The sequence below is a fragment of the Kocuria sp. HMSC066H03 genome (assembly GCF_001812045.1).
Classification (GTDB): domain Bacteria; phylum Actinomycetota; class Actinomycetes; order Actinomycetales; family Micrococcaceae; genus Kocuria; species Kocuria rhizophila.
This window is the reverse complement of sequence record NZ_KV807506.1, coordinates 709,917-823,904: the sequence shown is the minus strand read 5'-3', so window position 1 is coordinate 823,904 and position 113,988 is coordinate 709,917. Positions and strand designations below refer to the sequence as shown.

Annotated in this window: 97 protein-coding genes, 3 tRNA genes, 1 pseudogene and 1 riboswitch (2 of these 102 running past the window's edge); of the genes and pseudogenes, 50 read left to right on the top strand and 51 right to left on the bottom strand. The window is 70.3% G+C overall.

The genetic code is table 11. The features are described from left to right. Positions 1–1,026, top strand: partial view of an ABC transporter permease gene (locus tag HMPREF2833_RS07120; protein WP_070637150.1) — the 3' portion only. Its footprint begins 180 nt before the window's first position; 1,026 of the gene's 1,206 nt are visible here — the last part of the coding sequence; the start codon falls outside the window, past its left edge; the stop codon is at positions 1,024–1,026. A gap of 80 nt (positions 1,027–1,106) precedes the next feature. On the opposite strand, the gene HMPREF2833_RS07115 is transcribed toward HMPREF2833_RS07120, so the two are convergent. Together HMPREF2833_RS07115 and HMPREF2833_RS07110 are read right to left on the bottom strand one after the other, a co-directional pair. Further along, positions 1,107–1,433, bottom strand: a complete 327-nt coding sequence (locus HMPREF2833_RS07115; protein ID WP_070637148.1) for a hypothetical protein — start codon at positions 1,431–1,433, stop codon at positions 1,107–1,109. Positions 1,434–1,638: 205 nt separating this feature from the next. After that, on the bottom strand, positions 1,639–2,007 hold the full coding sequence (locus HMPREF2833_RS07110; protein ID WP_070637146.1) for a hypothetical protein: 369 nt from the start codon (positions 2,005–2,007) through the stop codon (positions 1,639–1,641). A gap of 139 nt (positions 2,008–2,146) precedes the next feature. Between HMPREF2833_RS07110 and HMPREF2833_RS07105 the strand changes: the two genes are divergently transcribed. After that, the gene (locus HMPREF2833_RS07105; protein WP_070637143.1) at positions 2,147–2,647 is read left to right on the top strand and encodes a MarR family winged helix-turn-helix transcriptional regulator; all 501 of its coding nucleotides are present in this window, start codon (positions 2,147–2,149) and stop codon (positions 2,645–2,647) included. Between the two features lie 35 nt (positions 2,648–2,682). Continuing rightward, entirely contained in the window at positions 2,683–3,369 is a 687-nt protein-coding gene (locus tag HMPREF2833_RS07100) for a metal-dependent transcriptional regulator (protein ID WP_070637141.1), read from the top strand. A 118-nt stretch (positions 3,370–3,487) separates the two neighbouring features. On the opposite strand, the gene HMPREF2833_RS07095 is transcribed toward HMPREF2833_RS07100, so the two are convergent. Beyond that, positions 3,488–3,841, bottom strand: a complete 354-nt coding sequence (locus HMPREF2833_RS07095; RefSeq protein WP_070637139.1) for a VOC family protein — start codon at positions 3,839–3,841, stop codon at positions 3,488–3,490. A gap of 126 nt (positions 3,842–3,967) precedes the next feature. Between HMPREF2833_RS07095 and HMPREF2833_RS07090 the strand changes: the two genes are divergently transcribed. After that, positions 3,968–4,582, top strand: coding sequence for a CGNR zinc finger domain-containing protein (locus HMPREF2833_RS07090; RefSeq protein WP_070637137.1), 615 nt, complete (start codon positions 3,968–3,970; stop codon positions 4,580–4,582). Positions 4,583–4,706: 124 nt separating this feature from the next. Here HMPREF2833_RS07090 and HMPREF2833_RS07085 read toward each other — a convergent pair whose 3' ends face one another. The 4 genes from HMPREF2833_RS07085 to HMPREF2833_RS07070 all read right to left on the bottom strand — a co-directional run bounded on the left by HMPREF2833_RS07085 (position 4,707) and on the right by HMPREF2833_RS07070 (position 8,012). Further along, entirely contained in the window at positions 4,707–5,576 is an 870-nt protein-coding gene (locus HMPREF2833_RS07085) for a metal ABC transporter permease (RefSeq protein WP_070637135.1), read from the bottom strand. Further along, complete coding sequence (locus HMPREF2833_RS07080; protein WP_070637134.1) at positions 5,573–6,538, bottom strand: metal ABC transporter ATP-binding protein; 966 nt, start codon at positions 6,536–6,538, stop codon at positions 5,573–5,575. The genes HMPREF2833_RS07085 and HMPREF2833_RS07080 overlap by 4 nt, the downstream gene beginning before the upstream one ends. Beyond that, on the bottom strand, positions 6,535–7,416 hold the full coding sequence (locus HMPREF2833_RS07075) for a metal ABC transporter substrate-binding protein (protein ID WP_239357670.1): 882 nt from the start codon (positions 7,414–7,416) through the stop codon (positions 6,535–6,537). The genes HMPREF2833_RS07080 and HMPREF2833_RS07075 overlap by 4 nt, the downstream gene beginning before the upstream one ends. A gap of 122 nt (positions 7,417–7,538) precedes the next feature. After that, positions 7,539–8,012, bottom strand: a complete 474-nt coding sequence (locus tag HMPREF2833_RS07070) for a DUF805 domain-containing protein (RefSeq protein WP_070637130.1) — start codon at positions 8,010–8,012, stop codon at positions 7,539–7,541. A gap of 182 nt (positions 8,013–8,194) precedes the next feature. Between HMPREF2833_RS07070 and HMPREF2833_RS07065 the strand changes: the two genes are divergently transcribed. Continuing rightward, complete coding sequence (locus HMPREF2833_RS07065) at positions 8,195–10,297, top strand: glycoside hydrolase family 15 protein (protein WP_070637127.1); 2,103 nt, start codon at positions 8,195–8,197, stop codon at positions 10,295–10,297. 278 nt (positions 10,298–10,575) lie between these two features. Then, on the top strand, positions 10,576–14,184 hold the full coding sequence (locus HMPREF2833_RS07060; protein WP_070637125.1) for a bifunctional proline dehydrogenase/L-glutamate gamma-semialdehyde dehydrogenase: 3,609 nt from the start codon (positions 10,576–10,578) through the stop codon (positions 14,182–14,184). A gap of 210 nt (positions 14,185–14,394) precedes the next feature. On the opposite strand, the gene HMPREF2833_RS07055 is transcribed toward HMPREF2833_RS07060, so the two are convergent. After that, positions 14,395–14,598, bottom strand: a complete 204-nt coding sequence (locus HMPREF2833_RS07055) for a hypothetical protein (protein ID WP_070637123.1) — start codon at positions 14,596–14,598, stop codon at positions 14,395–14,397. A 226-nt stretch (positions 14,599–14,824) separates the two neighbouring features. On the opposite strand from HMPREF2833_RS07055, the gene HMPREF2833_RS07050 reads away from it, so the two are divergent. Together HMPREF2833_RS07050 and HMPREF2833_RS07045 are read left to right on the top strand one after the other, a co-directional pair. Continuing rightward, the gene (locus tag HMPREF2833_RS07050) at positions 14,825–15,073 is read left to right on the top strand and encodes a type II toxin-antitoxin system prevent-host-death family antitoxin (protein WP_070637584.1); all 249 of its coding nucleotides are present in this window, start codon (positions 14,825–14,827) and stop codon (positions 15,071–15,073) included. A gap of 9 nt (positions 15,074–15,082) precedes the next feature. Next, positions 15,083–15,340, top strand: a complete 258-nt coding sequence (locus HMPREF2833_RS07045; protein ID WP_070637121.1) for a type II toxin-antitoxin system RelE family toxin — start codon at positions 15,083–15,085, stop codon at positions 15,338–15,340. Positions 15,341–15,458: 118 nt separating this feature from the next. On the opposite strand, the gene HMPREF2833_RS07040 is transcribed toward HMPREF2833_RS07045, so the two are convergent. The 4 genes from HMPREF2833_RS07040 to HMPREF2833_RS07025 form a co-directional block, all read right to left on the bottom strand. Further along, entirely contained in the window at positions 15,459–16,766 is a 1,308-nt protein-coding gene (locus HMPREF2833_RS07040) for a VWA domain-containing protein (protein ID WP_070637119.1), read from the bottom strand. A gap of 178 nt (positions 16,767–16,944) precedes the next feature. Continuing rightward, entirely contained in the window at positions 16,945–17,508 is a 564-nt protein-coding gene (locus HMPREF2833_RS12145) for a GNAT family N-acetyltransferase (protein ID WP_083310954.1), read from the bottom strand. 24 nt (positions 17,509–17,532) lie between these two features. After that, positions 17,533–20,196 carry an excinuclease ABC subunit UvrA gene (locus HMPREF2833_RS07030; RefSeq protein WP_070637117.1) on the bottom strand — a complete coding sequence of 888 codons (2,664 nt, stop codon included), beginning with the start codon at positions 20,194–20,196 and terminating at the stop codon, positions 17,533–17,535. 52 nt (positions 20,197–20,248) lie between these two features. Continuing rightward, entirely contained in the window at positions 20,249–21,301 is a 1,053-nt protein-coding gene (locus tag HMPREF2833_RS07025; protein ID WP_070637115.1) for a hypothetical protein, read from the bottom strand. 75 nt (positions 21,302–21,376) lie between these two features. Between HMPREF2833_RS07025 and HMPREF2833_RS07020 the strand changes: the two genes are divergently transcribed. The 3 genes from HMPREF2833_RS07020 (at position 21,377) to HMPREF2833_RS07010 (ending at position 25,121) form a co-directional block, all read left to right on the top strand. Continuing rightward, positions 21,377–22,804 carry an MFS transporter gene (locus HMPREF2833_RS07020; protein ID WP_070637113.1) on the top strand — a complete coding sequence of 476 codons (1,428 nt, stop codon included), beginning with the start codon at positions 21,377–21,379 and terminating at the stop codon, positions 22,802–22,804. Between the two features lie 130 nt (positions 22,805–22,934). Continuing rightward, positions 22,935–23,117, top strand: coding sequence for a hypothetical protein (locus tag HMPREF2833_RS07015; protein ID WP_070637111.1), 183 nt, complete (start codon positions 22,935–22,937; stop codon positions 23,115–23,117). A 93-nt stretch (positions 23,118–23,210) separates the two neighbouring features. Then, positions 23,211–25,121, top strand: a complete 1,911-nt coding sequence (locus tag HMPREF2833_RS07010) for an ABC-ATPase domain-containing protein (protein WP_070637109.1) — start codon at positions 23,211–23,213, stop codon at positions 25,119–25,121. A 209-nt stretch (positions 25,122–25,330) separates the two neighbouring features. Here HMPREF2833_RS07010 and HMPREF2833_RS07005 read toward each other — a convergent pair whose 3' ends face one another. After that, the gene (locus tag HMPREF2833_RS07005) at positions 25,331–27,157 is read right to left on the bottom strand and encodes an SGNH/GDSL hydrolase family protein (protein WP_070637107.1); all 1,827 of its coding nucleotides are present in this window, start codon (positions 27,155–27,157) and stop codon (positions 25,331–25,333) included. 108 nt (positions 27,158–27,265) lie between these two features. After that, on the bottom strand, positions 27,266–28,828 hold the full coding sequence (locus HMPREF2833_RS07000) for a nucleobase:cation symporter-2 family protein (protein ID WP_059281667.1): 1,563 nt from the start codon (positions 28,826–28,828) through the stop codon (positions 27,266–27,268). Between the two features lie 99 nt (positions 28,829–28,927). Here HMPREF2833_RS07000 and HMPREF2833_RS06995 point away from each other — a divergent pair, with 99 nt between their 5' ends. Further along, complete coding sequence (locus tag HMPREF2833_RS06995; protein ID WP_039101528.1) at positions 28,928–29,431, top strand: phosphoribosyltransferase; 504 nt, start codon at positions 28,928–28,930, stop codon at positions 29,429–29,431. 223 nt (positions 29,432–29,654) lie between these two features. On the opposite strand, the gene HMPREF2833_RS06990 is transcribed toward HMPREF2833_RS06995, so the two are convergent. Beyond that, on the bottom strand, positions 29,655–30,887 hold the full coding sequence (locus HMPREF2833_RS06990; protein WP_047979030.1) for an acetate/propionate family kinase: 1,233 nt from the start codon (positions 30,885–30,887) through the stop codon (positions 29,655–29,657). Between the two features lie 232 nt (positions 30,888–31,119). Between HMPREF2833_RS06990 and cls the strand changes: the two genes are divergently transcribed. Further along, the gene (cls, locus tag HMPREF2833_RS06985) at positions 31,120–32,592 is read left to right on the top strand and encodes a cardiolipin synthase (protein ID WP_070637105.1); all 1,473 of its coding nucleotides are present in this window, start codon (positions 31,120–31,122) and stop codon (positions 32,590–32,592) included. 42 nt (positions 32,593–32,634) lie between these two features. Here cls and pta read toward each other — a convergent pair whose 3' ends face one another. Beyond that, positions 32,635–34,728: a phosphate acetyltransferase gene (pta, locus tag HMPREF2833_RS06980; RefSeq protein ID WP_070637103.1), complete on the bottom strand. Its 2,094-nt coding sequence runs from the start codon at positions 34,726–34,728 to the stop codon at positions 32,635–32,637. A 109-nt stretch (positions 34,729–34,837) separates the two neighbouring features. Here pta and HMPREF2833_RS06975 point away from each other — a divergent pair. Together HMPREF2833_RS06975 and HMPREF2833_RS06970 are read left to right on the top strand one after the other, a co-directional pair. Beyond that, positions 34,838–35,137 (top strand): annotated as a pseudogene (locus HMPREF2833_RS06975) (MTH1187 family thiamine-binding protein); the annotation flags it as partial. A gap of 148 nt (positions 35,138–35,285) precedes the next feature. Further along, on the top strand, positions 35,286–36,215 hold the full coding sequence (locus tag HMPREF2833_RS06970) for a spermidine synthase (RefSeq protein ID WP_059281671.1): 930 nt from the start codon (positions 35,286–35,288) through the stop codon (positions 36,213–36,215). A gap of 156 nt (positions 36,216–36,371) precedes the next feature. On the opposite strand, the gene HMPREF2833_RS06965 is transcribed toward HMPREF2833_RS06970, so the two are convergent. Further along, on the bottom strand, positions 36,372–37,832 hold the full coding sequence (locus HMPREF2833_RS06965; RefSeq protein WP_070637100.1) for an NCS2 family permease: 1,461 nt from the start codon (positions 37,830–37,832) through the stop codon (positions 36,372–36,374). Positions 37,833–38,084: 252 nt separating this feature from the next. Between HMPREF2833_RS06965 and HMPREF2833_RS06960 the strand changes: the two genes are divergently transcribed. Beyond that, positions 38,085–39,524 carry an FAD-dependent oxidoreductase gene (locus HMPREF2833_RS06960; RefSeq protein WP_083310952.1) on the top strand — a complete coding sequence of 480 codons (1,440 nt, stop codon included), beginning with the start codon at positions 38,085–38,087 and terminating at the stop codon, positions 39,522–39,524. Between the two features lie 208 nt (positions 39,525–39,732). On the opposite strand, the gene HMPREF2833_RS06955 is transcribed toward HMPREF2833_RS06960, so the two are convergent. Further along, positions 39,733–41,091, bottom strand: coding sequence for a D-arabinono-1,4-lactone oxidase (locus tag HMPREF2833_RS06955; protein ID WP_246829092.1), 1,359 nt, complete (start codon positions 41,089–41,091; stop codon positions 39,733–39,735). A gap of 306 nt (positions 41,092–41,397) precedes the next feature. On the opposite strand from HMPREF2833_RS06955, the gene HMPREF2833_RS06950 reads away from it, so the two are divergent. From HMPREF2833_RS06950 to HMPREF2833_RS06930, 5 genes are all read left to right on the top strand, one after another. Next, a complete protein-coding gene (locus HMPREF2833_RS06950) occupies positions 41,398–42,345 on the top strand; it encodes a universal stress protein (protein ID WP_070637098.1) in 948 nt (315 codons plus the stop codon). 354 nt (positions 42,346–42,699) lie between these two features. Further along, a tRNA-Glu gene (locus HMPREF2833_RS06945) sits at positions 42,700–42,772 on the top strand. Between the two features lie 88 nt (positions 42,773–42,860). Beyond that, positions 42,861–42,934: transfer RNA gene (locus tag HMPREF2833_RS06940), tRNA-Asp, on the top strand. A gap of 76 nt (positions 42,935–43,010) precedes the next feature. Then, a tRNA-Phe gene (locus HMPREF2833_RS06935) sits at positions 43,011–43,083 on the top strand. 256 nt (positions 43,084–43,339) lie between these two features. Further along, on the top strand, positions 43,340–43,846 hold the full coding sequence (locus HMPREF2833_RS06930; RefSeq protein WP_059280744.1) for a hypothetical protein: 507 nt from the start codon (positions 43,340–43,342) through the stop codon (positions 43,844–43,846). A 158-nt stretch (positions 43,847–44,004) separates the two neighbouring features. Here the strand turns inward: HMPREF2833_RS06930 and HMPREF2833_RS06925 are convergent, their stop codons facing one another. After that, complete coding sequence (locus HMPREF2833_RS06925; RefSeq protein WP_047979468.1) at positions 44,005–45,720, bottom strand: glycoside hydrolase family 13 protein; 1,716 nt, start codon at positions 45,718–45,720, stop codon at positions 44,005–44,007. Between the two features lie 853 nt (positions 45,721–46,573). Between HMPREF2833_RS06925 and HMPREF2833_RS12690 the strand changes: the two genes are divergently transcribed. Then, complete coding sequence (locus HMPREF2833_RS12690; protein WP_246829091.1) at positions 46,574–47,101, top strand: hypothetical protein; 528 nt, start codon at positions 46,574–46,576, stop codon at positions 47,099–47,101. Positions 47,102–47,272: 171 nt separating this feature from the next. Here the strand turns inward: HMPREF2833_RS12690 and HMPREF2833_RS06915 are convergent, their stop codons facing one another. Continuing rightward, entirely contained in the window at positions 47,273–48,232 is a 960-nt protein-coding gene (locus HMPREF2833_RS06915; protein ID WP_070637096.1) for a DUF8083 family protein, read from the bottom strand. 4 nt (positions 48,233–48,236) lie between these two features. Further along, positions 48,237–49,043: an exodeoxyribonuclease III gene (locus HMPREF2833_RS06910; protein ID WP_039102296.1), complete on the bottom strand. Its 807-nt coding sequence runs from the start codon at positions 49,041–49,043 to the stop codon at positions 48,237–48,239. 342 nt (positions 49,044–49,385) lie between these two features. On the opposite strand from HMPREF2833_RS06910, the gene HMPREF2833_RS06905 reads away from it, so the two are divergent. Then, positions 49,386–50,645 carry a phospholipase D-like domain-containing protein gene (locus HMPREF2833_RS06905; protein ID WP_039102297.1) on the top strand — a complete coding sequence of 420 codons (1,260 nt, stop codon included), beginning with the start codon at positions 49,386–49,388 and terminating at the stop codon, positions 50,643–50,645. A 275-nt stretch (positions 50,646–50,920) separates the two neighbouring features. Here the strand turns inward: HMPREF2833_RS06905 and HMPREF2833_RS06900 are convergent, their stop codons facing one another. Both HMPREF2833_RS06900 and HMPREF2833_RS06895 read right to left on the bottom strand, forming a co-directional pair. Beyond that, positions 50,921–52,207, bottom strand: a complete 1,287-nt coding sequence (locus HMPREF2833_RS06900) for an LLM class flavin-dependent oxidoreductase (RefSeq protein WP_070637095.1) — start codon at positions 52,205–52,207, stop codon at positions 50,921–50,923. 1 nt (position 52,208) lies between these two features. Further along, positions 52,209–52,973 (bottom strand): 3-oxoacyl-ACP reductase, encoded by a 765-nt coding sequence (locus HMPREF2833_RS06895; RefSeq protein ID WP_070637094.1) that lies wholly within the window; start codon positions 52,971–52,973, stop codon positions 52,209–52,211. Between the two features lie 45 nt (positions 52,974–53,018). After that, positions 53,019–53,154: riboswitch (TPP riboswitch) on the bottom strand. A 145-nt stretch (positions 53,155–53,299) separates the two neighbouring features. On the opposite strand from HMPREF2833_RS06895, the gene nhaA reads away from it, so the two are divergent. After that, the gene (nhaA, locus tag HMPREF2833_RS06890) at positions 53,300–54,694 is read left to right on the top strand and encodes a Na+/H+ antiporter NhaA (protein WP_070637578.1); all 1,395 of its coding nucleotides are present in this window, start codon (positions 53,300–53,302) and stop codon (positions 54,692–54,694) included. 219 nt (positions 54,695–54,913) lie between these two features. On the opposite strand, the gene HMPREF2833_RS12595 is transcribed toward nhaA, so the two are convergent. Both HMPREF2833_RS12595 and nadE read right to left on the bottom strand, forming a co-directional pair. Further along, positions 54,914–55,255 carry a hypothetical protein gene (locus HMPREF2833_RS12595; RefSeq protein WP_070637093.1) on the bottom strand — a complete coding sequence of 114 codons (342 nt, stop codon included), beginning with the start codon at positions 55,253–55,255 and terminating at the stop codon, positions 54,914–54,916. Positions 55,256–55,299: 44 nt separating this feature from the next. Beyond that, on the bottom strand, positions 55,300–56,202 hold the full coding sequence (gene nadE / locus HMPREF2833_RS06880) for an ammonia-dependent NAD(+) synthetase (protein ID WP_070637092.1): 903 nt from the start codon (positions 56,200–56,202) through the stop codon (positions 55,300–55,302). Positions 56,203–56,440: 238 nt separating this feature from the next. Between nadE and HMPREF2833_RS06875 the strand changes: the two genes are divergently transcribed. From HMPREF2833_RS06875 to HMPREF2833_RS06860, 4 genes are all read left to right on the top strand, one after another. After that, positions 56,441–57,223 (top strand): enoyl-CoA hydratase, encoded by a 783-nt coding sequence (locus tag HMPREF2833_RS06875; protein ID WP_039102302.1) that lies wholly within the window; start codon positions 56,441–56,443, stop codon positions 57,221–57,223. 297 nt (positions 57,224–57,520) lie between these two features. Continuing rightward, positions 57,521–57,922, top strand: coding sequence for a TOBE domain-containing protein (locus HMPREF2833_RS06870; RefSeq protein ID WP_039102303.1), 402 nt, complete (start codon positions 57,521–57,523; stop codon positions 57,920–57,922). Next, a complete protein-coding gene (gene modA / locus HMPREF2833_RS06865) occupies positions 57,919–58,755 on the top strand; it encodes a molybdate ABC transporter substrate-binding protein (protein WP_070637091.1) in 837 nt (278 codons plus the stop codon). Before HMPREF2833_RS06870 ends, modA begins: the two co-directional genes overlap by 4 nt. Then, on the top strand, positions 58,752–60,461 hold the full coding sequence (locus HMPREF2833_RS06860; RefSeq protein WP_070637090.1) for an ABC transporter permease: 1,710 nt from the start codon (positions 58,752–58,754) through the stop codon (positions 60,459–60,461). The genes modA and HMPREF2833_RS06860 overlap by 4 nt, the downstream gene beginning before the upstream one ends. A 113-nt stretch (positions 60,462–60,574) precedes the next feature. Here the strand turns inward: HMPREF2833_RS06860 and HMPREF2833_RS06855 are convergent, their stop codons facing one another. The 3 genes from HMPREF2833_RS06855 to HMPREF2833_RS06845 form a co-directional block, all read right to left on the bottom strand. After that, on the bottom strand, positions 60,575–61,369 hold the full coding sequence (locus HMPREF2833_RS06855; RefSeq protein ID WP_070637089.1) for a hypothetical protein: 795 nt from the start codon (positions 61,367–61,369) through the stop codon (positions 60,575–60,577). Beyond that, the gene (locus tag HMPREF2833_RS06850; protein WP_083310951.1) at positions 61,366–62,367 is read right to left on the bottom strand and encodes an ABC transporter ATP-binding protein; all 1,002 of its coding nucleotides are present in this window, start codon (positions 62,365–62,367) and stop codon (positions 61,366–61,368) included. Before HMPREF2833_RS06850 ends, HMPREF2833_RS06855 begins: the two co-directional genes overlap by 4 nt. A 115-nt stretch (positions 62,368–62,482) precedes the next feature. After that, positions 62,483–62,833: a hypothetical protein gene (locus tag HMPREF2833_RS06845; RefSeq protein WP_246829090.1), complete on the bottom strand. Its 351-nt coding sequence runs from the start codon at positions 62,831–62,833 to the stop codon at positions 62,483–62,485. A 192-nt stretch (positions 62,834–63,025) separates the two neighbouring features. Here HMPREF2833_RS06845 and HMPREF2833_RS06840 point away from each other — a divergent pair, with 192 nt between their 5' ends. After that, entirely contained in the window at positions 63,026–63,319 is a 294-nt protein-coding gene (locus tag HMPREF2833_RS06840) for a putative quinol monooxygenase (protein ID WP_070637086.1), read from the top strand. 114 nt (positions 63,320–63,433) lie between these two features. Further along, positions 63,434–64,078 (top strand): hypothetical protein, encoded by a 645-nt coding sequence (locus HMPREF2833_RS06835; RefSeq protein ID WP_246829089.1) that lies wholly within the window; start codon positions 63,434–63,436, stop codon positions 64,076–64,078. Between the two features lie 135 nt (positions 64,079–64,213). Here HMPREF2833_RS06835 and HMPREF2833_RS06830 read toward each other — a convergent pair whose 3' ends face one another. Further along, the gene (locus HMPREF2833_RS06830) at positions 64,214–64,579 is read right to left on the bottom strand and encodes an SdpI family protein (RefSeq protein WP_070637084.1); all 366 of its coding nucleotides are present in this window, start codon (positions 64,577–64,579) and stop codon (positions 64,214–64,216) included. 508 nt (positions 64,580–65,087) lie between these two features. Between HMPREF2833_RS06830 and HMPREF2833_RS12355 the strand changes: the two genes are divergently transcribed. Further along, positions 65,088–65,672, top strand: a complete 585-nt coding sequence (locus HMPREF2833_RS12355; protein WP_135010876.1) for a hypothetical protein — start codon at positions 65,088–65,090, stop codon at positions 65,670–65,672. Positions 65,673–65,723: 51 nt separating this feature from the next. Here the strand turns inward: HMPREF2833_RS12355 and HMPREF2833_RS12140 are convergent, their stop codons facing one another. From HMPREF2833_RS12140 to HMPREF2833_RS06815, 3 genes are all read right to left on the bottom strand, one after another. Then, positions 65,724–67,475 (bottom strand): ATP-dependent nuclease, encoded by a 1,752-nt coding sequence (locus HMPREF2833_RS12140; RefSeq protein ID WP_168165715.1) that lies wholly within the window; start codon positions 67,473–67,475, stop codon positions 65,724–65,726. A gap of 408 nt (positions 67,476–67,883) precedes the next feature. Further along, complete coding sequence (locus HMPREF2833_RS06820; RefSeq protein WP_070637081.1) at positions 67,884–69,905, bottom strand: AMP-binding protein; 2,022 nt, start codon at positions 69,903–69,905, stop codon at positions 67,884–67,886. 255 nt (positions 69,906–70,160) lie between these two features. Next, the gene (locus tag HMPREF2833_RS06815; protein WP_070637078.1) at positions 70,161–70,652 is read right to left on the bottom strand and encodes a hypothetical protein; all 492 of its coding nucleotides are present in this window, start codon (positions 70,650–70,652) and stop codon (positions 70,161–70,163) included. A gap of 492 nt (positions 70,653–71,144) precedes the next feature. Here HMPREF2833_RS06815 and HMPREF2833_RS06810 point away from each other — a divergent pair, with 492 nt between their 5' ends. Then, complete coding sequence (locus HMPREF2833_RS06810; protein ID WP_070637076.1) at positions 71,145–71,903, top strand: SDR family NAD(P)-dependent oxidoreductase; 759 nt, start codon at positions 71,145–71,147, stop codon at positions 71,901–71,903. 207 nt (positions 71,904–72,110) lie between these two features. Here the strand turns inward: HMPREF2833_RS06810 and HMPREF2833_RS06805 are convergent, their stop codons facing one another. From HMPREF2833_RS06805 to HMPREF2833_RS06795, 3 genes are all read right to left on the bottom strand, one after another. Continuing rightward, positions 72,111–73,031: an NADP-dependent oxidoreductase gene (locus HMPREF2833_RS06805; RefSeq protein WP_168165724.1), complete on the bottom strand. Its 921-nt coding sequence runs from the start codon at positions 73,029–73,031 to the stop codon at positions 72,111–72,113. Positions 73,032–73,222: 191 nt separating this feature from the next. Beyond that, positions 73,223–74,188: a DMT family transporter gene (locus HMPREF2833_RS06800; RefSeq protein ID WP_070637070.1), complete on the bottom strand. Its 966-nt coding sequence runs from the start codon at positions 74,186–74,188 to the stop codon at positions 73,223–73,225. Between the two features lie 101 nt (positions 74,189–74,289). Further along, entirely contained in the window at positions 74,290–74,883 is a 594-nt protein-coding gene (locus HMPREF2833_RS06795) for a TetR/AcrR family transcriptional regulator (protein WP_047978383.1), read from the bottom strand. 96 nt (positions 74,884–74,979) lie between these two features. Between HMPREF2833_RS06795 and HMPREF2833_RS06790 the strand changes: the two genes are divergently transcribed. The 6 genes from HMPREF2833_RS06790 to HMPREF2833_RS06765 all read left to right on the top strand — a co-directional run bounded on the left by HMPREF2833_RS06790 (position 74,980) and on the right by HMPREF2833_RS06765 (position 80,841). Then, the gene (locus HMPREF2833_RS06790; protein WP_070637068.1) at positions 74,980–76,212 is read left to right on the top strand and encodes a multidrug effflux MFS transporter; all 1,233 of its coding nucleotides are present in this window, start codon (positions 74,980–74,982) and stop codon (positions 76,210–76,212) included. Positions 76,213–76,384: 172 nt separating this feature from the next. Continuing rightward, complete coding sequence (locus HMPREF2833_RS06785; RefSeq protein ID WP_141756163.1) at positions 76,385–77,293, top strand: CPBP family intramembrane glutamic endopeptidase; 909 nt, start codon at positions 76,385–76,387, stop codon at positions 77,291–77,293. 179 nt (positions 77,294–77,472) lie between these two features. After that, a complete protein-coding gene (locus HMPREF2833_RS06780; protein ID WP_070637064.1) occupies positions 77,473–78,843 on the top strand; it encodes an agmatine deiminase family protein in 1,371 nt (456 codons plus the stop codon). 6 nt (positions 78,844–78,849) lie between these two features. Beyond that, positions 78,850–79,473, top strand: coding sequence for a thymidine kinase (locus HMPREF2833_RS06775; RefSeq protein ID WP_047978386.1), 624 nt, complete (start codon positions 78,850–78,852; stop codon positions 79,471–79,473). A 155-nt stretch (positions 79,474–79,628) separates the two neighbouring features. Next, positions 79,629–80,210 (top strand): orotate phosphoribosyltransferase, encoded by a 582-nt coding sequence (gene pyrE / locus HMPREF2833_RS06770; RefSeq protein WP_047978387.1) that lies wholly within the window; start codon positions 79,629–79,631, stop codon positions 80,208–80,210. Further along, entirely contained in the window at positions 80,203–80,841 is a 639-nt protein-coding gene (locus HMPREF2833_RS06765; protein ID WP_047978388.1) for a TrmH family RNA methyltransferase, read from the top strand. The genes pyrE and HMPREF2833_RS06765 overlap by 8 nt, the downstream gene beginning before the upstream one ends. On the opposite strand, the gene HMPREF2833_RS06760 is transcribed toward HMPREF2833_RS06765, so the two are convergent. Together HMPREF2833_RS06760 and HMPREF2833_RS06755 are read right to left on the bottom strand one after the other, a co-directional pair. Further along, positions 80,826–81,734 carry a LysR family transcriptional regulator gene (locus HMPREF2833_RS06760; RefSeq protein WP_070637063.1) on the bottom strand — a complete coding sequence of 303 codons (909 nt, stop codon included), beginning with the start codon at positions 81,732–81,734 and terminating at the stop codon, positions 80,826–80,828. The two genes, HMPREF2833_RS06765 and HMPREF2833_RS06760, sit on opposite strands and share 16 nt — an antisense overlap. A gap of 146 nt (positions 81,735–81,880) precedes the next feature. Then, complete coding sequence (locus HMPREF2833_RS06755; RefSeq protein WP_070637061.1) at positions 81,881–83,017, bottom strand: diaminopropionate ammonia-lyase; 1,137 nt, start codon at positions 83,015–83,017, stop codon at positions 81,881–81,883. A gap of 280 nt (positions 83,018–83,297) precedes the next feature. Between HMPREF2833_RS06755 and HMPREF2833_RS06750 the strand changes: the two genes are divergently transcribed. The 4 genes from HMPREF2833_RS06750 (at position 83,298) to ald (ending at position 87,760) form a co-directional block, all read left to right on the top strand. Beyond that, on the top strand, positions 83,298–84,677 hold the full coding sequence (locus tag HMPREF2833_RS06750; RefSeq protein WP_070637059.1) for a lipase family protein: 1,380 nt from the start codon (positions 83,298–83,300) through the stop codon (positions 84,675–84,677). Positions 84,678–84,901: 224 nt separating this feature from the next. After that, complete coding sequence (fbaA, locus tag HMPREF2833_RS06745; RefSeq protein WP_047978389.1) at positions 84,902–85,924, top strand: class II fructose-bisphosphate aldolase; 1,023 nt, start codon at positions 84,902–84,904, stop codon at positions 85,922–85,924. 123 nt (positions 85,925–86,047) lie between these two features. Then, positions 86,048–86,470 (top strand): DUF3151 domain-containing protein, encoded by a 423-nt coding sequence (locus HMPREF2833_RS06740; protein WP_246829088.1) that lies wholly within the window; start codon positions 86,048–86,050, stop codon positions 86,468–86,470. Between the two features lie 201 nt (positions 86,471–86,671). Beyond that, positions 86,672–87,760: an alanine dehydrogenase gene (gene ald / locus HMPREF2833_RS06735; protein ID WP_070637056.1), complete on the top strand. Its 1,089-nt coding sequence runs from the start codon at positions 86,672–86,674 to the stop codon at positions 87,758–87,760. A gap of 205 nt (positions 87,761–87,965) precedes the next feature. Here the strand turns inward: ald and HMPREF2833_RS06730 are convergent, their stop codons facing one another. Beyond that, positions 87,966–89,441, bottom strand: coding sequence for an amino acid permease (locus HMPREF2833_RS06730; protein ID WP_070637055.1), 1,476 nt, complete (start codon positions 89,439–89,441; stop codon positions 87,966–87,968). A gap of 259 nt (positions 89,442–89,700) precedes the next feature. Here HMPREF2833_RS06730 and HMPREF2833_RS06725 point away from each other — a divergent pair, with 259 nt between their 5' ends. Then, positions 89,701–90,879: a polysaccharide pyruvyl transferase family protein gene (locus HMPREF2833_RS06725; RefSeq protein WP_070637053.1), complete on the top strand. Its 1,179-nt coding sequence runs from the start codon at positions 89,701–89,703 to the stop codon at positions 90,877–90,879. Positions 90,880–91,046: 167 nt separating this feature from the next. Here the strand turns inward: HMPREF2833_RS06725 and HMPREF2833_RS06720 are convergent, their stop codons facing one another. Next, the gene (locus HMPREF2833_RS06720; protein ID WP_070637051.1) at positions 91,047–94,907 is read right to left on the bottom strand and encodes a S8 family serine peptidase; all 3,861 of its coding nucleotides are present in this window, start codon (positions 94,905–94,907) and stop codon (positions 91,047–91,049) included. Positions 94,908–95,170: 263 nt separating this feature from the next. Here HMPREF2833_RS06720 and HMPREF2833_RS06715 point away from each other — a divergent pair, with 263 nt between their 5' ends. After that, positions 95,171–96,460, top strand: coding sequence for an adenylosuccinate synthase (locus tag HMPREF2833_RS06715; protein ID WP_070637049.1), 1,290 nt, complete (start codon positions 95,171–95,173; stop codon positions 96,458–96,460). A gap of 171 nt (positions 96,461–96,631) precedes the next feature. Here HMPREF2833_RS06715 and HMPREF2833_RS06710 read toward each other — a convergent pair whose 3' ends face one another. The 3 genes from HMPREF2833_RS06710 to HMPREF2833_RS06700 form a co-directional block, all read right to left on the bottom strand. Continuing rightward, a complete protein-coding gene (locus HMPREF2833_RS06710) occupies positions 96,632–98,023 on the bottom strand; it encodes an amino acid permease (protein ID WP_223110053.1) in 1,392 nt (463 codons plus the stop codon). Between the two features lie 279 nt (positions 98,024–98,302). Next, positions 98,303–98,644 (bottom strand): DUF202 domain-containing protein, encoded by a 342-nt coding sequence (locus tag HMPREF2833_RS06705; protein WP_070637045.1) that lies wholly within the window; start codon positions 98,642–98,644, stop codon positions 98,303–98,305. After that, a complete protein-coding gene (locus tag HMPREF2833_RS06700) occupies positions 98,641–99,033 on the bottom strand; it encodes a YidH family protein (protein WP_070637043.1) in 393 nt (130 codons plus the stop codon). Before HMPREF2833_RS06700 ends, HMPREF2833_RS06705 begins: the two co-directional genes overlap by 4 nt. A gap of 150 nt (positions 99,034–99,183) precedes the next feature. Between HMPREF2833_RS06700 and HMPREF2833_RS06695 the strand changes: the two genes are divergently transcribed. Further along, complete coding sequence (locus HMPREF2833_RS06695) at positions 99,184–99,639, top strand: DUF4190 domain-containing protein (RefSeq protein WP_070637041.1); 456 nt, start codon at positions 99,184–99,186, stop codon at positions 99,637–99,639. A gap of 196 nt (positions 99,640–99,835) precedes the next feature. Here the strand turns inward: HMPREF2833_RS06695 and HMPREF2833_RS06690 are convergent, their stop codons facing one another. From HMPREF2833_RS06690 to paaA, 8 genes are all read right to left on the bottom strand, one after another. Further along, positions 99,836–101,830, bottom strand: coding sequence for a M13 family metallopeptidase (locus HMPREF2833_RS06690; RefSeq protein WP_070637576.1), 1,995 nt, complete (start codon positions 101,828–101,830; stop codon positions 99,836–99,838). A 315-nt stretch (positions 101,831–102,145) separates the two neighbouring features. Then, positions 102,146–102,997 carry a formate/nitrite transporter family protein gene (locus tag HMPREF2833_RS06685; protein WP_070637039.1) on the bottom strand — a complete coding sequence of 284 codons (852 nt, stop codon included), beginning with the start codon at positions 102,995–102,997 and terminating at the stop codon, positions 102,146–102,148. A 179-nt stretch (positions 102,998–103,176) separates the two neighbouring features. Next, positions 103,177–103,950: an enoyl-CoA hydratase/isomerase family protein gene (locus tag HMPREF2833_RS06680; protein WP_070637037.1), complete on the bottom strand. Its 774-nt coding sequence runs from the start codon at positions 103,948–103,950 to the stop codon at positions 103,177–103,179. A gap of 206 nt (positions 103,951–104,156) precedes the next feature. Continuing rightward, complete coding sequence (paaE, locus tag HMPREF2833_RS06675) at positions 104,157–105,356, bottom strand: 1,2-phenylacetyl-CoA epoxidase subunit PaaE (RefSeq protein WP_070637035.1); 1,200 nt, start codon at positions 105,354–105,356, stop codon at positions 104,157–104,159. 2 nt (positions 105,357–105,358) lie between these two features. After that, positions 105,359–105,895 (bottom strand): 1,2-phenylacetyl-CoA epoxidase subunit PaaD, encoded by a 537-nt coding sequence (gene paaD / locus HMPREF2833_RS06670; protein ID WP_082019307.1) that lies wholly within the window; start codon positions 105,893–105,895, stop codon positions 105,359–105,361. Between the two features lie 50 nt (positions 105,896–105,945). Continuing rightward, positions 105,946–106,782: a 1,2-phenylacetyl-CoA epoxidase subunit PaaC gene (paaC, locus tag HMPREF2833_RS06665; protein WP_012397287.1), complete on the bottom strand. Its 837-nt coding sequence runs from the start codon at positions 106,780–106,782 to the stop codon at positions 105,946–105,948. Beyond that, positions 106,779–107,075 (bottom strand): 1,2-phenylacetyl-CoA epoxidase subunit PaaB, encoded by a 297-nt coding sequence (paaB, locus tag HMPREF2833_RS06660; RefSeq protein WP_012397288.1) that lies wholly within the window; start codon positions 107,073–107,075, stop codon positions 106,779–106,781. Before paaB ends, paaC begins: the two co-directional genes overlap by 4 nt. 2 nt (positions 107,076–107,077) lie before the next feature. After that, positions 107,078–108,130: a 1,2-phenylacetyl-CoA epoxidase subunit PaaA gene (paaA, locus tag HMPREF2833_RS06655; RefSeq protein WP_070637033.1), complete on the bottom strand. Its 1,053-nt coding sequence runs from the start codon at positions 108,128–108,130 to the stop codon at positions 107,078–107,080. A 244-nt stretch (positions 108,131–108,374) separates the two neighbouring features. Here paaA and HMPREF2833_RS06650 point away from each other — a divergent pair, with 244 nt between their 5' ends. From HMPREF2833_RS06650 to HMPREF2833_RS06635, 4 genes are all read left to right on the top strand, one after another. Continuing rightward, entirely contained in the window at positions 108,375–108,785 is a 411-nt protein-coding gene (locus HMPREF2833_RS06650; protein WP_070637032.1) for a PaaI family thioesterase, read from the top strand. 5 nt (positions 108,786–108,790) lie between these two features. Next, positions 108,791–110,128: a phenylacetate--CoA ligase family protein gene (locus HMPREF2833_RS06645; protein WP_029603175.1), complete on the top strand. Its 1,338-nt coding sequence runs from the start codon at positions 108,791–108,793 to the stop codon at positions 110,126–110,128. A gap of 97 nt (positions 110,129–110,225) precedes the next feature. Then, positions 110,226–110,846, top strand: a complete 621-nt coding sequence (locus HMPREF2833_RS06640) for a TetR/AcrR family transcriptional regulator (protein WP_070637031.1) — start codon at positions 110,226–110,228, stop codon at positions 110,844–110,846. A 49-nt stretch (positions 110,847–110,895) separates the two neighbouring features. After that, positions 110,896–111,309: a GNAT family N-acetyltransferase gene (locus HMPREF2833_RS06635; RefSeq protein ID WP_070637030.1), complete on the top strand. Its 414-nt coding sequence runs from the start codon at positions 110,896–110,898 to the stop codon at positions 111,307–111,309. A gap of 139 nt (positions 111,310–111,448) precedes the next feature. Here HMPREF2833_RS06635 and paaZ read toward each other — a convergent pair whose 3' ends face one another. Further along, a complete protein-coding gene (gene paaZ / locus HMPREF2833_RS06630; protein WP_070637029.1) occupies positions 111,449–113,563 on the bottom strand; it encodes a phenylacetic acid degradation bifunctional protein PaaZ in 2,115 nt (704 codons plus the stop codon). A gap of 257 nt (positions 113,564–113,820) precedes the next feature. On the opposite strand from paaZ, the gene HMPREF2833_RS06625 reads away from it, so the two are divergent. Then, a protein-coding gene (locus HMPREF2833_RS06625) for a hotdog fold thioesterase (RefSeq protein WP_199717481.1) crosses the window boundary here: on the top strand, positions 113,821–113,988 show its start. 318 nt of this gene lie beyond the right edge of the window; 168 of the gene's 486 nt are visible here — the first part of the coding sequence; the start codon lies at positions 113,821–113,823; the stop codon falls past the right edge of the window.

The window sequence follows — 113,988 nt, the reverse complement described above, 5'->3', positions numbered from 1 at the left end:
CGCACGGTGGACGCGAAGCTCACGCAGAAGCGCATGGTCACGGTGGGCATGCTGCTGCCGCTGTTCATGATGTTCGTGATGCCCATGCTCATGGTGGGCACCACCGTGGATGTGACCCCCCGTGACATGCAGGTGGCCGTGATCGGCACCGGCGCGCAGACTGCGGACCTCGCCCAGCAGCTCACGGACGGCTCCGCGGGGGACTTCGACGTGCACCGCGTGGACACCGTGGACGACGGCCGCCACGAGGTGCGCACGCACGACGCCCGCGCGGCCTACGACCCCGCCACCGGCACCCTCCACACCGCCGGGGCCAACGGCCGCCAGGTGAACGCCGCCGTGACGCAGCTGTTCACCCCGGTGGCGCAGAAGGCGCAGAAGCAGCTGCACACCGAGGACGTGGCCCCCGCGGCGGAGAACGACCCGAACGGCACCACCATCACCTACCTGGCCCTCGGGGCGATCCTGGGCGGGTTCATGACGGGCATCGTGAGCAGCCTCATGCCCGCCGGCACCAAGCTGCGCATCGCGCTGTGGTTCCTCATGCCGGCCGTGGTGGCCACGGGCATGGTGGTCTACGGCTGGGCGGTGTTCGGGATCTTCAGCGGCAGCGCGTTCGTGCCGTGGTGCATGCTCTACATGCTGTGCCTGTCCTGCGTGACCGTGACCACCGGGCTCATGCTCGTGTTTGGTCCCGTGGCCATGCCGGTGTGCATCTTCCTCATGCCGCTGCTCGGTCTCGGCGCCTCGGGGCTGACGACGCCGCTCGACATGGTCGGCGGTTTCTACGGCTGGGTGCACGGCTGGCTGTACTCGCCCCAGGGCGTGGCGGCCATCCGGGACGCCATCTACTTCCAGGACGTGTCCCTCGCGGCGCCGGTGTGGATCATGATCGCGTGGATCGCGGGCGGGATCGCCCTGGCCGTGTTCGGCACCCTGCGCCAGAAGCGCCGCCACCTGTTCGCCGTGCTGAGCGAACGGGAAGAGGCCAGCACCGCGGCGGCCGCGGCGGCGGCGTCGGTCTAGGAGATCGGTTTAGGAGACGGGGGTGGGCCGGGCGCAACAGTTCCGGCCACCACTGCGTCACGCCGTGGCAGGGGCGCCCCTCAGTCGAGAGGGGCCTCCCGCTTGGCTTGTGAACGCAGAGCCCCGCCCCGGTTGTGCCGCATGGTGAGAATGAGCGACGGCATCATGAACGCGACCACCGCGGCGGAGGCCCATGCGCCCACCTCCTGGAATCCCCGGATCGCGCCCCACATGAGCAGACTAAGACTGGCCGCCAGCATGAGATAGAAAACTGCGGGGCGTCGAGGACTGTGCGGCGCGCGCCCGAAGATCATCGGCAGTCGGGAGTTCTGGTTGGCCGCTGCCACCATGCGCATGGCGCAGAAGCTGAGCAGCGCACCCAGAGCGATGACGATGAGCCACACCATTGCCGAAACCGCCTCACGTTGCCGAAATTGGTGGTCGTCGTGCAGGGCCCACGACTGTACCCGTCGGCTGCGGGTCCACCCGTCAGGCGCGTCAGGGCGGTGAATGTCGGCGCCGGTGCTCGGCACCTGGTCAAAGACGTCTGCGCGCAGTCCTAGAGGTGAGCCGGGGGACGAGGCGGCAGGGCGGCGTCGTCATGCGGGAAAGTCAGGCCGCGGCGACCGGGGCGGCTGCGAGGACGGGTTCCGCGACCGAGTAGTCCAGGGTGGTGCGGGCGAACGAGGCGCCTAGGATGGCCTCCAGGCCGGGAATGAGCTCGGTGGTGATCTCGTCCTTGATGCGCTGGTTCTCCATGCTGGGGGTGAAGGCCAGGGTGACGGTGAGGTGAAGGTCGTCGAGGCCGCCCGTGATGGCAAAGTCCGCCGAGGCCACGGAGGGGTACACCTGCACACCGAGGGTGGCGGCGCGGGCCACGGAGGGCAGAGACACGCCCTCGAACGGGGTGTTCCGGGCAGATCCGAGATCGGTGACGGGCACCACCGTGGTGTCCGGTGCCGGGTCCTGTGCGAGCATCATTGCGAGCCCTCCGCTCTTCCTGAAAGCAGCCTTGGGGGAGCGGCGACAGGTTGATGGTCCAACTAACTGTTAGCTAATCTACTGGACCTATGCAGACGACATGTGCACCAGCCGCGAATCGCGCCGAGAACGACGCTGTATGACGTCCGAACCCGCCGTCCCGCGGCACTTCTGGTACGACGACTCGACCGAATCCGCGAGCGGCGTGGACGTGCTGAACCTCCTGCGCCGCTACCGCGACGCGGAGACCACCATGCGCTCGCGCGTGCGCGCGGACATGGACATGGGCGAGAAGGACATCCTGGCTCTGCGGCACCTGATCTCGGCGGACAAGACGGGCACGGCTCTGCGCCAGAAGGACGTGGCCGCGATGCTCGGGATCACCAACGCCTCCACGAGCGCGCTGGTGGACCGCCTGGTCCGCGACGGCTACGCCGAACGCATCCCCCACCCGGACGACCGCCGTTCCGTGGCGGTGGTCCCCACCGAGCACGGCAAGGAGGAGGTCCGCACCACCCTGCGGGACATGCACGGACGGATGATGGCCGTGGTCAACGAGATGTCCGCGGCGGAGCGGGACGTGGTGGCGGCCTTCCTGCGGAGGATGATCGAGGGCGTCACGCAACCGCCGGCTTCCTGACGCGCCGGATGCGGGGCTTTGTTAGTCTCCCCATCATGTCGGTCGCGAAGCTCTCGGTGAGCCACCAGAACTACCTGAGGGCCATCTGGAACCTGGGGGAGTGGTCTGCGGACCCCGTCACCACCTCCGCCGTGGCCCAGAAGGTGGGGCTGCGCGCCTCCTCCGTTTCGGATGCGCTCAAGAAGCTCACGGAGCAGGGTCTCGTGGCGCACACCCCGTACGGCGCCATCGAGCTCACCGAGCAGGGCCGGGCGCTCGCCGTGGAGATGGTGCGCCGCCACCGGCTGATCGAGACCTTCCTGGTGGAGATGCTCGGCTACCGCTGGGACCAGGTCCACGACGAGGCGGAGCACCTGGAGCACGCCGCCTCCGACTTCATGATCGACCGCCTGGACGATCTCCTGGGGCACCCCTCCCGCGACCCGCACGGTGATCCGATCCCCGCCAAGGACGGCACCATCACCTCTCCCGACGCCGTCTCCCTCACCACCGTCCCGGACGGTTCCCGCGTGCGCGTGGAACGGATCTCGGACCGGGACTCGGGGCTGCTCCGCTTCTTCGCCGAGCAGGGCATCGGCGTGGGGGTCCCCCTGGACATCCGCTCCGGCGGCCCCTACTCGGGTTCGGTCCAGGCTGTGCTGGACGACGGCGCTCGCAACGTCCCCCTCGGACAGACCGCCACCGACGCGGTCTGGGTCTCGCTTGGCGAGGTCAGTTCCTGACAGGACCGGGGCCTTCGGGGCGAGCCCGGCAAGCGAAACGACGGTGAGAGGGGCGCGGGGGCGGAGACTTTCTGTCCCGCGGCCCCCGGGCGCCACTCGGCGTCAGCCCCCTCCCGGGTCAGAGGATGCAGAACTCGTTGCCCTCGGGGTCCGCCATGACGGCCCAGCCCAGGTCGTGGCGGCGGTCGTCGACCATGACCGCTCCCAGGCGGAGCGCCCGCGTGATCTCCTCCTCCTGGGGGGCTCCCTGGGGAACGAGGTCCATGTGGGCCCGGTTCTTGACCTTCTTGGCGTCCGGGACCCTGAAGAAGAGCACGATGTAGCCGTCGGGGGTCACCAGGTAGCACTCGTCGGAGCCCGGGTGGTAGCAGTCGGGTTCGTGGATCGCCCAGTTCGTGAGCTCGCGCCAGAACTCCGCGACGGTGTGCGGGTCGATGGCGTCCCAGGTGGTGTGCGACAGGCGAAGCGACATGAGGGGTCTCTTTTCTCGAGCGGTCGACTGCAGGGTGTCTCTCACGGGTGAAACGTATGTTGCTTGTGAGAGTCAAACCCGGATCCCCCTCACATGCAAGACTTGACGTGTCTGTGAGGAGGGTGCATGACGGAGTTCAGCCACATTTCGGGCGACCGGATGCTCGACCTGGTCAACACCGTGGAGTGGCGGCTCGGCGGCCCCGCGCGGGAGGAGGATCTGACCTCCTACGACCGCGTGCTCACGTGGTGCCGGGAGTCCGGGCTGCTCGACGCGACTGAGCAGGAACAGCTCCAGGCTCTTGCCGGAGAGGATCCGCGCACCGCCGCCGCTGAACTGGGTCGGGTTGTCGCGCTGCGCGAGCGGGTCTACGAGGCACTGTTCCACGGTGACGAGCACGCGTCGGAGGCCATTGCCACCGCCTACCGGACCACCCTGGGCCACTCCCGCCTGTCCCGCCGCGGCGCGGGCTGGTGCTGGTCCGACAACGAGCTCACGCTGGCGACCGCCCGCCATCGCATCACCCGCGGCCTGGTAGAACTCATGAACCGGGGCGACCTCGACCGGCTCCACCAGTGCGAGGACGCCACCTGCGGGTGGGTCTACCTCGACACGTCCCCCCGGCGGAACCGGCGCTGGTGCGTCACGAGCGACTGCGGGGACCGGAACCGCTCCCGTGCCTACTACGCGCGGCAGCAGGAACGGAAGCGTGCCGCACAGGCCAGGGACCGGAACTCATAGCGCTGCCGCCCGGGCAGCCTTGGCCCGGCGGGGATCGACGCCTGCCCGACGCGCGCACGCAGGTCCCGTGTGGCGCGGGCAGGGTGCGGGACGCTGCCGGACCCGGCCCGGGCGCGGAGGTGCCCTACCCCGCCACCGCCCGCCGGCGACGTCGGGCCGCCAGTCTGCTGCCCAGCACCCCGTGCGCGGGGCTGAGCAAGTACGCGAGCGCGAAGGCCGCCGCGTGGACGAGCACCACCAGCCCGCCGGGGGAGGCGTTGAGCCAGTAGCTGAGGTAGATGCCCAGCAGCGCGGACGTGGCCGAGACGCACGGCGCGATCACCAGCATGGCCCCGAACCGGTCGGTGAGCAGATGTGCGGTGGCGCCCGGAATGATGAGCATGGCCACCACGAGCACCACCCCCACCACCTGCAGGGCTGCCACGGACGTCACCGCGAGCAGCCCCAGCAGCAGCCCGCCCAGGAACCGGGGGGAGAGCCCGATCGCGTGCGCGTGCTGGGGGTCGAACGCGTAGAGGGTGAGATCCCGCCGCTTGAGCACCATCACCGCCAGCGCCACCACCGCCAGCAGGCAGATCTGCAGCTGCTCCGCCGCGGAGATGCCCAGCACGTTGCCGAAGATGATGTGAGTCAGGTTCGTCTGGCTCGGGGTGACCGAGATGAGCACCAGACCCAGGGCGAACAGGGACGTGAACACGATCCCGATGGATGCGTCCTCCTTGACCCTGCTGGTCCCGCGCAGCCCGCCGATCAGCACCACCGCCAGCACACCCGCGACCAGCGCCCCCACGGTGAACGGGATGCCCAGGATGTAGGCGAGCACCACGCCGGGCAGCACCGCGTGGGACACGGCGTCCCCCATGAGCGACCACCCCACGAGCACCAGCCAGCACGAGAGCACCGCGCACACGGATGCCGCGGCCACGGTGGTGACCAGTGCGCGCAGCATGAACTCGTACTCCAGCGGCTGGGTGAACAGCTCCAGGGTGCTCATGCGCGGCCTCCTCGGTGCGGGGTGGGTGCGTCGGGTCTCATCACGGCGGCGGTCCCGTTGCGCGGGGGCACGACGCCGCCCGGGGCCGCGACCGTGCCCGAGGGTACGACGCCGCCCGGCGCCGGGGCGTCCCCCGCGGCAGGGCCCGGTGGCGGCCCCTCGTGAGCCGCGCCCGCGGCGAGCGGCGCGCGGTCGGCGGGAGCGGCGTCGTCGTCCCCCGGGGACCGCGGGGACGGGTCGGAGAGCACGTCCAGGCCGAACGCGCGCACGAGGTGCTCGGGTGCGAGCCCCTCCGCGACCGGCCCGTGGAAGAGCACATGGCGGCGCAGCAGGACCACGCTCTCGGCGAGCTGCGGCAGGGCGTGCAGGTCGTGGGTGGCCACGACCACCGCGCAATCCTGGGCGGCGAGCTCGTGCAGCAGCCGCACGATGGTCGCCTCGCTGCGCTTGTCCACGCCCGCGAACGGTTCGTCCAGGAGCAGGGTCCGCGCGCCCTGGGCGATGGCACGCGCCACGAAAACCCGCTTGCGCTGCCCGCCGGACAGCCGCCCGATCTGCCGCCCGGCCAGCTCCGTGAGCTCCACCCGCTCCAGCGCGTCCGCCACGGCGGCCCGGTCCGCGGGACGCGCCCGCCGAGTGGGGCCCATGTGCCCGTAGCGCCCGGTCATGACCACGTCCCGCACGGACAGCGGGAACGCCCAGTCCACGTCCTCGCTCTGCGGCACGTACCCCACCACGCCCCGCTTCCGCGCGGTGCGCGGGTCCATCCCGTCCAGCCGCACCTCGCCGGCCTCCAGGCGCACGGTGCCCATGAGCGCCTTGAACAGCGTGGACTTCCCGCTGCCGTTCATGCCCACCAGCCCCGTCACGCACCCGGGGGCGATCTCCAGGTCCACGCTGTCCAGGGCGCGCACGCGGCCGTAGTCGACGACGACGCCGCTCGCCCGGATCGCGGGCGTCACCGCGCCTTCCCGGACAGGCCGTTGGCAATGGTGTCCGCGTCGTGGCGCAGCAGGTCCAGGTAGGTGGGCACCGGGCCGTCCTGCTCCGAGAGGGAGTCCACGTAGAGGGTGCCGCCGTAGCGGGCGCCGGTGGCCTCCGCGACCTGCTGCATGGGCTTGTCGGAGACGGTGGACTCGCAGAACACCGCGGGCACCCTGTGCCGGTCCACGAACTCGATGGCGGAGCTGACCTGCTGCGGGGTGGCCTCCTGCTCCGCGTTGACCGGCCAGATGTACTTCTCGGTGAGCCCGGTGTCCCGCGCCAGGTAGGAGAACGCGCCCTCGCACGTGACCAGCGCGCGCTCGTTGCGGGGCAGCGCCTCCAACTTCTTGGACAGCTCCGTGCCGATTGCACGGATCTGCTCCTTGTACTTCTCCCCGTTGTCCCGGAACTGCTGGGCGTGCTCGCCGTCCAGCTCGCTGAGCGCGGCGACGATGTTGTCCACGTAGCGCTCGCCGTTGCGCGGGCTCATCCACGCGTGGGGATTGGGGGTTCCGGGGGTGTCGGCGATGTCCAGGGGCTCCACACCCTCGGAGACCACCTTGTGGGTCAGGTTCGCGGAGGAGGTGAACTGCTCGAGCCACTGCTCCAGGTGCAGCCCGTTGTCCAGCACCAGGTCCGCGCGGGAGGCCTTGGTGACGTCCTGCGGAGTGGGCTCGTAGTCGTGGATCTCCGCGCCCGGCTTGGTGATGGACTCCACGCTCACGTGCTCCCCGGCCACCGCGGCGGTCATGTCCTGGAGCACGGTGAACGTGGTGAGCACGGTGGGCTTCTCGGAGCTGCCGCCGGGCCCGGCCCCCGCGCAGCCGCTCAGAACCAGCACACCCGTGGCCGCCACGGCGGCGGCCCTCCATCTCCGTCGACCTCGCACCCAGACCCCTCCTCGCTCTTGTGAATTCTAAAGTTCGGTGTACCGAACTTTAAACCGGGGAGGGGGTCCGGGCAAGGAACGACGCGGCCCTACCTCCCGGCGGGCATGACGGCCCCGGGGGTGGGCTGGGCGTCGAAGCGCACACCCCGCGGATCCGGGGACAGGGCGGCCAGGATCAGCAGGGCAATGCTGCCCAGTCCGGGAACGAGGATGAGCAGGAACCACAGCCCGGAGAGGTTGCAGTCGTGCAGACGTCGCACGGACAGTGCCGCGGTGAAGATGGCCAGCAGCACCACCGCGAGCAGCAGAACCAGGGAGAGCACCGCCAGGACAATGGCGATCCCGCCGTCCACATCCGGCCAGGCCAGGTAGCCGCGGTCCTCCGCGAGCATGTAGGCCCCCGAGAGCAGGACCGTGTACAGCGCGATCCACCAGTACTCGGAGCGTGAGGCCCGCCCGGAGAACGTGGTGCCCTTGCTGATGAAGTTCTTGACGGCCCGCCACGGGCCCACGGGTTCGCCGGGCTGGGTGTCGTAGTACACGGGCTGGTACGGCAGGGTCATGGGTGGCGTCCTCCTGGGGGTCTCGCGGGACCGTTCGGTCCGCCGGTCGGCTCGCAACACGAACCCGACCGGCGCACGGTGAACCATCCACCGTACCGAGGCGCCACCCAGGGTGCATCGGCCGAACGGCCAGAGTTCCGTGCAGCGTGAGCCGACCGCTCGTTCGTGAGATTCTGGGGGACATGGCTTCCAGAATCGAGGACTACGCCCTGCTGTCCAACATGCGCAGCGGGCCGCTGGTCTCCCGCTACGGGTCGGTGGACTGGTGGTGCGTGCCGCGCTTCGACTCGCCCGCGCTGTTCGGCGCCCTGCTGGGCACCCCGGACCACGGCCGCTGGCTGCTCGCGCCGTACTGCGCGGTGGACGACGACGCCGCGGTGGACATGTCCCTGCCCGGCGTCATCGCGGTGGAGCGCTTCTACGCGGAGAACACGTTCGTGCTGCACACGGTGTGGTCCACGGACACCGGCACGGTGCGCGTCACGGACTTCATGCCGCTCAACGCCCGCACCGAGCTGATCCGCCGGGTGGAGGGCCTCACGGGTGAGGTGGAGATGTTCCAGGACCTCCGGCTGCGCTTCAACTACGGCTCGTCCGTGCCGTGGCTGAGCCGCTTCGACGTCCTCGAGGACGAGTCGGAGGACGCCGAGGCCGAGTCCGTGCTGGTGGGCATGGCCGGTCCGGACTCCGTGGTCTTCCACGGCGATCCGCTGCCGGAGGCGGACCCGGACAAGACCAAGCGCCGCCACGCGGGCTCGTTCACGGTGGCGGCCGGTCAGACCCGGGACTTCACGCTCACGTGGTTCCCGTCCCACGGGGTGCCCCCGGAGGCGGTGGACGTGAACGAGACGCTGACGACGACCGTGACCCTGTGGCAGGAGTGGACGGAGCGCTACGAGCCCTACGACCCCCTCACGGATCCCGCGGCCGTGAACCACACGGACCCGGACGAGCAGCCGCCCGCGCTGCACGCCTCCGGCGCGGACGCCGAGGACCTGGACACCTCCGAGCGCCCCTCGGCACGGGACGTGGGCCGTCACGGGGACCGCCCCCACCACGAGGGCACCTCCCTGGGCGGGTTCACGCTCACCGCCACGGACGACGAGCCCGCGGACCTCGTCCGGCGCAGCCTGCTGGTGGTGCGCGGACTGATGCACCAGGCCACGGGCGGGCTGATCGGCGCCCCCACCACGTCCCTGCCGGAGGTCGTGGGCGCGGAGCGCAACTGGGACCACCGGCTCTCGTGGCCCCGTGACGCGGCATCGGCCCTGGAGGTCATGCTGGACCACGGTCACGACCGCGAGGCCGCGCAGCTGCGCAACTGGCTGCTGCGCGCGGTGGCCGGGGACGTCAACAACCCCTCGAACATCTACACGCTGGACGGCTCCCCCCAGATCCGTGAGCGGCTGGTGGACCTGCCGGGCTACGAGCGCTCGCGGCCGGTGCGTGACGGCAACTCCTCCGGCAGCCACTACCAGTCGGACGTGGCCGGCCACGTGCTGCGCGTGTTCGAGATGCTGCGCCGCCGCGGCGTGCAGGAGGACCACCTCTCGTGGCCGCTGCAGCAGGCGCTGCTGCGCGCCGTGGTGGCCAACTACGAGGAGAAGGACCAGGGCATCTGGGAGATGCGCGGCGAGCCCCAGTACTACACGCACTCGCGCGTGATGATGTGGGCCGCCATGCAGGCGGGTGTGGACGCGGTGCGCATCCACGGCCTGCCCGGTGACGTGGAGACCTGGGAGGAGCACCGCGACCAGCTCGCGCACGAGATCTGGACCAGCGGCTACGACCCCCAGGTGGGCTCGTTCGTGCAGTACTACGGCTCCACGGACGTGGACGCCTCCCTGCTGCAGCTGCCCATGGTGGGGTTCGTGGCCTACGACGACGAGCGCATGCTCGGCACCGTGGACCGCATCCGCAAGGAGCTCACCGACAGCTCGGGGCTGCTGCACCGCTACCGCAACCTGCCGCAGCTCACGGACCTGGACGACGTCGAGGCGTTCGCGTCCTCGATCGGCCAGGACGGGTTCGCGGGCCAGTCCGCGCCGTCGGTCTCTGCCACGCTGCAGCTGGCCGAGCAGCTCGCGCTGTGCGGGCACACCCAGGAGGCGGTGCGGCTCACGGACGTGGCACTCGGCACGGCCAACGAGCTGGGCCTGCTGCCCTCCACGTACTCGCCCACCCACCGACGCGCCACGGGCAACTTCCCCCAGGTGGAGGCGCACCTGCGCCTGATCCGCGTGCTGGACATCCTGCAGGCGGAGACCGCCCCGGACGCCTCCTGATGCACCGGCCCACGACGCCGCTGGGGGCCGCGCCCGCGTTCGGTGCCCGGGCGCGGGGCGAGTGGGAGGTGGCCGTGCGGCGTCGTCGTGACCCCCGTGCGGGGTGGACGCAGGCGCGGGGCGTCATGTGCGGGATTCGGGGCGAAACCGATTACTGGCGGCCCGGCAGCGCACGGTAGCGTGAGCGCACCAGCTACGCCGGGCCCGGTGTGACTCGGCTGGTGGCCGAGGGAGTGCCTCGGCACCCTCCCCGGGCCGAGACTTATGGAGGCGCTGCAATGGCACGCACCGTCAATACCGTGACTGATCCCCACGCCCTCGCCGACTCCGCCGTGGAGCTCGTGCGCACCTGGCTGCAGCGGGCGCAGGAGAATCAGCGCAACAACAAGCAGAAGAACCCCGCGGAGGACCGTCTGGCCGCCGTGCTCCAGGACCCGAACGGGTTGGAGTTCACGGTGGGCTTCGTGGACCGCGTGATCCGCACGGAGGACACGAAGGCTGCGGCAAAGGCGCTGCAGGACATCGCGAAACTGACCCCGCAGTCCATGCCCGTGGCGGACCGCGCGCAGATCCAGGCGGGCACCGTGCTCTCCGGAGCGCTTCCCTCCGTGGTGGTTCCCGCCGCCCGTACCCGGCTGCGCCAGATGGTGGGCCACATGGTGGTGGACGCCCGCCCCGGGCCGTTCGGCAAGTCCGTGAAGAACATCAAGCAGCAGGGCCACCGGCTCAACATCAACCTCCTGGGCGAGGAGGTGCTGGGCGAGGACGAGGCCAAGAAGCACCTCGCGGACGCCGAGGGCCTGCTGCGCCGCGAGGACGTGGACTACGTCTCCCTGAAGGTCTCCTCCGTGGTGCCGCAGCTGTCCCACTGGGGCTTCGAGCGCACCGCCGAGCGCGTGGTGGAGCGGCTGCTGCCGCTGTACGAGACTGCCGCCACCAAGGGCACCGGGAAGATGTTCATCAACCTGGACATGGAGGTCTACTCGGACCTGGAACTGACCATCGAGGTGTTCAAGCGGCTGCTCGACAAGCCGCAGCTGAAGAACCTCGAGGCCGGCATCGTGGTCCAGGCCTACCTCCCGGACGCGCTCAGCGCCGTGGAGCGGCTCTCCGAGTGGTCCGCGCAGCGCGTGGCGGACGGTGGCGCCCAGATCAAGGTGCGCCTGGTCAAGGGCGCCAACCTGGCCATGGAGAACGTGGACGCCGAGATGCACGGCTGGCCCCTGGCCACCATGGAGTCCAAGCAGGCCACGGACACCAACTACAAGCGCGTGCTGTCCTGGCTGTTCCACCCCGAGCGCATGACGGGCATGCGCCTGGGCGTGGCCGGGCACAACCTGTTCGACATCGCCTTCGCGCACCTGCTCGCGGAGCAGCGCGGCGTCACGGACCGCATCGAGTTCGAGATGCTGCAGGGCATGGCCACCGCGCAGAGCGAGGCCGTGGCCACGGACGTGGGCCAGCTGCTGCTCTACGTTCCGGCGGTGAAGCCCGCGGAGTTCGACGTCGCCGTGTCCTACCTGGTGCGCCGGCTCGAGGAGAACTCCGCGAGCGAGAACTTCATGTCCGGGATCTTCGACCTGGGCCCGGGCAACTGGGTGTTCCAGCGCGAGGAGGGCCGCTTCCGCGCCGCCCTCGCGGACCTCGAGCAGGACCCGCAGGTGCCCTCGCCGCGCCGCGTGCAGGACCGCAGCGCGGAGACCGTGGGGGAGACCCCCACCATCCCGCTGGACGAGCCGTTCCGCAACGAGCCGGACACGGACGTCTCCGTGCCCGCCAACCAGCGCTGGGCCGAGACCCTGGCCGAGAAGATCGGCAGCAGCGAGTGGTACGCCTCCGTGGCCGTGCCCGAGCTGCTGAAGGACATGGACCAGGACTCGGACGAGGCCGTGCAGGCCGTGAACGACGTGGTGGCCACCGCCAAGGCCGCCGGCAAGCGCTGGGCGGACACCCCCGCCCGTGAGCGCGCCGAGATCCTCAACCGTGCCGCGGACATCCTCGCCGCGCGCCGTGGCCACCTCATGGCCGTGGCGGGTGCGGAGACCGGCAAGGTGCTGGAGCAGGCGGACCCCGAGGTCTCCGAGGCCGTGGACTTCTGCCGCTACTACGCCCGCCGTGCGCTGGAGCTGGAGTTCGTGGACGGCGGCGACTTCGTGCCGCACGCCGTGACCGTGGTGACCCCGCCGTGGAACTTCCCGCTGGCCATCCCCACGGGCACCACCGTGGCGCCGCTGGCCACCGGCTCGGCCGTGATCCACAAGCCGTCCCCCGAGTCCCGCCGCTGCTCCACCGCGGTGTGCGAGGCGCTGTGGGAGGCCGGTGTGCCCCGCGACGTGCTGCAGCTCGTGGACGCCGTGGAGGGGGAGGCCGGCAAGACGCTGATCTCCCACCCGGACGTGGAGCGCGTGGTGCTCACCGGCGCGTACGAGACCGCGCAGCTGTTCGCCTCGTGGGACCCGGAGCGCCCGCTCACCGCGGAGACCTCCGGCAAGAACGCCCTGGTGATCACCCCCAGCGCGGACCGGGACCAGGCGGTGTGGGACCTCGTCTCCAGCGCCTTCGGCCACGCGGGGCAGAAGTGCTCCGCGGCGTCGCTCGGCATCCTGGTGGGGTCCGTGGCCACGTCCGAGCGGTTCCGCCGCCAGCTCGTGGACGCCGCCTCCTCCATGGTGGTGGACTGGCCCGTGAACCTGCAGGCCACCGTGGGCCCCACCGTGGAGCAGCCCTCGGAGAAGCTCCTGCGCGGGCTCACGCAGCTGGAGCCCGGCGAGGAGTGGCTCATCGAGCCGAAGCAGCTGGACGACTCCGGCCGGCTGTGGCGCCCCGGGATCCGCGCGGGTGTGAAGCCCGGGTCCTTCTTCCACCTCACCGAGTGCTTCGGCCCTGTCCTGGGGCTCATGTCCGCGGACAGCCTCGAGGAGGCCGTGGAGCTGCAGAACGCCACGGACTACGGGCTCACCGCGGGCATCCACTCCCTGGACGCGGACGAGATCCTGCGCTGGGTGGACTCCGTGCAGGCCGGCAACCTCTACGTGAACCGCGGGATCACCGGCGCGATTGTGCAGCGCCAGCCGTTCGGCGGGTGGAAGCGCTCCTCCGTGGGTCTCGGCGCGAAGGCCGGTGGCCCCAACTACCTGGCGTCGCTGGGCCGCTGGAAGCGCGCCGGGTTCTCGGACTCCAGCACGGACCGCGGTGCGGCCGGTGCGTGGGTCCTCGATCCGCGCGTGCACCGCGCGCTGGATGCCGTGACCCCGCTGATCTCGGACGAGGACCTCGTGTGGCTGCGCCGCGCCGCGCAGTCGGACCAGTCCGAGTGGCAGCGCGAGTTCGGCCAGGTCAAGGACCCCACCGCCCTGCGCAGCGAGGCCAACCTGTTCCGCTACCGCCCTCGCACCGTGGTGGTGCGCGCCCAGGAGGGCGCGTCCCTCACGGACGTCCTGCGCGTGGGCCTCGCCGCCGTGCGCTCGGGTTCGCAGGTGGTCCTCAGCGCCGCCACTGAGGTGCCGGAGGCCGTCAACGGGCTCTTCGCCACGGTGCTCAACCCCGCGTCCGACGCCGAGTTCGCGCACGCTCTGGGCACCGGTTCCCTGGGCCCGCTGGGTCAGCTCTCGGACCTGCGCGCCCTGGACGACGACGCCCTCGACGTCCGCCACGGCGCCCGCGTCCGCGTGATCTCCCCGTGGGACGGCTCCGAGGAAGACCTCAAGGACCTCTACGCGGTGCGCGCCGAGCACCCGGACATCGCCCTGATCACCGAGGACGTGGTGGGCACCGGGCGCGTGGAGATGATGTACATGCTGGCCGAGCAGGCCGTGTCCATCACCATGCACCGCTTCGGCAACCACAGCCAGTCCATGCAGCGGGTGGTGGACGAGCTGGTGCGGTGACCCGGCGGCGTCGTGCCTGGCGCTCGGCGGCCTGCGGGTCGCGGACGCCGGGCGCCCACAGGCCGGCCAGCCGCTGACCCCGGACTTTCGAAGTCTGGGATCGGAGCGACCACGAGCCGCGCTCCCGGGAGACCGGGGGCGCGGCTCGTGCAGTGTTCAGGGGCGGTAGGGGCGGCGCGACACTGCGCAGCACTGACCGCTCTGTGGGTCTCAGATCCGGTGGGTGCTCCTCCGCTGCTGACCGCGGCGAATGCCGCCGGATACCACCAGGAGCAGCGCCACCAGCAGCAGCGGCCAGCCGATGAGGCCGCGCCAGGCCAGGTCGGTGAACGTGATCAGAGCCGCCGCCGCGACGGCCAGGAGGACGCCGAGGATGAGGAGCCAGGGGGTTCGGGGTGTCGTGGTGGTATCCATCCCACCACGCTAGGAGCACCCCGGACGCCGGGACAATGATCGCTCGGCCACTCTTCCCGGAGTGCAGACGGGCGGGCCCGCCCCTCACGCCCCTATCAGCACGTCCACGCCCCTGCTCCAGGTCCCCGAGGGGCTTGAAGAACCGCAGGAAAGACGATTCATTGCCCAGGGGTGACCCGATGTGGGGGCCATTTTGTGCAACATGTACAAGACGTACACTTGTCGTATGACCTCCGTGACCCTTTCCCAGTTCCGCAACCAGCAGAGCGACTACATTGCGACCGCGCAGCGCGAGCCAGTCGAGATCACCTCGAGGGGCGCGGGACGACGCGCCGTCGTGGTCTCGCCCGAGTTCTACGACCGTGCGGTAGCGGCCCTCGAGGACGTGGCCGATGCCCAGGCGGCGGCAGAAGCGCGCGCCGAGCAGGAGCCACGGGTCTCCCACGAGGACCTGCGGCGAGAACTCGGCATCTGAGACCCTGCGGTGGCTTACGCGATCAGCTATGTGTCCTCGGCGGCGAAGACGCTGCGCAAGCTGGACCAGCACACTGCGCGGCGTCTACTGGAAGCAATCGAGAAACTTGCCCGGGACCCACGCCCAACGGGCTGCATCCAGTTGAAGGGCGGCGCGGGGGAGATGCGCATCCGGGTGGGCGACCATCGCATCATCTACGAGATCGACGATGGGGAGCTGGTGATCCTGGTGCTGAGGATCGGACACCGCCGGGAGGTCTACCGCTAGATCCGAGGCGTTCTCCGCGCTTGGAGCGCGTGAGGTGCATTTCTGCCCGCAGAATCGCGGAAATCCTTGGCAGAACCGCACCTCACGCATCGCCTCCCGCGTCTGCAACGGGCGCCCTTCACGCCCCCGTCAGCGCATCCACGAACACCTTCTCGATGTCCTCCGGTGCCCTGGCGATGTGGGAGGTGCCCCCGGTGGTCTCCGCGATCTGCTTCAGGACGTCCTCGTTCGCGTACTGGGAGATGCCCACCGTGATGATGCGCACAGGGTTCTCCGGGTCCTGCTCCTTCTCCAGCGTGGTGAGCAGCTCGTCCAGTCCCATGGATCCCGGGTCCTGGTTGATGCCGTCGGTCAGGACGATCACCGTGCGAAGGTGGTCCGGGGCGTCGTCGTGCAGCACCTGGCGGTAGGCGGCAAGGGTGGTGTCGTACAGGCCCGTGTAGCCGTCCGGGGAGAAGGTCAGCGACTGGGCGTCCTGCGCGAGCCGGTCCCGCTGGGTGGCACCGCCCACCGGGGCGGACAGTTCCCGCACGGGGGTCAGGGAGCGGTGGTCCTTGTCCCCGTCCAGGTGGCGCGCGAACGTCCACAGCCCGAGTGCGTCGTGCTCGGGAAAAAGCCCCACGGCGGTGGTGGCGGCCGCCTTCGTGAGGTCCATGCGTGTGGAACCGTCCGGGGATGCCTGCTCGCCCATGGACCCGAAGGTGTCGATGGCCACGAGCGCGTGGAACGGCTCCGCGAGGTGCTCCCACTGCCCCAGAGCCTGCGTCAGGGCGGCGTCGTCCGCGGTGGGCCCCTCGGAGGCCGGGCGGTCGCCCGGGGTGCTCGCCACGAGCGCCGTGTCCGCGTGCTGGGCGCGGAAGTCGTCCCACTCGCCGCGCGTGACCACGGTGGCCGCGGGGTGTTCCGCTCCCGCGGCGTAGGCGGGGGCGCTCGGGTCCGCGGGCGCCGGAGTGCTCGGGGCGGGGTTCGCCGCGACCTGGTCCAGGCGCTGCGTCGCGTTCTGGACGGGTGCGGCATCTCCCTCGGTGCGGGCGCGCCGCTTCATGGCCTGCTCCGTGGCCGCGCGGTCCGCCTGCCCGTCCTGCACCTCGCCCAGTGCGCGCGAGATCAGCTCACGCGTCCCGGCGTCCTCACCCGGTGTGCCCAGCTCCACGGCGGGGTCCTGCAGCACCGCGGCCCACGTCCCCGCCCCGGTCTTTGCAGGGCCCACGACGACGGGCTCACCCCCATCCGCGCCCGCCGCCCCGGAGGTGCCGCTCGCCCCGGAACCGCCGGAGGCGTCGTCGTCCGAGTCCAGGCGCGAGATGGAGAAGGCCGTGCTGAGGATCAGCACCAGCGCGGCGGCCACGGCGAGCCACAGCAGCGACCTGCTCCGCCCTCCCCGTTCGGCGCGGTGCGCGGCGCGGTGCTTGCCTGGCTCGGTCATGTCGGTGTTCCCCCGTCCCGTGGGGGAACCCGGGAGGACCCCGTAGAACGGTCACCCCCGGCGCGCCCCCGCACGCGGCAGCCGTGTCAGGACCCCCGTGCCGGGGTGCTGCCACGCCCCGATGTCCCTTCCGGGAACCACCCTACGGTGTCACGGGTCACACGGTGTGGATCCCGGGTCAGCCGAGCCGGGAGAACGGTTCGGCGTACTCGTAGGAGCCGCGCGGGCCGCGGTACTCGTCCGGGGTCACGACGCCGCCGTCCCCCAGGGGCACCGCCTGGAAGAACGCACCCCACTCGGGCTCCCCGGCGATGCCGAGCCGGGAGGCCGGGACGAAACCGAAGCGTGAGTAGAACTCCGGATCGCCCAGCAGCACCAGGGCCGGCTGCCCGGCGTCGGTGGCGCGCTCGACCAGGGCAGTCATGAGCCGTGAGCCGATGCCCTCGCCCTGCTTCGCGGGATCCACGGCTACGGGGCCGACACCCAGCACGGGCTCGCCCCCGCAGCGGCCCCACGTGGCCATTGCGAAACCCACGAGGTCCGCGCCGTCGTGGGCGGTCAGCGCGAAGCGGGGGTCGTGGGCGGGAGAATTGCGCAGCCAGCCCACCAGCGTGGCCTCGCCGGGGGCGCCGTCCGCCTCCACGGGCGGGGCACTGTGCTCCGCGTCCGTGAAGGCGCGGGCCACGAGGGACCGGACAGCAGCAAAATCGCGGGGGTCTTCCGGGCGGACGTCGATGCTCATGCGTTCATTCTCCCCGGGGCGGGTTCAGCCGAGCACGTCCCGCAGGTACGGCGCGGTGGCGCTGTCCGGGTGCGCGGCGACGTCGTGCGGGGTGCCCGCCGCGACCACCCGGCCGCCGTCGGCTCCCGCGCCGGGGCCCATGTCCACCACGTGGTCCGCCTGGGCGACCATGCGCATGTCCAGCTCGGCCATGACCACCGTGTTGCCCGCGTCCGCGAGACCCTGCAGGTGGTTCATGAGGCGGTCGCTGTCCGCGGGGTGCAGCCCGGCGGTGGGCTCGTCCAGCACGTAGAGGGTGTCCCCGCGGGAGGCCCGCTGCAGCTCCGAGGCGAGCTTGACCCGCTGGGCCTCACCGCCCGAGAGCTCCGTGGCCGGCTGGCCCAGCCGCAGGTAGCCGAGCCCCACGTCCCGCAGCACGCCCAGGCTGTGGTGGATGGAGTCCTCGCCCTCGAAGAACGCATGCGCCTGGTCCACGCTCATGCCCAGCACGTCCGCCACGGAGCGCTCCCGCCACATCACCTCCAGGGTGCTCTCCTTGTACCGGGTTCCGTGGCAGTCCGGGCACGGGGCGTACACGCTGGGCAGGAACAGCAGCTCCACCATCACGCTGCCCTCGCCCTCGCACGTGGGGCAGCGTCCGCCCACCACGTTGAACGAGAACCGCCCCGCTTTGTACCCGCGCTTCTTGGCCTCGGGTGTGGCGGCGTAGAGCTTGCGGACGTCGTCGAACAGCCCCGTGTAGGTGGCCACGTTGGAGCGCGGCGTGCGGCCGATCGGCTTCTGGTCGATCACGACGACGCGGCGCACCCCCTCCGGCACCGAGGTGACCTTCCCGCGGACGTCCTCGGCGGCGTCGTCGGCCGTCAGCAGGTCCGACTCCGGATCGCCCGTGATCTCCTGGGACTCGCCCGTGCGCTGGCCCAGGCGCTCGCGCACGAGGACCGGCAGGGCCTGGCTGACCAGGCTGGACTTGCCCGAGCCGGAGATGCCCGTGACGGCGGTGAGGCACCCGGCGGGGAAGCTCACGTCCAGGCCGCGCAGGTTGTTGCGGGTGACCCCCTCGAGAGCGAGCCATCCCCGAGGCGTGCGCGGTGCGCGGGCGGCGGGCGCGGTGGCGTGCTCCGGGAAGAGGTAGCGGCGCGTCGCGGACTCGGGAACGTCCGCGAGGCCCCGGGGATCCCCGCTGTAGAGCACGCGCCCGCCGCGCTCGCCGGCGTCGGGGCCGATGTCCACGAGCCAGTCCGCCTCCTGGATCACCGTGAGCGAGTGCTCCACGATGAACAGGCTGTTGCCGCGGTCCTTGAGCCCGTGCAGGATCCCGATCAGCGCGTCCAGGTCACGAGGGTGCAGACCCGCGGAGGGCTCGTCCAGCACGTACGCCACCCCGAAGAGCTGGGAGGAGAGCTGCGTGGCCAGGCGCAGCCGCTGCCGCTCACCCCCGGAGAGCGTGGGCGTGGTGCGGTCCAGGGAGAGGTAGCCCAGGCCCAGGTCGATCATGGGCTGCAGCCGCGCCACGAGGTCCGCGGCCAGGCGTTGGGCGGCGGCACGCTTCTCCACCGAGAGGTTCGGTGTGCGCCGGACGTCCGGGGCGGCGTCGTGCGAGGCCCCTCCCTGGGCCACCCGTGAGGCGGTGGAGGCCGCGCGGGACTCGGCGTCCAGCACGTGGTCCGGCAGGTGGTCGGCCTCGCTCGGGGTCCAGCCGTCCGCGGCCACGGCGCGTGCGATCTCCGCGAGGCGCGCGAGCGGGAGGTGCGAGAACGCGGCGATGTCCAGGCCCTCGAACGTGACCGACAGCGCCTCCTTCTTGATCTTCTTGCCGTGGCACTCCGGGCACAGCTCGCTCGTGAGGTACTGGGCCGCGCGCTTCTTGGTGCTGGGGCTCTTGGCGTTGGCGAACGTGTCCAGCACGTAGCGGCGGGCACCGATGAACGTGCCCTGGTAGGTGGGCTCCACACCCTCCTGCTGGGCCCTGCGCGTCTGGTTGGGGCTCAGCCCGCGGTACACGCCCACCGTGGGGCGCTCCTCGGTGTAGAGGATCCAGTCGCGGTCCTTCTGCGGGAGGTCCTTCCAGGGGGTGTCCACGTCGTAGCCCAGGGACACGAGGATGTCCCGCTGGTTCTGCCCCGCCCAGGCCACGGGCCAGGAGGCGACGGCGCGCTCGCGGATGGTCAGGGACGGGTCCGGGACCATGGAGTCCTCCGTGACCTCGTACACCCGCCCGATGCCGTGGCACGTGGGGCACGCGCCCTGCACGGTGTTCGCGGAGAAGTCCTCCGCGTAGAGCATCCCCTGCCCCGGCGGGTACCACCCGGCGCGCGAGTACAGCATGCGCACCAGGCTGGACAGGGTGGTCACGGTGGCCACGTCCGAGCGCGCCCCACCCCCGCCCCGCTGCTGCTGGAGGGCGACGGCGGGTGGCAGCCCCTCGATCACGTCCACGTCCGGGACGCCCGCCTGGTCGATGAGTCGCCGTGCGTACGGCGCCACGGACTCCAGGTATCGCCGCTGCGACTCCGCGAACAGTGTGCCGAACGCCAGGGACGACTTCCCCGAGCCGGACACCCCCGTGAACACCACGATGGCGTCCCGGGGCAGGTCCAGGGAGACGTCCCGGAGGTTGTTCTGGCGCGCGCCGCGCACCACCACGCCGTGCTGCCAGGGTGCGGTGCCGTTCTGCTGAGTAGTCACACTGGCCACGCTACCGCCGAGAGCCCACGGTCGGCGCCGCCAGGAGCTGCTGTTAGAGCAGGATCACCAGCAGCACCATGATCGCCACGATCACCGCGAACGTGATGGCCCAGTTGCGGGCAACGCTGCGGTTCTCGTTCCGCGTCTCCTCGCTGTTCGGGTCGCGCGGAGCGTGGCGCTCGCTGCCCACTCCGTAGTACAGCTCGTTGGTCGACGGCTGGCGCGGGGGAACCGGCGGGCCGTAGCCGTCGGGTGGGCCGTCGGGACCGGGTGCGCGGGCGCCGTCGTACCCGTCCTGGGTCTCGCCGTCCGCGGGACGTCCCGAGAGGCTGCCCGGATCCCAGGTCTCCCGCGCCGCACCCGCGCCGGGGCCCGCGATCGAGTCACGCACGGGCACGCCCTCACCGGGGTAGCGCCCGCTGGGCTGGGAGGGCTCGTCCAGCTCGTCGTCGTCCAGCATCTCGGAGGCGGGAATGCCGGTGGTCGTGACCGCGGGGCCCTGGGACAGCACGGGATCCTGCGGGGACGGGCGGGAAGCTGACACGGGCGACGACGCCGCCGCGCCACCCTGCGCACTGTCCGCCGCCGCGCGCAGCACCTCGGAGAACCGGGCCAGGGGGCCCTTCTGCGCGCGCCCTGCGCTCTGGGCGACCTGGTCGGCGCGGTCCGCGACGGAACGCAGCACCGCGGCGTCGGACAGCCCGAGGTCCCGTGCGGCCATGGCGAGCTCCAGGGGCGGCCGCGAGGGGTCCGCGGTGGTGGCCCACTCCAGCAGACCCGTGCGGACGGGGGACGACAGCGACTCCCGCAGGGCGGGCTGCAGTGCCGGCACGTCCGCCAGCGCGAGCAGCTCGAGCGGCGGGGTGCTCCCGTAGCCGTGGGCGGCCTGGTCCAGCGGGCCGCGGTGGCCGAAGAGGGCGGCGAGCATGGCGGCCGCCGCGTACCGGTCCTCCACGGTGCCCGCGTCCGAGGCGCGGCGCAAGAGTTCCGCCTGGGCGGGGGAGCCCGCCTGACGGACCGTCTCCAGCAGTGTGGGGTCCGCGCGCACCAGCCGCGCCGGTTCCTGCAGGGCCCGGGCGAGCTCCGGATCCAGTGAGTCACTCATGACGTCCGCCTTTCTCAGTCGTGGGGAAAGCCTACGGGAGGCCGAGAGTGCAGTGCGGGGCTAGGGTGATCGACTGTGACCCACACCCCCTCCGCGCCCACGCGCAAGGCCCCCGGCATCCTGCTGGCGGTGCTCATGGCCGCGATGGCCGCGGGGCCGGTGTTTAACTACGGGGTGGGTGCGCTGAGCGCCACCATCGTGGAGAGCTACGGGATCACCGAGGGGCAGTACGGGTTCATCATCACCGCGGTGTTCGTGATGGCGGGTCTCGCGGCGCCGCTGCTGGGGGTGCTCGCGGACCGCATCGACACCCGCGTGCAGCTCACCCTGATCTTCGGGGGCGTGCTGGCGGCGTTCCTGCTCAGCGCCGCGTGGCAGTCCTACGCCGTGCTGCTGGTCGCGGCCCTGATCGCCGGGCTTGCGCAGTCCTTCTCCAACCCGGTGACCAACCGGATCGTCGCGCAGCGTGTCCCGCTGACCCAGCGCTCCGCGTGGATGGGGTGGAAGCAGTCGGGGGTGCAGGTGGGTCTGCTGGTCGCGGGCCTCACGTTCCCCGTGGTGGGCGCGGCGTTCGGCTGGCGGGGCGCCGCGCTGTTCGGTGCGCTGCTGTGCGTTCCCCTGCTCGTCACGGGGTGGAGCGTGGTCACCCGGCTGCAGCACCGCTCCCGCGAGAGCACCCCGACGACGACGCCGCCCGCTCCCTCCGCCGCGGGGCGCGCTCCCGCACCACCGCGCGACCGCCCCTCCGCCGGTCTGCCCGGGCCGCCCCATGGGGGACCGTTCGAGTCCGCCCCCGTGGAACTGTCCGACGCCGTGGCCGACGGCGTGAACCCGGGCCCCGGCCAGGTCTCGCCGGAACGACCCGGGCTGCGCGCCGCGGGTGCGGGAGCCTCGGGAAGGGGCGCCGCGGCGTCGTCGGGCGCGCTGCCGCCGGCGGTGTGGCTGCTGACGCTGACGTCCTTCCTCAACGCGGTGGGCACGCAGGGCGTGAACGTGTACGCATCCCTGTTCGCGGTGCGGGCCATGGGGTACACGGTCACGGTGGCCGGGCTGCTGCTGGGCGTGATGGGAGTGATCGGGATCGGAAGCCGGATCGGGTGGGGCCGGGTGACCGGGAGGCTGGGCAGACCCGCACCGCTGATCCAGGTCATGAGCGTGGGCGGGATCGTGGGGCTCGGGCTGCTTGTGCTCGCGGAGACCACGCAGCAGCACTGGCTCATGTGGCTGGGCGTCGCCTTCCACGCAGCACTGCCCCTGGCGGCGAACGTGGTGATCAACTCGGGCATCGTGGCCGCCGTGCCCCGGGAGCGGATCGGTGTGGCGTCCGGGCTCGTGGCCACCGGGATGTACCTGGGCTTCGCGCTCGGGCCCGTGGTGGTGGGCCAGCTCGTGGACCTCACGGGAGCGTTCACCGCCGGCTGGACCGCGGTGGCCGGAGCGTACGTGCTGTGCTTCGTGGCGGCGGTGGTGCTGGGGCGGGTGCAGCGGAGGGTCGCCGCCTGAACGGGCGGGCGGAGCATACTGGTTCGCATGGGACACGTGGACGCGGACCACTGGGGCCGGTACAACGCCGCCCAGGCCGGACGGGGCATCCGGCTTCTCGCCCGCCTGGCGGCGGAGGCGGCGGGACCCGGTGAGGGGCGCAGCGCCGTCGAACTGGGCCGCGGGGGACGGCACGTTCCTGAGCCGTGACGAGGTGGACGAGCTGGTCACCGGCCTGGAGGTGCTGCGTCTGCACGAGGAGGAGCGCGACGGCCCCGCGTTCTCCGGGCCCAAGCACTGGCACACGTACCAGCTCGTCGCGCGCAGACCCTGACCGCCGGGCCGCTGCGCCGCGCGGTGGCGCGCCAGGGGAGTGGCCGCGCGGCGGCGAGTGCAGCGGACCCGGTTCGTGTGGTGCCATGGACCCATGAGCCCACCGCGCACGGACCTCGCCCAGACCCTTCGCCGCCTGGACGGCGGCAGCTACGGCGCCTACAAGCAGCTCAAGGGCTCGTGGCGGCTGGGTGATGCGGAGCTGATCGTGGACCGGGTGCAGTCGGACCCGTATGCCCCGCCGTCTCTGGCCCGGATCCGGCTCTCCCTGGCCGCCACCGGAATCCCTCCCGAGCTGATCGCCACCCGGGACGCCCGCGTGGCCGCCGGGGACTTCCTCACCCGGGAGTTCGCCCGGGCCGCCCGGGAACTGGGCCCGCGCGGCGGCAAGGACTCCGGTGGCATCTCGATCCAGCGCACGGGTCAGGAGATCCTCGAACGCTCCTCCGTGATCGTGCCGGACCCCGGGAGCGCGGTGGATCCCACCCCGGCCCGGGAGTCAGGGATGCACCGGACGGGAGACGTCGGCGCGGGGGACCGGGGGCGCGGAGCCGGCCGTGCGGCGTCGTCGGCGACCGCTGACGCGGGAGCCGTGGAGGTGCGCTGCGAGATCGCCCTGCCCGCCGCGGGCCGCCGCATCAAGGGCCATGCCGCGCACCGGCTGCTCACGGAGGTGCTGCCGGGCGTCGTCGAGCGCGCCCTCCGGTACGAGAACCTGGATTCCCGCGCCCTGCAGGCCCACGTGACCTCCCACCTGGACGCCCAGCACCTGCGCGCCCAGCTGCCCCAGCGCGGCCTCGTGGCGTTCGTGTCCGACGGCGCCGTGCTGCCCCGCGCCTCCGGTCACCGGGACGAGCCGCTCGCCCACGGGGCGGTGCCGTTCGAGACCCCGCCGCAGCTGCGGGTGGAGCTCGAGCTCGAGGACGGCTCCACCGTGAGCGGCATGGGCGTGCCCGAGGGCGTCACGGTGGTCGTGGGCGGCGGCTACCACGGCAAGTCCACGCTGCTGCAGGCCCTGGAGCGCGGGGTCTACAGCCACGTGCCCGGCGACGGCCGCGAGCGCGTGGTGACCCTGCCGAGTGCCGTGTCCGTGCGCGCGGAGGACGGCCGGGCGGTGTCCCACACGGACGTCTCCCCGTTCATCACCAACCTGCCCACCGGCGCGGACACCCGCGACTTCAGCACGTCCAACGCGTCCGGCTCCACGTCCCAGGCGGCCGCCACGGTCGAGGCGGTGGAGGCGGAGGCCGGCGTGCTGCTGCTGGACGAGGACACGTGCGCCACCAACCTCATGGTCCGGGACGAGCGCATGCGCGCCATGGTCCCGGGCGAGCGCGAGCCCATCACGCCGTTCGTGGACCGGGTGGGCGCCCTCTACACCGAGCGCGGGGTGTCCTCGATCCTGGTCACGGGCGGTTCCGGGGCGTTCCTGGACGTCGCGGACCTCGTGATCGCCATGCACGACTACCGTGCCCTGGACGTCACCGACCGCGCGCGACAGGTGGTGCGGGACTTCCCGCGCCCCGACGACATGCGTCCCGCGGAGTCCTTCGGGCAGATCCGCCCCCACGTTCCCGGCGGCGTCTCGGGAGCGTCCGACACGCTCCCGGCTGAAGGCGGTGCCACCCCGTCCGGATCCGGCGCCGCGGGGCACGACGCCGCCCGGTCCGGTCCGCGCCACGGCGCCGCTCATCGGGGTGGCAGGGACAAACCCGCTCGCGCTCGCGGTCTCGACACCATCCAGCGCGGCCGCGAGGACGTGGACCTCTCCGCCCTGAGCCAGCTCGTGGACCCCTCGCAGACGGAGGCGATCGCACGGCTCATCGAGGAGGTGGAGCGCACGGCGGACGGCCGCACACCCCTCACCGAACTCGTGGACGCCGCCCTGGAACGGGTGGTGCGGGACGGACTGGACGCCCTGGCCCACCACCGCGGCCACCCGGGACATCTGGCGCTGCCCAGGGCGCAGGACGTGGCGGCGGCCTACCACCGGATCCGCCGCTGAGCTGACCGGCCCGGGGGTGTGCGGGATGCCCATGCCCCGCCTCTGCTTTTGCTCCGCTAGTGCAGATTTCTGCGTTGAATTCTGCACTAGCGGAGCAAATGCAGCAGCCCCCAGAGCAGGCGGAGGTGGCAGCCCGCGCGGGTGTGCTGGCGCGGAAGTGGGCGGGCGGCGTCGGGCCCGGTGGGTGGACGTCACCGGGCCGGGTGGACTCAGGAACCCTGCGCGAGGGCCTGCTGCAGCTTGGGCGCAAAGACCTTCCCCATGTGGATCTGCCCGGCCTCGTTGAAGTGGTACTGGTCGTACATGTATCCGCGGGCGTTGTAGGTGTCGATCCAGCCGCGCATCGGGATGAAGCGCGCCCCGGTCTGACGGGCGGTGACCCGCAGCGCCTCCTCGACCCGCTGACGGTCGGCGTAGAAGACGTCGGAGCGGGAGATGACGCCGCCCACCACGATCGTGGACGTGGGGTACATGCGCTGCAGCTCCCGGACCACGGCGGTGGAGCGGGACGTGATGGTCGCGGAGCTGGCGCCGCGGTCGTTGCCGGAGCCGCCCACGAAGATCATGCCGGGAGCGCCCTTAGGCAGGGCCCAGTGGTTGTCCAGCACGCCCATGCCGTAGGAGCCGTAGTTGTTGCCCTGGTTGTTGGCCACGTACCCGATGCCGCCCATGCGGTAGACGGTCTGGTCGTAGCCGTTGGCGGCGATCCCGCGCCCCACCCACGAGCTCTCCGCCACCTGGGAGTCCCCGATCACCAGGGCGTCCTCGGCTCCCAGGGTGAGGTCGGCGCGCATGACCTTCGCCCGGGAGGCGTCCCACACCAGGGAGTCCTTCTGGAACGTCGTGCGCACCGCGCCACCCGTTCCCGACGCCGCCCGGGGCAGTCCGTGGAGCGCGGTGTTGCGCTCCCACACGGCGGCCACGCTCTTGGACGCCGGGACGTAGCCGTAGGTGGCCGAGTGGTAGACCGTCCCGTTCGCGTAGCGCCTGGCGGAGATGCCGGCCACGGAGATCTTTCCTCCGGCGGGGGCTCCCAGCCCGTGCTTCGTGGCGGTGGCGTCGAACGCTGAGGTGTCCGACGGGCGGGGAGGGGGTGTGCTGAACCGGGTGGTCGTGACCTTCCGGGTGGCAGTGGAGTACCGCATGGTGCCGCGTTCGAAGCGCTGCTCCACGCCGCCGGAGACGGCGTACTCCTGGGACATGGGGTACCCGAGGCCGCGCTCGTACCCGGAACGCTGCCACGCGCTGAGGATGGCGCCCTTGACGGTGTGTCCGCCGGTCTTCGGGGACCAGTACGCCCGGCCCGCGTGGAACATCTGGTAGGCCCCGCCGCGCTCCAGGCCGCCCCGTTCAGGGGTCACCGCCGCGCCCGTGCGCTTGTCGGTGGCCCAGCCGGCGCGGATGCCGCCACGCACCGTCTGCGTGCTCCCACTCTTGGCGTGCCACGTGAACGTGTAGCGAGAACCGGTGGAGGGGATGAGGAAGTCCTGCGCGGCCCCTCCCGCCACGGGGTGCTCGGGGCCGCTGGGCGCTCCCGCGTTGGCGGGGCCGCCGGCTGCGGTGTACGCGGTGCGCATGCCGCCGCGCACCGGGTGGGTGCCGGTTGCGGGGCTCCACACCAGTGTGGCGTTCGTGAACCGCTGGGATGCCACTCCGCTCACGTCCGTGGCCTCGTTGACCAGCGGCAGACCGAAGCCCTGGATGTTACGGGACCACGCGGAGTACATGCCGCCACGCACCACGGAGACGCTGGTGCGCGGGGTGTAGGTCAGGGCGCCGCGCTCGAACCGCTGGACGCAACCGCTGGAGGGGTACCCGCACTTCTCCCGTTCCACGGGCTCGCCGATGGCGGTGCGGAGCTCGGGGTGCGCGGTGTAGTAGGCGCCGATGGCGCCGATGGCGCCGTTGAGCGGGGGAGCGTCGTCGGCGTGGGCGCTCGGCAGGAACGCCGTGGTGGCGCCCAGGGCCAGGACGAGCGACAGGACGAGAGTGACAAGTGCGCGCAGGGGGCAACGGCGGAGGAACGAGGGGTGCACAGGAGAGCCTCTGAGGAAAGCAGCGGGGGACCGTGGCCCGGAACGGACGGCCGCAGGGAGTCAGCCCGATCCCTGTGCGAACGCGAATGCGCTGGGCCGGTTCACATGCTACTCGACGACCGCGCGGCGGATCTCGTCCAGCGAGGTGAGCTCACCCGCGTTGATGCGTTCGCGCACCGACTCGTACTGCTCCTGGGAGGACGCGAACGGGATCTCCCGCCCGTGGGCGTCCAGCAGGCGGCCGTCCACGAACTGGTCGCCGTCCTGCAGGGCGCCGGCCTCCCGTGGGGAGAGCACACGCAGTCCCACGGTGCCCATGCCCATGGCCTCCGTGGTGCGCTTGTGCACGCTGAGCTCGTTGAAGAAGAAGTTCATCACCAGGGCGGCCACCGCGGCGGAGGAGATGCCGGAGGAGAAGATGATGCCCACCCACGCCGGGAACGCGGCGTAGAAGTCCGGGGCCACGATCGGCACCATCCCGAAGGACAGGGAGACCGCCACGATGATCAGGTTCATGCCGCCGCGGTAGTCCACGCGCGCCAGGGTGCGGATGCCCGAGGACATCACGGTGCCGAACAGCACGAAGCCCGCGCCGCCCATCACCGGCAGCGGGATCGCCGCGATCACCTGGCCGAGCACCGGGAGCATGCCCAGCAGCACCATGAACACGCCGCCCAGTGCCACCACGTAGCGGCTCTTGACCTTGGTGATCGCCACCAGGCCCACGTTCTGCACGAACGCGGTCTGGGTGAAGGAGTTGAACACGGGCGCCACGGCGGAGGAGAGCATATCCGCGCGCAGCCCGTCCGCGATGCGCGCGGAGTCGATGCGCGATCCCGTGACCTCGGACAGGGCCAGGATGTCCGCGGTGGTCTCCGCCATGTTCACCAGGATCACGATGCACATGGCCACGATCGCCGCCATGTGGAACGTGGGCGGGCCGAAGTGGAACGGCGAGGGCAGCGCGAACCACGGGCCCTGCCCCACCTGCGAGAAGTCCGCCATGCCCACGGCCCACGCCACCACGGTGCCGACGACGATCGCCACCAGGATGGCCAGCCGGGACAGCACCGCGCCGCCGAACTTGGACAGCAGCAGCACCGCGAGCAGCGTGACCCCCGCCAGGGCGATGTTCGCCAGCGAGCCGTACCCGGGCGCCTTCTCGTCCCCGCCCATGGACCACGACGCCGCTACGGGCACCAGGGTGATGCCGATCGTCGTGATGATCGACCCCGTGACCACGGGCGGGAAGAACCGCAGCACGCGCGCGAAGAACGGGGCCATCAGGAACCCGAACACGGAGGCCACCATGATGGAGCCCATCACGGACTGCATGCCACCGCCCGTGGCCAGCACGGACAGCATGGTGGCGATCCCGGTGAAGGACACCCCCTGAACGAGCGGCAGCTGGCAGCCGATCCGCGGCAGCCCCCACGCCTGCAGGAACGTGGCGAACCCGCCCACGAACAGAGCGGCGGCCACGAGCAGGGCGGTCGTGGCGGCGTCGTACCCCGCGGCTCCGGCCACCACGAGCGGCACGGCGATGAGCCCGCCGTACATGGTGAGGATGTGCTGGACGGCGTAGACCACGGTGCGCCCGGCACCCAGTCGTTCGTCCTCGGGGCGGGTGGCCCGTTCCGCGGTGGGGGCGGGTGCTGCGCTGCTGGACATGAGGATCCTCGATCAAACGGAGTGGAGGTGGCCTCAAGAAGTGTAGGTGGGACGGGCCATGTGCAGTGCTCGCCGGGGAAAACCGACTAATCTACGGGAATGGCCTTTCACGCGGATTCCACCGAACTGGACAACAAGGAAATTCTCACCTGGGAAGGGTTCGGGAGCGCCACCCGCGAACTCGCCCAGCAGATCGTGGACTCGGAATTCGTCCCCGACATCATCATCGCGGTGGCTCGGGGCGGCCTGCTGCCCGCAGGGTCCCTCTCCTACGCCATGGGCGTGAAGCTTTCGGACGCCGTGAACGTCGAGTTCTACACGGACGTGCACGAGACCCTGCCGGACCCGGTGCTGCTCGCCCCCATGCTGGACACCGAGTCCATCAGCGACAAGAAGGTCCTGGTGGTGGACGACGTCGTGGACTCCGGGCGCACCCTGGCCCTCGTTCTCGAGCTGCTGCGCGGCTACGGCGCCGAGTGCCGCTCCGCGGTGATCTACGAGAAGCCCCGCTCCGAGGTCCGCCCCGACTTCTCCTGGAAGTCCACGGACGAGTGGATCGTCTTCCCGTGGTCCGCGCAGGAGCCGGTCACCAAGTCCCGCTGATCCGGACCGCTGGACCTGGCTGAGGTGCAGCCGCCCGGGGCGCCTCCGGCCCGCGGTTTGCCCGGGTCCGTGGTGCCGCGCCCGTGGGGGAGCAGCTTGCCGCCCACCGTGCTTCCTGAGTCTTGAGTGCAGATATTGCCGTCTACTGCCTGGTAGGCGGCAATATCTGCACTTAAGACCGGAACGGGAGCAGGAGCGGCAACCGGGGCCGGCCGGCAGTGGGTCAGTGCTTCACGCGCTCCTGCACCAGTGCTGCGGTGGCCTCCGCAATGGCGCGCTCCTCGTCCGTGGCGGCCACCAGGACCTCGATGGCCGAGCCGGGGGCGCTGATCCGGGCCACGTCCCCCTCGGGGTGCTCGTTGAGCGCGGGGTCCAGGGCGATGCCGAGCGCGCCCAGCTGATCGCACACGAGGGTCCGGAACTCGGGGGAGTTCTCCCCGATGCCCGCGGTGAAGATGAGGGCCTGTGCTCCGCCCACCGCCACGTGGTAGCCGCCGATGTACTTGGACAGCCGGTACGCGGCCATCTCCAGTGCCAGCTGCGCCCGTTCGTCCCCGGACTCCGCGCGCTGCTCCACCACGCGCATGTCCGAGTCCCCGCAGATGCCCTGCAGCCCGGACTCCCCGTTGAGGATCTGGTTCATCTCCTTGGCGCTCATCTCGGGATTGCGCTCCAGCATGGCCGTGACCACGGAGGGGTCCAGGTCACCGCTGCGGGTGCCCATGACCAGGCCCGCGAGCGGTGTGTAGCCCATGGAGGTGTCGAAGGACCTGCCCTCGCGGATCGCGGTGGCGGAGGCACCGTTGCCCAGGTGGGCCACCACGGCGTTGAACTGCTCGCGCGGGATGCCCAGGAACTCGCACGCCTTGCCCGTCACGTAGTCGTGGGAGGTGCCGTGGAAGCCGTAGCGGCGCATCCCGTCCATCTCGTACCAGCTGTCGGGGATCGCGTAGCGCCACGCCTTCTCGGGCATGGAACGGTGGAAGGCGGTGTCGAACACGCACACCTGGGGCATGCCCGGGTAGGTTTTCTGGATGGCTCGCAGCCCCAGCGCGTGGGCGGGGTTGTGCAGCGGGGCCAGGGGAGCGAGCCGCTCGATGGCGCGGATGATCTCGTTGTTCACCAGCACGGGGGCCGAGAACCGCTCACCGCCGTGCACCACACGGTGCCCCGCGGCGTCGATCGTGCGCCCGCCGAGCTCCTCGTCCAGGCGCTGCGCGAGGATCTCCAGGGCCTGCGTGTGGTCCTTGACGTCCGAGGTGCCGATGTTCTCGATCAGCCCCTTGGTGATCACCTCACCACCGGCCATGCCCGCGGTGGCGGTGGCCAGGGGCACGTTCTCGTTGATCGCGGGCATGGAGGACGTGTAGGCGCTGGGCTCGGAACCCTCCGGAGTGACCTCCCGCACCTGGTACTTGATGGAGGAGGAGCCGCAGTTGACGACGAGCACGAGCATGGCAGGATCCTTCGGGATCGGCGGGCGGATGGGCTCCTCCCATGATCTCACGGGAGGCGGGTCTCCGAGCGGCCAGGGGCAATCCCGCGCGGCCCGCCACCTGCGGGGCATCCGGGCCCGGACGCCCCGGTGACAGACCGGTGACAGCCCAGTGACAGGCCGGGGCCAGCCCGGTGACAGGCCGGGGCCCTACCATGGGGAAACACGTGTCCCCCGCTGCAACGGAGCACCCATGGACTGGACCGTCCTCGCAACCACCGTCTACCTGATCATCGACTACAGCATCAAGATCATCGCCATCGGTGTGGTCCCCGAGAACCGGCGGCCGTCCTCCTCCACAGCGTGGCTCATGATCATCCTGGTGCTGCCCGTGGTGGGCCTGCCGCTGTTCCTCATGCTGGGCAGCCCCTACGTGCGAGGGCGGCGGATGCGCATCCAGGAGGAGGCCAACAAGAGCCTCACGGAGGGTCTGGAGCAGTACCCGGACCTGCCCGAGGGTGCAGAGCCCCCGCGGTGGCTCGAGTCCTTCACCCACATGAACCGGCGGCTCACGGGTCTGCCGTGCGTCACGGGCACCCACGTGGAGCTGCTCACGGAGGAGCACGCTGTGATCGCGTCCCTGGTGGACGCCGTGGACGCCGCGCAGGACTACGTCCACGTGGAGGTCTACATCATGGCGTGGGACCAGACCACGGCCCCGTTCTTCGAGGCGCTCGAGCGGGCGGTGCGCCGCGGCGTCGTCGTCCGTGTGCTGCTGGACCAGCTGGGGTCCCGCAAGTACCCCGGGTACCGCAAGCTGGGCAAGCGGTTCGACGCCGCCGGGTTCCAGTGGCGCCTCATGATGCCGCTGCGGCCGTGGCGCGGCGAGCTGCGCCGCCCGGACCTGCGCAACCACCGCAAGCTCGTGGTGGTGGACGGCAACGTGGCGTTCATGGGCAGCCAGAACATGATCGACTCCAGCTACCTCTCGAAGAAGAACATGAAGATCGGGCGCCGCTGGGTGGACATCATGGTCCGCCTGACGGGGGAGATCACCGAGGAGATCGAGGCGGTCTTCGCGGTGGACTGGTACAGCGAGACCAACGAGCAGCTCATGGCGGACACGTTCGTCCCCACGCACGCCCCGGTTCCGGTGACCGGCCCGGACGGCCCGGGCAACTACATGCAGCTGCTGCCCTCGGGGCCTGGCTTCGAGACGCGTCCCAACGAGCGGCTCTTCGCGAGCATGGCCGACGCCGCCCTGGAGAGCCTGGTGCTGTGCAGCCCGTACTTCATCCCGGACGAGTCCCTGCTGGCCTCGGTCACCACGGCCGCGTACCGCGGTGTGCGCGTGGAGCTGTTCACCAGTGAGAAGGCGGACCAGTTCATGGTGGGCCACGCCCAGGCGTCCTACTACGAGGCCCTGCTGGACGCGGGTGTGATCATCTACCAGTACCGCAGCCCCGAGGTGCTGCACACCAAGTTCATGGTGGTGGACCAGGAGATGTCCGTGATGGGCTCCTCCAACATGGACATGCGGTCGATGGGTCTGAACTACGAGATCAGCCTGCTCGCGTTCGGCGGGGACATGGTGGGCAGCCTGCAGGACCTCGCCCAGCAGTACCGGGACGCCTCCACGGTGCTCACCGCCGAGAAGTGGAAGGGCCGCTCTGTGGGGGAGCGCTACCTCAACAGCGTCTTCCGGCTCACCTCCGCCCTGATGTGAGGGCGGGCGACGCCGCCCCCGGTTCTCCCGGGGGCGGCCTCCTCAGAGCGTCTGCGCCTGGATCGCGGTGATGGCCACCGTGTTGACGATGTCGTCCACGGTGCAGCCGCGCGAGAGGTCGTTCACGGGCTTGCGGAGCCCCTGCAGCACGGGACCCACAGCCACCGCGCCCGCGGACTGCTGCACGGCCTTGTAGGTGTTGTTGCCGGTGTTCAGGTCCGGGAACACGAACACCGTGGCCTGTCCCGCCACGTGCGAGCCCGGGAGCTTGGACTTGGCGATCGAGGCGTCCACGGCGGCGTCGTACTGGATGGGGCCCTCCACCTCGAAGTCCGGGTCCGCGGCGCGCACGAGCTCGGTGGCGGCGCGCACTCGCTCCACGTCCTCACCGGAGCCCGAGCCGCCGGTGGAGTAGGAGAGCATGGCCACGCGGGGGTCCACGCCGAACTCGCGCGCCGTCTGGGCGGAGGCCAGGGCGATGTCCGCGAGCTGCTGCTCGTCCGGGTTGGGGTTCACGGCGCAGTCGCCGTAGACCAGCACGCGGTCCGCGAGCAGCATGAAGAACACCGAGGAGACGATGTTCACGCCCTCGCGGGTCTTCACGAACTCCAGGGCCGGGCGGATGGTGTTGGCGGTGGTGTGGGCCGCCCCGGAGACCATGCCGTCCACGTCCCCCAGCTGCACCATCATGGTGCCGAAGTAGGAGCCGTCCAGCATGCGCTCGAGCGCCTGGTCCTTGCTCACGCCCTTGTGGGAGCGCAGCCGCACGTACTCGTCCGCATACTTGTTCCGCAGGGCGTCGTCGTGCTGGAAGTCCACCAGGTCCAGGCCCTCGGCGTCGAAGTCCAACTCGATGCCCTCGGACTGCGCGAGCGCGCGGACGGCCTCGGGATCGCCGAGCACCGTGAGGTCGCAGAAGTTGCGGCGGTGGATCAGCTCCGCAGCGCGCAGGATGCGGGGGTCGTCCCCCTCGGGCAGTACGATCCGCTTGCGGTCCGCACGCGCGGACTCCACGAGCTCGTGCAGGAAGCGCAGCGGCGTGCGCTTGACGGGGCGCGGCAGGGTCAGGCGGCCGGAGAGCTCCTCGCTGTCCACGTGCTCCGCCCACGCGCCGCGCGCGGCGGCGATCTTGCGGGAGTGCGCGCCGGCCAGGGTGCCGCGCGTGGCCGCCACGGCCTGCGCGGTGGTGAACGTGTCCCGTTCGGTGGTCAGCACGGGGAACGGGGCCGCGCTCAGCAGCGAACCCACCGCGCCGGAGGGCCGGAAGCCCCCGGTCAGGAGCATCCCGGCGGGCACCGGCAGCGTGGGCGCCAACGACGACGCCAGGGTTGCCGAGACCACGTCCGTCCGGTCCCCGGGGGTGATCACCAGGTCCCCGTCCGCGATCTGGTCCAGGAAGTTGCCCGCGGTCATCGCGGCCACCTTCACGGCCTTGATGTCGCGGTCCAGGGACGAGGAGTTGAAGTCCGTGCCGTAGCCCTGGGCGTCCACGAGCTCGGCCACGGTGGGGTTGGAGATCGCAGGCAGCTCCGGGATCACGTACGCCGGGAGGTTGTGGTTGCCGGGCTTGGCCTCGCGGCGGATCTGCTCCGCGTGCTCCGGGTCCGCGCGGTTGACGATCACGGCGTAGATGTCGCAACCGGCCTGGCGCAGCTCGGTGCGGGTCACGTCCACGGCGTTGAGCACGTCCTTGACCCGCTCGGACTCGTGGGCGCCGATCACGGCGGCCACGGAGCAGCCCATGTCGTTGGCCAGGCGGGCGTTGAGGTCGAACTCCGCGGTGGCGGCGTTGTGGGCCACCAGGTCGGTGCCGTCCACCACGATCACGTCGCACTCCCGTGCCATCTCGGAGTACACGGCCACGGCGGCGGAGTCGAGCTCGTCGTGCTCACCGGAGGCGAGGATCTCGCGGCAGCGCTCCAGGGAAACCGCCCCCCGGCACCGGGAGTCCGGGAGGTCGAAGGTGCGCTTCATGAGCTGCAGCACCGGATCCTCCTCGGGGGAGGTGCCGTCGAACACCGGGCGGAAGAAGCCCAGGGCGTCCGTGCGCTTGAACATGGTGTCCGTGAGCCCCAGTGCCACCAGCGTCTTGCCGCTCTGCGGCGTCATCGCGGAGATGTAGATGCCCTGCGTCATGGAACGTGCTCCCTCGGTAGCGTCCGGCTGTGCCTCCAAGTCTATGGACTCCCCACACGGCCGGGGGTGAGGGGTAACGCACACCGGGGATCGGTGCCACACTGGTCACATGCTGGTCGCCTTCTCCGTCTCCCCCAGCGGTGGGGACAATCCCGATGCCTCCGTCCACGACGCCGTGGCCGCCGCCGTCCACGTGGTGCGCGAGTCCGGGCTGCCCAACCGCACCGACTCCATGTTCACCACCATCGAGGGTGAGTGGGACGAGTGCATGGCCGTGGTCAAGGAGGCCACCGCCGCGGTCGCCGAGTACGGTCCGCGCGTGTCCCTGGTGCTCAAGGCGGACATCCGCCCGGGCCACACCGGCGAGCTGACGGGCAAGCTGGAGCGGCTGGAGTCCGCGCTGTCCCGCCACGAGCTGGGCCGTTCGCAGGAGCGCCGCGGCATCACCTCGGGTGCCACCGGCTCGAACGGATCCGCCGCATCAGAGGGCACCGCCGGCCCGGAGGGCACCACGAGCTCCGACGCCGTCGGTCGGAAGTGACGGCCCCGCGCACCTCGTGAGCAGGAAGAGCAAGAGCACCAAACGGGCCGGTCGCGCGGAATCCGGCGCCGCGGCGTCGTCGGACGCGCCGGGGCTCGTGGAGCGCACCTGGGTCACGGACACCGGCACCGTGGAGCTGCAGCAGGACACGTACGTGCCCGGCGCGTGGGTGCTGCGGGTGAACGGGGTGCCGTCCTCGCACATCGTCCCGGACCGCCCGGACCAGCTGGAGTTCGAGTACATGCGCTGGTTCTCCACGGTGCTCGAGGACCACGTGTCCTCGCACCTGGATCCCACCACGCTGCGCGTGCTGCACCTGGGCGGCGGCGCGTGCTCGATGGCGCGCTACCTCGCGTGGCGCTACCCGCAGGCGCGCCAGGTGGTCGTGGAGCTCGACGCCGCCCTGGCCACCCTGGTGCGCGAGTGGCTGGACCTGCCGCGCGCGCCGCTGCTGCGGATCCGCCCGGGGGAGGCGCGGGCGGTCACGGAGTCCCTCAGCGAGGCCTCGCGGGACATCGTGATCCGGGACGTCTTCGCCGGGGAGCAGACCCCGGGCCACCTGCGCACGCTCGAGTTCGCGCGCCACGTGGACCGTGTGCTCGCGCCGGACGGGCTGTACCTGCTGAACGTGGGGGACACCCGCAATCTCAAGGGCACCCGGGCGGAGATCGCGGCGCTGCTGGAGATCTTCGAGCACGTGGCCGCGGTCGCGGACGCCCCCATGCTCAAGGGCCGCCGCTACGGCAACGTGGTGCTGGCCGCCTCGCACGCACCCCTGCCCGCAGCCGGGTCCGCCGACGCCGCCGCGCTGGGTCGTGAGCTGCTCGGCGGCTCCCTGCCGGCCCAGTACAAGGACACCGCGTGGTGCCGTGAGCTCGCGGCGGACACCCGGCCGTGGCTCGACAAGCCAGCGGACCCGGTCCCCGAGGGGCCGGACGCGGCCTGACGGGCGGGGCGGCGATACGTGGGAGGTGTCCGCGCGTCGCACGGAAGGTCGCCGAGCACGGCATGCGGGGCAATCGAGCGTGCAGCACGCCGCCCGCGCTTCACGGGAACGGCCCCGTGGGAGGCGACGGGCGGCGTCGTCGTCAGGAGAAGTGGATCAGCTCGCCCAGCCCTCGATCACGCCGATGCCGAAGAACGCCACGAACGCGAGTGCCACCACGTACATGAGCGGGTGGACGTCCTTGGCGCGGCCCTGCACCAGGCGGATGAACACGTAGGAGACGAAGCCCGCGCCGATGCCGTTGGCGATCGAGTACGTGAACGGCATGACCGCGAACGTGAGGAACGCGGGGATCGCGACGCCCAGGTCCGCCCAGTCGATGGCCACCACGTTGCGGGCCATGAGGAAGCCGACCACCACCATGGCGGGGGCCACGGCCTCGAAGGGGACCACGTTGACCAGCGGGGTGAGGAACATGGCGGCGAGGAACAGCACGCCGGTGACCACGTTGGCCAGGCCGGTGCGGGCGCCGTCTGCGATGCCCGTGGAGGACTCCACGAAGATCTGGTTGGAGGACACGGAGCCCGCGCCGCCGGCCACGGCACCGAGGGCGTCCACGAGGAGCACACGGTCCACGTTCTCGATCTGACCGTCCGCGTCCTCGAGCCCGGCCTGGCGGGACAGCCCCACCATGGTGCCCATGGCGTCGAAGAAGATGGACAGCAGGATGGTGAAGATCAGCAGGGCGCACGCGATCCCGCCGAGCTCGCGGAAGGCGTCGATGGGCGCGGCGGAGCCCAGCAGGGACAGGTCCGGAACCGCGAACAGCGCCTCCGGGGAGGACGGCACCACGAGCGACCAGCCGTGCGGGTTGTCCACGGAGGAGCCGCTGGGGGAGACCGCCTCCAGCACGTGCGCCAGGACGGTGGTGAGCACCACCGAGATCAGGATCCCGCCCCTGACGTTGCGCACCATCAGCGCGACGGTCAGCAGCAGGCCCACCACGAACGTGAGGGTGGGCCAGCCGAAGAGCTCACCGCCGGTGCCCAGCTGCACCGGAACGGTGGTGTGGGCGGCGTCCGGGATGCGGCGCACGAAGCCGGCGTTCACGAACCCGATCAGCGCGATGAACAGCCCGATGCCCACCACGATCGCGGTCTTGAGGGAGTCCGGCACCGCGTTGAACACCGCTGTGCGGAACCCGGTGACCACCAGGACCACCATGATCACGCCGGCCCAGATCACCAGACCCATCACCTGCGGCCACGTGAGCCCGGGGTTCGTGGCGATCGTGACGGCCAGGAACGCGTTCACGCCCAGCCCGGCGGCCATGCCGAACGGGGACCTGGCCCACACACCCATGAGGATGGTCAGCACGCCGGCCACCAGCGCGGTCATGGCGGCCACGCGCTCGCCGCCCAGGGTGTTCCCGGCGCCGTCCGGGCCGTAGCCGAGCACCAGCGGGTTGAGCACCACGATGTAGCTCATGGCGATGAACGTGGCCACGCCGCCGCGGACCTCGCGGCCCACGGTGGAGCCACGCTGCGTGATGGAGAAGAAGCGGTCCAGCCCGCCTCGGGGCTCGCTGCGCTGAGCGGGCGGGGTGGAAGACGACATGCAGATCCTCACGGGTGGGCGCTGGCCGCGCCGAACGGGACGGGTGGGGGTGTTTGTGTAGAAATACTACGACGACGCCGCCCGCGCACCGTGCCGCAGCGCCCGCCACGGTCCCCAGTCCGGTGGGGCAGGAGGGCCGGTGGTGCCAGGATCCGGGGCTGCCGCTCCGCCTCCGCAGCCGGCCGCGTGGTTAGGCAGGACTGACCTGAGTTCACTACCGTTGATCCCAGTCCCTGTCTGCACGCGGGATCCGTGTGCGCGTCGAAAGGAATCACCACCGTGACAACCCCCACCTCCCGCCCGCTGCGCGTGGCCGTGATCGGCGCCGGCCCGGCCGGGATCTACGCCGCGGACATGCTCACCAAGACCGAGGCGGTCCGCGAGGGCGAGCTCGAGGTCAGCGTGGACCTGTTCGACCGCTACCCCACCCCGTTCGGTCTCATCCGCTACGGCGTGGCCCCGGACCACCCGCGCATCAAGGGGATCATCACGGCGCTGCGCTCCATCCTGGGCCGCGGGGACATCCGGTTCTTCGGCAACGTGGAGTACGGCCGGGACATCACTCTGGGCGAGTTCCTCACCCACTACGATGCCGTCATCTTCGCGACCGGTGCCGTCAACGACGCCCCGCTGGAGATCCCCGGCGCGGACCTGGACGGCTCCTACGGCGCGGCCCGCTTCGTGGCCTGGTACGACGGCCACCCGGACTACCCGCGCACGTGGCCGCTGGAGGCCAAGGAGATCGCGGTGATCGGCAACGGCAACGTGGCGCTGGACGTGGCGCGGGTGCTCTCCAAGCACGCGGACGACATGCTGGTCACGGAGATCCCGGGCAACGTGTACCAGGGGCTGAAGCAGTCCCCGGTCACGGACGTGCACATCTTCGGCCGCCGCGGCCCCGCCCAGATCAAGTTCACCCCCCTGGAGCTGCGTGAGCTGGCCAAGTCCCGGGACGTGGACATCGTGGTCTACGACGAGGACTTCCAGTTCGACGAGGCCTCCGAGAAGGCCATCACCGAGAACAACCAGACCAAGGTCATGATGAAGACGCTGCAGAAGTGGCGTGAGGACGAGACCCCCAAGACCGCGTCCCGCCGGCTGCACCTGCACTTCCTGCAGACCCCGGACGAGATCCTCGGGGACGAGGACGGCAAGGTCCGTGCCATCCGCATGGAGCGCACGCGCCTCAACGGGGACGCCTCCGTGACCGGCACGGGCGAGTACACCGAGTACCCGGTGCAGGCCGTCTACCACGCGATCGGCTACCTGGGCTCCCCCCTGCCCGAGCTGCCCTTCGACCCCGAGCGCGGGGTCATCCTCAACGAGGAGGGCCGCGTGGTTGAGGCGGACGGCACCCCGGTCCCCGGCGTCTACGCCACCGGCTGGATCAAGCGCGGACCCGTGGGGCTGATCGGCGCCACCAAGTCCGACGCCCTGGAGACCGTGACCCATCTCGTGGCGGACCGTGCCTCCCTGGCCGATCCGGACAACCCGGACCCCCAGGCCGTGGTGGAGCTGCTCGAGTCCAAGGACGTGCAGTACACCACGTGGGACGGCTGGCTCGCCCTGGACGAGTACGAGCAGAGCCTCGGCCAGTCCTCGCACGACGCCGAGGGCAACCCCCGCGAGCGCGTCAAGGTGGTGGAGCGGGACGAGATGATCTCCGTCTCCCGCAACGGCGCGGGCCAGTAGGCCCGCCCCTCACGCATCGTCCACGGGGCGGGGCGGGAAACACCGGGTGCGCCCGGGCTTCCCGCCCCGCCCCGCGGCGTCGGGGCGCGCGGGTGCTGCTGGGGGAACGACGCCGCCAGCACCGTCCCCGGGGTGAGGTGACCTTCCTGCCCCGGCCGGGGGCCGTGCGTGCACCCCCGGTCCGTGCCCGCGGCGTCGACCGTGCGGATCAGACGCCGAGGACGCGGTGGGTGTGCTCGTTGAGCAGCAGCCCGTGGGGGTCCAGCTCCGCCCGCAGTGCCAGGAACTCCTCCCAGCGCGGGTAGAGCGGTGCGAGGTCCGCGGCGGTGCGCGTGTGCAGCGTGCCCCAGTGGGGGCGGCCGCCGTGCTCCACCAGGATCCGCTCCGCGGCGGTGAGGAAGGACTGGCTGGGGCGCCTGCCGTACTGGCGCAGGTTGATCCACCCCGTGTAGCGCCCCGTGGCCGGGGACAGGAACCCGGGGTCCGGCGGAGAGCACCGCACGGTCAGGGGGAACGAGAGGTCGTACACGTGGGCGTCCGCGAGGACCTTCAGCTCCCGCACCGCGGAGGCCGTGGCCTCCAGCGGCAGCGCGTACTCGGCGGCCACGTAGCGCACCGGACGGGCCACCGTGAACACGCTGTAGGACACGTCCGTGTAGCGCCGCGAGCTCTCCGCGAGGGACTCGATGCGGTTCAGCCCGGTCACGGCACGCGGGATCAGGTTCCCCACGCGGCCCAGCCCGGCGGTCAAGGAGGTGCGCAGAACGGCGTCGTCCGCGCGGCGCAGCGCCCGGGAGATCGGTGAGGCGGGGCGCGTGTAGGAGTCCGGGAGGCGGTGCAGGCGGCTCAGGATGCGGGTGTGGGCCGTGGTGGTCCCGGGCATCCAGGAGAACTCGACGTGGTCCGCAGCGGACATCCGTTCCTGCAGGGTGTCCAGCAGCGCACCGAGCGGCTCGCGGAACTCGGCGCAGTGCAGCCGGAACGCGCTGACGCACTGGAGGGTCACGGAGACCACCACGCCCAGCACGCCCAGGTGCACCCGGGCGGCGTCGAACAGGTCCGGGCGGTGGGTCTCCGAGCAGGAGATCAGCTCACCGGTGGGGGTGGCCAGGCTCAGCCCGATCACCTGACCGCCCAGGGACGGCTGCCCCAGGCCCGTGCCGTGGGTGCCCGTGGCCAGCGCGCCGCCCACGCTCATGTGCGAGGAGTCGGGGAGGTTGGCCAGCGCCAGCCCGTGCTGCTCCAGGATCAGATTCAGCTCCTGCAGCGTGGTGCCGGCGAACACCGTGACCCGCTGGTGGTCCTCGTCCACGGAGACCAGGCCCTTGAGGGCGGAGGTGTCCAGCAGGACGCCCTCCGTGGGGACCAGAGGCGCGCAGCTGTGGCCGGAGCCGGCAGTGCGCAGGCTCAGCCCGTGCTCCTGCGCCTCGCTCAGCACGCGCAGCACCTCGTCCGAGGTGGTGGGACGGACCCGCACCGTGGGATCCGCGGTGAGGTTGCCTCCCCAGGACCGCCACGTGCCGTTCTTCACCCGGGCCGTCATGCCCGGTGCTCCGCGTGTGCTCACGGCTCGTCTCCGTTCCGGGGGCGTTCAGCCCCCTCGATCCTCATCCGTGCCGGCACTGCACGTGCCCTCGCCCGCGCCGGCGCACCGCTGACGCTCTGCCTGCGGCGTGCGTCGCAGCCGTCGCGGGCGCCCGGAACCGCGGGGGTTGGCCGTGTCGCGTGGCCGGGACCGCACGGTGCGGGCCTGACGTGCGCCGCGGCGTCGTCGCAGCGATCCGGACGTCCCCATCATCTCACCGCAGCCCCGCCGCCGGTGACCGGGTGGCTAGGCTGGGAGCAGGAATCCACGGTCGGGGAGGGAACAGCAGTGAGGGCACCAGACGCCGAGATCATCGTGGGAGTGGACGGCTCCGAGCAGAGCCTGGGCGCCCTGCACTGGGCCGCACGGGAAGCACGGCGCCGCGGCGCACCGCTGCACGTGGTCACCGCCTACACGGTGCCCATGATCGGGGGGTCCACGTTCGACGTGGGCTACGCCGCGTTCGACGACGCCGCCATGAACCGCGCCGTGGAGGAGCTCGTGGCTGACGCCCGACGCCGCGTGGCCGAGCTGGACGTGGAGGTCCGGTCCACGGTCCAGGCCGGGGACCCCTCCGGTGTGCTCGTGGACCTCAGCAGGGATGCGCAGCTGCTGGTCCTGGGGTCCCGGGGCCACGGGAGGTTCCTGGGCCGGCTGCTGGGTTCGGTGTCCACGGCGGTGCCCGCCCACGCGCACTGCCCCGTGGGGATCATCCCCCTGCAGTGGGGCACCGACTACCGGGTCAGTGAGAACGTGAGCCGCCGCCCGGCTTTCGTGGACGGCGTGACGGTCGGCTCGGACGGCTCTCCGCACGCGAGCGCCGCCATGCTGTGGGCCGCGGACGAGGCGGAGCAGCTGGGGGTGCCGCTCACGGTGCTGTGCGCCGCGCCCTCGGATGCCGGGTCCTACGCCTGGCTGCCCTCTCCCGTGGACTTCGACGACCTGCGCGGTGAGGTGCGGGCCGCTCTGGACGTGTGCGTCCAGTGGCTGCGCGGCCACTTCCCGGGGCTCGAGATCACCGGGGAGCTCGCGGACGGATCGCCCATCGACGCCCTCGTGGAGCGCTCCGCCCGGAACCAGCTGGTGGTCACGGGCACGCGCGGTCGCGGCGGGTTCGCGGGCATGCTCCTGGGCTCCACGTCCCAGGGGGTGCTGCACCACTGCACCGGGCCGGTCATGATCGTCCCGTCCTTCGAGGACCCGCGGCTGGCGGACCGTCCTGAGGTGACGGTCTAGGGCGCAGCTGTCCGCACTGGGTGGTTCCCGCCCGCGTCATTCGCGAGAGGAGGGCCGCTGCCCCGGGCACACCGTTCCGTGGCGCACCGTGACGGGCCTCAGCCCCGCTGGACGTTGCCCGGGGAACCGGTCGGGTCCGGCTGGGCCACTCTCATCCGGAAGGGCCGTCTGCGTGCGTCCGGTCCGCCCCATACCCGGTCGGGGTGACAACGGGAGTGTTCGTCCAGGGCGCCTGCAGGATCAGTGCCCCGGATCGGCGGGGGCCGGGGATGTTTGTGGAACGGGTGGTTTGCCTCTAGGATGTTGGAGGTCCATCGTCCCATGGTGCCCTGTGTGCTGTCGGACGGAGTTCTGGCCCCCATCGTCTAGCGGCCTAGGACACCGCCCTTTCACGGCGGCGGCACGGGTTCGAATCCCGTTGGGGGTACGGTTTCCACTCGGAGCACCGCCGGGAACACGATTTGCACAGTGAGTCGTTCATCCTGGTAGGATATCCACTCGTTGGAAACAACCAAGGCCCTGTAGCGCAGTTGGTTAGCGCGCCGCCCTGTCACGGCGGAGGTCGCGGGTTCAAGTCCCGTCAGGGTCGCTCAGGCGGCGATGAAAAGGCAACTTTTCGCGCCGTCGCGGCATATTACCGAGAGGTTTCCTCCCGGTGCGTGCCTGGCTCTGTAGCTCAGTTGGTAGAGCGTACGACTGAAAATCGTAAGGTCACCGGATCGACGCCGGTCGGAGCCACTGAACCCTCGCGTGGCTTCTACACGCGGGGGTTCTTTGCTGTCCGGGGTGGGTGCGCCATCCTTCTCCGGGACGAACGGGGCACCGGACCCCCATCCCCGCGTGGCGGGAACGACGACGCCCGCCGTCTCTCCAGCCCCGCGCGCCGTGCGTGCGCGCACCTGGCCCCCAGCCCACACCGAGGTTGCGGGCCTACGGTGGACACTGATGGACGGGGCTCAGGGCAGTGGGCTCCGCGCGGAAGAGGGAGCTGGCCATGCAACAGCGGATGCGCGTGCTGTGTGCCACCACGGTGCTGGCGGCACTCTCCGCCGGTCTGACCGGATGCAGTGCCCAGAGCCCCTCCGGCGCGGCCCTCGAGACCTCCGCCCCAGCCCCCAGCCCCACGGTCACGAGTACCCGGCCCACGGCCTCACGCTCCGCGTCCCCCGCGAGCACGCAGGAGTGCTTCGACGTCGCCGAGGCCGTGAGCGGGGTCGAGCTGCTGCCCCTGAGCCATGACAGCGAGCACGAGAGTCAGGACGCCGGAGCCCTGGACGAGGCCCGCGCCTCCGCGGACCAGATGTTCGCCCAGCTGCCCTCCGCCGTGCAGCCGGCCTTCGACCAGGTGGAACGGATCCTCGACGGCGCCGGTGAGGCCCTGGAGCCCTCCGAGGCCGCCAAGATCCAGCAGGCCCTCGCCCCCGCCGACGCCTGGCTGCAGTCCCACTGCTCGGCGAGCCCGGGCTCCACCGCATCCGGATCGGCAGCGCCCACGGGCTGACCCCGCCCGGGAACACGGGCTGTCCCCGCCCCGGGAACACCGGCTGACTCCGCCCCGGGTGCACAGGTTGACCCCGCCCCGGGAACACCGGTTGACCCCGTCCCGGGCGCACGGCGCATCCCGCGCCGCCACGCACACCGGGAACCGGGGTCAGAGCCTCAGAGTTCCAGCCACACCGCGCTGTCCACGGTCAGGCGGTTGCCGATCACCGCGTCCTGGCCACTCGTGAGCAGCAGTGTGCCGCGCGAGAGCTCCGCGATCTCAGCGTCACCCTCCCCGAGGTTCGCCGCCACCAGCACCGTGCGGCCCTCGCTCGTGCTGAGCAGGTACGCCAGCACACCCTCCGGACCGTCGCTCAGCTCGTGCCACGTGAAGTCCGCGGTGCCCAGACCCAGTTCACCGCGCACCCGCAGGGCACGCCGGTAGAGGTTGAGCGTGGACTGCGGATCGCCCTCCTGGTGGTCCACCGTGATCTCGCGGAAGGACTCCGGCTGCGGCAGCCACGGGTTCGGGCCGAAACCCAGCCCCTCGCCCACGGGAGACCAGGGCAGAGGCACCCGAGCGCCGTCGCGCCCCAGCTCCGCGCCCGCGGTGCGGTGGAACGTGGGATCCTCGCGGGCGGCGTCGGGAAGGGACGTGTGCTCGGGGAGGCCCAGCTCGTCGCCCTGGTAGACGTACGCCGAACCCGGCAGGGACAGCTCCACCAGCGCGGCGGCGCGGGCCCGGCGCAGGCCCTGGCCGTGGTGCGGCTGCTCGTCCTGCGCGCCGATGCCGTTGGGGTAGGCGGTGCGCGAGCCCAGGCCGTAGCGGGAGGCGTGACGCACGGTGTCGTGGTTGGAGAGCACCCACGTGCAGGGCGCACCCACCTCGTAGTAGGCGCGCAGCGAGGCGTCCACGGTGTCCCGCATCCGGTTTCGGTGCCACCCGGAGATCAGGAAGTCGAAGTTGAACGCCTGCTGCGCCTCGTCCGGGCGCACGTAGCGGGCCAGCCGGGGAGCCGGGCCCACCCACGCCTCGACCACCAGCATCCGGTCCCCGGGGTACTCCTGGAGCACGCGGTGCCAGTCACGGTAGATCTCGTGCACGCCGTCCTGGTCGAAGTACGGGCCGGTGTCCATGGTCTTGGTGGGCTCGTGGGCGTCCCCGGTGCCATCCTCCTCGGCGGTGCCCTCCACCATGTGGACCTGCTCGTCCCAGTCCGGGAGGCCCTCGGCCTTGATCATCCCGTGGGCCACGTCCACCCGGAAGCCGTCCGCCCCGCGGTCCAGCCAGAACCGCAGGATGGCGCGGAACTCCTCCCACACCTCCGGGTTCTTCCAGTCCAGATCCGGCTGGGAGGAGTCGAAGAGGTGCAGGTACCACTGGCCATCCGCCACACGGGTCCACGCGGAACCGCCGAACAGGGACTTCCAGTTGTTGGGCGGCAGCTCACCGTCCTGGCCCTTGCCCTCCCGGAAGATGTAGCGAGCGCGCTCCGGGGAACCGGGGGCCGAGGCCAGAGCGGCCCGGAACCACTCGTGGTCCTCGGACGTGTGGTTGGGCACCAGGTCCACGATGATCTTCAGGCCCAGCCGGTGGGCCTCCTCACGCATGCGGTCGTAGTCCTCCAACGAACCGAAGCGGGGATCCACGGTGCGATAGTCCGCGACGTCGTAGCCGGCGTCGTGCTGCGGCGAGAGGTAGAAGGGGGAGAGCCACACGGCGTCCACGCCCAGCCGCTTGAGGTACGGCAGCTTCTCCGTCACGCCGCCCAGATCACCCATCCCGTCCCCGTTGGAGTCCTTGAAGGAGCGGGGGTACACCTGGTAGATCACGGCGTCGCGCCACCACTCGGAACCGGAGGGGGCAGGGAAGGAGGTCTGGGAGAAAGTCACGCACTCCAGGCTACCCACGCACGCCTGCCACGGGCCAAAGGCGCCACACCCGTGTAAGGGGTGGATGCCTCCCCGCGTCCTGGTCACCGGACCGCACACCCGAGCCCGATTGCCACCCCGCGCAGCCCTGATCCCGCCCCGCAGCCGCTCCCACCCCAGGCCCACCCCCGCCCGCTGCATTTACTCCGTCAGTGCAGAAATCAGGAGCCCCAGCTGCATTTGCTCCACTAGGCAGCGTCCACAGCTCGGGGTGAGCATGCAGAGGGGCGGTGGATCCCCGGCCAGAGGGTGTGTGGGGCAGGGCTGTGGACAACCCGCCCCGGTCAACGGATCACCTACCTACAGTTCGGGCATGGTGTTGTACCAGCAGCGTTCAGCCCCGTTTCTTCCTGAGCCACTGGTGGTTCCCACGGCGGAGACCGGCCGACGCGCTTCACAGTTGCTCGGCAGCCCGGGCGTGCAGCGACTCGCGCGGGGATTGTGGGTGCTCCGGGACGAACCGCTCACAGCGGTGGAAAGAGCTGTTCTCCTGCAGCGGCATCTGTGCCGGCCCGAGTCCGGGCTTCTGGTGAGCGGCTTGCACGGGCTGGAGCTGCTGCGGCTCCCCGTGGGCGGAAGTGAGGCTTGGGTGCAGGAGGTGCTTGCCCGGCCCCACCAGTCGCGCGGTCCACGCCAGGGGGCGTTCGGTGCTTCCTCACTGAACGCCGCGAACCACTGCGTTGAGCTGCTCTGGACTGATCACCGTGCCCAGTCCAAGCAGGAGGGAGTGCGCATTGCCATGTCTCACGGTCTGCCCAGCCTCGTGGGCCCATGGGGCAGCAGGGTTGCCCACCCACTGGAGATGCTGTCCCGGATGAGCGCCGTGCTGTCTCCGTGGCGGATCACCGCGTGCCTGGACGCGCTGCTGTCCACCCGGTTCGTCATCCCTGGCACGTCCCACCCGGTGCAGTTCACGCGAGAGCAGTTGGAGGAGAGTCTGGACCAGCTCCCGCCTGCCGCTCGAGGCGTCATCCGGCTGCGCCGCGCGTGGCGTGATGCCCGGTCACCGTGCTGGTCCGCGGCGGAGACTCTGACCCGCCTGATCATTGCCCGGCACGACCTGCCCGAGCCGTCCCTGAACTACCAGGTGACGGTCGCGGGGCGCACGTTCTTCCTGGACCTGGCATGGCCGGGTGCACGAACGGCCGTGGAGTACAACGGCGGCGTCCATGCTCGTGAGGTGTCCCAGTACCGGGACGAGATGTACCGCCTGTCCCTCCTGCGAGACGCAGGGTGGGACGTCTCGGTCCTCACATGGGACGACCTCCGCTCCCCGACCCGCAGGATGACGTGGCTCTCGCGCGTTCAACGGGGCCTGGGTCGCCCGCGCCGTGCTCTCTAGTGGAGTAAATGCAGCCGTACGGGCTGGAATCTGCATTAGCGGAGCAAATGCAGCAGCTGCAGCACATGCCGCGCAGGTTCGTGCACCGGCGGGGGCGCCTCTCCCCGGGTGCGGCGCTTCCCTGGTGCGGAGACCAGGGAGGGCGACGGCGCTCGGTTCTGCTTCCGAGGGTCAGTTCGCCTGCTGCAGCTGCGCCAGCGGGGCCCAGCGCCTGAAGATGCGCCGCAGCGCCGCCGTCGCGGATCCGAGGTCCCCCTCATGGAGCAGGTCCAGGGCGTCGGCCATGTCCTGCGGGGACTCGTCCGGCTGGATCCGGTCCGCCAGGGAGCCGTAGTCCAGACTCACCAGGGAAGCGGCGCTGAAGGATCCCAGCCAGCGGCTCAACCGGATGAGGTCCTGGGCGAAGGCGGCGGCCTGTCGGGCTTCGTCCGGGAGGTCGTCCTCGGGGGCGCCGCCGGAAACGGCCCGTCCGGCGTCGTCGACGATCTGTGCGGCCTGGAGGGTGCGCTGCGCGGCGGCGTCCGCTGGGACGATGAACCGGTGGATCTCGTGCCCGGAGTGCTGGGACGCCACATGGTCCGCTGGGGTGAAGGCCGCGAACCAGGCCAGGGGGATCGCGTAGGCGGCCTCTCGGGTGTAGACGGGCTGGAAGGCCTCGCTGGAGGTGGCCTTGGCGGCCTCCGCCACCTCCTGCTCAGGGACCAGCAGGGGCAGGAGCTGGGCGCTGTCCTCGTTCTCGGCGGCGGTGAACAGGCGCAGGGAGCGGCGCAGGCGCTGGGTGGGGTGGAACACGGGGAAGTCCCCCGGGTGGTTCGGGGACGCGCCGGGTACCTGCCCGGCACCGCCCGGGGAGGTGCCGGGTAGCCGCCGCGCCCCGGCCGGTGCCGTGGAGAACGGCATGGTCCACAGGGGTTCGCGGGCCGGGGGCAGAAGGGACTGGGAGGTGTCCGCGATGCGGGCGAGCTGCTCCGAGAACTCGTGCACCCCGCCGGTGAAAGGGTCCAGGGCGCGGGGGATGCCGGGGGCGTAGTGGGCGTCCAGGTCCTGCTGGGGGACGTAGACGCGCAGCGCGAACCGCACGGGCGGGCCCGTGATGCTGCGGTAGGCGCTGCCCGCGTTGATCAGGGGCACGGGGTCAGTCGATCTCTATCACGACGGGCGCGTGGTCCGAGGCGCCCTTGCCCTTGCGCTCGTCCCGGTCGATCCAGGCGTCCTGCACTCGGGCGGCCAGTGCGGGGGAGCACAGCTGGAAGTCGATGCGCATGCCCTCCTTCTTGGGGAACCGCAGCTGCTTGTAGTCCCAGTAGGTGTAGACGCCGGGGCCGGGGTGGCGCGGGCGCACGACGTCCTGGTAGCCGGCGTCCTCGATGAACGCGTGGAACGCCGCGCGCTCCGGCTCGCTGACGTGGGTGTAGCCGCCCTCCTTGAAGAGCTGGATGTCCCACACGTCGTCGTCCTGCGGGGCCACGTTCCAGTCGCCCACCAGGGCGATCTGCGCGTCCGGATCGTCCTGCAGCCACTGCTTGGCGTGGCCCTCCAGCACGCGCAGCCACTCGAGCTTGTACGGCATGTGGGGGTCCTCCAGGCCGCGCCCGTTGGGCACGTAGAGGGACCACACGCGCACGCCGCCGCACGTGGCGCCGATCGCGCGGGCCTCCTGCGCGGGCTCCTGGCCGGGCTTGCCGAACGTGGGCTGGTCCGGGAAGGTCCGCTCCACGTCCGTGAGCCCCACGCGGGACGCGATCGCCACGCCGTTCCACTGGCTCACGCCGAAGTGCGCCACCTCGTAGCCCGCGAACTCGAAGAGCTCCCACGGGAAGTTCTCGTCCTTGGCCTTGGTCTCCTGGATGGCCAGCACGTCCACGTCCGAGCGGTCGAGCCACGCCTCGATGCGGTCGGCCCGGGCGCGGATGGAGTTCACGTTCCACGTGGCAATTCTCATGGGCTCCACCGTAGCCACCCGCGCGGCACCGGAGAAACCGGTGCAGGGCGGTCCGCACGGGCCGGGGTTGGCGCAGGCACGGGGCACGACGCCGCTCGGCCGCCTTCCATGCACGGGGCCGGTGCGGCGCGCGGGGCGGTCGGTCCTCACGCCCCCCTGCGCCAGGGGGTGGGCGCCGTCACCGGAGGACCCCGGGGTCCACCCGGGCCGCGGGCGGCGTCGTGCTCCCGTGCCTCAGGTGTGGGGACCGCCTCCGGCGCGGAGCGGATGCCACGGGGACTTCCACCGGGATCCCAGGCAAGAGGCGGGACGCCCGGGAACACGGGGCAGTAGTGTGGCGGGATGACCCCCACGAACGTGCTGTCACAGATCAGAGAACGCCGGATCCTGCTGAAGGCGGCCGGTGTGGGCGCAGGGTCCCTGCTCGGTGCGCAGGCCGTGGTCGTGGCATCTCTGGCGGGCATCGACTGGTGGAAGCAGCGCGGGCGCAAGCAGCGTGACGCACCGCGTCCGGGAACGTTCACGGCGCAGGTGCAGGACTCGGAGCTGACCATCTACACGTCCGGGGAGGACGTCTACGAGGACATGCTCGAGGCCATCGACAACGCCGAGCACTCCATCCACATGGAGACGTTCATCTGGAAGAACGACGAGATCGGGCAGCGCTTCCTGGACGGCATGAACCGTGCGGTGGAGCGCGGCGTGGACGTGTTCGTGATCTACGACGGCTTCGCCAACCTGGTCATCCCGCAGACCTTCTACTCCTTCGACAGCGACATCCACGTGTTCCGCGTGCCGTTCCTTCGCCGCCCGTTCTGGAAGGGCCCCCTGAGGTTCTCGGGTCTTAACCACTCCAAGATCCTGGTGGTGGACGACCAGATCGGGTTCGTGGGCGGGTTCAACATCGGCTCCCTGTACTCCCGGCAGTGGCGGGATACGCACATCCGTGAGGTGGGCCCGGCCGTGTGGGGTCTGCGCAACGCGATCGCCACGGTGTGGAACGAGGACCGCGAGCCGGACAAGGAGATCGAGTGGGTCCCGCCGCAGAGCTGGGATCCCGAGGTGCGGGTGAACGCGAACCTGCCCATCCAGATCGTGTACCCCATCCGTGAGATGTACATGAACGCGATCGACCGGGCTCAGCACCACATCTGGATCAACACCCCGTACTTCATCCCGGACCAGCAGGTGCTGGACACGCTCCTGGACGCCGCGCGCCGCGGGGTGGACGTCCGCGTCATGGTCCCCAAAGACTCCAACCACATCCTCTCGGACTGGGTGTCCCGGGGGTTCTACGGCCAGCTGTTGGAGGGCGGCGTGACCATCCTGCTCTACGGCGCGTGCATGATCCACGCCAAGACCGCCACCATCGACGGCCAGTGGTCCACCGTGGGCACCGCCAACCTGGACCGCCTCTCCCTGTCCTTCAACTACGAGACCAACGTGGAGATCGTGGACCCGGACTTCGCCGCCCAGATGGAGAAGGTCTTCCTCGCGGACAGCGAGCACTGCGAGGAGCTCACCTCCCCCCAGTGGCGGGAGCGCCACCCCATGGCGCGGGTCGCGGAGGTCCTGCTGGTCCCGCTGCGCCCCCTGCTCTGACATCCCCGGCGCACGACGACGCCGCACGGCCGGCCCCCGCACGCCCGTCACCGGATCGCCGCCGCCCTCGTGAAGCCCTGCACCCCCAAGATCAAGCCCCCCACCCCAGGATCAGGCCCTCCACCCGAGGAATGAGCTCTCCAGCCCAGGATTAAGTGCAGGTTTTGCCGCTCACGGGCCGAAAAGTGGCAAAAGCTGCACTTAAGGGTGTGGGCCGTGGTGCCTGGCGAGCGTGCAGCCTCCGGGGCGCGGCGGCGTCGTCGTGGGGTGGGCGGTCAGCCCTCGGTGAGGTGGCCGCGCAGCGTGGTGGCGGTGTACTCGGTGCGGAACAGGCCGCGGCGCTGCAGCTCGGGGACCACGAGGTCCACGAAGTCCGTGAGCGAGTCCGGCTGCACGGGCGGCATGAGGTTGAAGCCGTCCGCGCCGCCGTTCTCCAGCCACTCCTGCATCCGGTCCGCGATGGACTCCGGGGTGCCCACCATGGTGCAGTGGCCTCCGCCGGCGGCCAGGCGCCCGAGCAGCTGGCGGACCGTGGGGTGCTCTGCCTCGATGATCCGCAGGATGGTGCCGTAGCGGCCCTGCGGTCCGGTGAACTCCTCCAGGGGTGGCAGCGGGGGCACGGGCGCGTCCAGGTCCCAGTCGGAGCAGTCCTGCTCCACGAAGGTGGAGAGCTGCGCGAGGGACTGCTCCACGGGCAGCAGCCGGTCCACGCGCTCCTGCTTGGCGAGGGCCTCCTCGTGGGTGCGGCCCACGTAGGTGACCAGTCCGGGCATCACGACCACGGCCTCCGGATCGCGGCCGGCCCGGGCCACCTCCGCCTTGACCGAGGCGTAGTACTCCTCGGCGGCGGGGAGGTCGTAGGCCACGGCATAGATCCCCTCCGCGAAGTCCCCGGCCAGGGCCTTTCCGGGCCCGGACGCACCGGCCTGGAACAGCACCGGCTCGCCCTGCGGGGAGCGCGGGACCGTGAGGGGTCCGTCCACCAGGAAGTGGCGGCCCTCGTGGTCCAGGCGGTGCAGCTTGGACGGGTCCGCCCACTGGCCCTCCGGGTCCGCGGTGACGGCGTCCTCGTCCCAACTGGCCCACAGGGCGCGGGCCACCTCCACGAACTCGCGGGCGCGCCCGTAGCGCTCGTCCTTGGGCGGCATGGCTCGGTAGCCGTGGTTGCGGGCCTCGTCGTCCCACATGGAGGTCACCACGTTCCAGCCCGCCCGGCCGCCCGAGATGTGGTCCAGGGACGCGAGCATCCGGGCCGCGTGGAACGGCGTGAAGAACGTGGAGGACACCGTGCACACCAGGCCGATGCGCTCGGTGGCGCGCGCCATCGCGGACAGCGCGGTCAGCGGTTCGAGGGACCAGTGGGGTCCGCCGGAGACGTCGCCCACGCTGTGGCCGTCCGCGAAGAACACGGCGTCGAACAGGCCGCGCTCGGCGGTCTGCGCGAGCTCCTCGTAGTAGCTGATGTCCGTGAGGCGGTGCACCGAGGAGTTCGGGGCGCGCCACGCCGCCTGGTGGTGGCCGGCGCCGTAGAGGAACGCGTTGAGGTGGAGGCGGCGGGCCATGTCAGTCCATCACCAGCCCGCCGTCGACCACCAGGTTCTGGCCGGTGACCCCGCGGGACCAGTCCGAGGCGAAGAACAGGGCGGTGTCCGCGAACTCCTCGGGGGTGGTCACGCGACCCAAGGGAGTGCTGGCGGCGATGAAGTCGAAGACCTCGTCCGGGGTGGCGGCGCTCGCGTCCGTGGTGCGAAGCAGGCCACCGGAGATCATGTTCACGGTGATGCCCTGCGGTCCCAGGTCCTTGGCGGCGGTGCGGGTGAGGGAGAGCAGGGCGGCCTTCGCGGCGGTGTAGTCGTGGTAGGGGACCACGGGGTTCTGGAAGAGGTTGGTGCCGATGTTGATGATGCGCCCCTCGCCCGCCTCCGCCATGCCCGGGGTGACCGCCTGCATCACGTTGAGGGCGCCCACGACCGCGCCCTCGAACTGCTGGGTCAGGTTCTGCGCAGTGAGCGTGTCCAGGGTGGGCCGGGCGTCCCCGTTGAAGCTGAAGTCCACCAGGGCGTTGTTCACCGCCACCGTGATCGGCGCGCCGAAGTGCTCCCGGGCCTGGGTGACCATGTCCCGCACCTGCTGGGCGTCGGTCACGTCCGCCTGGACAGCAAGCGCCCTGTCCTCGCCGAGTTCGCTGACCAGCGCGCGGGCCCGCTCCTCGCTGGCGTGGTAGTTCACGACGACGCGCGCACCCTCCCGCGCGAACGCCCGGCTGAGGTGCTCCCCGAGCCCGCGGGCTCCGCCGGTGACCAGGACGATGGTGTTCTCGATCCGCATGCTCACTCCTGTGGCTCACGGCGAAGAAAGCGGTGCGCCACCTGCGCGGTGCGACCGTGACATCCCTTCGCCAGTACTAACTGGACAGGTTCGACGGGTGTCATCTCAGCCGCTGCGGACCCCCGCTCCACGCGCCCGGTGAGGCTGGGAGGAGAGGGTGGCGGCACCCCGTGTCACTGGTGGTCAGTGTAGACGGAGCCGCTCAGCCTCATGGCAGCCGCCCCGGGTGCGCCGCCCAAATGCACCCTGCTACCCTTGATGGCTGGTGTGCCGGGAAGTCTGGTCGGCGGTAATGAGCGTGATGCCCGTCGACATTGGAGTACTCCATGCCCCTGCACCACACGACCACCCCTGCCCACCGTGAGCCCGGATCACCGGATCCCGTGGCGCAGGAAGAATCCTCCGGCTTCGTTTCGGAGCCCGGTTTCTTCAACCATCCTGAGCCTCCGTGCGAGCCCGACCACCCCTCGGGTGGCGTCCTCTCCCGGCTCCAGGACGTCCTGCGCCGCGAGACCGTGGCCGGCATCCTCCTCGTGGTTGCCGCTGTCATCGCCCTCGTCTGGGCCAACTCGCCCTTTGCGGAGAGCTACTTCGCCCTCCGTGACCTCGAGGTCGGCTACGAGCCGTGGCACCTGAAGCTCAGCCTCGGCACCTGGGCCGCGGACGGGCTGCTCGCCGTCTTCTTCTTCCTCGTGGGTCTGGAACTCAAACGCGAGTTCGTCGCGGGTGATCTGCGGGACCTCCGCAAGGCGGCCGTGCCGGTCGCGGCGGCCGTGGGCGGCGTCGTCGTCCCCGCGCTGATCTACGCGGCCGTGAACGCGACGAGCCCCGAGACCCTGGGCGGCTGGGCGATCCCGACCGCCACGGACATCGCCTTCGCCGTGGCGGTGCTCGCGATCGTGGGCTCGCACCTGCCCAGCGCGCTCCGCCTGTTCCTGCTGACCCTGGCGGTGGTGGACGACCTGCTGGCCATCACGATCATCGCGATCTTCTACACCGACGAGGTGCACGTGCTCCCGCTGCTCCTCGCGCTCGTCCCGCTGGCCGCGTTCGGGCTGCTGGCGCACCGCTTCCCCCGCTTCTTCGCGCACCGCACGTGGGCCGCGTGGGTGATCCTGGTGCCGCTGGCCGTGGTCACGTGGGCCCTGGTCCACGAGGCCGGGATCCACGCCACGGTCGCGGGCGTGCTGCTCGGTTTCGCCGTTCCCGTCATGGGGGCCAAGGCGTCCGGGGAGCCCGTGGAGCTCGCCGAGCACCTGGAGCACCGCGTCCGGCCCCTGTCCGCCGGGTTCGCGGTGCCGGTCTTCGCGTTCTTCTCCGCGGGCGTCGCAGTGGGCGGCTGGGACGGATTGACGACGGCGCTCGCCGCCCCCGTCACGCTCGGCATCATCGCGGGCCTCGTCCTGGGCAAGCCGCTGGGCATCATTGCCGCCACGTGGCTCACCACCGTGCTCACCGGGCGGAAGCTGGACCCGTCCTACAAGTGGATCGACCTGGTGGGGATCGCGCTGCTGGCCGGGATCGGGTTCACGGTGTCCCTGCTGATCGCGGAGCTCAGCTTCGACCCGTCCGCGGCCGCCGGGGACCAGGCCAAGGTGGCCGTACTGACCGCGTCGGTGCTGGCAGCGGTGCTGGCCGGTGGTTTGCTGGCGGTCCGCAACCGCCACTACCGGGTGGGTGCGGTTGCTGCCGGATCAGGGAACACCGCGTCCCACGCATAGCAGTGGGGGGCTGGTCCTCCGTCGCCGGGCAGGGGCTCAGCCCTCCCGTCACCACCCGTCCGTCGGCGTGACCCACCGCCCCCCTGCCGCCCGCACGGGCCGCGTGGAGGTGGAACCACGCCGGGCGCCGGAGCCGAGGACGGCGCAGGGGCCCACTCGTGAACGAGTGAGCCCCTGGCCGCAGTCCCGGATCTGGAGAACTGCCAAGCGGAGTGATGATCAGCGACCGGTGCGGTCGGTGCCGTCCACATTGGTGTTGCCCGCGTTGGGGGTGCGGTCCGTGGAACCCGCGGTGCGCGTGCGGTCCGTGGCCCCAACGTTGTGGGTACGGTCGGTGGTGCCCACGTTGTGGTTGCGCTCCACGGGAACGGTCTTGTTCTTCTTCAGCAGGCCACCCAGACCGGCGAGACCGAGCAGGCCCCACAGGCCGGCGTTGCCGTGGCCTTCGTCCTCCTGCTGGGTGGAGGCGGGAGCGGGGCTCTCCGTGGCGGCCATGGCCGGGGCGGACACGCCGGACAGGATGGCCAGGGACAGAGCGGCAGCAGCTGCGGTCTTACGCATAGCGGGTTCTCCTTTGCTGGGGAACGTCATCTATTGATGACTCATCAATCAGCGTACTTGCTATTGGGGGGTTCCGGCGATTCACTTCCCCGGGGAAGACCTGCTCCGGCACGAGCGGGGTGCTCCTCCCGCCACCACCCGTCCGCCGGCGTGACCGGCACGGTGCGCTTGTGCCGGGAGCGCAGGAAGATCTGCTCCAGCTTCTCCGCGACCTCCACGGGGACGTCCTTGCCCTCGAGGTAGTCGTCGATGTCCTCGTACGTGAGGCCCAGCTCGTCCTCGTCCGTGCGCCCGGGGTTGTCGTTGAGCAGGTCCGCGGTGGGGACCTTCCCGACCAGCCGCTCCGAGGCCCCCAGGTACTCCAGCAGCTGCCGGTTCTGCCGCTTGTCCAGTCCGGCCAGCGGCAGGAGGTCCGCTCCGCCGTCCCCGAACTTGGTGAAGAACCCGGTGATGGACTCTGCCGCGTGGTCCGTGCCGATCACCAGCAGGTTGTGGTCCCCGCCCACCGCGTACTGCGCGGTCATGCGCACGCGGGCCTTGGTGTTGCCGCGGGTGAAGTCGGTGAGCTGCTCGCCGGTGGCCGCGGCGTAGGCGGCCTCGAACCCGTCGACGGCCGGAGCGACGTCGTACGTGACCACCCGGTCCGGCTCAATGAAGGCGAGCGCGGCCTGTGCGTCGTCCTCGTCCTGCTGGGTGCGGTAGGGCAGGCGCATGGCCACGAACTCCGCGGGGATCTCGTCCTCGCGCAGCTTCTCCACGGCCAGCTGCGCGAGCCGTCCCGCGAGCGTGGAGTCCACGCCGCCGCTGATGCCCAGCACGAAGCCCCTGGTGTGCGTCGCCCGGAGGTAGTCGCACAGGAAGTCGACGCGCCGCGCCGCCTCCGTCTCCGGGTCGATCCGCGGGGCCACCCCGAGCTCGGCGATGATCTGTGCCTGCAATTCACGCATGCCGCCATGCTAGCGACCGCGTGTTTCAGGGGTGTGACGGACCCCCGGTCCACGACGCCGCTGGGTCGCCTCGGCGAGTCCCTCACCGTCACCCCGCACCTGGCCAGGATGGCAGGGGCGCATCATGTGCGGCATCTGTCGTGTCAACAGAGGGGCAGCGTTCCGGGCCGAATGCGGTGGCGGACCGTCACCCGTGCGTGTGAGGCGGGGCGCGGCGGCGTCGTGAGATGCTGGCCACATGACTGAGAACACCTACGAAACCATCCTGGTCCGCCGCGAGGGACGCGTGGGCGTGATCACGCTGAACCGTCCCAAGGCGCTGAACGCGCTGAACGTGCAGACCATGACCGAGCTCGTGGCGGCCGCCACCGACCTGGACCGCGATCCGGAGATCGGTGCGATCGTCCTGACCGGCTCCGAGAAGGCGTTCGCCGCGGGCGCCGACATCAAGGAGATGGGTTCCAAGACCGGTTCGGACATGTACCGCGAGGACTTCTTCTCCGCGTGGGACACCTTCGCCCGGCTGCGCACGCCGAAGATCGCGGCGGTCGCGGGCTACGCCCTGGGCGGTGGCTGCGAGGCGGCCATGATGTGCGACATGATCATCGCCGCGGACACCGCCAAGTTCGGGCAGCCGGAGATCACCCTGGGCGTCATCCCGGGCATGGGCGGCACCCAGCGGCTGACCCGCGCAGTGGGCAAGGCCAAGGCGATGGACCTCATCCTCACCGGCCGCCAGATGGACGCCGAGGAGGCCGAGCGCTCCGGACTCGTTTCCCGTGTGGTCCCCGCCGACTCCCTCATGGACACCGCGCTGGAGGTCGCCACGAAGATCTCCGGCATGTCCAAGCCGGTGGCCCAGCACGCCGTGGAGACCGTCAACACCGCGTACGAGACCACCCTGGCCGCGGGACTGCAGTACGAGCGCCGCGTGTTCCACGGGCTGTTCTCCACTGCGGACCAGAAGGAGGGCATGGCGGCCTTCACGGAGAAGCGGAAGCCGAACTTCTCCCACGAGTGAGCCCGGGCTCCGTCCTGTGGCGCAGATGATGTGCTGACAGGGCACGCGCAGACGACGCCGCTCCCCGGAAGGTGGGGAGCGACGTCGTCGTTCTGCCCGGGGGGGTGCTCCTGGGGTGACCTGCGCGCCCCGGGGTGGTCTGCATTAGCGGAGCAAACGCAGAAATGCGGCTGCGGATCTGCTTTTACTCCACTAGGCAGCACCAGCGGCCAGCTGTCCACCGGCGCGGCACCATCTGGGTCCGCATCTGCGGGTCCTTCTGCCCCGGGGGCCCGCATCTGCGGATAACATGCGCTCATGACCTTTCTCCGTGTGGCTCAGGCCGCCTCGTTCATGGGTGTCAGCGACGACACCGTCCGGCGGTGGATCGACCAGGGTGCCCTTCCCGGGCAGAAGGACGGCACGGGGCACCTGGTGGTGGACGGTGCGGACCTCGCCGAGCTGGCGCGTCGCACCGCGGTGAGCCCCGAGGATCCCGCGCGCGTGAGCAGCTCGGCCCGCAACCGGCTGGTGGGGCTGGTGACCGCGGTGAAGTCCGACCCCGTGATGTCCCAGGTGGAGCTGCAGTGCGGTCCGCACCGCATCGTGTCGCTCATGAGCACGGAGGCGGTGGAGGACCTCGGGCTCGCACTCGGTTCCGTGGCCACGGCCGTGGTGAAGTCCACGGCGGTCATCGTGGAGACGGAGGGGCGCAAATGATGGCGTGCGCAGAGCAGAAGACACCGGGCACCGCGGGTAGACGCCGCCTCACCGCCCTCGTGGCCGCTGTGGGTCTGGGCACCCTGGTGCTCACCGGCTGCGGTGGGCAGAGCGGGGAAAGCAATGCAGCGGCGTCGTCCTCGGAGGCCGGGGGCGGGGACAAGACCCTGCGGGTGTCCGCGGCGGCCTCCCTGACCCAGTCCTTCGACCAGCTGGCGGAGGAGTTCGAGAGGGACCACCCCGGCGTGGACGTGGACGTGAACTACGGCGGGTCCTCGGGGCTCGTGCAGCAGCTCACCGAGGGCGCACCCGCGGACGTGTTCGCCTCCGCGGACCAGAAGAACATCAAGAAGCTGACGGACGCGGACCTCGCCCAGGGGGAGCCGAAGATCTTCGCGACCAACGTGCTGACCCTCGTGGTGCCCAAGGACAACCCGGCGGGGATCACGAGCTTGCAGGATGTGCTGGACAAGAAGGTCAAGCTCGTCACGTGCGCCCCCGAGGTGCCGTGCGGTGCCGCCACCCAGACGGTGGAGAAGGCCAACGGCGTGGAGCTCAAACCCGTGAGCCAGGAGAACGCCGTGACGGACGTGCTCGGCAAGGTCACCAGCGGTCAGGCGGACGCCGGCATCGTGTACGTCACGGATGCCAGGGCCGCCGGGGACAAAGTCACGACCATCGACATTCCCAAGACGGACGAGGCGGTCAACAACTACCCGATCGTGGCCCTGAAGGACTCCGAGCAGCCGGAGCTTGCCGCGCAGTTCGTGGACCTCGTCACGGGTGAGCAAGGGCAGAAGGTGCTGCGGGACGCGGGCTTCGGCGCCCCGTGACGCGCCGGTTCTCCGCCACCCCGCGGTGGGTTCTGCTCCCGGCGGCCGTGGGTGCGCTGCTCATCCTGCTGCCCCTGGTGGGGATGCTCCTGCGCATCGACTGGGCGCACCTGGGGGAGCTGCTCACGAGTGAGTCGTCGCTTGCCGCGCTGTGGCTGAGCCTGCGCACGGCAGTGGTCTCCACCGCGCTGTGCGTGGTCCTGGGCTGTCCGCTGGCCCTGGTGCTGGCGCGCTCCACGGCCCGGGGCCTCACCGTGTTCCGCTCGCTGGTGCTGCTGCCGCTCGTGCTGCCCCCGGTGGTGGGCGGCATTGCGCTGCTGTACACGTTCGGGCGCACGGGCTTCCTGGGCGCGCCGCTCGCGGCACTGGGCGTGGACATCGCGTTCTCCACCACGGCGGTGGTGCTCGCGCAGACGTTCGTGGCCCTGCCGTTCCTGGTGGTTTCGCTGGAGGGCGCGCTGCGCACCACGGGCACCCGCTACGAGCAGATCGCCGCGGGCCTGGGTGCCTCCCCCACGCGCACGCTCTTCCGCGTGACTTTGCCGGTCACCCTGCCCGCCGTGCTCTCCGGCGCCGCGCTGTCCTTCGCGCGCTGCCTGGGCGAGTTCGGCGCCACCCTCACGTTCGCGGGCAGCCTGGAGGGCGTCACGCGCACGCTCCCGCTGGAGATCTACCTGCAGCGCGAAACCGACCCCGACGCCGCCGTGGCCCTCTCCCTGCTCCTCGTCCTGGTCGCGCTGCTGGTCGTCAGCCTCACCACACCCGCACGACGACGCCGCGGCGCCGGCTTCCGCGCGAACCTCACCCGGTGGGTGGGGCGGGGTGGCGCCGGTGGACCGGGCGGTCAGGCCGATCCGGAGTCGCGTGCGGATGCCGCCGCCCCGGGTGGGGGCGGGGAAGGGCCTGCCGATCCGACCGCGTCAGAGGAGTCCCGGTCCATGGGTGGGCGTACCCCGTTCGCGTCGCTGCCGCAGAAACAGGAAACCCACGATGCGCCGTCGGCCACGCCCACGGTCTCAGCTGGCAGTCCGGCGCAGGGGTCCCACCACCCCATCGGGCTGCGGGTGGACGTCACTCACGAACCACGAGGTGTGGCCGCCGAGTTCAGCGTGGAGCCGGGCACCACCGTGGCGCTGCTCGGGCCCAACGGGGTGGGGAAGTCCACGGTGTTCGGCGTGGTCGCCGGCCTGGTGGCACCGGATCGCGGCGCGGTCCAGGTGGGGGAGCGGTGTGTGGTCCGGGCGGACACCGGAGACCGGCCCGTGTGGGTCCCCGCGCACCGTAGGGGAGTGGCCCTCATGGCCCAGGAACCCCTGCTGTTCCCCCACCTGAGCGTGCTGGACAACGTGGCGTTCGGGCCGCGGGCGAGCGGGGCAGGGAGGGCGGAAGGGCGGCGTCGTGCCCGGGCATGGCTGCGGGAGGTGGGCGCGGAGGAGTTCGTGCAGCGGCGCCCGGATGAGCTCTCGGGAGGGCAGGCGCAGCGGGTCGCGATCGCGCGCGTGCTGGCCGCGGATCCGCGCGTGATCCTGCTGGACGAGCCCATGAGTGCGCTGGACGTGGCCGCCCGGCCGCGGATGCGCGAGGTGCTGAAACGCGTGCTGGTCGGGCGCACCGCGGTGGTCATCACGCACGACGACGCGGACGTCGCCGAGCTCGCGGACACCGTCGTGCGCCTGGAACGGGCGGAACCCGCCAGGCGCCGCTGACTGTCCAGGGAGACCTCGAGAAACGGGCAGCCCCAGCACAGAGGACCGGTCCTCACCCAGGGCAGGGTGGGGACCGGCCCTCGTGTCCGGAAGAGGAACGCCGAGCGGCGCGCCTACTTCACCTCGCGCGTGAGCACCCGCCAGATGCCGATCAGCAGCGGCACCCCGATCCACAGCAGCGAGGACGTTCCCAGCTGACCCCACTCTGTGGCAGTGAGGTCCACTCCCTCCATGAGCGGGGTGGAGGCCGCGGTCATGTTCACCCACGCCCCGAGATCTTGCAGAGCAGGGACCATCAGAGCGGCTGCCGAGTACAGGGTGGGCAGGACGAAGTAGGCCACGATGGCCAGCGGCACGGACAGCAGCGCCAGCCCGAATGCCACACACTGCAGGAGGGCGAGCATCTGGGTGAGCCACTGGCCCGCCAGCTGCCCGGGATCGAGGTCGATGCTCACGGGGCTGCCGGAGAGCCCGGCAGAGATCAGGTGTGCGAGCAGTGCCAGGACCCACGCCGCCGCGAAGGCGATCGCCCCCAGGACGAGTGCTGCGAGCAGCTTGGCGAGCACCACCCGGATCCTGCGGGGTTCCTGCGTGAACGTGATCAGGGCGGTGCGCTGGCTCCACTCGTTGCACGCCGTGATGATCCCCAGCACGGGCAGCAGCAACCCCTGCGGCGTCATTGTCACGACGAACAGACCGGCGAGGTCCGCACCCTCCTCACGGGTCAGCCACACGGTGAGCCCCAGCGCGAGGGCGGTGAGCACGCCGATCGCGATCAGCAGACCGCGCCCGGCGCGCGTGTCCACCTGCTTGCGCAGCTCCACGCGCAGCAGGGTGAGGAACGACAGCCCGCGGCCCGTCGGTTCTGCATGGCCCCAGGGGGCCGTGGTGGTGGTTGCGGTGCTCATGCGGTGGGCTCCTCTCGGGCGGGCATTCCCTGGGCGGGTGACGGCTGCGCGGGCGGTGTGGCGCCGGACGACGCCGCCGCGCCGGGTGGGGTGCCGCCCCGCCCCTGCTCGTCGCGGGCGGTGTCCGCGGTGAGCTGCAGGAACATGTCCTCCAGCCGGGTGCCGTCCGCGGGGCGCAGCAGGGTCAGGGGCACACCGGCGTCGAGCGCTACGCGACCCACGCGGGCGGCGTCGGCCTCGATCTCGGCGGCACCGTCCGCGCGCCCGGAGAAGGTGATGCCCGCGGTGCTCAGCGCGGTGGCGAGGGCCGCCTGGTCCTCGGCGTCGGCCACGCAGCCGGGGCGGGTGGCGAGCAGGTCCGTCATGCGGCCCTGCGCGACGATCCGGCCGTGGCCGATCATCACGAGGTCGTCCGCGACCTGCTCCACCTCGTGCAGCAGGTGCGAACTCAGCAGCACGGTGCCGCCCTGGTCCGCGAAGTCCCGGAGCAGCCCGCGCATCCAGCGGATGCCCGCGGGGTCCAGGCCGTTGGCGGGTTCGTCCAGCACGAGCACCTGCGGGCGGCCCATCAGTGCCCCCGCGAGCCCGAGGCGCTGGCGCATGCCCAGCGAGTAGTTCTTCACGCGGCGGCGTGCCTCGGAGGGTTCCAGCCCCACGAGTTCCAGCATCTCGTCCACTCGTGCCTTACCCGCACCCGTGATGGTGGCGGCGAGCTGCAGCACCTCGCGGCCGGTGCGACCGGGATGCTGTGCGGCGGCGTCGAGCATCACGCCCACATGCTGGCTGGGGTTGGGCAGCTCGGCGTAGCGGCGGCCGAGCACGAGAGCCTCACCCGAGCTGGCCGGTGTGAGACCGGTGAGCATCCGCAGCGCCGTGGACTTCCCGGCGCCGTTGGGCCCCAGAAAACCGGTGACCCGGCCGGGCTGTGCCACGAACGAGATGTCGTCCACCGCGGTGAATCCGCCGTAGCGCTTGGTGAGGTGCTCGATGCGAATCATGCTCTCCATCCTGACGGCCGAACGGGACGGGACGGCGGAGGTGGGGGATGCAGGCGAGTCTCGTAGAGCGGTGCGTCAGGAGAGGAGTGCCGACGAATTCACGCAGACAGGGTTCTCAGGCACGCTCGGAGGGTGAGCGGGAGACCCGCCTCCACCGAGGAAGGCGTGCTTCGTCGACGTGCGCCTCCCACAGGTCCAGGTCGATGATGACCTCTGGGCCCACTGCGCCCTGAACCCGCTTCGCAAGCTGTTCGCCCTCACGGCGGTTGGCCTCCCGCTGCACCGGCGTGGGCCAGCCCTTGTCATGGTCGAAGTGCTGATTGAAGTTCCGGGTCCACGCCAGGACGTCCCGGGTGAGTTCCGGCGGGAGGGGGAAGTCTTCCTGGCCCAGGAGACCGTCCTCTCCCCAGAACGGCCAGTTGCAGCCGTATTCGTTGAACATGCGAACGGTCGTCGGCGTGGACACGGGGTCGTTCCTCTCGGGGGCGGCTGGTCCCACGATCTTCGCCCGCCTCGAGGCGTTCGACAAGGGGTGGGGACTGCGCCGGTCGGCAGCGGGGCTGCAGAACGAGCCCCCGCCGTCCGGCGCCCGCCTCCGGATCGGTAGCATGAGCCGGGCCGGTGACCGTCCGGCGTCGACGTCGAGAAGGGACACCCCATGGCTTTCGTCTGCAGCGCCACCTGGACCGCCAAGCCCGGCGAGGAGGCGACCGTGCGCGCCGCGCTCGCCGAGCTCTCGCCCGCCTCCCGCGAGGAGCCCGGGAACCTCTACTACCAGGCGTACCAGAGCCCGGAGGAGCCCGCCGTGTTCCGCATCTTCGAGGTCTACCAGGACAAGGCCGCGTTCAAGGCCCACGTGGGTTCCGAGCACTTCGCGCAGTTCGGCGTGGGGCAGGCGATCCCCGCGCTGGCGAGCAACGAGCACGAGACGTACGAGACGCTCGATTTCTGATCTGCGCCCGTGAGCAGCCACGACGGGCCGACGACGCCGCCGCGCCCGGACCCTGCCGACGTCTCCCCGTCTGACGATCCCGGCGCTCCCAGCCGGCGAGCGCGGTCCGGCCCCTTGATTCCGTCGGCCACACCTTCGCACGACGCCGCCGGGTCAGCGCGCGATGACGGCTCTCCGTCTGCGGACCCCGCCTGGGCCGTCGTCCTCTCCGAGGTGTTCCAGGCCCCGCTCGTGCTGGCGGCGCTGCTGGTCGTCATCCCGTGGAGCGTCCACGGCACCCTCGCCTCCCTCGCGTGGGGCGTGGCCGCGGCGCTCGCGGTGTGCGGGGTCTCGCTCGCCACCGTCACCGTGCTGGCCCGCCGGGGTGTTCTCACCGACCACCACGTGAGCGTCAAGGAGCACCGGCGTCCGGTCATGATCGGGACGTTCCTGCTGGTGGCGGGGTTCCTGTCCATCACACTGCTCTTCCACGGCCCGCTGGAAATCGTCGGTCTGCTGACCGCCACGCTGGCCGCGAGCGCGGTCGTGGCCCTGGTGAGCCCGTGGTGGAAGATCTCGGTGCACGGGATGATGATGGGCGGCACCGCGGTGATCCTGCCCGTCGCGTGGGGTCCGTGGGGTCTGCTGTTCATCCCCGTGGCACTGGCGGTGTGCGTGAGCCGTCACGTGCTGGGCGCCCACACCTGGCCGCAGCTGATCGTGGGTTCGGCGTACGGGGTGGTGTTCCTGGGCGGGATCTACTGCCTGATCGCAGTCTGACCCGTCGCACCAGTGCATGTCCCGGGATGACGACGCCGCACGGTGCCCGGGTGCCTCCCCACGCTTTCGAGCTGCGCGCCGTCGCTGAGCCCGGTGGCAGTCGGCGGCGTCGTGGAGGCCCGGAAGTGAGGGTGATCAGGGGCCGGACGCTGGAGGTGCGGCGTCGGCGCCTTTTGTGGCGGCGAGGACTATGGGAACCACCGCGATCAGAAGCGCGACGGCTGGGACGATCCCGAGCCATGGCGTGAGGGCCTCCGGCCCCGCGAAGATCAGGACCAGGCAGATCAGGTCCACGACCAAAACCACGAGACACGCGGTCCTGGCCACAGGGAGGGCGGCGGCGTGACCGGCGTGCCAGGCGGCGTCACTGCGCTGCGTGGCTTTGGTGCGGATGCCGACCGCTCCGTTCCGTCCCATGTCCCCGCTGGCACCCATGCGGGTGACCATGAAGAGGATCCCGAGCACCCCCACGGACATGATGACGGCGATCGGTGCTCGCATGTGTCGTTGCTCGTGTGGGGAGAGGGATAAAGCGGTCTCTGCGAGTGTCCTGAAACACCCTAAGCCCTTCCCCCGCCTGTACCTGCGATGACAGTCCCGTGATTATCAACGGGGATCCCCCGATAATGTGTTCCCAACCGTCCGACATTGGCCCCACTCAGTCGGTATAATGGCCAGTCGCGCGAAGCGTACCCGTGGGGGCAGGCCATCACGGACACTCATAGGGGAGATGCCCGACGTGGCACAGGTCGGCGCTGTCCAGGGGATGCCTCAATGCCCTGCGCCAGCGTCAGCCGCGATCTGGAACCACGTGCGTCAGGATGCTCTCGATTATCTGTTCGGTGCACTCAGCCTTCAGCTGCGACGGGACTATGAATAGTACAACTCTCGGCCAGACAGCAGCCTGTAAATAAAGGCTCCTCCTGTAGTGACTTGAGGCTCCTCACGCTTGACCGCGGATGAGATCGCAGCGTCGACAGATGTTGTCCACACGTGCGATGCTTGGTGCATGGACGACCTGATCGCACCTCGCGTAGTAGACCTCGCAGCGCAACTCGCCGCAACGCTTACGCGTAACACCGCCGCCATGATTCAGGACAAGGTGACCTCGGCGAGGGCGTCACGTGACGCAGAGGGACGTGCGCAAGCGTTGGAGCAAATTGTCAACGATCTCATTGAGGACAAGAATGAGCTTACTCGCATCGCGCAGGCCTATCAACAAGAGCTTGTCGCACAGCGGCTTACCCCAGGTGATGTGCAGTATATCGCGACTACAGTCGTTCCACTGCTGACGACACTGGCAGGCGCATCTGACGACGAGGAGGAGGCGGAAAAATCGAAACAACAGATCGAGACCTTCGCTCCATTGCTGTCGGTAGAGACGGTAAACGTCCTGCAATTAATCGGCTTCAACTTCCGCCAGGGAATCGGTGCGCCGCTGACGAGACGCGTTCGCGACCTGATTGAGGGAACGAGTAACTCTAACGTTTCAGAATTAGCTCTCGAGCAGCTCCGCTCCCAGCGCGCAGCGATGGAGCTGTCGATGGATGCGGACTCCTACGCTCGATTCCGCGAGATGTACCCACCCTCTTGATATTCGTGATTGCAATGTGGATTACCGCCCTTCATGCAAACGCAACTCGGTTCAGTGCGCGAGTTTCTGATCAAGAATACCAATAAGGCGCCCAAATAACGGTGCAAGTGCCTCTTTCAGGACATCTTTATCGTGTCCGATTGCAGCGACAACCGCCTCAGCGAGATAATATTTGGCCTGCCTTACGGTCTTGGAGGGCTCTGGGTGGCCTGCTTCTTCGAGAATTCTTTGCAAACGCTCGCTCCAAGCCGCGTCCCGTCCATGCTCAAGCAATCCCTTTTGCCTGCTATTTAGGGAGAACCCAATGGCTTTTTCTACGTCTGCAAGATAAACTTCGCTACGGAAAACATCCTCAAGTTCTGAATGAGCACATCCTGGCCGTTTAATCTGCACGATATCATTTACCTCGAGGACGTTGTCGTCCCGTAATTTCTGCAAGTCACGCATTCCTGCGTCGTCACTATCGAGAATGATAATGGGTTCAGTCATAATCGAGCGGGCTGCCAGAACTCGCGCACCCACCTTGTTGCCCGATCCCGCTGACTCAAAGCTTATTTTGCCGTCGCGATGCCATGTATTCACTCGCTGGTCCAACTGAGCGAGCAGTTTCGGCAATACTCTAGCGTCTAGGAAGCCCTCGACGATCACTGTCACTTCTGCGGCCACGAGGGCATCTGAAAGTTGAACGCCAAGCGCCTGGCGAAGATCAGATAGCGACGTTGCGGGCTTTGCCGTTCGGTTCCCAACCACTACATTTTGTCCCAATATATCCCGATTTACTAGTGTTTGGCTGTGGGTGGTGGCAATAACCTGTTGCTGAGATGCCAGATCCTTCAAAACCGTTTTTAATTCGCGCACAGCGCCCGGATGTAGGTGTGATTCGGGCTCCTCGACAGCGACGATTAATGCCTTTTCTGTAGCCGTCGATGACCGAGTCCACTCTAGGGTCAAGGCTAAGGCTACAAGGCTTTGAACACCGTCGCCCTTCGCGTTCAAAGCAGTGCGAACACCGTCATCGAGGTAAATATCCTCAAGACCGGAAGTGCGAGATAAGGACCGGGCCTCTAGGGCAACATCTACGACTTCGGGGACAAACCGGGCCATAGTATCCTTTAGGGTGGTTTGCACCTCTTCCTGTGCTCGCTTATCGATTGCATCCAGTTCCGCTAGAATCCTTCCGCCATGCTGGCTTTCCAACAGCTCCCTCCGTCGAGCCGTAAGCAGGTCCTCGGTGATGGCCATGGCAATTGCGCTAGTTCGAATAGCTGCTATGTGTAATATGGCCACACGTTCTGCTATGAACTTTGCTATATCCCTTACTTGCGAAGCGTGATTGCCGCGACCCTGTTTGTTGATCTTGAGCTCAACGGACTTTTGGCTAAAGGATACTTTTATTGGCAGGTTTTCATTAATCGAGATGCCGGTTTTTTCTTTAAATTCTGCCTGCTCGTCGGCTGTTAGCTCGAAATTAAGTATAATTTCAGTCTTTTTTGATGCACCCTTGCGTTCTTTGGCGAAGATGGGGAAGTCGCGCTCCCATTCGTAGCTGACTGGTTCCGTGCCCCGTACGCGCGTTCCACGTGGGGAAACCCTTGTGACGAATCCTGCGGGTATTGCCAAGGTTGGTTCGAATGGAAGTCGTGCCCATCGCTCGATGACCTGCATCGCAAGTACGGTCGCTCTGAGGAGGTTCGACTTTCCGTTGTTGTTTGGCCCTACGAGCACCGTGAGGTCAGCGACGTCGAAGCTCGCAGTCCTATCGATACTCCGGTACTTCCTGACTGACACTTGGTGGAGGCGCATGTTTGTACAGTACTGCCTCCGAGGGGTGGTCATCTTGCTTCGACTCCAGGGTCCTCTCTCCTGCGTCGGAGCTCCCGTTGGTACCCACCCGGCTATCTGCACTATAAAGGTCTGCCCTGATTGCCGTCATGAGGTGTTGGTAGCCGGAATGCCATGCGCCCCTTGTGATCTGCCCGCAGCCGTCAGTCCCCCAGATCCCAGGGCGCTTTGCGGCGAGCTGGGTTGGTTCGCGAAGTTTGCGCGAGGAGGCATACACCGTCAGCGCTGAGGTCCTCCGCCGCGACCTCGAAGTAGATGCTCTGCAGCAGCGCATCCGTACGCGTGCGCACCGAGGAATGCGAGCCGGGCCCCCATATCCGTTCACCCGGAACAAGCATCCGCGCTACCAGAATATTGCTGAAGAAATTATTAATTAGACAATGGGGGGAAGTCTGTGTCCGCGAACTCCCGGGCACCCTCCACGGGAGCGCGGCCGGAACCGCCCGGCTGTTCGAGCGTGTCCGGGTGCAGCAGCGCCTCCCGGCGGCGCAGCTCCACCCGGCGGATCTTGCCGGAGATGGTCTTGGGCAGCTCGGCGAACTCCAGCCGGCGGATGCGCTTGTACGGCGCGAGGTTCACGCGGCAGTGGTGCAGGATGCTCTCGGCGGTCTCCGCGGTGGGTTCGTGGCCGTCCGCGAGCACCACGTACGCCTTGGGGACCGCCAGGCGGATGGGGTCCGGAGAGGGAACCACGGCCACCTCCACCACGGCGGGGTGCTCGATCACCACGGACTCCAGCTCGAACGGGGAGAGCCGGTAGTCGGAGGCCTTGAACACGTCGTCCGCGCGGCCCACGTACGTGAACACGCCACTGGCATCCCGCGAGACCACGTCGCCCGTGTGGTAGACACCGTCCCGGAACGCGTCCGCGGTCTTCTTCTGGTCGCCGTGGTAGCCGGGGGTCAGTCCGATCGGCCGGGGGTCCAGCCGCAGGCACAGCTCGCCCTCGGTCTCGCTCTCCTGGTCCGTGTTCGGGTCGATCAGCACCACATCGTAGCCCGGCAGCGCCCGCCCCATGGACCCGGGCTTCACGGGCATGCCCGGGGTGTTGGCGATCTGCAGGGAGGACTCCGTCTGCCCGAACCCGTCCCGGATGTCCGTGCCCCAGGCGGCCTTCACCCGGGAGATGATCTCCGGGTTCAGCGGCTCGCCTGCGGCCACTGTCTTGCGCGGCGGGTTCTTCAGGTGGGACAGGTCCGACTGGATCAGCATGCGCCACACGGTGGGCGGCGCGCAGAACGAGATCACGTGCTCGCGCTCCATCTGGTCCATCAGCGCCACAGCGTTGAAGCGCGTGTAGTTGTAGAGGAACACGGTGGCGCCCGCGATGAACGGCGCGAAGAAGTTGGACCACGCGTGCTTGGCCCACCCCGGCGACGCCACGTTCAGGTGCACGTCCCCCGGCTCCAGCCCGATCCAGTACATCGTGGACAGGTGCCCCACCGGGTAGGACGTGTTCGTGTGCTCCACGAGCTTGGGCAGGGACGTGGTCCCGGACGTGAAGTACAGCAGCAGCGTGGCATCCGCGGGCGAGGGCTCGAGCACCTCGAACGTCTCCGGCCCGTCGAAGGACCGTGCCCAGTCCAGCACGCGGTGCTCCCCGATCGGCGCCAGTTTCACGTTCCCGGACGACGACGACGCCGCTGCGCCGCCTTCCGCACCACCCGCACCGTCTGCAGTGCTCGCGGCATCCCCCGACGTCGTGCCCAAGGAGGTGTTCGCGCCGGAGGCGGACGAGGTGGTGCCCCCGGAGGTGCCGGGGCTCGTGGAACCGGCCGGGGCGGCGTCGTCGTCCGCGGAGGGGGACATGAAGGCCCCGGAGGCGGGACGCACGCGGTGGTCCGGCTGGTCCGGGACCTGGATGATCGTGAAGTCCCCGGGGACGTCCGCGAACTTCAGCGCGTTGCTGTGGGAGGTGACCACCCACGAGGCGTTGCCGCGCTCCACGCGGTCCCGGAGGTCGTTCTCCCCGAGCATCACGGTGGTGGGGATCATGGGCGCGCCCAGCTTGGTGCACGCGAGCATGGTCTCCCACAGCTCCACCTGGTTGCCGAGCATGAGGATCACCCGGTCGCCGCGCTGCACCCCCTGACCGCGCAGCCACGTGGCCAGCTGGGAGGAACGCCGGGAGAGCTCCGCGTAGGTGCGGCGGGTCTGGGCGCCGTCCTCCTCCACGATCACGAGCGCCTCGCGGTCGGCCTCCTCGCCGGCGCCGAGGGCGTCGAACCAGTCGAGGGCGAAGTTGAAGGTGTCGAAGCGCGGCCACTCGAACTCGGCGTGGGCGGCGTCCAGGTCCGTGCGCAGGCGCAGCAGCTGGTCCCGTGCGGCGCGGAAACGCTCGGTGACGGACTGCCCGGACGCTGTGGTCTGGGGTGCGGTGGTCTCGCTCATGGGGATCCTCGTTCCAGTGCGGGGACCCCGTGCCGCGCCCGTGAACCACGGTGTTCACCGGGGCCGTGCGGCCGCCAGGGGTCCGGGTGAGAACTTTCCCCCAACGTACTGCAGGAACCTGCCCCGATGTGGTCTGTGTCACGGGAAATATCGAGGGGTCGAGGGAAGTCGCCGACACAGCCGCCCTGGGGAGTGCGTTCCGCACGGTGGGACGCTGGGAGGGGGCGCTTCGAGGGGGATGGGCGAGTGCGGGCCTCAGGTGCGCGTGTGCTCGGGGTGGCGGTCGTCGCTTGGGGCTGCTGAGCCTTGGGCGATGACGGCCATGAGAGAGACCCATACGGTCAAAGACAGCAGCGTCCCGCACCACAGGGCTGTGGCCGGTGGGTAGCTGACTGCCGCAGTGGCGAAACCTTGTGAGGCATCGGTAATGAAATGCAGGTATGTCACGGCAGCCGAGGCGACGACGGATACTGCGGCGATGAAGGCTGCGCTAGTGAGGGATATTCCCTGGACGGGGGTATGGTGGTGTGAATTTTTTAGGTGCGATGACTCAAGGACGAGTAAAGCCGCCCCGATGCCCAGCGCGCTCACCGACACCATCATCAGGAGCAGTCCCAACCCTATAGCTGTGCTCGTGGTGCGGCTGGCGACCCAGCTCAACCACAGGGAAATCCCGGTGGCACCAATGAGCAGATACCCGAAGACAACTCGTAACCTTATCAAGGACTTGGGTGTCTGAGTGTGCATTTTAGTTGTTCTTTCCTGAGCCCTTGTAAAACTTCCAGCCGACCGCACGAACTACTTCATAATATTGTTTGGCAATCCTACCGCACGCGGTTCTGCGAATGGCCTCGTTGGGGTAGGTGCGGTTGCAGGTAACAACCAGTCGCCCGAACAGCAATGCGTCACAGTTGGTTTCCCGCAATGGCCAAACGGCCAGGCTTCGATGGTTCCCGGTACCTGAGTATCGGGAACCATCACACCATGAGGAGGTAGGGACTGTGAGCGCCGCTGGTCTCGGCGCCGGGTGGATCACGTATGGGGTGGGTGGAGGGCAGGTCCGCCTGCCACGGGCGGCTCGGTCCGGGTGGTTCCACCGCGGCCGGGAGTGTGACACGTCCCGACCCCACGAGCCCCGGAGCGGGTGTGACGTGAACTACCCCGTCCGGACCCGTACGATCGGCCGGGACAGCAACCGGGCGGCGTCGTGCGCCGCGCACCACAACGGCAGGAGCGGACATGGACATCACGGGTACTTCGGCGATCGTCACGGGGGCGGCCTCGGGGCTGGGGGCGGCCACCGCCGCGCAGCTCATCGAGCGCGGGGCGAAGGTCGTGGGCATCGACCTGCCGGGCGGGATCGAGAAGGCGCCCCAGGTCGAGGGGCTCACCTACGTGGCCGCGGACGTGACCCACGAGGAGCAGGTGCGCGCCGCCGTCGCTCGGGCCGCGGAGATCGCCCCGCTGCGCACCGTGGTGAACTGCGCCGGCATCGGCCCGTCCGCGCGCGTGGTGGGCCGCAACGGCGTGCACGACCTCGCCCTGTTCGACCGCGTGGTGCGCATCAACCTGGTGGGAACGTTCACCGTGCTCGCGCTCGCGGCCGAGGTGATGACCGCGCAGGAGCCGGTGGACGAGGCTGGCCAGCGCGGCCTCGTGATCAACACCGCGTCCGTGGCGGCGTTCGAGGGGCAGATCGGGCAGGCGGCGTACGCGGCGTCCAAGGGCGGGGTGCACTCCCTGACCATCGCGGCCGCGCGCGACCTCTCCTCCCGCGGCGTGCGCGTCATGACGATCGCCCCCGGCATCGTGGACACCCCCATGCTCGGCAGCGTGGGAGAGGACTACCGCTCCGCCCTCGCGGAGTCCGTCCCGTTCCCGCACCGCCTGGCCCAGCCCGCGGAGTTCGCGCAGCTCGCCGGGATGATCGTGGAGCACGACTACCTCAACGGCGAGACCATCCGCATGGACGGCGCCCTGCGCATGGCGCCGCGCTGATCCTCGCTGCCGCGCACCCGTCCCGCCCGGCCACGCAGCCCCGGGCGACGACGCCGCACGGCCCCGCACACGACGATGCCTCGCCACGTTCAGGCGTGACGAGTCATCGTCATGAGGTGGCCGGAGCTGCGTGGCCCCGGCCTGCGCGGAAAGCCCCGGGGGTCGTGCCGCTGAGGTCGGCGCGGCCCCCGGGGAGCATGGCGCGGATCAGTCGACCGTCAGCACGATCTTGCCCACGGCGTGACCCTCCTGGCTGGCCGTGAACGCGTCCGGCAACTGCTCGAGCGGGAAGGTGCGGTCCACGCGGACGGTGAGCTTGCCGTCGTCGGCCAGGCGGGCGAGTTCCGTGAGCTGCTCCGCGTCCGGGGAGACCCACATGTAGTGCCCGCCGTGCTTCTCCACCTCGGGGTCCGCGATGGAGCCGTGCTGGCCGCCGTCCGCGAGCACGGCCACGGTGTCCTCCACCACGCCGCCCACGAAGTCCGCGACGATGTTCACCCCGTTCGGGGCGAGCTCCTTGACGCGCTCCACGAGGCCGTCCCCGTACTCCACGGGCTCCGCGCCGAGCTCACGCACGTAGTCGTGGTTCTTGGCCGACGCGGTGCCGATCACCCGCGCGCCGAAGGCCTTGGCGATCTGCACGCCCATGCTCCCCACACCACCGGAGGCCGCGTGGATCAGCACGGTCTTGCCCTCCGCGAGGCCCAGTCGGGTGAGCACCTGGTACGCGGTGAGTCCCGCGAGCGGCAACCCACCGGCCTGCTCCCAGCTCAGTGCCGCGGGCTTGGGGGCCAGCGTGCGCACCGGCACGGAGACGTACTGGGCGAACGTGCCGCCGTGGATCCAGTCCTTGCGGGCGTAGGCGATCACTTCGTCGCCCTCGGAGACGCCGGGGGTGTCGAAGCCCTTGCCCACGACGACGCCCGCGACGTCCCAGCCGGGGATCGCCGGGAACTGGGCGTTCATCATGGGATCGAGCCCACCGGACATGACCTTCCAGTCCACCGGGTTGATGCCCGCCGCCTTGACCTGCACCAGGACCTCGCCGGGACCCACCTTGGGCATGGGCTGGTCGGTGAGCTCCAGCACGGAGGTGTCGCCGTACTGCTGATATGTCTGCGCCTTCATCGTGGTCATGTCCGTCTCAACAGGACCGGGCGGGGGTCTTATTCCATGCCGCGGCAAGTTCTTTCGTGCACGGGACGTGGTCTGCCTGACGACGCCGCACGCTCGTCCTGGCCCCGGTCCTCACGGCCCGTCCCGCCGCCGCCCGGCCCGCGCCGGTTCCGTCAGGGCGCGAAGACCCTGCCCTGCCCGGCTCACGCGCTGATCAGCGCAATGCCCGTGAGCACCGCGGCGCAGCCGATGAGCCGTGGCACCAGGCGGTTCTCCTTGTAGATCCACCACGCGAGCAGCGAGCCCACCACGATGCTCGACTCCCGCAGGGGAGCCACCAGAGCCACCGGGGTGGACTGCATGGCGAACAGCACCAGGATGTACGCGAGCGGGGACAGCAGGCCCACCGCGACGATCCGGTTGCGGTCCACGGCCCACGAGTGCGCCATCTCCTGCCGCTGCCGCCACGCGTTGGGGGTCAGGGTGAGCACCAGGACCACCGAGGTCAGCGCGAAGTACAGCACGGGCGGCAGGTCCAGGGTGGCCATGGAGTGGTCGTCCCACAGGGTGTACCCGGCGATGCACGCGCCCACCGCGGCACCCCACAGCACGCCAGTCAGCGCGGACCCGCGGGTGGGTGTGGTGGGGGAGTCGCCCTCCGGCGAATGCCCGTCCGGACCCTCCGGGCTCGGCGTTCCGGACGCGGAGGAGTTCGGCGGGGCGGCGTCGTCGTCCCGGGTGGAGGTGGGCGTGCCGAACGTGGCGACCACGGCCACGCCCACCAGGACCGCGACGGCCCCCGCCGCGGCCGTGAGAGAGAGCTGCTCGCCCAGGAACAGGACCGCCACCAGCATGGTGATCATGGGCCCGGTGCCGCGCGCCACGGCGTAGACCACGCCCAGGGGTGCGCGGTCGTAGCCGGTCTGCAGGGCGGTGCCGTAGACGGTGTGCAGCAGCCCGGAGACCACGGCGGCGCCCACCAGCGGCCACCCCCAGGACTGCCACGCGCCGGGTTCCAGGAGGCTCACGGGGATCAGCACCACGGAGGAGACCAGCCCGTACCACCACACGAACAGGGTCCCGTTGCCGCGGATGCCCTTGGCCAGGATGTTCCAGACCGCGTGCACCACGGCGGCCAGCAGGATCAGGGACACGCTGAGAGGGGCCATCACCGTCCATTGGAGCGCACGCGGGGACGCGCGGGCGAATCGGAGGGCGCACTGTGTCGCCGCAGCACGCCCACCGCCCGGCGTGGAGAATCCGGGGCGGCTCAACCCCTCCGGTACGCGAGCAGCTCCGCCATGGCCGCCACGGTCTCCCGGGCGATGCCCGTGCGGTTCTCCACGTGCAGCTTGAACATGACGCCTTCGCCCAGGGAGATCACCAGTTCGGCGGGGACCCTCGTGTACCCGCTGAGCCGCAGCAGCTCGCGTGCCTGACCCTCGAGCCGTATGCGCTCCTCGGCCAGCACGGTGGCCAGCTCCGCGTTCTCCCGGGTGGTGTCCACGAGCCAGCACAGGGTGCCGCGCAGCTCCGCGTCCTCCAGCCCCCGGCCGGTGATGACCCGGAGCATGCGCTGCGCGGTGACCTCCGGGTCCGGGCGGGCGGAGTCCTCGGCCGCCTCCGCCAGCACTCGCCGGGCCTCGGCGTCCCGGCGGGACTCGATGTCCTCCACGCACGCCGTGAGCAGGGCGTCCCGCGTGGCGAAGTAGTAGCGGATGGAGCCGTTGGGGACCCCCGCCTTCTCGGCCACCTGGCGGTGGGTCACGGCGGCCGTCCCCCCGCGCGCCAGCAGCTCGCACGCTGCTGCGAGGATGTCGGCTCGGCGCTCCACGGCGCGGGCCTGTGTGCCTGCGATGACCATCACTCCTAAAAACTAGTACACGCGTACAACTATGCTATATCCTCGTCCAGTGCCACCCGCCGTGCGGGCAGAGACAGCAAGAAGGCAAGCTCAGCCATGACAGCAACCCTCAACACCTCCGAGGTGACGCCGGCCCCCGCGGGCCCGCCCCGTTCCTTCCTCCTCTCCCTGGCCGCCGTGCTGGGTGTGGGGCCCTTCGCGATCGACATGTACCTCGCGTCCCTGCCCGAGATCGGCGCCGAGTTCGCCGCGCCGTCCTGGATGGTGCAGCTCACCCTCACCGGCTACCTCATCATGCTCGGTGCGGGGCAGCTGGTTGCGGGACCCGTCACGGACGCGTTCGGGCGGCGCCGCCCGCTGCTGCTGGGACTCACCATCTTCATCGCGGCCTGCCTGCTCGCCGCCGCGGCGCCCTCCATGGCCGTGCTCGTGGTGGCCCGCATGCTCCAGGGGGCGGGGGCGGCCATGGCGTTCGTGGTGATCAACAGCGCCGTGCGGGACCGTGTCTCCGGCGACGCCGCCACCCGCGCCTTCGCCGTGCTCGTCACCGTGACCTCGGTGATCCCCATGATCTCCCCGGCCGTGGGCGGCTGGGTGGGCGAGCTCTTCGGGTGGCGCCCGGTGTTCCTGGTGCTTGCGCTGATCGGGGCCGTGTCCCTGGGCATCGTGTTCCGCTGGCTGCCCGAGTCCCTGCCCGCGGAGCGGCGGGTCCCGCTGGCCTTCGCACCCGTGCTGCGCGCCTACGCCGGGCACCTGCGCTCCCGCCGGATGCTGGTGCCCCTGGGGGCGCTCGCGGGCACCTTCGTGTACCTATTCTGCTACCTGGGTGGCGCGTCCTACGTGTACCAGGACCACTACGGCGTGGGGCAGGCGGACTTCGGCATGATCTTCGGTGCGACCGGCCTGGCCTCGGTGGGCGGCGCGGTCATGGGCCACCGTCTCGCGCCCCGCATGACCACCGGCCAGCTGGGGGTCTTCGGCATGGCCATCATGGTCGCCGGCGGAGTCCTGGCCACGTGCTCGGCCGTCTTCACGGACTCCCTGTTCCTGCTGGCCCTGAGCGTGGGCTTCGGGCTCCTGGGCCTGGGTGCGTGCGAGCCCGCCTTCATGTCCCTGTGCATGTCCTCGGCCACCACGAACGTGGGGGCGGCCTCCGCGCTGCTCGGCGCCACCCAGTTCCTCTCCGGTGCGCTCACGACGGCGCTCATCGCCTTCCCCGCGTCCTTCGCCCCGTGGGCGTGGGCCGCCACAATGCTCGGTGTCGCGGTGGTGTCCCTGGGGTTCGCCCTGGTGGCACTGCGCTGGACCGCCGCGGTGCACCGCGTCTGAGGTTCCGTCCGCGCGGGAGTCGGCCGGGCGGCGTCGTCGGCCCACGTGGGACAAGGACCACGCGCGCGGCCGCAACGCGCCGCAGACTGGGCAGGGCGCGCGGCAGCGCATAGCGTGTGCGGTGGACCCGGGGGCACCACCGCTCACCGGGCCTGGACACCGAGGAGCCCCCGTGCCCGCACACCACCCCACTCCGGCACCCACAAGCACGCCGGCCTCAGCTCACGCGCTGGACGGGATGGTGGAGGCCCGGCGCCCCACCGGCCCCGTCCTGGGGATCGTCGTGGCCCTGCTCATCATGGGCCTCGGCCAGCTCCCCGTGGCTCCCCTCGCCCTGATGCTGCCCACGGACTCCTTCGGGGGCCAGATGCTGCTGACGGCCAGTTTCATCCTCCCCATGCTGCTGTTCTTCGCGTGGGTGCGGTTCAAGGAGAAGCGCCCCGTGGCGTCCCTCGGGTTCCGCGGGGGCGCCGGGCGGCACATCCTGATCGGAGCCGTCCTGGCGGTGGTCATGACCACCGTCACCGTGGGGCTCAACGTGGTGCTGGGCACTGCCTCCCTCGGCGCACCCACGTGGGGCATGCTGCCCCTGGCGCTCGTGCTGCTGATCGGCTTCGCCATCCAGTCATCCACCGAGGAGATCGCGGACCGCGGCTACCTGATGCAGGCCGTCACGCCCCGCTGGGGGTTCGTGGCCGCCATGGTGGTCCAGACGATCGTCTTCGCCGCGCTGCACGGCGCCAACGGCGGCCTCACGTGGGTGGCCTGGGCGAACCTGTGCGGCGTGGCCGTCTTCCTGGGCCTGTGGGTGTGGGTCTCCGGGAGCCTGTGGGGTGCCTGTGCGTTCCACACGTTCTGGAACTGGAGCCAGGGCAACCTGTGGGGCGCTCCCGTGTCCCACACGACCATGGGCACCTCAGTGGGTCACTACACCCCCGGTGAGGGCAGTTCCGCGCTGCTCACGGGCGGATCCTTCGGGCTCGAGGGCTCCGTGATCCCGCTGGTCATGTTCGTCGTCGGGTCCGTGGCTCTGGTGGTCGTGGGGCGGCGGCGTCGCGCCGTGGCGGGGCGCGTCCGCTGAGGGGCCGCAGCACTTCCGTGCATCCTCGTGAGGTCGAGCCCTGGCCCTGCATGGCGCCTTCCCTCCGGGCACGCGGAGGATCCCCAGCCTGCTGACGCTAGGGTGAAGGGTGCGCAGCACGCGGCCGGGGCAGGGGCCGTGACCTCCCAACTTCTGCCGGCATGGAAAGGCGCTTTCCCGTGAAGAAACGACTCGTCGCCGAATGGGAGCCCGCGCTCGGGGCATTCGTCACGTGGCCCGCGGCGCTGCCGGGTGCCCTGCTGCGGGACCTCGCGCTGGACGAGCACCTCTGGGTCCTCGTCACGGACGCCGCCTGGGAGAACGACGCCGCCTCGTGGTTCGCGTCCCAGGGCGTCTCCCCGGACCGGGTCACGTTCGTCCGTGCGCCGCAGGGTGACGACGCCGTGTGGGTACGCGACTGGGGTCCGCACCCCGTGATGGACGAGCACGGTCAGCTGTGGTGCGTGGGCCCGCGGTACGTCTACGCCACCCCGTTCACGGCCCACGAACCGGGCGCGCCCCTCGAGACCGCGGACCGGGAGCCCCTCGCCGCACTCGAGTACGAGCCCGTGGACCAGCGTGCCCAGCCCGCGCTCGCCCGGGCGCTGGGGCTGCCGTTCGAGAGGCTCCCGCACGCCTTCACCGGGGGCAACGTGCTCTCGGACGGCCACGACCTGCTCATCAGCACCCAGGTGCTCGTGGCGGAGAACGCGTTCGACGGCGCCACGTGGGACGAGGTGCGCCAGGACGCCTCCGCGGCCACGGGCATGAGCGAGCACGCGGTGCTGCCCGACTACGAGAACTGGGGCATCCAGCACGCGGACTGCCTGCTCAAGGTCCTGGACGAGGAGCGGCTGCTGGTACTGCGCCCGCCCGCCGACCACCCGCTGCGGGAGCGCTACGACGCGATCGTGACCGAGCACCTGGAACCGCTGCTCACCCGCTGGGGGCGGCCCTTCGAGATCCTGCGCATGGACACCGGCATCAGTCCCCACGGTGGGCTGGCGCCGTACGTGAACTCGGTGGTGCTCAACAAGGTGGTCTACGTGCCGCGCTACGGCATCCCCGAGGACGAGACGGCCCTGGAGCAGTGGCGCGAGGCCATGCCGGGCTACGAGGTCCGCGGGTACACGTTCTCCTTCGACAAGGAGCCCCACGCGGTGCGCAACCCCCGCAACACGGGCCCCACCGGCTGGCGGGACGGGGACGTGCTGCACTGCCGCGTGCGCGGGGTGTTCGACCCGAGGATGATGCACGTGTCCGTGCGCCGCCCCGGGCCCGAGAACCCCTCGCTGATGCGCGTGCGCGCTGAGGGCTGCGGCGGCACCCGGGTGAAGGCGGTGGCCCTGCTGAGCCGCCAGGCGGACGACGCGGAGACCACCCGTACGCCCATGCGGGAGACCGCGCTGAACGGCGAGTACACGGCCCACCTGCCACAGGGCCCGGACTCCGGAGAGATCGAGTACGCGGTGGAGGCCACCTCCGAGGACGGCCGGGTGCAGCGCTGGCCGCGCCCTTCGAAGGCGTGGCTGCGCGCGTCGATAGACTGACCGACCGTGGCCAAGCTCTACTTCCGCTACGGCGCGATGAACTCCGGGAAATCCACGGCGCTGCTCCAGGCCGCCTACAACTACGAGGAGCGCGGGCAGCGTGTGCTGCTCGCCAAGCCCCGCGTGGACACCAAGGGCGAGGACCAGATCCTCTCCCGCCTGGGTGTCACCCGGTCAGTGGACTTCCTCATCCCGCCGGGTGAGAGCGTCATGGGGCTGTTCAAGCGCCACGCCCTGGGCGACGACCCGGACGCACTGCTCGAGCACGTGGAGGCCCAGCCCGTGGCGTGCCTGCTGGTGGACGAGGCCCAGTTCCTCGAGGCCGAGCAGGTGGACGACCTGCTGCGCATCGCGGTGCTCTCCGAGGTTCCCGTGATGGCCTACGGCATCCGCACGGACTTCCGCACCCGCTCCTTCCCCGGCTCCGAGCGACTCATGGAACTCGCCCACTCGCTCGAGGAGCTCAAGACCATCTGCCGCTGCGGTCGCAAGGCGGTGTTCAACACCCGCAGGGCGGGGGAGGACTTCGTGTTCGAGGGGGACCAGGTGGCCATCGACGGTGTGGCCGTGACCTACGAGTCCCTGTGCGCGGCGTGCTACCTGCGCGAGTCCGGCGGTCGGCTGGGATGAGGCCCGCGCGATGACGACGCCGCAGCCCCGGCTTCCCTGCCAAGGCACCTCGGCGGCCCGGGTCTGGTCTGCCCACGGCCGTGAGGTCACCCGAGTGGGGTGACCGAGCGCCGTCGTCCCCGCTGCCGCGCCGCCCGGGCCCGTAAGCTGGGCGCATGAACACCGACTTCTCTCCCGTGGACCTGGACACCGCCCGCGAGCGCCTGCGCGACCTCATCAAGGACCTCGCCGTGGTGCGGGGCAGGGTCACGCTGGCCAGCGGCATCGAGGCGGACTACTACGTGGACCTGCGGCGGGTGACGCTGCACCACGAGGCCTCGCGCTACGTGGGTCAGGTGATGCTGGGTCTGCTGGACGAGGCGGGCATCGCGTTCGACGCCGCCGGCGGCCTCACCATGGGCGCTGACCCGGTGGGCCACGCAATCATGCGCACCGCCGGGGACCAGGACCGCGCGATCGACACGTTCGTGGTGCGCAAGGCCCAGAAGTCCTACGGCATGGGCCGCCAGGTGGAGGGCCCCAGCGTGGTGGGCCGCAATGTGGTGGTCGTGGAGGACACCTCGACCACGGGCGGCTCCGCGCTCACCGCGGTGGAGGCCCTGCAGAAGGCGGGCGCGAACGTGGTGGCCGTGGCCGTGATCGTGGACCGCCGCACCGGCGCCAAGGAGCGCATCGAGGAGACCGCGGGCGTCCCGTGCCTGTACGCCTACTCCAAGGACGAGCTGGGGCTTGACTGAGCCGGAGCTTCCCGCTGACCGCGTGGTCGGCGTAGGCCCCTGGCCCGGCGAGTGGCCCACCGGGGAGCACTGGGACCCCGAGCTGCTGCGTAACGGCGACCGTCGCAACGTGGCGGACCCGTACCGCTACTGGCGCATGGACGCGATCATCGCGGACCTGGACACGCGGCGCCACGCCTTCCACGTGGCGGTGGAGAACTGGGAGCACGACTTCAACATCGGCTCCGTGGTGCGCACTGCCAACGCCTTCCTGGCGCGCGAGGTCCACATCATCGGGCGGCGCCGCTGGAACCGCCGCGGGGCCATGGTCACCGACCGCTACCAGCACGTGCGCCACCACGCGAGCGTCGCGGAGTTCGTGGAGTGGGCGCGCGGTGAGGGGCTCGCGGTGCTGGCCATCGACAACGTCCCCGGTTCGCAGCTGATCGAAACGTTCGACCTGCCCGAGCGCTGCGTCCTGGTCTTCGGCCAGGAGGGCCCGGGGGTCTCGGAGGAGCTTGTGGACCAGGCGGACGCGGTGCTGGCCATCGAGCAGTTCGGCTCCACCCGCTCGATCAACGCGGGGGCCGCAGCAGCGGTAACGATGCACGCCTGGATCCGCCGGCACGTGTTCGGTCAGCGGGTCGGCTGAACGGCCCACCGCAGCGCCTCCAGCACCGCCTGCGCCGCCCGGTGGTTCCGCGCGCTCTCCCGCCACGCGGCGGTGATCGTGCGGCACGGGGCGGGATCATCCAGGGGCAGGGTCACGATCCCCTCCGGGGCGGAGCCCAGTGCCAGCTCCGGCAGCACGGCCACCGCGTGCCCGCCCGCCACGAATGCCGCCTGCACCAAGAGGTCCTCGGAGACGCACGTGACGCGCGGTTCGAAGCCGCGGCGTCGGCACCGCTCACCCAGCCACTCGCGCGGCGGGGTGTGCTGCGGTTCGCCGGCCCAGGCGGCGTCGGCCAGCTGGCCCAGGACGTCCTGGCCCGGGTCCAGCAGCGCCGCGCGCTCCGCGCTCACGACCAGCCGCAGCGGATCCTCGAGCAGCGGCACCAGCACCACCCCGGGCGTGGGCGGTGTGACCGCGCCGGGGTAGCTCTCGGCGATCACCACGTCCACACCCGCGCCGGGCAGTGCGGCCAGGGCCTCGTCGGTCTCACCCAGCCGGAAGACCACCTCGATCCCGGGGTGCTCGCGACGCAGGATGCCCACCGCGGCCGGCACCAGGGTGGTCGCGACCGACTGGAACGCCGCCACTGTGACCGTGCCGCGCGGCTCGCTCGCGGCGGCGAGCACGTCCGCCTCCGCACGCTCCAGGTCCGCGAGGATCGTGCGGGCGTGCCCGGCCAGGATGGTGCCCTGGTCGGTCAGCGCGAGCCGCCTGCCCACCCGCTCCACGAGCGGCGCCCCCACGTCCTTCTCCAGCTGGTGCAGCTGCTGGGACACCGCAGACGTGCTGTAGGAGAGGGTCTCGGCCACCGCCGTGAGGGTGCCCAGTCGACTGAGCTCGGCCAGGATCCTGAGCCGGTCCACGTTCAGCACGGGGTCTCCTCTCGGGGGGGCGGTCGGCACGGCGCTGCGGTGCGGCGGCAGGGCGCGGGGCGTCGTCGTCGGGGCGTCGCCGTGCGCGCTACGCCCCCGTCAGAGGCGCCGCGGGGCCACGGGCCCCTGTCTCGTGGCTCAGTGTGTCACGCGGCGGGCAACGGGTTGGCGCCGATCCCCTCGGTGCTGATGAGCAGCACCACGGAGTCCTCGCCCAGCCCCAGCTCCTCGCGTGCGCCCGGCGCGCCCAGCAGCTCGCGCACCCCGGCCAACGACGCCGCTCCGCACGGTCCCGAGTCCTGCCCCAGTCCCTGCAGATCGCCCACGGCGCGGCGGCACTCGTCCTCGGTCACGGACACCGCCGCGCTCACCCCGTCCCGGATGGTGGGCCACCCGATCCCGGACGGGGTGCCGCAGTTGAGTCCGGCCATCATCGTGGGAGCGGAGGTGTCCACCGTGACGGGCTCACCGGCCCGCAAGGACCGGGCGACGCAGTCCGCGGTGCGCGGTTCCACCGTGAGCAGGGCCGCCGTGCTGCGGGCCACGCCCCGGTAGTGGTCCACCATGGCGTGGGCCAGGGCGCCGACCCCCACGGGGCAGGCTACGAGGTCCGGGCCGCGGGTGCCTGCTGCCGCGAGCTGCTCGTCGGCCTCGGCGAACAGGGTCATGTAGCCCTCCACGATCCAGCGCGGCACCTCTTCATAGCCCGGCCAGGAGGTGTCCTGGACCAGGAGCTCGTCGGGACCGGCGGCCGAGCGCGCGGCGGTGGCCACGGCGTCGTCGTAGGAGGGCCCGCCGAAGACGACCGGGGCGCCCTCCGCCTCGATGGCCCGCACGGCGGTGTCACCCACGCCGCCCGGGATGTAGACGCGGGCGCGCAGGCTCAGCAGGGCGGCCATGCGGGCGACGGCGCGGCCGTGGTTGCCGTCCGTGGCGGTGACGATCGTGAGCTGGGGGGAGCCCGCGGCGCGCAGACCGTCCCGCAGGCTCTCGACCGTGATGTTCTCGGCGGGCAGCCCGATCCGCTGGGCCACGGCGCGGCACACGGCCCACGAGGCACCGAGGATCTTGAAGGCCGGCAGGCCCAGGCGGTCGGACTCGTCCTTGACGAACACCCGGCCGACGCCGAGCTCCGCGGCCAGGGCGGGCAGCTCCCGCAGGGCGGTGGGGGCGTAGCCGGTCATGCTGCGGTGCAGCTCGTGGGCGGAGGCCCGCCCGGGAGTGGTGCGCCACTGGGCGGCGTGGATGTTGAGGTACGGGGAGGCGGTGTGTGGGGTGGTCATGCCTCCATGCTCCCGGCGTCTGAAGAATAAGAAAAGCAGTAGTTTCTACACGTAATTGTCCTGCGTTGCTTCAAATTGACCGGAGGGTGCGATCCCCTCGGGTGGTTGGCGCCGTGGTGGCTGAACGGGTGTGCTGCCGTCGGGGGCGGGAGTGGGTGGCCCGTACAAGCCCATGTCATTGCATGCAAATGAGGGGCAACACGTGGTCTCCCGAACTCTGGCCGGGGCCGCCAAGTCACCGTACCGTCACGTGAGTCACGTCACATCACCGGAGGTTCACATGGCTCCCACTTCAACGACTGCACGGCCCATGCCCCTCCGACGCTCAGTGGGTGCTCTCGCCCTGGGGGTCGGGCTGCTGCTGGCGGGTCTGCAGCCCGCACATGCGGAGACCCCGGCGAGTCCGCCGCCGGACGGGGGCTTCTCGGAGCTGCCACGCTCCGCCCAGGACCAGGCACTGCAGGAGGAGGGGCTCACGCGGGAGGACGTGGCTCGGGGGCAGGCGCTGCAGAAGCTCTCCGCCACCACGGGCGGCGCGTTCTACGAGACCCCGGCCCAGTTGCCGGCCACGGACGGGGACGTGGTGCGCTCGGAGGCCTCCACGTTCTACCTGGACCCCGTCAAGCTGATCAAGCCCAACGCGTCCGCCACGCGCATCATGTACAAGACCACCAACAGCAAGAACCAGGCCGTGCCCACCACGGGCACCGTGCTGGAGTCCAAGGCGGCGTGGAAGAAGGCCGGCCCGCGCCCGCTGGTGGTGCTGTCCCCGGGCACGCAGGGCATGGGTGACCCGTGCGCCCCCTCCCGCCAGCTGGCCATGGGCATGAACTACGAGGGCATCAGCCTGGCCGGTCTGGTCAACGCCGGCTACAACGTGGTGGTTCCGGACTACATCGGACTGGGCACCGAGGGCACCCACACCTACATGAACCGCGTGGACCAGGGCCACGCCGTGCTGGACGCGGTGCGTGCCGCGCAGCGCCTCGGCGTGAAGGGCATGGACGCCACCACGCCCGTGGCCGCCGTGGGCTACTCGCAGGGTGGCGGAGCCACTGCCTCCGCCGTGGAGATGGCACCCCAGTACGCCCCCGAGCTGAGGATCAAGAGCGCGTGGGTGGGCGCCCCGCCCGCGGACCTCGTGGCCACGGGCAAGAAGATCGACTCCAGCCTGTTCACGGGCCTGTCCTTCTACGTGATGGGCGCCGCCCAGGACTCCGGGGTGGACGTGCGGAGCAAGCTCAACGCGGAGGGGCAGAAGCGCTACGACAAGGCCCAGGAGAGCTGCGTCATCGGGGGTGTCCTGGGTGAAGCCCTGGTGCCCTCCACGACCCTCACGGCAGACGGTCGCTCGTTCTCCCAGCTGCTCGAGGACCCCGAGCTGAAGGCGTACCTCAAGGCTCAGGACAACGGCGCCACGGGCCGCCACCCCGCCGTGCCGGTGCGGGTCGCGCACGGGCTCGCGGACGACGTCGTGCCCTACCAGGCGGGGCGCAACCTCGCCAAGAGCTGGTGCACCGCCGGGACGAACGTGTCCCTGCAGACACTGGTGACCCCCACCCACCTGGGCGGCTACGTGGAAGGCATCCCCTCGATGCTCGCCTACCTGGACGCCCGCTTCAACGGCATCCCGCAAACCAGCTCGTGCTGGCGGCTGTGAGGCCGTGAGCTGAGCTGCCGCGCCCCGGTACCGCAAACACGCGGGACCGGGGCGCGGTGCTGGTGCGGCGGCGTCGTGCCCGCCGCGGACCTGCAAAAAAGCATGTGACGGCGGTCGAATCATGATCCGCGCCACAGGAGCCAGGCCCCTGGTCGCCTAGACTGGGAACAGGCCTCAGGCCACGGTCCAACCGTGCATCGGGAACCCAGAAGAAGGAGCACTCCATGCCCATCGCAACCCCTGACGTTTACTCCGAGATGATCGACCGGGCCAAGGAGAAGGGCTTCGCGTACCCGGCCATCAACGTGACCTCCTCGCAGACGCTCAACGCCGCGATCCGCGGTTTCGCCGAGGCCGGTTCGGACGGCATCATCCAGGCCTCCACCGGCGGTGCGGCGTACTGGTCCGGCTCCTCCGTGAAGGACATGGTCACGGGTTCGCTGGCCATGGCCGCGTTCGCCCGGGAGGTGGCCAAGAAGTACGACGTCAACATCGCCCTGCACACCGACCACTGCCCGCAGGACAAGCTCGAGGGCTTCGTGCTTCCGCTGCTCGCCGAGTCCGAGAAGGCCGTGGCCCGCGGCGAGGACCCCATCTTCCAGTCGCACATGTGGGACGGCTCCGCGATCGCCCTGGACGAGAACCTGAAGATCGCCCAGGAGCTGCTGGAGCGCACCAACAAGGCGCACATCATCCTGGAGGTCGAGATCGGCGCCGTGGGCGGCGAGGAGGACGGCGTGGTCGGCGAGATCAACGACTCCCTCTACACCACCGTGGCGGACGGCATGAAGACCATCGAGGCGCTCGGCGCCGGCGAGAAGGGCCGCTACATCACCGCCCTGACCTTCGGCAACGTCCACGGCGTCTACAAGCCCGGCAACGTGCGCCTGCGCCCCGAGCTGCTCAAGGAGATCCAGGACGAGGTCGGGAAGAAGATCGGCAAGGACCGCCCGTTCGACCTCGTGTTCCACGGCGGCTCCGGCTCCACCGCCCAGGAGATCGCGGATGCCGTCTCCTACGGCGTGATCAAGATGAACGTGGACACCGACACCCAGTACGCGTTCACCCGCCCCGTGGCCGGCTTCATGCTGAGCAACTACGACGGTGTCCTGAAGATCGACGGCGAGGTCGGCAACAAGAAGAAGTACGACCCCCGCGTGTGGGGCGCCGAGGCCGAGACCGGCATGGCCGCCCGCGTGGTGGAGGCCTGCCAGAACCTCGGATCCGCGGGCACGTCCATCAAGTAGCCCGCACGTTTCTCTCCGGCGCCCCGCACGTCCGCGTGCGGGGCGCCGCCGTGCTGTGGAGCGGCGTCGTGAACCGTGCGTACAGTGGCAGCGAACCCCGCACGACCGTGGAAAGGAACCACCGTGGCACTGCTCGGCAAGAACCTGCTGGACGAACCGGAGCCCACGCACCTGGAGGAGAACGAGGCGATGACCGCGCGCTTCGAGGCCGGTGACGAGGCCGAGGACCTCGCCGCCGCTTTCCCCAAGGAGCAGCTGCCGTGGGCGATCCTCGCGGAGGAGGCGCTCGCGGACGGGCGCACCCTGGAGGGCTACGCGTACGCGCGCGTGGGCTACCACCGCGGCCTGGACTCGCTGCGCGCCCACGGCTGGAAGGGCCACGGCGCCGTGCCGTACGCGCACGAGCCCAACCGCGGGTTCCTGCGGGCGCTCGCCGCGCTCGGCCAGGCCGCCGCGCAGATCGGTGAGTCGGACGAGGCTGCCCGGATCGAGAAGTTCCTGAACGACTCGGACCCGGAGGCGGCGACGCAGATCCAGGCCCGCTGACCTCTGTCTCCGCCGCGCCGTGCGGCTCCCGAGCGCCCGTTCCCGTGTGGGGGCGGGCGCTCGGTCACATTCGGGAGGGCCCCTGCTCCCTGTCAGTCCCGTGGGACACAATGGGGACACATCAGGGGCTCAGCGCGGAGTCCGAGTACATCCCCTCGTGCTGCGCGCCGCCCATGGACTTCCCACGAGGAGCGTGCCGTCATGAGAATCTCCGTCCCCCGCGAGATCAAGCCCGAAGAAGCCCGTGTGGGCCTCACCCCCACCATGGTCACCTCGCTGACCGCCCAGGGCCACGAGGTCTTCGTGGAGAAGGGCGCCGGTCTGGGGGCCGGGTTCTCCGACGACGACTACCGCGAGGCGGGCGCGCAGCTCACCTCCCAGGAGGAGGCGTGGGCCCAGGCCGAGCTGCTCGTGAAGGTCAAGGAGCCGATCCCCGCGGAGTACGGGTTCCTGCGCTCCGACCTTACCGTTTTCACGTACCTGCACCTCGCGGCCAGCCGTGAGCTGACCGAGGCCATGCTGGACAGCGGCGTCACCGGCATCGCCTACGAGACCGTGCGCGTGGGCCGGACCCTCCCGCTGCTGCGCCCGATGTCCGAGATCGCGGGGCGCCTGGCGATCGCCAACGCCGCGCACCACCTGCAGTTCCACGCCGGCGGCTCAGGCATCCTGCTGGGCCGCGTGCCCGGTGTGGTCCCCTCCACCGTGCTGGTGATCGGCGGCGGCACCGTGGGCGAGCACGCCGCACGCGCCGCCGTGGGCGCCGGTGCGGACGTGACCATCCTGGAGGCCAACGGGGACCGCATCCGCCAGCTGGACGCCCTGTTCCCCCACGCCCGTGTCCTGATGAGCGACGCCCACCGGATCGAGGAGGAGCTGCCCCGCGCGGACGTGGTGGTCGGCTCCGTGCTGATCCCGGGTGCCGCCGCCCCCAAGCTCGTGCGCCGCGAGCACCTGTCCCTGCTCAAGCCGCACGCCCTCATGGTGGACGTGGCCGTGGACCAGGGCGGCTGCTTCGAGACCACCCCCCCCACCTCCTACCACGACCCCGTGTACGAGGTGGACGGCATCCGCCACTACTGCGTGGCCAACCTCCCGGGTGCGGTGCCCGTCACCGCCACCCAGGGCCTCACGCACGCCACCACGCCGTACGTCATGCGCCTCGCCGGCGGCATCGACGCCGCCCTGGAGTCCGACGCCGCTCTGGCCACCGGGCTCTCCACGCGTGGCGGCAAGCTCCACACGCCGGGCGTGGCGGAGACCTTCCCGGACCTGCCCTCGGCGGTCTGAGCGCCGCGGCTCGGGCTGCACCACGCGCGCGGTGCGGCACCGCGCACGACGACGCGCCGGCACCGGCCGCCGCGGGGAACGTTCCCTGCGGCGGCCGGTGCCGGTGTCATGGAGGGGCGCCCACCGCGTCCACCGCCCCCCTCGCCGGCGCAAGCCGGTGCCGTGGCCGGAGGGCTCGCGCCCTGGACCGGGTCCCGCGCCGCGGTCAGGAGGTGGGTGCGGGAGCGGGCCGGGCGGCGTCGTCGTTGCGGATGAAGAGTTTGCACGCCAGGGCGATCAGACAGACCAGCACGAACGTGGCGATGAACTGGATGCGCACGGCCGGGTCCAGCAGTCCGATGACCACGATGGCCGCGAGCAGGGCCAGCGCGAAGTAGGAGAGCCACGGGAAGGCCCACATCCGCAGCGGCGAGGACTCACCAGCGCGGTCCATGCGCCGGCGCAGGATGATCTGCGAGACCAGGGCGATGCCCCACACCACCAGGCACGTGGAGCCCAGCAGGTTGAGCATCACGTTCAGCACGGTCTCCGGCCACAGGTAGTTCAGCACCACGGCGATGAAGCCGAAGACCACCGAGGCGACTACCGCCGCACGCGGCACACCGCGCGGCGTCGTGTTCGCCAGCGCGCGCGGGGCCGAGCCGCGGCGGGCCAGGGAGAACAGCATGCGGGAGCTGCCGTAGATGTTGGCGTTCAGTGCGGACAGCAGGGCCAGCACGATCACGATGTTCATGAGCACGTCCGCGCCGGGGATCCCGGCCTCGGTGAGCACGGCCACGAACGGGCTGGAGGACAGGCCCTCGTTGTCCCACGGCAGGACCAGCACCATGACGGACACGGAACCCACGTAGAAGATGAGGATGCGCACCAGGATGGTGCGGATGGCATCGGCCACGTTCTTCTGGGGGTCCTCGGTCTCCGCTGCGGCAATGGTGACCAGCTCGGTGCCACCGAAGGCGAAGACCACCACCAGCAGGGCGGAGGCCACACCCGTGAGGCCGTTGGGCATGAAGCCGCCGTGCTCGGTGAGGTTGGACAGTCCCGGGCTCGGCACGTCCAGCGCGCCGATCAGCAGCAGCACGCCCACCACCAGGAACCCGACCACGGCCGCCACCTTGAGCAGTGCGAACCAGAACTCGGCCTCGCCCAGTGTTCCGACCCGCACCAGGTTGATCACGGTGAACACCGCCATGAAGATCAGCGCCCACGCCCACTGCGGCAGGGAGGGCCACATCTCGGTGACCAGCTGCGCGGCGGCGGTGGCCTCCGCGGCCACGACCACCACGATCTGCGCCCACCACAGCCAGCCGAGCGCGCGGCCCATCGTGGGCCCGAGTGCCTTGCCGGCGTACGTGGAGAACGCCCCGGAGGAGGGGTCCGCCGCGGCCATCTCACCGAGGGCCCGCATCACCAGCACCAGCAGTGTGCACGCCACCAGGTAGGAGATCAGCACGGCGGGACCGGCGGTCCGGATCGCGGCACCCGTGCCCACGAACAGCCCCGTGCCGATGGCCGAGCCGAGCGCCATCATCACCAGGTGCCGGGGCTTGAGGTAGCTGCCGTGCTCAGGGCCCGAGGGCACGTGCGGGGTGTGCTCCCGGTTGCCCCCGTGGATCACACTGCCCGAGCCGGTTCCCGGGGACTCGGCGGGAGAATGGTGGGGAGCGCGCGGGGAGGTCATGGGAGAAAAGATTACCCGGACGCCCAGCGGGCCGTTGTCGGCCACCGGCCGGGGCAGGGCGGAGCCGTCGACGCCGGCGGGGGACAGCGTCGTCGGCACGGCGGGCGGCGCGCAACCGCGGCCCGTTGACCGCGGCGGTGTCCCGGTTCTGCGGCGCCCGGGGGAGCCCCCGGCGCAGCCGTCCGCCACGCCACCACTGCCGCCGGTCACACCGCCCTGACGTCGAGCGGAGGTTCCGGGCCGTCGGTAGTCTGCGGTCATGCGCAATCTTCTGCAGGACCACCGCCGCGTCCCTCGCACCCGCAGGCAGCCCATCTACCTGATCTCCTGGGCCGGCTACCCGAACTTCGGGGACGAGCTGATCGCCGCGGCCTGGGTCAACCACCTCGCCAGGGTGGCGCCCACCACGGACGTGTGGCTGGACGTTCGGGAGCCGGGGACCGTCACCGCCCTGCTGCGAGGACTGCACCCGCGCCTGCACGTGGTCAACACGGTGTTCCGAGCCATGCACGAGAGGTTCCACGGTCTGGACCGCTCCATGCGCAGCCTGATCGAGGACCTCGGTTCCCCGAAGTACGACGCCGGTCTGCTCGCGCTGCGGGAAGCGGGCACGGTGCACCTGCTGGGTGGCGGGGTGCTGCACGCGAACTGGCCGGAGAACTTCCAGGTGGTCGACGCCATGCGCACGGTCCGCGAACTCTCCGGAGCACGGCTGTTCGCCACGGGCCAGGGCCTGATGCCCTTCGCCGGCGATCCCCTCTCCGACCTGGACCACCTCAGTGTGCGGGACCGTCCCAGCGCCGACGCCGCCGGGATTCCCCTGGGGTTCGACGACGCCTTCCTCCTCGCAGAGGATCCCCGCCACGCGCGAACCCTGGGCCTGCTGGGCGACCAGGGCGGGGGCAGGGTCAGCGCCGGGGCGGACGGACCGTGGACGCCCACGGAAGTGGTGCTGTGCATCCAATCCGACACCTTGGCCGAGGGAGCACTCGAGAGGATGCTGGAATTCGCCCGCGCCCAGCTGCAGCGGTGGGATCTGCCCCGCGAATCCGTGCGCTACCTGGAGGCCATTCCCGGGGACGACTACGTGGGTTTCGACCGGCTGCGGGACGTGGTGGCACCGGACGGGTTCATCCCCTTCCAAGCCGCGTGGGACGGGGACTTCACCTTCGGCTCGCACCAGGTGTGGCTCACCACCCGGTTCCACCACCATCTGATCGCCGCCCTGCACGGCGCCCGGGGGGTTGCTCTCAGCGGCAAGCCCGGGTACTACGACGTCAAGCACCAGTCCGTGGTGGAGGCCGGCTCCCAGTGGACCGTGAGGCATGCCGGGGAGCAGCTGGACCCCGTGGGACTCGAGGCGCTTGCCGCGCCCTCCGGGTTTGCCGAGGCGGTCCGGGCCAAGCGGGACGAGGCCGCCCAGCTCTACGGGCGGTAGGCGGGGGTCACGGGGCCCGGGACCCTGACCTTCGGGCGTCGTACGCTCGCCGCGCACCTGGTCCCACTGCCACGCCAAGGGCCCCGTGACCTCCTGGAGTGGAGGTCACGGGGCCCTTGCGGTTGACGGGGCGGATCAGCGGGGGTGCCGCAACCCGTCCCTGTGGGCTACTTCATCTGGTCGAACCGGTAGAGGAAGGCAGCCATCTGATCGCGCTTGACCGGCTCGTAGGGACGGAAGGTCCCGTCCGGCCAGCCCTTGGCGATGCCCACGCTGTTCATCCAGGAGATCTCCTTGTAGAACTCCTGGTTGGTGCGAACGTCCTTGAAGGAGGACTTCGCGGGGGCGGTGTAGGCCGGCGAACCTGCCATGCGGTAGAAGAACGCGGCCATCTGCTCGCGGCTGATCTGCTGACCGGGGCGGAACGTGCCGTCCGGCCAACCCTTGGTGATGCCCTGCTCACTCATCCAGGAGATCTCCTTGTAGAAGACGTGGCTGGTGGGCACGTCCTTGAAGGGAGACTTCGTGGGAGGGGTGTACTGAGGCGAGCCGGCCATCCGGTAGAGGAACGCGGCCATCTGATCACGCTGCACGGACTGGCCCGGGCGGAACGTGCCGTCCGGCCAGCCCTTGGTGATGCCCTTGTTGGCCAGCCAGGAGATCTCGGAGTAGAACACGTGGCTCTTCGGGACGTCCTTGAACATCGGGTTCTGGGTCTCCGGCGGTGCCGCCGGGGACTGCACGGTCTTCACCTCGGCCTTGGCGCCGTCCTGGCCCGCCTTGATGCCGGAGAGGTCCCCGGTGGCGTTGTGCAGGTGCAGGAACAGGGCCTCACCCTTGGTCGAGCCGGACGCTCGGTGCGCGGTCAGCTTCTTGCCGGGCTGGTCGTTGAACAGCGACGCATTGAACTTCTCACCGCGGAAGGAGACCTTCGGGTTGACCGGGTTGTACGTGATGGCACCTGAGCGGTCCACCGCGCCGTTGACGTTCGCAGAGTAGGTGTTCACCTGGTAGGTCAGCTTGGTGTCGGCCTTGGCGGGATCAATGCCCATCTTGGCGGCGCTGACAGGCATCACCATGGCGTTCGTGTCGAACGTGTTGGTGTCCACGTCACCCCAGGAACCGTTCAGCGGCTGGCTGTCGATCACCGTGAGCTCACCGTTGACGTAGCCGTACAGATTCACCACGGGGTAGTCCAGACCGTCCACGCGGCTCAGCGCCGCGTAGTAGTCGGGGCGGCCGTCACCGGAGGTGTCGATGGGGATCTCCACCTCCACGTCGGGCTTGATGGTGGAGGCGTTGCCCCAGCTGGAGATGCCGAAGTTGATGAGGCCGTCCTTGGCCACATCACCCTTCTCGGCCTTCAGCTGCGGGATGTTGGAGGACGTTCCCACGTACTGCAGGTCCGCGAACTGGGAGTTGCCGCCGGCAAGGTCGGTGGCGTCCATCCGAGCGGACTTCGCACCCAGCTCGAAGGCACCCACGGCCGACTTCCAGCCGCCCTGGTCCAGGCCGGTGCCGGCCAGGGAGACGCTGCTCGTGTTGTTCTTGTCCCACTGGTCCAGCTTGGCGTTGTCCACGCGCATGTCCGCGGACGGCTTCGGCGCGATCGACATGGGCAGGCGCATGTCCTTGCCGTTCTCGCTCAGCACCAGGCGGCCCGACTCGGTGGCCAGGAACTGACGCGCCTCTCCCAGCTGGGTCACGGCCTCCGAGGGGTCGTGGGTCTTCTTCATCTGGGCCCGGTCCACGGTGGCGGTCACCTTGATGGTGGCCTTGCCGCCCTTGGGGACGGTCACGGAGCTCGGAGCGGAGATGGTCACACCCGGAACGTCGGTGGAGGCGTCGAAGCGCACCTTGTAGGTGTGCGCGGCGCCGCCGGCGTTGTCCAGGACCAGCTCACGGGAGAAGCTCTGCTTGCCGTCCTTGATCTCGGTGACGCCGAAGGTCGAGGAGACCAGTGCGGGATCAGCCTTGTCGTAGACCATCACGTCCTGGTTCACGGCGCGCAGTGCATCCACACGGCCCGAACCCACGCGGTCCACCGCGGAGGTCGCACCGTTCGCGGCGTGCACGTCGTGGACGGCGGTGTTCATGATGGCGGACTTGAGCAGCTGCGGGCTGTAGTTCTGGTGCTTCTGCTGCACCAGAGCGGCGATGCCCGCCACGTGCGGGGTGGCCATCGAGGTGCCGGTCATGACCGCCACGCCGTTGCCCTGGGCCACACCGGCCGAGCCGATCGCGGTGCCGGGCGCGGCGACGTCGGGCTTGATGACGCCGTTGCTACCGTGCTGGCCGCGGGACGTGGAGTCGTTGACCTGGTCCTTGTGGCCGGTCTGCGCCTTGGCGGCACCGATCCACTCCGGGGACATCTTGATCTTGGCGCCGCCGGCCTGGGCCGCGGGCTTGATCTTGGCCACGGACTCCTTGCTCATGAGCAGACCGGGGATCTTGGCGTTGCCCGCAATGGCGGAGGGGTCCACCGAGTAGTCGGACTCCAGGACCACGCCCTTGCCGCCGGCAGCGGCCACGTTGTCGAAGCGGACCTTCGAGCCGCACGGGAACGGGCCGTTGTCCTCCCAGTCGAGCATGACCCACTTGCCCGCGAAGTCCTGCGAGAAGGGGCTGCAGCCGAACTTGTTGTCCTGAGGCGCCACGACCACGTTGCCCTCGAGCTGCTCGGGCTTGGCACCCGCGTAGTTGAAGCTGCCGCTGTACGAGCCGATCAGCTCACCCTTGGCGCTGTCCGGGGACAGGCCCTCGGCCTTGTCCTGCACGGCGGTGCTGCCCTGTGAGTTGGCCACGGTCAGGGCGGAACGCGCGCTGCCCGGTGAACCGGAGATCTCGTGGGAGTCGCCGGCGTTGCCCGCCGCGATGACGGAGAGGATGCCCTGTCGGGACAGGGCGTCGATCAGGTCGTTCTGGGGATCGTCGGCCGGGCCGAAGTCGGAGCCCAGGGACATGTTGATGATGTCCGCCTTGTCCGAGAAGTCCCCGTCCATGTTGGGATCGAGAGCACGGTCCATGGCGTCGATGACCAGGTTGGTGGAGCCCTCGCAGCCGAAGACCCGCAGACCGATCAGCTCGGCCCCGGGGGCGGTGCCCGGACCGATCCTCATCTTGCCCACCTGGTCCTTGGTGAGCTTGGTGTGGTCGCCCCGGAAGGTCTTGCCGTCCTCGCCCACACCGTAGCCGGCGGTGGTGCCGGAGACGTGCGTACCGTGACCGCCTGCTTCGCAGTCCAGCGGGTTGTTGTCCGGCTTTGCCACGCTGGTGGGGATCCGGGCGTCGTAGTCGTCACCGGCGAGGTCGTAGCCCCCCACGAACTTCTTGGGGTCGTAGAGCCCCGAGTCCTTGGACGGCAGGTCGTTCGACGCCTTGGCCTTCGCATAGGCCTCGGCGGTGCCCGGTCCGCCGAAGTCTGCGTGGGTGTAGTCGATGCCCGAGTCGATGATCGCGACCTTGACGCCCTTGCCGGTCTGCCCCGTCTGGGTCCAGGAGTCCAAGGTGGCGGTGTCCACGACCGAGCCCGCGTTGTTGCGGAACTTGGGGACGATTTTGGAGACCTTCACGACGTCGGAGCGCTTGGCGAGCTCGCGCAGCTTGGCGGCATCGCCCTGGAGGGCCACGCCCCGCATGGCGTTGGCCGTGGTGTAGAGCACCTCGGAGCCGGACTCGGAGGCCAGGGTGGTGCTGGCCTTGTCCACGGACTGGCGGATGGCCTGGACCTGGGCGGCGGCCTGGACCGGGTTCTGCCCCCCGGTGCGCACGCCTGCTGGCTGCGTGGCCTCGAAGGCGCTCTGGCCCTTGAGCTGGACGAAGACGGCTACCTGACCCTCGGCCTTCTTCAGCTCGGAGCTGATGAGGTTGTCGGGGTTCTGGGTGTTGAGGTCATCCGATTTGGGTGCCGGGGTCATGTCCACGGCGCTGGCCGGCAGCACCGTTCCCAGGGCCAGCGACAGGCCCAGGGCTGTAGCCAGGCAGGTCTTGGCGGCTCTGCCGCGACCTGCTCGTGTTTCGTGATTCATGTCTCGTCCTTTGACATTGGGGGCGATGCCGTGAGATGCATCACAGTGCCCCCAGGGTGCGCTGTTCTGCAGTGAAAAGCAACGATTTCGTAAAAATCACCTGTGTTACACCTGAAAATGAGCTGGGTACTGCGCGGTAGTAGCATCCCCGGCGCCGATCGGGTCGCGGCGCCCCGCCCACACGGGCCTCCCGGGCGCTCCGGGTAGACTGGGCCGTTGGTTCCTCCGGCCCCCGGGGCCGCACCCGCACAGAGAGTGATTCCATGCCAGCAATCGTGATCGTCGGCGCCCAGTGGGGCGATGAGGGCAAGGGTAAGGCCACGGATCTGCTCGGTGGTCGCGTGGACTACGTGGTCAAGCCGAACGGCGGCAACAACGCCGGGCACACCGTGGTGGTGGGCGGCGAGAAGTTCGAGCTCAAGCTCCTCCCCGCAGGCATCCTGAGCCCCAATGCCACGTCCGTGATCGGCAACGGCGTGGTGATCAACCCCCAGGCGCTCTTCGAGGAGATCGACGGTCTCGAGGCGCGCGGCGCGGACACCTCGCACCTGCGGATCTCCGCGAACGCGCACCTCGTGGCGCCGTACCACCAGACGCTGGACCAGGTCAGCGAGCGGTTCCTGGGCAAGCGCGCGATCGGCACCACCGGGCGCGGCATCGGCCCCACCTACATGGACAAGGTCGGGCGCCTGGGCATCCGGGTGCAGGACGTGCTGGACGAATCCATCCTGCGGCAGAAGATCGAGGGTGCGCTGCGTCAGAAGAACGAGCTGCTGGTCAAGCTCTACAACCGGCGGGCGTTCGAGGTGGACGAGATCGCGGAGTACTTCATGGGTTTCGCGGAGCGACTGTCCCCCATGATCGTGGACTCCACCCGGCTGCTCAACGAGGCCCTGGACCGCGACGAGGTGGTCCTGATGGAGGGTGGGCAGGCCACCTACCTGGACGTCGACCACGGAACCTACCCGTTCGTCACCTCCTCCAACCCCACGGCCGGCGGCGCCTCCGTGGGTTCAGGTGTGGGCCCCACGCGCATCGCCCGCGTGATCGGAATCCAGAAGGCCTACACCACCCGGGTGGGGGCAGGCCCGTTCCCCACCGAGCTTTTCGACGAGATGGGGGAGCGGCTGCGCACCACGGGCGGGGAGTTCGGCGTGAACACCGGCCGTCCCCGCCGCACCGGGTGGTACGACGCCGTCATGGCCCGCCAGGCCGCGCGGATCAACGGCTTCACGGACCTGTTCATCACCAAGCTGGACGTGCTCACCGGGATCACGGAGATCCCCGTGTGCGTCGCCTACGAGGTGGACGGTCAGCGCTTCGACGAGATGCCCATGACGCAGTCCGACTTCCACCACGCCAAGCCGGTCTACGAGACGTTCCCCGGGTGGACCGAGGACATCACGGGAGCACGGTCGCTCGAGGACCTGCCGAAGAACGCGCAGGACTACGTCCACGCGCTCGAGGCCATGTCCGGCTGCCGGATCTCGGCCATCGGCGTGGGGCCGGACCGCGACGACACCATCGTGGTGCGGGACCTGATCGCGGACTGACCCGTCCGCCCGCAGACACGGAACCGCCCCGCTCTCTCCAGAGAACGGGGCGGTTCTCCCGTTGCGGGACGGTTCCCGCGGGGCGGGTGGCCGGCCTGGGCGAGCGCGCGGGCGGCGTCGTACGACGACGCCCGCGCACCGAGCCGCGCCACGGAGCGCTGGGTGCCGAGGTCAGTGCCCGGGGGTCACGTCCGCAGTGCGCAGGTCCACCGGCTTGTCCTTGGTGACCAGCTTGTGGCCGAGCCACAGGGCCAGGAACACCGGCAGGCCCAGGTAGGAGGACAGCAGGCTCAGGGGGTTGACGTCCCCGGAGGTGAAGATGCTGTACCCCTGTCCCACGATCACGATGGCGCACATGACCAGTGCCACGATGGGCCCGATCGGGAAGAAGCGCGCCCGGTACGTGAGGTCCTTGGGATCTCCGCCCTGCAGGACGTAGGCCTTGCGGAACCGGTAGTGGCTCCACGCGATGCCCATCCACACGATGAACCCGGCCAGACCGGAGGCGTTGATCAGCCACACGTACGCCTCTCCCTCGCCGATCAGAGTGGTGAGGAAGCAGAACATGCCGATGAGCGTGGTGGCCAGCAGCGCGTGCATGGGCACGCCGCGGCGGTTGACCGTGGCGAGGAAGCGCGGGGCCTTGCCGCTCTTCGCCAGGGCGTAGAGCATGCGCGTGGACGCATAGAGGCCGGAGTTGCCGGCCGAGAGGATCGCGGTGAGGATGACCGCGTTCATCACGGAGGCCGCGGCCAGAACACCCGCGTGCTCGAACACCAGCGTGAACGGGGAGATGGAGACGTCCTCCACGTCGCTCGCCAGCAGGCTGGGATCGGTGTAGGGGATCAGGAAGCCGATCACGGTGATCGCGCCGATGTAGAAGAGCAGGATGCGCAGGAACACCGTGCGGATGGCCTTGGGGACCGTCTCGCCGGGGTTCTCCGCCTCGCCGGCGGCCACGCCCACGAGCTCGGTGCCCTGGAAGGAGAAGCCGGCCACCATGAAGATGGACATGATGCCCGTGAACCCGTTCACGAAGGGCGCCTCGCCCGCGGTCCAGTTGTGGAACCCGGGGGAGGGGCCGCCCAGGATCCCCAGGATCATGAGGACGCCCAGGATCAGGAAGATCACCACGGTGATCACCTTCACCAGGGAGAACCAGAACTCGCCCTCGCCGTACGCGCGTGCGCTCAGGGCGTTGAGTGCGAACAGGATGACCAGGAAGACGGCGGACCAGATCCACGCGGGAACGTCCGGGAACCAGTAGCGCATCACCAGCGCGGCGGCCACGAGCTCTGCGGCCACCGTGATGGCCCAGTTGTACCAGTAGTTCCAGCCGATGGCGAAGCCGAACGAGCGGCTGATGTAGCGGGTGGAGTACTCCTCGAAAGAGCCTGCCACCGGCAGGTGCGTGGCCATCTCGCCCAGGGACTGCATGAGCAGGAACACCATCAGGCCGATGGCCGCGTACGCCACCAGCGCGCCGCCGGGGCCCGCGGTGTTGATGGAGTTGCCCGAGGCCACGAACAGGCCGGTGCCGATGGCACCGCCCATGGCGATCATGGTCAGGTGGCGGGACTTCAGGGTGCGCTGCAGCGAGCCGTCAGCGGGATCTCCCTGGCCGGGCTGCTGCGGATCGGGCTGGCGGTTGACAGTGGCGTGGGGTGGCGTGGTGGCCGCCCCGGCGTGTCCGCCGCCGGATGAAGATGAAGACACTGGGTCCTCCCAGGGATTGTGGATCCGGGGTCGCGCAGCGGTTCTGCGGCTGTCCGCCATTATGCGCGGCCCGTCCGGCTCGCGGGGCATTCCCACGCCCGGACCCGCCTAAGTGGTGACAACTCCTCAGAAAAACAGGATGGCCACGATACCCAGCAGTCCCAGGAGCACGCAGGCCGCGGCGGTCAGGAGGACAGAGGCGGCGTCGGGGGTGATCTCGTCAGTGGCAATACCGGTGACGGAGCGGCGATAGCGCATGCGCTGAGTGGCATAGATACCGGCCGCGAGGCTCAGGGCCACGATGAGCAGGCTGAGGACGAAGGCGCCGTGCGTCGGGAGCCACCGCAGGTGCAGAGCGGTCGCACCGCACAGTGACAGCAGCGTGCGGCCCCAGGACAGCACGGTGCGTTCGGGCTGCAGCCCCGGGTCGTCGTGCCCGCACACGTTCGCGGCCGGTGGGGAGGTCATCGCGCCAGGACCACGGCCACCAGGACGCCGGAGGCAATGGCCCCGCCGATTGCCACGAACGGGGCGATCAGCGGGAGCGGCAGGGGGGTCTTGTGCCGCATCGACCGCTCCACCTTGATCCACCGCACGGCGGCTCCGGCGCTGAGCAGCATGCCGAGCAGCAGCAGCACGATGGACAGCACCTTCCGCAGTGCCAGGTCGAAGATGTCGCCCGTGAACGCCTCCACGGCGATGCCCCCGGCCAGGAAGGCCAGGGAGGTGCGGATCCAGGCCAGGAAGGTCCGCTCGTTGGCCAGCGTGAACCGGGGGTCCGGCTCTGTCCCGCCGCGCAGCAGGCGGCGGCTCACGGGGTCACGACGGCGCGCGTCCGGGTCTTCGGGATGGCTCACGGTCCTCCTCGGGGTGCTCCTCCCCCGATGGTATGCCGTACGGCGGATCCGGAGCGGACGACCGGTGCCCAGTCCCGGCTCCTTGTTCCTGGGAGCAACCCGGGAGAGGATGGTCGCACTCGCAAATACCTACGTCCTGGAGGACGCACCATGAGTTCGAGCAACCAGCCGACCCGGGAACCCCGGAACCACGAGGACGTCCCTCGCGGCCCGCAGCGACACCACGGTTCCGTGGATCCGCAGGAAGCTCGGGGCGTGCCCGTGGACACCAACCAGTACCACCCCTACGCCCAGCCGGCGGGGCGCTGGGAGTACGTTCCCGGCTGCCCCCAGGACGCGCAGCGCTACGCGGAGGCCACCAGGAGCACGGACACGTCCCTGGTGCTCGGCATCCTGTCCGTCACCGTCCTCCCTCTCCTCGCGCCGTTCGCGCTGTGGCAGGCGAACAAGGCTGAGAAGCTGGGCGGCCGAGCCACCGCGGGCAAGGTGCTGGGCTGGGTGGGGCTGGTCATGCTGGTGCTCGTGATCCTCTGGCTCGTGTTCATCCTGGTGATGTGGGGAGTGTTCATCACCCAGATGCCGAGCGTGGCGGACTCCTCGGTCTGACGTTCCAGGGCGGAGCGCTGGGCAGGTTCGCGGCACCGCCGCACACACCCTGTCACTCGGCACCCACCCGTGAGGTGCCCCGCCTCCCGCCCGGGCGGTTTCGTGGGACACCGCAGGCCGGCTCCACGAGTCCGTGACGACGACGGCCGGTCCCCTCGAGCGCGAGGGAACCGGCCGTCGTCGTACCCGGGGAGGGTCACCAGATGGTGACGCGCTCCTCCTCGGGCAGCCACATGCCGTCGCCCTCCGTGACGTCGAACGCCTCGTAGAACGCGTCCACGTTGCGCGGGGTCTGCCCGGCGCGGAACTCGGCGGGGGAGTGGGGGTCCGTGGCGATGCGCGTGCGCAGGGCCTCGTCCCGGGACTTCTCCTGCCAGACGTAGCCCCACGAGATGAACAGCCGCTGCGCGGGGGTGTAGCCGTCGATGCTCTCCGTGTCCGGCGTCGGCCTCTTCTCCTGGGCGCGCTTCCATGCCTTGTAGGCGATGGACAGGCCCCCCAGGTCTCCGATGTTCTCGCCCAGGGTGAGCTCGCCGTTGACGTGCGGCGCGGCGTCGTCGTCACCGAACTGGGCGGGGGTGAGAGCCGCGTACTGGCCCACGAGGCGGGCGGTGCGCTCCTCGAAGGCCGCGCGGTCCTCGTCGGTCCACCAGTTGCGCAGCCGGCCCTCGCCGTCGCACGTGGAGCCCTTGTCGTCGAAGCCGTGCCCGATCTCGTGGCCGATCACCGAGCCGATGCCGCCGTAGTTCACGGCGTCGTCTGCGGTCTCGTCGAAGAACGGGGGCTGCAGGATGGCGGCGGGGAACACGATCTCGTTGCGCAGCGGGTGGTAGTAGGCGTTGACCGTCTGCGGGGTCATGAGCCACTCGTGCTTCTCCACGGGCTGCCCGGCCTTGCGCGCGAGCTCGTCCACCGCGAACTGGGTGGTGCGCACCACGTTGCCCACGAGGTCGTCCCCGCGGATCTCCAGGGCGGAGTAGTCCTTCCACTTCTCCGGGAAGCCGATCTTGGGGGTGAACCCGGAGAGCTTCTTGAGCGCCTCCGCGCGCGTGCCCTCGGTCATCCACTCGAGGTTCTCGATGGAGTCCCGGTACGCGTCCAGTAGGTTGGCCACCAGCTCGTCCATGCGGGCCTTAGCCGTGGGGGAGAAGTGCTCCGCCACGTAGAGCTTGCCCACGGCCTCGCCCAGCGCGCCGTTCACCAGCCCGACGCCGCGCTTCCACCGCTCGCGCAGCTGCGGGGTCCCGGACAGCACCGTGCCGTAGAACGCGAAGTTCTGGGCCACGAACGCCTCCGAGAGGTACGCGGCACGGGAGGAGACCACGTGCCAGCGGGCCCAGGACTTCCACGCGTCCAGCTCGTCCGGGGTGAGCAGCTCGTCCAGGCCTGTGAAGAAGCTCGGCTGGGCGTTGACCACCGTGGCCAGGTGCTCCGGCGTGAGACCCATGCCCTCGAGGACCGCGTTCCAGTCCAGGTTCTGCGTCTGGCCCGTGAGCTCCTGGAAGCTCATGGGGTTGTACATCTTGGTGAGGTCCCGGACCGTGACCTTGTCCCAGTGGTGGGAGGCGATGCGCGTCTCCAGGTCCACAACCGCGCGAGCCTGCTGCGCGGCGTCGTCGAACCCGGCGAGCTCGAGCATGGTCTGGACGTGCGTCACGTACTGCTCACGGATCTGCGCGTACTGCTCCTCGCGGTAGTACTCCTCGTCCGGCAGGCCCAGCCCGGACTGGCCCACGAACACGAGGTTGCGCTGCGGGTCACCCGGGTCCGAGTCCAGGTCGATGTCCAGTGCTGCGCCGATGCCGCGCCGCATGGCCGTGCCGAACCAGCGCGAGAGAGCCCGCGGGGAGTCGATCGCGGCCACGGCGTCCAGGTCCTCGCGCAGCGGCTCGGTGCCCAGCGCCTCGATCCGCTCGGTGTCCATGAAGGACCGGTACAGCAGCGCGATTTTCGTCTCGGCGCTCTGCTCCCCCGCCGACGCCGCCTGCTCGCCGTCCGCGCTCGCGCCCGTGATGATCTCCCGCACCGCCTGCTCGGCCTGGTCCTGCAGCTCGACGAAGGCACCGGTGCTGGCCTTGTCGTCGGGGATCTGCGCGGTGCGCAGCCACGTGCCGTTGACGTGGCGGAAGAGGTCGTCCTGGGGACGGACCGAGCGGTCGAAGGCGTCGAGGTCGAACACAGAAGTCGTCATGGTCACACGCTAACCACCAGCGCTGAGCGGCTCCACGGGTGGCGGGTCGAATCTGCGGACGGCTAAACCCGTCCGGCGGGCCCGCCCGCCACCCGCACCCCGCTGTGCGCGAACGGCCGCCGGGGCCCCCACCCGACCAGGATTAAGTGCAGCTTTTGCCACACAGAGCGCGAAATGTGGCAAAAGCTGCACTTAATCTGGGTGCCGGGTGCCGGGTGCCGGGTGCCGGGTGCCGGGTGCTGGGTGCTGGGTGCTGGGATCGGGTCGGCGCTGCCGGGGGTGGTCCGACCGCGGAGGTCACGAGCCGTGTCCGCGTCAGGCGTCCGCGGGCTCCGCATCCGAGATCTTCTCTCCGCGGCGTTCGGCCATGAGCAGCTCCCACGTGCGGACCAGGCGGGGCAGCGAGATGATCACGAGTCCGCCCAGCATGTTGAACGGGATGACCCATGCGAACCACCCGAGCCAGTCCAGGTAGGAGTAGTCCCAGCCGGCGTGCATGGCTCCGAAGATCACGATCGAGTTCAGCGCTCCGTGGAGCATGCCGAGGCCCACCACCAGGAAACCGCCGATCAGGGAGATCACGGCGGTCATCATGTCGCTGTTGGTGCCCTGCTGCATTCGCGTCATCAGGGTGATGGTGGAACCGGCCAGCAGGGCGAGGCACACGGTATCCGTGCCGAACCCGTCCGAGACGTACCCGGTGGCCACCTCCACGAGCGTGGTGGAGAAATCGGGGAACGCGGCAACCACCACCCACATGAACGCCCACCCGCCCACCAGGTTGGTCACCAGGGTCACGCCCCACAGCCGCAGCAGCGCCCACCACGAGCCGTGGCCGGCCACCACCGCGTTGATGGGCAGCAGGAAGTCCTCCGTGAACAGCTCCGAGTGGGCCAGGCGCAGGGCCAGCAGACCGATGCCGAACGCCGTTCCGGCCAGCAGCTTGGAGCCGGTGGCGTCCATGACGGCGAGCATGGCCATGATCCCGAGCCCCACGTCGATCCCGCCGAACAGCCCCGTGACGATCAGCGCCCGCCACGTGCGGTGCAACCGGTCCGTGCCCTCCTGGACGGTGTTCTTGAACTCCTCGACCAGCTCGTCCTCGAGGGGCTGGTCCGTGCGCCCCGAGGAACGCCGTGCGGTCTCACTGTCTCGGGTGGCGGCCATGGGGTTCAGCGTAGGGCACGGGGAAGACCCCGGTGCGCGCGCCCGCGCCACCGCACACGGCGTGCATTAGCGGAGCAAGCGCAGAACGAACGCCGGATTTCTGCACTAACGGAGTAAATGCACCGGGCGTCCAGGGGTGCCCGGGCCTGCTCCGGGGGCGTTTCGGGGGTGGCCCGCACTCAGCCCTTGCCGGTGAACTCGGGCTTCCGCTTCTCCTGGAACGCCTTGAAGCCTTCGCGGTAGTCGGCGGTGGCGCACAGCGCGGTCTGCGCGGCGTTCTCCGCGGCCATGGACTCCCACAGCCCGATCCGCTGGTCCCGGATCTGCGCCACGAGCTCCTTGGACGCCACGAACGCCTGCGTGGCCCCGCCGGCGGCACGGCGCACCCGCGTGAGCGTGAAGTCCATGAGCTCCTCCGCGGGCACCGCGCGGGAGAACAGCCCGGACGCCACGGCCTCCGCGCCGCTCATGAGCTCCGCGGTGTAGATGAGGTCCAGCGTGCGGTGGGCGCCGAGCCGCTCGGTGAACAGCGCGTGCCCGCCGGAGTCCAGCGTGGCGCCCAGGTTCGCGAAGGGTGAGCCGATCTTGGCGTTCTCCGCCACGTAGACCACGTCCGTGGCGATCGCCAGGCCCAGCCCCACGCCCAGGCACGCGCCCTGCACCGCCGCGAACGTGGGCGCGGGGAACGCGGACATCCGCTGCAGCAACGGCTGGAGGGTCCCGGTGAGGTAGCCCTCGGTGTCGTCCGTGGCAGGATCCACCCCGGAGATGTCCCGGCCCGCGCAGAAACCCCTGCCCTCACCCGTGAGCAGCAGCGCCCGGACACCGGCCGCCTCCGCCTCGGTGTAGGCATCCGTCAGCTCGTGCAGCGCGGACTCGTCCAGCGAGTTCATCTTCTCGGGTGCGTTGAGCACCACGTGGGCGATCTCGTCCTCGATGGCCAGGTCGATCACGGTGTTCTCCTCGGGGTTGGGGTCTCGGCGGGGTGCGGTGGGCGCTGGCTGACAGGGCGGCGTCGTTCCGACTCAGCGGGCCCACGCACCGGCACCGCGCCGCCGCATGCGCGCCGCGTCCGCACGGTGCGCGCCCCACGCGAGCCGGCAGGTACGGCGACGACGCCGCCTGGGGCCCAGCGCGGCGTCGTCGTCAGGGGAGTGGGTCAGGCGTCGAAGTCCACGCGCAGCTCGTCCGAGGTGGGGCGGGTCTGGCACGTGAGCACGTAGCCGGCGTCCACCTCGTCCTTCTCGAGCGCGAAGTTCTCGTCCATCTCGAACTCGCCCTTGGTGACCTTGGCGCGGCAGGTGCCGCACACCCCACCCGCGCACGCGAAGGGGACGTCCGGGCGCACGCGCAGAGCGGCGTTGAGCACGGTCTCCGCGGCGGACTTGGGGGATTCCACCTGGGCGGAGGTGCCGTCCAGGTTGAAGACGATTGTGTAGTTCTCGCCCTTGGGGTCCGCCACGACCGGGCGGCCCTGCTGGCCCTGGGGAGCGGTGGGCTTGCCCGTGGTGAACAGCTCGAAGCGGACGCGGGACTCGTCCACGCCTCGCTCCTTGAGGACGTCCCGGCACAGCTGCACGAGCTCGAACGGGCCGCACAGGAACCACTCGTCCGCGGAGTCCACCTGGATCACGCGGTCCAGCAGCTCCTCGAGCTTGTCGTGGTCGATCCGCCCGGACATCAGCGGCGAGATCCGCTGCTCGCGGGACAGCACGTGGTGCACGGCCAGGCGCGCGGGGTACTTGTCCTTGAGGTCACCCAGCTCTTCGGCGAACATCACGTCCATGGAGGAGCGGTTCGCGTAGATCACGTCCATCTGGGCGGTGTCCGAGGCGCGCAGCAGGGCGCGGGCGATCGCCATGATGGGGGTGATCCCGGAACCGGCGGCGAAGGCCACCAGGTGCACGTTGCGCTTCTTGGCCACCTCCTTCTCGGCCAGTTTCTCGGGATCGTTCATGGAGGTGATGTTGACCTTGGAGGTGAACGCGCCCTGCGGGTTCATCACGTCCAGGGTGTCACCGGCGGCCAGCTGCTCGTTGGCCCACGTGGAGAACACGCCGCCCATGTCCTTCTTGATGGCCACGCGGATCTCACCGGGGGTGGGGTCGGCGCAGATGGAGTAGGACCGGCGCACCTCGTGGTCGTTGATCTGCGCGCGGATGGCCACGTACTGACCCGGGAGGTAGTCGTAGTCCGCCACGAGGTCCTCGGGCACGTCGAACGTGACCTCCACGGAGTCGGAGGTCAGCTTGCGCACCTCGGAGACCGTGAGGGTGTTGAACACGGCACGGCGCTTGCCGCCGCCCGCGCTGGCTTCGGTGGCGTCCTCCAGCGTGGAGGTGTCCGCGGTTTCGCTCATGATCAGTGCACCTTGAAGTAGTCGAAGGGTTCTTTGCAGTCGTCGCAGACCCACAGGGCCTTGCAGGACGTGGACCCGAAGCGGGTCATCTCGTGGGTGCGCAGGGACTCGCAGCGCGGGCACTTCACGGCCAGGCTCAACCGCACGGGCCCGGAGTTGTGACCGGCGGCAGTGCGCCCGGTGGGCGGTGCGATGCCGTACTCGTTGAGCTTGGCGCGGCCCTCGGCGGACATCCAGTCCGTGGTCCACGCCGGGCGCAGCACCTGCACCACGCGCACGTTCTCGTAGCCGGCGGCGGTCACGGCCGCCTCGAGGTCCGCGGCCATGGTGTCCATGGCGGGGCACCCGGAGTAGGTGGGGGTGATGACCACCACCGTCTCGTCCTCCCCGGCCACGGCGTCCCGCAGCACCCCGAGGTCCTCGAGCGTGAGCACGGGGATCTCGGGGTCGCACACGGTGGCCGCGACGTCCCACAGGGCGGCGTCGGCCGGGTCGTCCGGGCGCCGCGAGGGCCCCAGGGGGACTTCACGGGGCGCCACGCCACCGGTGGGCGGCAGGGAACGGGGCGGAACGCGGGAGAACACGGAACTCACCACGTGGCGCCGGGATGCTGGCGGGCGAGCCACTGCATCTCGGCGAGGATGTACCCGCGGTACTCGGAGTAGGCGCCGTCGCGGGGCTCCGCGGACAGCCGGGCCTGGGCCACGTTGGGGACCTCGAGCTCGGCCTCGGCCAGCAGCGCGGTCACGCGGTCCATGGTCCGCTCGCGCAGCGTGGAGGGGCGCACGGCCACGCCCTCGAGCTCGTCGTGCAGCGGCTCGTCCGCGAACAGCTCGTCCAGGTAGGGCCACATGTAGTAGAGCCCGTCCTGGATGCGCCGCTTGGACTCCTCGGTGCCGAGGCCCAGGCGGAGGATCCACTGGGCCGCGTGGTCCTGGTGGTACTCCACCTCCTTGAGGGCCTTGTCCGCGATCGCGGCCAGGGTCTGGTCCGTGGAGGACTGCAGCGCGGAGTAGAGCTCGTACTGGTAGAAGGAGAACAGCAGCTGACGCGCGATGGTCTGGCCGAAGTCCCCGTTCTCCTGCTCCACGAGGCGCACGGAGCGGAACTCCTCCTCGTTGCGGAAGTACGCGAGCTCGTCCTCGGTCTTGCCCCACGCGGAGCCCGCGTAGGTCAGCAGGAAGCGCGCGTGGCCGATGAGGTCCAGGGCGATGTTGCCCAGCGCGATGTCCTCCTCGAGCTCGGGTGCCCGCGAGATCCACCAGCCCAGACGCTGGGACAGCATCAGGGCGTCGTCGCCGAGCCGCAGCGCGTACTGGGCCACGGCCTCGGGAGCCCTGCCGCCGGTCTCCGCAATGTCCTCGGCGGTGATGGCGACGCCCGCGGACTGCTTGGTGGCGGAGTCGTGGGAGGCGAAGGCGCTCACAGGTGCTTCACCCCTTCGCTCTTGGTGTAGTACGTGGCGTGGCGGTAGCTCTTGCCCTGCGCGGACTCGAAGTAGCCGCCCTTGGAGTCCGGGTCCGAGGCGGTGATGGCGTCTGCGGGGACCACCCACACGCTCGTGCCCTCGTTGCGCCGGGTGTAGAGGTCACGCGCGTTGCGCACGGCCATGGTGGCGTCCGGGGCGTGCAGCGAGCCCGCGTGCACGTGGGACAGCCCGCGCGAGGAGCGCACGAAGACCTCCCACAGGGGCCAGTTGCCGTTCTGGTTCTCGCTCATGCTCACGCTCCGATCAGCTCGGCGGAGCCGCGCCCCGCCATGACGGTGAAGTCCTCGTTCGCCTCGGCCGACGACGCCGCTGCCGCAGCCTCCGCGGTCTCGCGGGCCTGCCGCTGGGCGTAGGCCTCGGCGGCCTCGCGCACCCACGCGCCGTTGGCGTGCGCCTCGCGGCGGCGCTTCATGCGCTGGACGTTGCAGGGCCCGGAGCCCTTGATCACGGACATGAACTCGTTCCAGTCCAGCTGGCCGTAGTCGTAGTGCCCGCGCTCCTCGTTCCACTTCAGGTCCGGGTCCGGCAGGGTCAGGCCCAGGGCCTCGGCCTGCGGGACGATCATGTCCACGAAGCGCTGGCGCAGCTCGTCGTTGGAGAAGCGCTTGATGTTCCACTCCATGGACTGCTGGGAGTTGGGGGAGTCGGCGTCCGGGGGGCCGAACATCTGGAGAGCGGGGCCGTAGAAGCGGTTCACGGCGTCCTGCGCCATCTGCTTCTGGGCCTCGGTGCCGTGGGAGAGCTCGTAGAGGATCTCCCAGCCCTGGCGCTGGTGGAAGGACTCCTCCTTGCAGATGCGCACCATCGCGCGGCCGTACGGCCCGTAGGAGGCGCGGCACAGCGGGACCTGGTTGCAGATCGCGGCGCCGTCCACGAGCCAGCCGATCGCACCCATGTCGGCCCACGTGCGGGCCGGGTAGTTGAAGATCGAGGAGTACTTGGCCTTGCCGCTGAGCAGCTGCTCGTTGAGCACGGAGCGCGGGGTGCCCAGGGTCTCCGCGGCGGAGTAGAGGTACAGCCCGTGGCCGGCCTCGTCCTGGACCTTGGCCATCAGCACGGCCTTGCGCTTGAGGCTCGGGGCGCGGGTGATCCAGTTGGCCTCCGGCTGCATGCCGATGATCTCGGAGTGCGCGTGCTGGGAGACCTGGCGGGTCAGGCTCTTCCGGTAGGCCTCGGGCATCCAGTCGCGGGGCTCCACGCGGGAGTCCTCGCTGATGAGGTGGTCGAAGTGCTGCTGCTCGGCGGTGGTGGCCGCCTGGTCCGCAGTGGTGGTCTGCTCAGTCATGGTGTGTCCTCGGTTCACGGGTGAGATGGGAGCGGAGGATGAACTCTGTACGCTACCGACGATAATAACTGACCGCTCGTTCAGAATATAGACCCCCGGTGTGGCCGTCAACACATTTTTCGCCCTCGGTCAGGGGGTGCGTCAACGGTGGCGGCGCTGCAACGGAGCGCAGACTTGTTGACACACGTCACAATTCGCGGTTGTCTACTGACCGATCGTTCTGAAAATCGGAAGGAGCTCCCCGGTGCCACATCATCCGGTGCTCACGGGGGATCGCGCCTCCGAGTGGCTGGGCATCACCGTGCAGCGTGCTGACCCTGGCCACTGCGTGATCTCCATGGTTGTGCGTGACGAGATGCTCAACGGCTTCGGGATCGCCCACGGCGGCATGATCTTCGCCCTGGCCGACTCCTGCTTCGCCATGACCTGCAACGACCCCGACCCTGACGGCACCTCCATGACGGTGGCGCAGGGTGTGGACATCAACTTCCTCAGCTCCGCACAGCCCGGGCAGACCCTGGTGGCGGAGGGCCGCCAGATCGCCACCACCGGACGCAGCGGCCTGTGCGACATCACCGTCACCACCCAGGACGGGGACGTGATCGCCCAGTTCCGCGGCCGCAGCCGCACCGTGCCCCTTCGCCAGAAAGCGTGAATCCCATGACGTCGTGCTCCGTCCCCAACCCGTACCGCCCCGAGGCCTCCCAGGATCCGTCCCAGCCGGATCCGGAGGAGCTGATGAGCCGGGACCAGATCGAGGCCCTGCAGACCGAGCGGCTGAACTGGACTCTGCACTACGCGTACGAGAACGTCCCCGCGTACAAAGAGCTCTTCGACGAGCACGGTGTGCACCCGGACGACTTCCGCGATCTGGAGGACCTGGCCAAGTTCCCGTACACGGACAAGGAGTTCCTGCGGAAGGCCTACCCGTTCAAGTCCTTCGCCACGCCCATGTCCGAGATCCGCCGGATCCACGCGTCCTCGGGCACCACCGGTCAGCCCACCGTGGTGGCCTACACCGAGGAGGACCTCCTCACGTGGGGCTCCCTGGTGGCCCGCTGCTTCCGGATGTCCGGGATCAAGCCCGGGGACAAGGTGCACAACGCGTACGGCTACGGCCTGTTCACCGGCGGCCTGGGCGCCCACTACGGCGCCGAGCGCCTGGGGTGCGCGGTGATCCCGATGTCCGGCGGGCAGACCGAGAAGCAGGTGCAGCTGATCCGGGACTTCGAGCCCGAGGCCATCCTCTCCACGCCCACCTACCTGCTCACGATCGCGGACGGGTTCCGCAAGCTGGGCTTCGACCCGCGGGAGACGTCCCTCAAGCACGCCGTGCTGGGCGCGGAGCCGTGGACCGAGGAGATGCGCCACGAGATCGAGAAGACCTTCGACATCACCGCGTGCGACATCTACGGGCTGTCCGAGGTCATGGGCCCCGGCGTGGCCGGCGAGTCCTTCGAGACCAAGGACGGCTCGCACATCTGGGAGGACCACTTCCGCCCGGAGATCATCGACCCGTTCGACGACACCGTGCTGCCCACGGGCCGCCCCGGTGAGCTGGTGTTCACAGCGCTGACCAAGCAGGCGCTGCCGATCATCCGCTACCGCACCCACGACCTCACCCGCCTGCTCCCGGGCACCGCGCGCCCCGGGCACCGCCGCATGGGCCGCATCACGGGGCGTTCGGACGACATGATCATCCTGCGCGGCGTGAACCTGTTCCCGTCCCAGATCGAGGAGCTCGCGCTGAAGATCCCGGCGCTGTCCCCGCACTTCACGCTGGAGATCACCCGGCCTCACCGCATGGACCAGATGACCATCCACATCGAGCGCCGCGAGGACGCCACGGTGGAGGAGGCCCAGGAGGCCGGGCGCGTGCTGCAGCACGAGATCAAGACCAAAATCGGCTCCAGCGCGGCCATCGACATCGCGGAGCCCGGTACCCTGGAGCGCTCCTCGGGCAAGCTGCGCCGCGTGTACGACCGTCGCGACAAGTAGTTCTCCGCCCTGCCGCCGGTCCTCCGTGGGGGCGGGAGCCAGGTGACGAACCGGTAACCTGAACATCCCGTCCCCCGGAAGATCGAGGCCCACGCCCATGTCCCCCGAACGCACCACCGCCGACGACGCCGCTGCCGCACCCCGGCGCGGCCGTCCCGGCTACGACCGCGAGACCCTGCTGGCCGTGTGCGTGGACGTGTTCAACCGCTACGGCTACGACGCCACGTCCATGGGGATGCTGTCCAAGCACCTGGGGATCTCCAAGTCCGCGATCTACCACCACGTGGAGTCCAAGGAGGAGATCCTGGGGCAGGCCCTGGACCGCGCCCTGGACGCCCTCGAGGCGGTGTTCGCGGAGGTGCTCGCGAGCGACAGCGGTCCCGTGGTCAAGCTCGAGCGGATCCTCGACGGCTCCGTGCGGGTGCTCGTGGCGCAGATGCCCTACGTGACGCTGCTGCTGCGGCTGCGCGGGAACTCGGAGGTCGAGGAGGCGGCGCTGCAGCGGCGTCGTACCCTGACCCGCAACCTGGAGGACCTGGTGCGTGAGGCCCAGGAGCTGGGCGAGCTGCGCTCGGACATCTCCGGGAAGTCCGCGCCGCGCCTCATGCTGGGGATGGTCAACTCGATCGTGGACTGGTACCAGCCCGGGCGCTCCGGGACGGTGGACCAGCTGGCCGCGACCGTGGTGACCATGGTCTTCGCGGGCCTGCGGGCGTAGCCGGCGCTCCCACCGAGGGCAGGTGCCCGCACCCGCCTAGGGTGAGCTCATGGACATCTCCCGTTCCCGAGATTTCGACCCCGCCGAGCTGATCGGTCTGTACGACGCCGTGGGGTGGAGCTCCTACACGCGGCGCCCCGAGGACTTCGGGCCCATGATCCGCAACGCGTGGCTGGTCATCTCCGCATGGGACGCGGGGGAGCTGGTGGGCCTGGTCCGGGTCGTGGGCGACGGTGTGACGGTTGCCTACATCCAGGACCTTCTGGTGCACCCGGCGCACCAGCGCCAGGGCATCGGACGCGCGCTGCTCACCGAGGTGCTGGCCGAGACAGCGCACATCCGCCAGGTCTACATCACCACGGACGATCCCCTCTGGAACCGTCACGTGGTGAAGCTCTACCGCTCCCTGGGCTTCCGCCCCACCGCGGACCTGGGCTGCACCACGCTCGCGATCATGCGCTGAGCGGGCCAGCCCGCCAGGAACGCTGCCCGGCAGTGCACGCGCGACGGCCGTCGGCACACACCGAGGCCCCGCGACGCGTCGTCGCGGGGCCTCAACGTTCAGGTGCGGTCCGGGGTGTCGGCGGAACCTGCGCCGGGGCTCAGGCCTCCGGCACGGGCCACTGCTTGGCCACCAGGGTCAGGACGTCGTAGGTGGCCACGATCTCGTCCTTCTGGTTGGTCAGCCGGGCATCCCACGCCACTTCGCCGTACTCGTCCGTCACACGCGGGGTGATCTTCTTGGCGGTCAGGGTCACGCGGATGGCGTCGTCGTAGGTCACCGGGGTGATGAAGCGCAGGTTCTCCAGCCCGTAGTTGGCGAGCACGGGCCCCGGGGCGGGCTCCACGAACAGTCCGGCGGCCCAGGAGACCAGCAGGTAGCCGTGGGCCACGCGGCGCGGGAAGAACGGGTTGGCCGTGGCGGCCTCCTCGTCCGTGTGCGCGTAGAACGTGTCCCCGGTCTTCTCCGCGAACTCCAGGATGTCCTCAAGCTTCACGGTGCGCAGGTCCGAGACGAACTGGTCCCCGATCCGCAGGGTTTGGAGGGACTTGCGGAAGGGGTGCTCGCCCGTGCCGTTCTCCACGTCCTCGCGGGTCACGGTGTTCGCGGTGGCGCCCCAGTGCCACTGACCGGTGATCCCGGTGAGCAGGTCCGGGGAGCCCTGCACGGCGGTGCGCTGCATGTAGTGCTTCACGGCGCGCACGCCGCCCAGCTCCTCGCCACCGCCGGCACGGCCGGGTCCGCCGTGCACCAGGTGGGGCACGGGCGAGCCGTGACCGGTGGAGGTCCTGGCGTCGTCGCGGTCCAGGAACAGCACGCGCCCGTGGTGCGCACCGATCCCGGACGCGAACTGCGCCGCGAGCTCGGGGGAGTGGGTGCACACGGTGGCCACCAGGGAACCGCCACCCAGGGCGGCGATCTCCACGGCGTCCGCCACGTCACCCGAGTAGCCGAGCACGGAGGTGACCGGGCCGAACGCCTCGACCTCGTGCACGGCGGGGGTGCGGGCGTCGTCGAACGAGAGCAGGGTGACCGGGAAGAACGCGCCGTCCTGGGGCACCGAGGACAGCTCCTCGGGTCCACCCAGCTCCACCGTGGCGCCGGCGTCGATCAGGGTGCGCACGGAGCGCAGCACCTCGGACGCCTGGTCCTCGGACGCGAGCGGTCCCACGGTGGTCGCGGGATTCCGGGGATCGCCCACGACGGCGCGCTGCGCGGCGCGCTCTTTCAACGCGGCAACCACGGCGGGCTTGATGGCCTGGGGCACGATCACGCGGCGGACGGCCGTGCACTTCTGCCCGGCCTTGGCGGTGATCTCCAGGACCACGGACTTCACGAACGCCTCGAACTCGGGGGAGCCCTCAGTGACGTCCGGCGCCATGATGGCGGCGTTGAGGGAGTCCGTCTCCGCGGTGAAGCGCACGCCCTTCTCCTGGACGTTCGAGTGCGCCCGCAGGGACTGCGCGGTGGCGGCGGATCCGGTGAACGCCACGTGGTCGCGGGCGTCCAGGTGGTCCAGCAGGTCCCGGGCGGAGCCGGAGACCAGCTGCAGGGAGCCCTCGGGCAGCAGCCCGGAGTCCAGCATGAGCCGCACGCACGCCTCGGTCACGTACCCCGTGGGGGTCGCGGGCTTCACGATGGTGGGCACTCCCGCGATGAACGCGGGCGCGAACTTCTCGAGCATGCCCCACACGGGGAAGTTGAACGCGTTGATCTGCACGGCCACACCGGGCAGCCGCGTGTACACGTGCTCGCCCAGGAACGAGCCGTCCCGGGAGAGCTGCTCCACGGCACCGTCCACGATCACGTTCGCATTGGGCAGCTCGCGGCGGCCCTTGGAGGAGAAGGTGAACAGGGTGCCGATGCCGCCGTCGATGTCGATCAGGTGGTCCTTGGCCGTGGCACCCGTGGCGTAGGAGATCTCGTACAGCTCCTCCTTGTGCTCCCCGAGGTACTGGGCCAGCTGCTTGAGGATCAGCGCGCGGTCGTGGATCCGCAGGGTCCCCAGGGAGGCCTGGCCCACGGTGCGGGCGTACTCGACGGCACCGGCGGTGTCGATCCCGTCCGTGCTCACGCGCGCCACGAGCTCGCCGGTGGCGGCGTTGCGCACGTCCGCGACCTTCTGCGGGTCCTCCGGGCGCCACCACTCACCCTTGACGAAGCTGGGCAGGATCTGCGGCTGCGAGGTGTCGGTTGCCTGGTTCTGGGTGCTCACGCGGGGTCCTCCGGACTGTCGCGGCCGTTAGCCGAACGATCGGTCAGTATTGCCCCCAGGATAACCTAGGTCACACAGGCACACCATGGCCGTCACCCGGGCCCACGCCTCACGGCACCACGGGACCGCCGGTTCAGGACCGCACTGGGCCGCCGCCCGCGGCAGCACGGGCCCGCCCGGCCCACGACGCCGCTCGGCCGCCGTGCGCAGCGAGCGCACCCGGACGGCGTCGTGCCCCCACGACACGAGGAGCAGACATGCACGAGGACCCCACCCCCGCGGACGCACGCGTGGAGAACGAGCGGCGCGCGGCGTCGTCGGACGGGCAGAAGGGCAGGGCGTTCGACCCCTGGAGCATCGAGCTGGGCGAGCTGGACCGGAAGATGGGCGTGGAGGTGGAGGAGCAGTCCGCCGAGCGGATCGTG

Excerpts from the sequence above, each read along its gene's own strand:
- HMPREF2833_RS07115 (WP_070637148.1), bottom strand. The coding sequence starts at position 1,433 with ATGGTGTGGCTCATCGTCATCGCTCTGGGTGCGCTGCTCAGCTTCTGC.
- HMPREF2833_RS07110 (WP_070637146.1), bottom strand. The coding sequence starts at position 2,007 with ATGATGCTCGCACAGGACCCGGCACCGGACACCACGGTGGTGCCCGTC.
- HMPREF2833_RS07105 (WP_070637143.1), top strand. The coding sequence starts at position 2,147 with ATGACGTCCGAACCCGCCGTCCCGCGGCACTTCTGGTACGACGACTCG.
- HMPREF2833_RS07100 (WP_070637141.1), top strand. The coding sequence starts at position 2,683 with ATGTCGGTCGCGAAGCTCTCGGTGAGCCACCAGAACTACCTGAGGGCC.
- HMPREF2833_RS07095 (WP_070637139.1), bottom strand. The coding sequence starts at position 3,841 with ATGTCGCTTCGCCTGTCGCACACCACCTGGGACGCCATCGACCCGCAC.
- HMPREF2833_RS07090 (WP_070637137.1), top strand. The coding sequence starts at position 3,968 with ATGACGGAGTTCAGCCACATTTCGGGCGACCGGATGCTCGACCTGGTC.
- HMPREF2833_RS07085 (WP_070637135.1), bottom strand. The coding sequence starts at position 5,576 with ATGAGCACCCTGGAGCTGTTCACCCAGCCGCTGGAGTACGAGTTCATG.
- HMPREF2833_RS07070 (WP_070637130.1), bottom strand. The coding sequence starts at position 8,012 with ATGACCCTGCCGTACCAGCCCGTGTACTACGACACCCAGCCCGGCGAA.
- HMPREF2833_RS07065 (WP_070637127.1), top strand. The coding sequence starts at position 8,195 with ATGGCTTCCAGAATCGAGGACTACGCCCTGCTGTCCAACATGCGCAGC.
- HMPREF2833_RS07060 (WP_070637125.1), top strand. The coding sequence starts at position 10,576 with ATGGCACGCACCGTCAATACCGTGACTGATCCCCACGCCCTCGCCGAC.
- HMPREF2833_RS07055 (WP_070637123.1), bottom strand. The coding sequence starts at position 14,598 with ATGGATACCACCACGACACCCCGAACCCCCTGGCTCCTCATCCTCGGC.
- HMPREF2833_RS07050 (WP_070637584.1), top strand. The coding sequence starts at position 14,825 with ATGACCTCCGTGACCCTTTCCCAGTTCCGCAACCAGCAGAGCGACTAC.
- HMPREF2833_RS07040 (WP_070637119.1), bottom strand. The coding sequence starts at position 16,766 with ATGACCGAGCCAGGCAAGCACCGCGCCGCGCACCGCGCCGAACGGGGA.
- HMPREF2833_RS12145 (WP_083310954.1), bottom strand. The coding sequence starts at position 17,508 with ATGAGCATCGACGTCCGCCCGGAAGACCCCCGCGATTTTGCTGCTGTC.
- HMPREF2833_RS07025 (WP_070637115.1), bottom strand. The coding sequence starts at position 21,301 with ATGAGTGACTCACTGGATCCGGAGCTCGCCCGGGCCCTGCAGGAACCG.
- HMPREF2833_RS07010 (WP_070637109.1), top strand. The coding sequence starts at position 23,211 with ATGAGCCCACCGCGCACGGACCTCGCCCAGACCCTTCGCCGCCTGGAC.
- HMPREF2833_RS07000 (WP_059281667.1), bottom strand. The coding sequence starts at position 28,828 with ATGTCCAGCAGCGCAGCACCCGCCCCCACCGCGGAACGGGCCACCCGC.
- HMPREF2833_RS06995 (WP_039101528.1), top strand. The coding sequence starts at position 28,928 with ATGGCCTTTCACGCGGATTCCACCGAACTGGACAACAAGGAAATTCTC.
- HMPREF2833_RS06990 (WP_047979030.1), bottom strand. The coding sequence starts at position 30,887 with ATGCTCGTGCTCGTCGTCAACTGCGGCTCCTCCTCCATCAAGTACCAG.
- cls (WP_070637105.1), top strand. The coding sequence starts at position 31,120 with ATGGACTGGACCGTCCTCGCAACCACCGTCTACCTGATCATCGACTAC.
- pta (WP_070637103.1), bottom strand. The coding sequence starts at position 34,728 with ATGACGCAGGGCATCTACATCTCCGCGATGACGCCGCAGAGCGGCAAG.
- HMPREF2833_RS06965 (WP_070637100.1), bottom strand. The coding sequence starts at position 37,832 with ATGTCGTCTTCCACCCCGCCCGCTCAGCGCAGCGAGCCCCGAGGCGGG.
- HMPREF2833_RS06930 (WP_059280744.1), top strand. The coding sequence starts at position 43,340 with ATGCAACAGCGGATGCGCGTGCTGTGTGCCACCACGGTGCTGGCGGCA.
- HMPREF2833_RS12690 (WP_246829091.1), top strand. The coding sequence starts at position 46,574 with ATGAGCGCCGTGCTGTCTCCGTGGCGGATCACCGCGTGCCTGGACGCG.
- HMPREF2833_RS06910 (WP_039102296.1), bottom strand. The coding sequence starts at position 49,043 with ATGAGAATTGCCACGTGGAACGTGAACTCCATCCGCGCCCGGGCCGAC.
- HMPREF2833_RS06905 (WP_039102297.1), top strand. The coding sequence starts at position 49,386 with ATGACCCCCACGAACGTGCTGTCACAGATCAGAGAACGCCGGATCCTG.
- HMPREF2833_RS06900 (WP_070637095.1), bottom strand. The coding sequence starts at position 52,207 with ATGGCCCGCCGCCTCCACCTCAACGCGTTCCTCTACGGCGCCGGCCAC.
- HMPREF2833_RS06895 (WP_070637094.1), bottom strand. The coding sequence starts at position 52,973 with ATGCGGATCGAGAACACCATCGTCCTGGTCACCGGCGGAGCCCGCGGG.
- nhaA (WP_070637578.1), top strand. The coding sequence starts at position 53,300 with ATGCCCCTGCACCACACGACCACCCCTGCCCACCGTGAGCCCGGATCA.
- HMPREF2833_RS12595 (WP_070637093.1), bottom strand. The coding sequence starts at position 55,255 with ATGCGTAAGACCGCAGCTGCTGCCGCTCTGTCCCTGGCCATCCTGTCC.
- nadE (WP_070637092.1), bottom strand. The coding sequence starts at position 56,202 with ATGCGTGAATTGCAGGCACAGATCATCGCCGAGCTCGGGGTGGCCCCG.
- HMPREF2833_RS06875 (WP_039102302.1), top strand. The coding sequence starts at position 56,441 with ATGACTGAGAACACCTACGAAACCATCCTGGTCCGCCGCGAGGGACGC.
- HMPREF2833_RS06870 (WP_039102303.1), top strand. The coding sequence starts at position 57,521 with ATGACCTTTCTCCGTGTGGCTCAGGCCGCCTCGTTCATGGGTGTCAGC.
- modA (WP_070637091.1), top strand. The coding sequence starts at position 57,919 with ATGATGGCGTGCGCAGAGCAGAAGACACCGGGCACCGCGGGTAGACGC.
- HMPREF2833_RS06855 (WP_070637089.1), bottom strand. The coding sequence starts at position 61,369 with ATGAGCACCGCAACCACCACCACGGCCCCCTGGGGCCATGCAGAACCG.
- HMPREF2833_RS06850 (WP_083310951.1), bottom strand. The coding sequence starts at position 62,367 with ATGATTCGCATCGAGCACCTCACCAAGCGCTACGGCGGATTCACCGCG.
- HMPREF2833_RS06840 (WP_070637086.1), top strand. The coding sequence starts at position 63,026 with ATGGCTTTCGTCTGCAGCGCCACCTGGACCGCCAAGCCCGGCGAGGAG.
- HMPREF2833_RS06830 (WP_070637084.1), bottom strand. The coding sequence starts at position 64,579 with ATGCGAGCACCGATCGCCGTCATCATGTCCGTGGGGGTGCTCGGGATC.
- HMPREF2833_RS12355 (WP_135010876.1), top strand. The coding sequence starts at position 65,088 with ATGGACGACCTGATCGCACCTCGCGTAGTAGACCTCGCAGCGCAACTC.
- HMPREF2833_RS12140 (WP_168165715.1), bottom strand. The coding sequence starts at position 67,475 with ATGCGCCTCCACCAAGTGTCAGTCAGGAAGTACCGGAGTATCGATAGG.
- HMPREF2833_RS06820 (WP_070637081.1), bottom strand. The coding sequence starts at position 69,905 with ATGAGCGAGACCACCGCACCCCAGACCACAGCGTCCGGGCAGTCCGTC.
- HMPREF2833_RS06815 (WP_070637078.1), bottom strand. The coding sequence starts at position 70,652 with ATGCACACTCAGACACCCAAGTCCTTGATAAGGTTACGAGTTGTCTTC.
- HMPREF2833_RS06810 (WP_070637076.1), top strand. The coding sequence starts at position 71,145 with ATGGACATCACGGGTACTTCGGCGATCGTCACGGGGGCGGCCTCGGGG.
- HMPREF2833_RS06805 (WP_168165724.1), bottom strand. The coding sequence starts at position 73,031 with ATGAAGGCGCAGACATATCAGCAGTACGGCGACACCTCCGTGCTGGAG.
- HMPREF2833_RS06800 (WP_070637070.1), bottom strand. The coding sequence starts at position 74,188 with ATGGCCCCTCTCAGCGTGTCCCTGATCCTGCTGGCCGCCGTGGTGCAC.
- HMPREF2833_RS06795 (WP_047978383.1), bottom strand. The coding sequence starts at position 74,883 with ATGGTCATCGCAGGCACACAGGCCCGCGCCGTGGAGCGCCGAGCCGAC.
- HMPREF2833_RS06790 (WP_070637068.1), top strand. The coding sequence starts at position 74,980 with ATGACAGCAACCCTCAACACCTCCGAGGTGACGCCGGCCCCCGCGGGC.
- pyrE (WP_047978387.1), top strand. The coding sequence starts at position 79,629 with ATGAACACCGACTTCTCTCCCGTGGACCTGGACACCGCCCGCGAGCGC.
- HMPREF2833_RS06755 (WP_070637061.1), bottom strand. The coding sequence starts at position 83,017 with ATGACCACCCCACACACCGCCTCCCCGTACCTCAACATCCACGCCGCC.
- HMPREF2833_RS06750 (WP_070637059.1), top strand. The coding sequence starts at position 83,298 with ATGGCTCCCACTTCAACGACTGCACGGCCCATGCCCCTCCGACGCTCA.
- fbaA (WP_047978389.1), top strand. The coding sequence starts at position 84,902 with ATGCCCATCGCAACCCCTGACGTTTACTCCGAGATGATCGACCGGGCC.
- ald (WP_070637056.1), top strand. The coding sequence starts at position 86,672 with ATGAGAATCTCCGTCCCCCGCGAGATCAAGCCCGAAGAAGCCCGTGTG.
- HMPREF2833_RS06730 (WP_070637055.1), bottom strand. The coding sequence starts at position 89,441 with ATGACCTCCCCGCGCGCTCCCCACCATTCTCCCGCCGAGTCCCCGGGA.
- HMPREF2833_RS06725 (WP_070637053.1), top strand. The coding sequence starts at position 89,701 with ATGCGCAATCTTCTGCAGGACCACCGCCGCGTCCCTCGCACCCGCAGG.
- HMPREF2833_RS06720 (WP_070637051.1), bottom strand. The coding sequence starts at position 94,907 with ATGAATCACGAAACACGAGCAGGTCGCGGCAGAGCCGCCAAGACCTGC.
- HMPREF2833_RS06715 (WP_070637049.1), top strand. The coding sequence starts at position 95,171 with ATGCCAGCAATCGTGATCGTCGGCGCCCAGTGGGGCGATGAGGGCAAG.
- HMPREF2833_RS06710 (WP_223110053.1), bottom strand. The coding sequence starts at position 98,023 with ATGATCGCCATGGGCGGTGCCATCGGCACCGGCCTGTTCGTGGCCTCG.
- HMPREF2833_RS06705 (WP_070637045.1), bottom strand. The coding sequence starts at position 98,644 with ATGACCTCCCCACCGGCCGCGAACGTGTGCGGGCACGACGACCCGGGG.
- HMPREF2833_RS06695 (WP_070637041.1), top strand. The coding sequence starts at position 99,184 with ATGAGTTCGAGCAACCAGCCGACCCGGGAACCCCGGAACCACGAGGAC.
- HMPREF2833_RS06690 (WP_070637576.1), bottom strand. The coding sequence starts at position 101,830 with ATGACGACTTCTGTGTTCGACCTCGACGCCTTCGACCGCTCGGTCCGT.
- HMPREF2833_RS06685 (WP_070637039.1), bottom strand. The coding sequence starts at position 102,997 with ATGGCCGCCACCCGAGACAGTGAGACCGCACGGCGTTCCTCGGGGCGC.
- paaE (WP_070637035.1), bottom strand. The coding sequence starts at position 105,356 with ATGAGCGAAACCGCGGACACCTCCACGCTGGAGGACGCCACCGAAGCC.
- paaB (WP_012397288.1), bottom strand. The coding sequence starts at position 107,075 with ATGAGCGAGAACCAGAACGGCAACTGGCCCCTGTGGGAGGTCTTCGTG.
- paaA (WP_070637033.1), bottom strand. The coding sequence starts at position 108,130 with ATGACTGAGCAGACCACCACTGCGGACCAGGCGGCCACCACCGCCGAG.
- HMPREF2833_RS06645 (WP_029603175.1), top strand. The coding sequence starts at position 108,791 with ATGACGTCGTGCTCCGTCCCCAACCCGTACCGCCCCGAGGCCTCCCAG.
- HMPREF2833_RS06640 (WP_070637031.1), top strand. The coding sequence starts at position 110,226 with ATGTCCCCCGAACGCACCACCGCCGACGACGCCGCTGCCGCACCCCGG.
- HMPREF2833_RS06635 (WP_070637030.1), top strand. The coding sequence starts at position 110,896 with ATGGACATCTCCCGTTCCCGAGATTTCGACCCCGCCGAGCTGATCGGT.